Annotated in this window: 97 protein-coding genes, 1 tRNA gene and 3 pseudogenes (2 of these 101 running past the window's edge); 58 read left to right on the top strand and 43 right to left on the bottom strand. The window is 65.7% G+C overall.

Features of this window, described 5'->3' with window-relative positions:
- Window positions 1-1,111, bottom strand: partial view of an MFS transporter gene (locus AVCA_RS23120; protein WP_012703502.1) — the 5' portion only. 200 nt of this gene lie to the left of the window's left edge; 1,111 of the gene's 1,311 nt are visible here — the first part of the coding sequence; the start codon lies at window positions 1,109-1,111; its stop codon lies off the left edge, out of view.
- Between the two features lie 274 nt (window positions 1,112-1,385).
- Window positions 1,386-2,531, bottom strand: coding sequence for an IS481-like element ISAzvi11 family transposase (locus AVCA_RS23115; RefSeq protein WP_012703501.1), 1,146 nt, complete (start codon window positions 2,529-2,531; stop codon window positions 1,386-1,388).
- A 942-nt stretch (window positions 2,532-3,473) separates the two neighbouring features.
- Between AVCA_RS23115 and AVCA_RS23110 the strand changes: the two genes are divergently transcribed.
- The 16 genes from AVCA_RS23110 (at window position 3,474) to hypE (ending at window position 17,107) form a co-directional block, all read left to right on the top strand.
- The gene (locus AVCA_RS23110; RefSeq protein WP_012703500.1) at window positions 3,474-4,550 is read left to right on the top strand and encodes a hydrogenase small subunit; all 1,077 of its coding nucleotides are present in this window, start codon (window positions 3,474-3,476) and stop codon (window positions 4,548-4,550) included.
- Window positions 4,547-6,355: a nickel-dependent hydrogenase large subunit gene (locus AVCA_RS23105; protein WP_012703499.1), complete on the top strand. Its 1,809-nt coding sequence runs from the start codon at window positions 4,547-4,549 to the stop codon at window positions 6,353-6,355. Before AVCA_RS23110 ends, AVCA_RS23105 begins: the two co-directional genes overlap by 4 nt.
- A 16-nt stretch (window positions 6,356-6,371) precedes the next feature.
- Entirely contained in the window at window positions 6,372-7,094 is a 723-nt protein-coding gene (gene cybH, locus AVCA_RS23100; protein ID WP_012703498.1) for a Ni/Fe-hydrogenase, b-type cytochrome subunit, read from the top strand.
- A gap of 61 nt (window positions 7,095-7,155) precedes the next feature.
- On the top strand, window positions 7,156-7,779 hold the full coding sequence (locus AVCA_RS23095; protein ID WP_012703497.1) for a HyaD/HybD family hydrogenase maturation endopeptidase: 624 nt from the start codon (window positions 7,156-7,158) through the stop codon (window positions 7,777-7,779).
- A gap of 3 nt (window positions 7,780-7,782) precedes the next feature.
- Window positions 7,783-8,103, top strand: coding sequence for a HypC/HybG/HupF family hydrogenase formation chaperone (hypC, locus tag AVCA_RS23090; RefSeq protein ID WP_012703496.1), 321 nt, complete (start codon window positions 7,783-7,785; stop codon window positions 8,101-8,103).
- On the top strand, window positions 8,100-8,546 hold the full coding sequence (locus AVCA_RS23085) for a hydrogenase expression/formation protein HoxO (RefSeq protein WP_012703495.1): 447 nt from the start codon (window positions 8,100-8,102) through the stop codon (window positions 8,544-8,546). The genes hypC and AVCA_RS23085 overlap by 4 nt, the downstream gene beginning before the upstream one ends.
- Complete coding sequence (locus tag AVCA_RS23080) at window positions 8,543-9,394, top strand: hydrogenase expression/formation protein (RefSeq protein ID WP_012703494.1); 852 nt, start codon at window positions 8,543-8,545, stop codon at window positions 9,392-9,394. The genes AVCA_RS23085 and AVCA_RS23080 overlap by 4 nt, the downstream gene beginning before the upstream one ends.
- A complete protein-coding gene (locus AVCA_RS23075; protein ID WP_012703493.1) occupies window positions 9,391-9,609 on the top strand; it encodes a rubredoxin in 219 nt (72 codons plus the stop codon). Before AVCA_RS23080 ends, AVCA_RS23075 begins: the two co-directional genes overlap by 4 nt.
- A gap of 6 nt (window positions 9,610-9,615) precedes the next feature.
- A complete protein-coding gene (gene hybE / locus AVCA_RS23070) occupies window positions 9,616-10,077 on the top strand; it encodes a [NiFe]-hydrogenase assembly chaperone HybE (protein ID WP_012703492.1) in 462 nt (153 codons plus the stop codon).
- Complete coding sequence (locus AVCA_RS23065; RefSeq protein WP_012703491.1) at window positions 10,074-11,120, top strand: nickel-dependent hydrogenase large subunit; 1,047 nt, start codon at window positions 10,074-10,076, stop codon at window positions 11,118-11,120. Before hybE ends, AVCA_RS23065 begins: the two co-directional genes overlap by 4 nt.
- Entirely contained in the window at window positions 11,113-11,454 is a 342-nt protein-coding gene (gene hypA, locus AVCA_RS23060; RefSeq protein WP_175555970.1) for a hydrogenase maturation nickel metallochaperone HypA, read from the top strand. The genes AVCA_RS23065 and hypA overlap by 8 nt, the downstream gene beginning before the upstream one ends.
- A 2-nt stretch (window positions 11,455-11,456) precedes the next feature.
- Window positions 11,457-12,368: a hydrogenase nickel incorporation protein HypB gene (hypB, locus tag AVCA_RS23055; protein ID WP_012703489.1), complete on the top strand. Its 912-nt coding sequence runs from the start codon at window positions 11,457-11,459 to the stop codon at window positions 12,366-12,368.
- Between the two features lie 20 nt (window positions 12,369-12,388).
- On the top strand, window positions 12,389-14,695 hold the full coding sequence (gene hypF / locus AVCA_RS23050; protein WP_012703488.1) for a carbamoyltransferase HypF: 2,307 nt from the start codon (window positions 12,389-12,391) through the stop codon (window positions 14,693-14,695).
- Window positions 14,695-14,949 (top strand): HypC/HybG/HupF family hydrogenase formation chaperone, encoded by a 255-nt coding sequence (locus AVCA_RS23045; RefSeq protein ID WP_012703487.1) that lies wholly within the window; start codon window positions 14,695-14,697, stop codon window positions 14,947-14,949. The genes hypF and AVCA_RS23045 overlap by 1 nt, the downstream gene beginning before the upstream one ends.
- Entirely contained in the window at window positions 14,946-16,085 is a 1,140-nt protein-coding gene (hypD, locus tag AVCA_RS23040) for a hydrogenase formation protein HypD (protein ID WP_012703486.1), read from the top strand. Before AVCA_RS23045 ends, hypD begins: the two co-directional genes overlap by 4 nt.
- Window positions 16,082-17,107 (top strand): hydrogenase expression/formation protein HypE, encoded by a 1,026-nt coding sequence (hypE, locus tag AVCA_RS23035; protein ID WP_012703485.1) that lies wholly within the window; start codon window positions 16,082-16,084, stop codon window positions 17,105-17,107. The genes hypD and hypE overlap by 4 nt, the downstream gene beginning before the upstream one ends.
- A 656-nt stretch (window positions 17,108-17,763) precedes the next feature.
- On the opposite strand, the gene AVCA_RS23030 is transcribed toward hypE, so the two are convergent.
- The 4 genes from AVCA_RS23030 to AVCA_RS23015 all read right to left on the bottom strand — a co-directional run bounded on the left by AVCA_RS23030 (window position 17,764) and on the right by AVCA_RS23015 (window position 20,564).
- Window positions 17,764-18,156: a hypothetical protein gene (locus tag AVCA_RS23030; RefSeq protein WP_012703483.1), complete on the bottom strand. Its 393-nt coding sequence runs from the start codon at window positions 18,154-18,156 to the stop codon at window positions 17,764-17,766.
- Between the two features lie 276 nt (window positions 18,157-18,432).
- A complete protein-coding gene (locus tag AVCA_RS23025) occupies window positions 18,433-18,837 on the bottom strand; it encodes a hypothetical protein (protein ID WP_012703482.1) in 405 nt (134 codons plus the stop codon).
- A 285-nt stretch (window positions 18,838-19,122) separates the two neighbouring features.
- A complete protein-coding gene (locus tag AVCA_RS23020) occupies window positions 19,123-19,686 on the bottom strand; it encodes a HupE/UreJ family protein (RefSeq protein ID WP_012703481.1) in 564 nt (187 codons plus the stop codon).
- A 137-nt stretch (window positions 19,687-19,823) separates the two neighbouring features.
- The gene (locus AVCA_RS23015; protein ID WP_012703480.1) at window positions 19,824-20,564 is read right to left on the bottom strand and encodes a sulfite exporter TauE/SafE family protein; all 741 of its coding nucleotides are present in this window, start codon (window positions 20,562-20,564) and stop codon (window positions 19,824-19,826) included.
- Between the two features lie 466 nt (window positions 20,565-21,030).
- Between AVCA_RS23015 and AVCA_RS23010 the strand changes: the two genes are divergently transcribed.
- Together AVCA_RS23010 and AVCA_RS23005 are read left to right on the top strand one after the other, a co-directional pair.
- Window positions 21,031-21,234 carry an MbtH family protein gene (locus AVCA_RS23010; RefSeq protein ID WP_012703479.1) on the top strand — a complete coding sequence of 68 codons (204 nt, stop codon included), beginning with the start codon at window positions 21,031-21,033 and terminating at the stop codon, window positions 21,232-21,234.
- A 79-nt stretch (window positions 21,235-21,313) separates the two neighbouring features.
- The gene (locus AVCA_RS23005; protein WP_012703478.1) at window positions 21,314-22,651 is read left to right on the top strand and encodes a condensation domain-containing protein; all 1,338 of its coding nucleotides are present in this window, start codon (window positions 21,314-21,316) and stop codon (window positions 22,649-22,651) included.
- Window positions 22,652-22,856: 205 nt separating this feature from the next.
- Here AVCA_RS23005 and fhuB read toward each other — a convergent pair whose 3' ends face one another.
- Genes fhuB through AVCA_RS22990 form a run of 3 tightly spaced genes read right to left on the bottom strand, consistent with a single transcriptional unit; the run spans window position 22,857 to window position 26,505 of the window.
- Complete coding sequence (fhuB, locus tag AVCA_RS23000; protein ID WP_012703477.1) at window positions 22,857-24,863, bottom strand: Fe(3+)-hydroxamate ABC transporter permease FhuB; 2,007 nt, start codon at window positions 24,861-24,863, stop codon at window positions 22,857-22,859.
- The gene (locus AVCA_RS22995; RefSeq protein WP_012703476.1) at window positions 24,860-25,738 is read right to left on the bottom strand and encodes an ABC transporter substrate-binding protein; all 879 of its coding nucleotides are present in this window, start codon (window positions 25,736-25,738) and stop codon (window positions 24,860-24,862) included. The genes fhuB and AVCA_RS22995 overlap by 4 nt, the downstream gene beginning before the upstream one ends.
- Window positions 25,738-26,505, bottom strand: a complete 768-nt coding sequence (locus AVCA_RS22990) for an ABC transporter ATP-binding protein (protein WP_012703475.1) — start codon at window positions 26,503-26,505, stop codon at window positions 25,738-25,740. The genes AVCA_RS22995 and AVCA_RS22990 overlap by 1 nt, the downstream gene beginning before the upstream one ends.
- A 266-nt stretch (window positions 26,506-26,771) precedes the next feature.
- Between AVCA_RS22990 and AVCA_RS22985 the strand changes: the two genes are divergently transcribed.
- The 5 genes from AVCA_RS22985 to AVCA_RS22965 all read left to right on the top strand — a co-directional run bounded on the left by AVCA_RS22985 (window position 26,772) and on the right by AVCA_RS22965 (window position 33,501).
- Window positions 26,772-27,719, top strand: a complete 948-nt coding sequence (locus AVCA_RS22985) for a sugar ABC transporter substrate-binding protein (protein WP_012703474.1) — start codon at window positions 26,772-26,774, stop codon at window positions 27,717-27,719.
- 55 nt (window positions 27,720-27,774) lie between these two features.
- The gene (locus tag AVCA_RS22980) at window positions 27,775-29,331 is read left to right on the top strand and encodes a sugar ABC transporter ATP-binding protein (RefSeq protein ID WP_041807652.1); all 1,557 of its coding nucleotides are present in this window, start codon (window positions 27,775-27,777) and stop codon (window positions 29,329-29,331) included.
- Window positions 29,332-29,406: 75 nt separating this feature from the next.
- Window positions 29,407-30,429 carry an ABC transporter permease gene (locus tag AVCA_RS22975; protein ID WP_041807461.1) on the top strand — a complete coding sequence of 341 codons (1,023 nt, stop codon included), beginning with the start codon at window positions 29,407-29,409 and terminating at the stop codon, window positions 30,427-30,429.
- A 50-nt stretch (window positions 30,430-30,479) separates the two neighbouring features.
- A complete protein-coding gene (locus tag AVCA_RS22970) occupies window positions 30,480-31,589 on the top strand; it encodes a Gfo/Idh/MocA family protein (RefSeq protein ID WP_012703471.1) in 1,110 nt (369 codons plus the stop codon).
- A 670-nt stretch (window positions 31,590-32,259) separates the two neighbouring features.
- On the top strand, window positions 32,260-33,501 hold the full coding sequence (locus AVCA_RS22965; RefSeq protein ID WP_012703470.1) for a maltoporin: 1,242 nt from the start codon (window positions 32,260-32,262) through the stop codon (window positions 33,499-33,501).
- A gap of 130 nt (window positions 33,502-33,631) precedes the next feature.
- Here the strand turns inward: AVCA_RS22965 and AVCA_RS22960 are convergent, their stop codons facing one another.
- From AVCA_RS22960 to AVCA_RS22940, 5 genes are all read right to left on the bottom strand, one after another.
- Window positions 33,632-34,801: a Gfo/Idh/MocA family protein gene (locus AVCA_RS22960; RefSeq protein WP_012703469.1), complete on the bottom strand. Its 1,170-nt coding sequence runs from the start codon at window positions 34,799-34,801 to the stop codon at window positions 33,632-33,634.
- Between the two features lie 22 nt (window positions 34,802-34,823).
- Window positions 34,824-35,747 (bottom strand): TIM barrel protein, encoded by a 924-nt coding sequence (locus AVCA_RS22955; protein ID WP_012703468.1) that lies wholly within the window; start codon window positions 35,745-35,747, stop codon window positions 34,824-34,826.
- 395 nt (window positions 35,748-36,142) lie between these two features.
- Window positions 36,143-36,538: a HepT-like ribonuclease domain-containing protein gene (locus tag AVCA_RS22950; protein WP_012703467.1), complete on the bottom strand. Its 396-nt coding sequence runs from the start codon at window positions 36,536-36,538 to the stop codon at window positions 36,143-36,145.
- On the bottom strand, window positions 36,535-36,825 hold the full coding sequence (locus AVCA_RS22945) for a nucleotidyltransferase family protein (RefSeq protein WP_012703466.1): 291 nt from the start codon (window positions 36,823-36,825) through the stop codon (window positions 36,535-36,537). Before AVCA_RS22945 ends, AVCA_RS22950 begins: the two co-directional genes overlap by 4 nt.
- Before the next feature lie 133 nt (window positions 36,826-36,958).
- Window positions 36,959-38,011, bottom strand: coding sequence for a LacI family DNA-binding transcriptional regulator (locus tag AVCA_RS22940; protein WP_175555971.1), 1,053 nt, complete (start codon window positions 38,009-38,011; stop codon window positions 36,959-36,961).
- A 678-nt stretch (window positions 38,012-38,689) separates the two neighbouring features.
- Between AVCA_RS22940 and AVCA_RS22935 the strand changes: the two genes are divergently transcribed.
- Window positions 38,690-39,922 carry a maltoporin gene (locus tag AVCA_RS22935; protein ID WP_012703464.1) on the top strand — a complete coding sequence of 411 codons (1,233 nt, stop codon included), beginning with the start codon at window positions 38,690-38,692 and terminating at the stop codon, window positions 39,920-39,922.
- A gap of 50 nt (window positions 39,923-39,972) precedes the next feature.
- Here the strand turns inward: AVCA_RS22935 and maiA are convergent, their stop codons facing one another.
- The 4 genes from maiA to hppD all read right to left on the bottom strand — a co-directional run bounded on the left by maiA (window position 39,973) and on the right by hppD (window position 43,695).
- The gene (gene maiA / locus AVCA_RS22930; RefSeq protein WP_012703463.1) at window positions 39,973-40,632 is read right to left on the bottom strand and encodes a maleylacetoacetate isomerase; all 660 of its coding nucleotides are present in this window, start codon (window positions 40,630-40,632) and stop codon (window positions 39,973-39,975) included.
- Window positions 40,629-41,963 (bottom strand): fumarylacetoacetase, encoded by a 1,335-nt coding sequence (gene fahA / locus AVCA_RS22925; RefSeq protein WP_012703462.1) that lies wholly within the window; start codon window positions 41,961-41,963, stop codon window positions 40,629-40,631. Before fahA ends, maiA begins: the two co-directional genes overlap by 4 nt.
- A 124-nt stretch (window positions 41,964-42,087) precedes the next feature.
- On the bottom strand, window positions 42,088-42,633 hold the full coding sequence (locus AVCA_RS22920) for a VOC family protein (RefSeq protein ID WP_012703461.1): 546 nt from the start codon (window positions 42,631-42,633) through the stop codon (window positions 42,088-42,090).
- Window positions 42,634-42,657: 24 nt separating this feature from the next.
- Window positions 42,658-43,695: a 4-hydroxyphenylpyruvate dioxygenase gene (hppD, locus tag AVCA_RS22915; RefSeq protein WP_012703460.1), complete on the bottom strand. Its 1,038-nt coding sequence runs from the start codon at window positions 43,693-43,695 to the stop codon at window positions 42,658-42,660.
- Between the two features lie 149 nt (window positions 43,696-43,844).
- Between hppD and AVCA_RS22910 the strand changes: the two genes are divergently transcribed.
- The gene (locus tag AVCA_RS22910) at window positions 43,845-44,747 is read left to right on the top strand and encodes a LysR family transcriptional regulator (protein ID WP_012703459.1); all 903 of its coding nucleotides are present in this window, start codon (window positions 43,845-43,847) and stop codon (window positions 44,745-44,747) included.
- A 57-nt stretch (window positions 44,748-44,804) separates the two neighbouring features.
- Here the strand turns inward: AVCA_RS22910 and AVCA_RS22905 are convergent, their stop codons facing one another.
- From AVCA_RS22905 to AVCA_RS22850, 12 genes are all read right to left on the bottom strand, one after another.
- Entirely contained in the window at window positions 44,805-45,842 is a 1,038-nt protein-coding gene (locus AVCA_RS22905) for a Gfo/Idh/MocA family protein (RefSeq protein WP_012703458.1), read from the bottom strand.
- Between the two features lie 150 nt (window positions 45,843-45,992).
- Entirely contained in the window at window positions 45,993-46,925 is a 933-nt protein-coding gene (locus AVCA_RS22900; RefSeq protein ID WP_012703457.1) for a sugar ABC transporter substrate-binding protein, read from the bottom strand.
- Window positions 46,926-47,113: 188 nt separating this feature from the next.
- On the bottom strand, window positions 47,114-48,040 hold the full coding sequence (locus AVCA_RS22895; protein ID WP_012703456.1) for a sugar ABC transporter substrate-binding protein: 927 nt from the start codon (window positions 48,038-48,040) through the stop codon (window positions 47,114-47,116).
- Window positions 48,041-48,102: 62 nt separating this feature from the next.
- Window positions 48,103-48,960 carry a sugar phosphate isomerase/epimerase family protein gene (locus tag AVCA_RS22890; RefSeq protein ID WP_012703455.1) on the bottom strand — a complete coding sequence of 286 codons (858 nt, stop codon included), beginning with the start codon at window positions 48,958-48,960 and terminating at the stop codon, window positions 48,103-48,105.
- Window positions 48,961-49,036: 76 nt separating this feature from the next.
- Entirely contained in the window at window positions 49,037-50,053 is a 1,017-nt protein-coding gene (iolG, locus tag AVCA_RS22885; RefSeq protein WP_012703454.1) for a bifunctional inositol 2-dehydrogenase/D-chiro-inositol 1-dehydrogenase, read from the bottom strand.
- Between the two features lie 73 nt (window positions 50,054-50,126).
- Window positions 50,127-52,064 carry a 3D-(3,5/4)-trihydroxycyclohexane-1,2-dione acylhydrolase (decyclizing) gene (iolD, locus tag AVCA_RS22880; RefSeq protein WP_012703453.1) on the bottom strand — a complete coding sequence of 646 codons (1,938 nt, stop codon included), beginning with the start codon at window positions 52,062-52,064 and terminating at the stop codon, window positions 50,127-50,129.
- 142 nt (window positions 52,065-52,206) lie between these two features.
- The gene (locus AVCA_RS22875; protein WP_012703452.1) at window positions 52,207-53,049 is read right to left on the bottom strand and encodes a TIM barrel protein; all 843 of its coding nucleotides are present in this window, start codon (window positions 53,047-53,049) and stop codon (window positions 52,207-52,209) included.
- Window positions 53,050-53,087: 38 nt separating this feature from the next.
- Window positions 53,088-54,587: a CoA-acylating methylmalonate-semialdehyde dehydrogenase gene (locus AVCA_RS22870; RefSeq protein ID WP_012703451.1), complete on the bottom strand. Its 1,500-nt coding sequence runs from the start codon at window positions 54,585-54,587 to the stop codon at window positions 53,088-53,090.
- 91 nt (window positions 54,588-54,678) lie between these two features.
- Complete coding sequence (locus AVCA_RS22865; RefSeq protein ID WP_012703450.1) at window positions 54,679-56,136, bottom strand: sugar porter family MFS transporter; 1,458 nt, start codon at window positions 56,134-56,136, stop codon at window positions 54,679-54,681.
- Window positions 56,137-56,214: 78 nt separating this feature from the next.
- Complete coding sequence (gene iolB / locus AVCA_RS22860) at window positions 56,215-57,042, bottom strand: 5-deoxy-glucuronate isomerase (protein WP_012703449.1); 828 nt, start codon at window positions 57,040-57,042, stop codon at window positions 56,215-56,217.
- A 12-nt stretch (window positions 57,043-57,054) separates the two neighbouring features.
- On the bottom strand, window positions 57,055-57,966 hold the full coding sequence (iolE, locus tag AVCA_RS22855) for a myo-inosose-2 dehydratase (RefSeq protein ID WP_012703448.1): 912 nt from the start codon (window positions 57,964-57,966) through the stop codon (window positions 57,055-57,057).
- Between the two features lie 50 nt (window positions 57,967-58,016).
- Complete coding sequence (locus tag AVCA_RS22850) at window positions 58,017-59,960, bottom strand: bifunctional 5-dehydro-2-deoxygluconokinase/5-dehydro-2-deoxyphosphogluconate aldolase (protein ID WP_012703447.1); 1,944 nt, start codon at window positions 59,958-59,960, stop codon at window positions 58,017-58,019.
- A gap of 212 nt (window positions 59,961-60,172) precedes the next feature.
- Here AVCA_RS22850 and AVCA_RS22845 point away from each other — a divergent pair, with 212 nt between their 5' ends.
- From AVCA_RS22845 to AVCA_RS22820, 7 genes are all read left to right on the top strand, one after another.
- On the top strand, window positions 60,173-61,102 hold the full coding sequence (locus tag AVCA_RS22845; protein ID WP_012703446.1) for a MurR/RpiR family transcriptional regulator: 930 nt from the start codon (window positions 60,173-60,175) through the stop codon (window positions 61,100-61,102).
- Between the two features lie 630 nt (window positions 61,103-61,732).
- Complete coding sequence (gene pyk / locus AVCA_RS22840) at window positions 61,733-63,178, top strand: pyruvate kinase (protein WP_012703443.1); 1,446 nt, start codon at window positions 61,733-61,735, stop codon at window positions 63,176-63,178.
- Between the two features lie 15 nt (window positions 63,179-63,193).
- Entirely contained in the window at window positions 63,194-63,325 is a 132-nt protein-coding gene (locus tag AVCA_RS27095) for a hypothetical protein (RefSeq protein ID WP_012700810.1), read from the top strand.
- Entirely contained in the window at window positions 63,318-64,637 is a 1,320-nt protein-coding gene (gene eno / locus AVCA_RS22835; protein WP_012703053.1) for a phosphopyruvate hydratase, read from the top strand. The genes AVCA_RS27095 and eno overlap by 8 nt, the downstream gene beginning before the upstream one ends.
- A 2-nt stretch (window positions 64,638-64,639) precedes the next feature.
- Window positions 64,640-65,395 carry a triose-phosphate isomerase gene (gene tpiA / locus AVCA_RS22830; protein ID WP_012703054.1) on the top strand — a complete coding sequence of 252 codons (756 nt, stop codon included), beginning with the start codon at window positions 64,640-64,642 and terminating at the stop codon, window positions 65,393-65,395.
- Window positions 65,396-65,477: 82 nt separating this feature from the next.
- On the top strand, window positions 65,478-67,103 hold the full coding sequence (locus AVCA_RS22825) for an NADP-dependent glyceraldehyde-3-phosphate dehydrogenase (RefSeq protein ID WP_012703442.1): 1,626 nt from the start codon (window positions 65,478-65,480) through the stop codon (window positions 67,101-67,103).
- A 120-nt stretch (window positions 67,104-67,223) separates the two neighbouring features.
- Window positions 67,224-68,090 carry a DMT family transporter gene (locus AVCA_RS22820; protein ID WP_012703441.1) on the top strand — a complete coding sequence of 289 codons (867 nt, stop codon included), beginning with the start codon at window positions 67,224-67,226 and terminating at the stop codon, window positions 68,088-68,090.
- A 91-nt stretch (window positions 68,091-68,181) separates the two neighbouring features.
- Here AVCA_RS22820 and AVCA_RS22815 read toward each other — a convergent pair whose 3' ends face one another.
- Window positions 68,182-68,511 carry an Arc family DNA-binding protein gene (locus AVCA_RS22815; protein WP_012703440.1) on the bottom strand — a complete coding sequence of 110 codons (330 nt, stop codon included), beginning with the start codon at window positions 68,509-68,511 and terminating at the stop codon, window positions 68,182-68,184.
- A gap of 543 nt (window positions 68,512-69,054) precedes the next feature.
- Between AVCA_RS22815 and AVCA_RS22810 the strand changes: the two genes are divergently transcribed.
- The 3 genes from AVCA_RS22810 to AVCA_RS22800 all read left to right on the top strand — a co-directional run bounded on the left by AVCA_RS22810 (window position 69,055) and on the right by AVCA_RS22800 (window position 72,510).
- Window positions 69,055-69,987 carry a MurR/RpiR family transcriptional regulator gene (locus AVCA_RS22810; RefSeq protein ID WP_012703439.1) on the top strand — a complete coding sequence of 311 codons (933 nt, stop codon included), beginning with the start codon at window positions 69,055-69,057 and terminating at the stop codon, window positions 69,985-69,987.
- A gap of 416 nt (window positions 69,988-70,403) precedes the next feature.
- The gene (gene tpiA, locus AVCA_RS22805) at window positions 70,404-71,144 is read left to right on the top strand and encodes a triose-phosphate isomerase (protein WP_012703438.1); all 741 of its coding nucleotides are present in this window, start codon (window positions 70,404-70,406) and stop codon (window positions 71,142-71,144) included.
- Between the two features lie 430 nt (window positions 71,145-71,574).
- Window positions 71,575-72,510 (top strand): AEC family transporter, encoded by a 936-nt coding sequence (locus tag AVCA_RS22800; RefSeq protein WP_175556045.1) that lies wholly within the window; start codon window positions 71,575-71,577, stop codon window positions 72,508-72,510.
- A gap of 28 nt (window positions 72,511-72,538) precedes the next feature.
- Here the strand turns inward: AVCA_RS22800 and AVCA_RS22795 are convergent, their stop codons facing one another.
- A complete protein-coding gene (locus AVCA_RS22795) occupies window positions 72,539-73,840 on the bottom strand; it encodes an MFS transporter (protein WP_373860963.1) in 1,302 nt (433 codons plus the stop codon).
- Between the two features lie 394 nt (window positions 73,841-74,234).
- On the opposite strand from AVCA_RS22795, the gene AVCA_RS22790 reads away from it, so the two are divergent.
- Both AVCA_RS22790 and AVCA_RS25800 read left to right on the top strand, forming a co-directional pair.
- On the top strand, window positions 74,235-74,804 hold the full coding sequence (locus AVCA_RS22790) for an HPF/RaiA family ribosome-associated protein (protein ID WP_012703435.1): 570 nt from the start codon (window positions 74,235-74,237) through the stop codon (window positions 74,802-74,804).
- 374 nt (window positions 74,805-75,178) lie between these two features.
- Window positions 75,179-75,936, top strand: a protein-coding gene (locus AVCA_RS25800) for an IS5 family transposase (protein ID WP_144061657.1) whose coding sequence is annotated in 2 segments (ribosomal slippage) — window positions 75,179-75,494 and window positions 75,494-75,936 — 759 coding nt in all. Because the reading frame shifts where the segments join, the coding sequence is not laid out codon by codon here.
- 317 nt (window positions 75,937-76,253) lie between these two features.
- Here AVCA_RS25800 and AVCA_RS26240 read toward each other — a convergent pair.
- Window positions 76,254-76,499, bottom strand: a complete 246-nt coding sequence (locus AVCA_RS26240; RefSeq protein WP_041807460.1) for a hypothetical protein — start codon at window positions 76,497-76,499, stop codon at window positions 76,254-76,256.
- 634 nt (window positions 76,500-77,133) lie between these two features.
- Here AVCA_RS26240 and AVCA_RS22770 point away from each other — a divergent pair.
- The 4 genes from AVCA_RS22770 to AVCA_RS22755 are packed head-to-tail and all read left to right on the top strand — an operon-like array spanning window position 77,134 to window position 83,852.
- Entirely contained in the window at window positions 77,134-78,633 is a 1,500-nt protein-coding gene (locus tag AVCA_RS22770; RefSeq protein ID WP_072432907.1) for a DUF3375 domain-containing protein, read from the top strand.
- Window positions 78,634-78,635: 2 nt separating this feature from the next.
- Window positions 78,636-79,385 carry a DUF4194 domain-containing protein gene (locus AVCA_RS22765; protein WP_175556043.1) on the top strand — a complete coding sequence of 250 codons (750 nt, stop codon included), beginning with the start codon at window positions 78,636-78,638 and terminating at the stop codon, window positions 79,383-79,385.
- Window positions 79,382-82,687 carry an ATP-binding protein gene (locus tag AVCA_RS22760; protein ID WP_072432906.1) on the top strand — a complete coding sequence of 1,102 codons (3,306 nt, stop codon included), beginning with the start codon at window positions 79,382-79,384 and terminating at the stop codon, window positions 82,685-82,687. Before AVCA_RS22765 ends, AVCA_RS22760 begins: the two co-directional genes overlap by 4 nt.
- On the top strand, window positions 82,638-83,852 hold the full coding sequence (locus AVCA_RS22755; RefSeq protein ID WP_236616311.1) for a Wadjet anti-phage system protein JetD domain-containing protein: 1,215 nt from the start codon (window positions 82,638-82,640) through the stop codon (window positions 83,850-83,852). Before AVCA_RS22760 ends, AVCA_RS22755 begins: the two co-directional genes overlap by 50 nt.
- A gap of 243 nt (window positions 83,853-84,095) precedes the next feature.
- On the opposite strand, the gene AVCA_RS26555 is transcribed toward AVCA_RS22755, so the two are convergent.
- Together AVCA_RS26555 and AVCA_RS22745 are read right to left on the bottom strand one after the other, a co-directional pair.
- On the bottom strand, window positions 84,096-84,845 hold the full coding sequence (locus AVCA_RS26555; RefSeq protein WP_236616310.1) for an RNaseH domain-containing protein: 750 nt from the start codon (window positions 84,843-84,845) through the stop codon (window positions 84,096-84,098).
- A gap of 176 nt (window positions 84,846-85,021) precedes the next feature.
- Window positions 85,022-86,050 (bottom strand): IS5 family transposase, encoded by a 1,029-nt coding sequence (locus tag AVCA_RS22745; RefSeq protein WP_407919052.1) that lies wholly within the window; start codon window positions 86,048-86,050, stop codon window positions 85,022-85,024.
- Window positions 86,051-86,386: 336 nt separating this feature from the next.
- Between AVCA_RS22745 and AVCA_RS22740 the strand changes: the two genes are divergently transcribed.
- Window positions 86,387-88,036 (top strand): hypothetical protein, encoded by a 1,650-nt coding sequence (locus AVCA_RS22740; RefSeq protein ID WP_236616306.1) that lies wholly within the window; start codon window positions 86,387-86,389, stop codon window positions 88,034-88,036.
- A 158-nt stretch (window positions 88,037-88,194) separates the two neighbouring features.
- Here AVCA_RS22740 and AVCA_RS22735 read toward each other — a convergent pair whose 3' ends face one another.
- The gene (locus AVCA_RS22735) at window positions 88,195-89,724 is read right to left on the bottom strand and encodes a Fic family protein (RefSeq protein WP_012703425.1); all 1,530 of its coding nucleotides are present in this window, start codon (window positions 89,722-89,724) and stop codon (window positions 88,195-88,197) included.
- 132 nt (window positions 89,725-89,856) lie between these two features.
- Window positions 89,857-90,252: a hypothetical protein gene (locus AVCA_RS22730; RefSeq protein WP_041807457.1), complete on the bottom strand. Its 396-nt coding sequence runs from the start codon at window positions 90,250-90,252 to the stop codon at window positions 89,857-89,859.
- A 609-nt stretch (window positions 90,253-90,861) separates the two neighbouring features.
- Here AVCA_RS22730 and AVCA_RS25630 point away from each other — a divergent pair.
- The 5 genes and pseudogenes from AVCA_RS25630 to AVCA_RS22700 all read left to right on the top strand — a co-directional run bounded on the left by AVCA_RS25630 (window position 90,862) and on the right by AVCA_RS22700 (window position 98,073).
- Window positions 90,862-91,341, top strand: a complete 480-nt coding sequence (locus AVCA_RS25630; protein ID WP_072432921.1) for a hypothetical protein — start codon at window positions 90,862-90,864, stop codon at window positions 91,339-91,341.
- On the top strand, window positions 91,338-92,810 hold the full coding sequence (locus AVCA_RS22720; RefSeq protein ID WP_012703422.1) for a hypothetical protein: 1,473 nt from the start codon (window positions 91,338-91,340) through the stop codon (window positions 92,808-92,810). Before AVCA_RS25630 ends, AVCA_RS22720 begins: the two co-directional genes overlap by 4 nt.
- 7 nt (window positions 92,811-92,817) lie before the next feature.
- Window positions 92,818-93,949 (top strand): annotated as a pseudogene (locus AVCA_RS26235) (IS630 family transposase).
- 120 nt (window positions 93,950-94,069) lie between these two features.
- On the top strand, window positions 94,070-94,963 hold the full coding sequence (locus tag AVCA_RS22705) for a site-specific integrase (protein ID WP_236616404.1): 894 nt from the start codon (window positions 94,070-94,072) through the stop codon (window positions 94,961-94,963).
- A 2-nt stretch (window positions 94,964-94,965) separates the two neighbouring features.
- Window positions 94,966-98,073, top strand: coding sequence for a site-specific integrase (locus AVCA_RS22700; protein WP_236616305.1), 3,108 nt, complete (start codon window positions 94,966-94,968; stop codon window positions 98,071-98,073).
- 18 nt (window positions 98,074-98,091) lie between these two features.
- Here the strand turns inward: AVCA_RS22700 and AVCA_RS22695 are convergent, their stop codons facing one another.
- Window positions 98,092-98,304, bottom strand: a complete 213-nt coding sequence (locus AVCA_RS22695) for a helix-turn-helix domain-containing protein (RefSeq protein WP_012703419.1) — start codon at window positions 98,302-98,304, stop codon at window positions 98,092-98,094.
- Window positions 98,305-98,454: 150 nt separating this feature from the next.
- Here AVCA_RS22695 and AVCA_RS22690 point away from each other — a divergent pair, with 150 nt between their 5' ends.
- A complete protein-coding gene (locus tag AVCA_RS22690; protein WP_012703418.1) occupies window positions 98,455-98,688 on the top strand; it encodes a hypothetical protein in 234 nt (77 codons plus the stop codon).
- Window positions 98,681-99,409, top strand: a pseudogene (locus tag AVCA_RS22685) (Arm DNA-binding domain-containing protein); the annotation flags it as partial. The gene AVCA_RS22690 and the pseudogene AVCA_RS22685, both read left to right, overlap by 8 nt.
- A 56-nt stretch (window positions 99,410-99,465) precedes the next feature.
- Here the strand turns inward: AVCA_RS22685 and istB are convergent.
- Both istB and istA read right to left on the bottom strand, forming a co-directional pair.
- Entirely contained in the window at window positions 99,466-100,245 is a 780-nt protein-coding gene (gene istB / locus AVCA_RS22680) for an IS21-like element helper ATPase IstB (RefSeq protein ID WP_012699613.1), read from the bottom strand.
- Window positions 100,242-101,267: an IS21 family transposase gene (gene istA, locus AVCA_RS22675; protein ID WP_012702170.1), complete on the bottom strand. Its 1,026-nt coding sequence runs from the start codon at window positions 101,265-101,267 to the stop codon at window positions 100,242-100,244. The genes istB and istA overlap by 4 nt, the downstream gene beginning before the upstream one ends.
- Window positions 101,268-101,352: 85 nt before the next feature.
- Here istA and AVCA_RS22670 point away from each other — a divergent pair.
- Both AVCA_RS22670 and AVCA_RS22665 read left to right on the top strand, forming a co-directional pair.
- Window positions 101,353-101,799 (top strand): annotated as a pseudogene (locus AVCA_RS22670) (tyrosine-type recombinase/integrase); the annotation flags it as partial.
- A gap of 11 nt (window positions 101,800-101,810) precedes the next feature.
- The gene (locus AVCA_RS22665; protein WP_012703417.1) at window positions 101,811-102,095 is read left to right on the top strand and encodes a hypothetical protein; all 285 of its coding nucleotides are present in this window, start codon (window positions 101,811-101,813) and stop codon (window positions 102,093-102,095) included.
- 293 nt (window positions 102,096-102,388) lie between these two features.
- Here AVCA_RS22665 and AVCA_RS22660 read toward each other — a convergent pair.
- The 3 genes from AVCA_RS22660 to AVCA_RS22650 form a co-directional block, all read right to left on the bottom strand.
- A tRNA-Arg gene (locus AVCA_RS22660) sits at window positions 102,389-102,465 on the bottom strand.
- Window positions 102,466-102,763: 298 nt separating this feature from the next.
- The gene (locus AVCA_RS22655; RefSeq protein WP_012703416.1) at window positions 102,764-103,510 is read right to left on the bottom strand and encodes a TerC family protein; all 747 of its coding nucleotides are present in this window, start codon (window positions 103,508-103,510) and stop codon (window positions 102,764-102,766) included.
- Window positions 103,511-103,607: 97 nt separating this feature from the next.
- Window positions 103,608-104,939 carry a CitMHS family transporter gene (locus AVCA_RS22650; protein WP_012703415.1) on the bottom strand — a complete coding sequence of 444 codons (1,332 nt, stop codon included), beginning with the start codon at window positions 104,937-104,939 and terminating at the stop codon, window positions 103,608-103,610.
- Between the two features lie 983 nt (window positions 104,940-105,922).
- Here AVCA_RS22650 and AVCA_RS22645 point away from each other — a divergent pair.
- The 7 genes from AVCA_RS22645 to AVCA_RS22615 form a co-directional block, all read left to right on the top strand.
- The gene (locus AVCA_RS22645; protein ID WP_012703414.1) at window positions 105,923-107,248 is read left to right on the top strand and encodes an OprD family porin; all 1,326 of its coding nucleotides are present in this window, start codon (window positions 105,923-105,925) and stop codon (window positions 107,246-107,248) included.
- A 148-nt stretch (window positions 107,249-107,396) separates the two neighbouring features.
- Window positions 107,397-107,798, top strand: coding sequence for a MerR family transcriptional regulator (locus AVCA_RS22640; protein WP_012703413.1), 402 nt, complete (start codon window positions 107,397-107,399; stop codon window positions 107,796-107,798).
- A 21-nt stretch (window positions 107,799-107,819) separates the two neighbouring features.
- Window positions 107,820-109,001, top strand: coding sequence for an isovaleryl-CoA dehydrogenase (locus AVCA_RS22635; RefSeq protein ID WP_012703412.1), 1,182 nt, complete (start codon window positions 107,820-107,822; stop codon window positions 108,999-109,001).
- Window positions 109,002-109,132: 131 nt separating this feature from the next.
- Entirely contained in the window at window positions 109,133-110,740 is a 1,608-nt protein-coding gene (locus AVCA_RS22630; protein ID WP_012703411.1) for a carboxyl transferase domain-containing protein, read from the top strand.
- 122 nt (window positions 110,741-110,862) lie between these two features.
- Window positions 110,863-111,657, top strand: coding sequence for a gamma-carboxygeranoyl-CoA hydratase (locus AVCA_RS22625; protein ID WP_012703410.1), 795 nt, complete (start codon window positions 110,863-110,865; stop codon window positions 111,655-111,657).
- A 2-nt stretch (window positions 111,658-111,659) separates the two neighbouring features.
- A complete protein-coding gene (locus tag AVCA_RS22620; RefSeq protein WP_175556000.1) occupies window positions 111,660-113,630 on the top strand; it encodes an acetyl/propionyl/methylcrotonyl-CoA carboxylase subunit alpha in 1,971 nt (656 codons plus the stop codon).
- Between the two features lie 187 nt (window positions 113,631-113,817).
- Window positions 113,818-113,951 carry the beginning of a hydroxymethylglutaryl-CoA lyase gene (locus tag AVCA_RS22615; protein ID WP_012703408.1) on the top strand. The gene runs 769 nt beyond the window's last position, so the window shows 134 of its 903 coding nt (coding positions 1-134); its start codon is at window positions 113,818-113,820; its stop codon lies off the right edge, out of view.

Raw genomic sequence — 113,951 nt, 5'->3', positions numbered from 1 at the left:
CCGCCGCCGGGAAGGCCTTGACCATCACCATGGGGATGGCGCCGATGCTGCCCACGCAGAGGCCGGCCAGGGCGTACAGCGGCAGCATCAAGTCGCGGTGGCCGGCGAGGCTGGCGTAGAACGCCGATGAACTGGCCAGGAGCAGCAGGCCGCCGCAGACGAAGGTCGGCCCGGCGCCGAAGCGGTCCGCCGCGAGGCCGGCCAGCACGCAGCCGAGGGTCAGGCCGAGAATGGCCAGGCCGTTGGCCCGCAGGGCCTCTTCCGCGGCGAAGCCGTGCAGCGTCTGCAGCAGGGTCGGAGTCATCAGGATGATCACCACGATGCCGGCCGACAGCACCCAGGTCAGCAGCATCGACAGCAGCACCGCCGGACGGTGCTCGCGCACCACCGCCTTGAGCGGCAGTTCGGCGGCCAGCGACTGGCGCAGTTGCAGTTCGGCGAACACCGGCGTCTCGTGCAGCCAGCGGCGCAGGTAGACCGAAACCAGGCCGAAGGCCCCGCCGAGCAGGAAGGGGAGGCGCCAGGCCCAGTCGGCCAGTTCCTCGGCGCTGAACGCCCGGTTGATCGCGTTGGCGGTCAGCGAGCCGAGCAGGATGCCGGTGGTCAGCCCGGCGGTCAGGGTGCTGCAGGCGAAACCGACGTGCCGCTGCGGCGCGTGCTCGGCGACGAACACCCAGGCCCCCGGCACCTCGCCGCCGATCGCCGCGCCCTGCACCACGCGCAGGGTGAGCAGCGCCAGCGGCGCCCAGACGCCGATCTGCGCGTAGGTCGGCAGGAGACCCATGCACAGGGTCGGCACGGCCATCATGAAGATGCTCAGGGTGAACATGCGCTTGCGCCCGAGCAGGTCGCCGAAGTGGGCCATGACGATGCCGCCCAGCGGGCGCGCCAGGTAGCCGGCGGCGAAGATACCGAAGGTCTGCAACTGGCGCAGCCAGTCGGGCATCTCGGCGGGGAAGAACAGCTTGCCGACCACCGTGGCGAAGAACACGAAGATGATGAAGTCGTAGAACTCCAGCGCGCCGCCCAGGGCGGAGAGCGAGAGGGTCTTGAGGTCGCTGCGGGTCAACGGACGCGCCACGGGCGCGCTGCTGGAGTGCTCGGCGGACATGGGGGCTGGTTTCTCGGGGGATGGGGCGAGGGCCGGCGCACCATAGCAAATTCCGCGGCGGCCGGGCAGCGGTCGGGGCCGAAACGGCAGGGCAATCGCATGAAGCGCTCGCCTGATATCGGACTGGAAAGAAAGATTGTGTGAGCCTTGGCATAGCTGCTTGCCGAGTGCTCCGACACTCCCTGTTTCGGCCCCCCGGCCGAGTCACTTTTTCTTGTCTGGCTGTACGGACCGGAGACATGGTGGACACATGTGCGGGGACATGGTTGACGGATTATGCGTCAGTTTTGGCTAACTCCCGCAGGTCAATCTGCATCAGCTTGTGATGGACGAAGTACACGTCGTATAAGCCGTCGGTATCGCCGCTCGGGCGGATGGCCACCGGCTGGTCGCGCAGTGGATTGGAGAGTTTGTAGCTGCGTCCTTTGAACCTGATCGCCCCAAGCGCCTTCACTGTCACCACGGTATCGTCCGGCCCGTATTCAATGGTGGGCAGTTGTACAGGATAAGTCCGTGGGCTGACTCGGTAGCGTGTGACAGGCGTGACCATCCGAAGGGCTTCGTGGGGTCGCTGGTGGTTGTAGACCACACGCCAGTTGTCGAAGGCTTCCTGGGCCTGGTGCAGGGTGTGGAAGCTGCGGCCATTGAGGACTTCGGCCTTGAGTGAGCGGTGAAAGCGTTCATCCTTGCCGTTGGTTTGCGGGTGACGAGGACGGCTGAAGCTCAGGCGGATGCCCAACCGGATCAGCCAGATGGCAAGTTCGGTCAATTGCCCCGGTTGGCGCGAGGCACCCCAAGGGGCGCCGTTGTCCGTGTTGATCCGTACCGGCAAGCCATAGCGCTCGAAGATGCCGATCAGTTCACCCTGCACGGTGCCATGGCGCTGACAGGCGCAGGCCCGCAGGCCCAGGTTGAAACGCGAGTGGTCGTCCAGCACGGTCAGTGGATGACAGGGGCCTTCGGATGTCTGGAAATACCCTTTGAAATCCATTTGCCACAGATCGTTGGGTGCCGCGTGCTCGAAGCGTTTCCAGGGCACGGCCGCTTCTGAGGCCAGGGGATCGATCAGTCCGTGACGGTGCAGGATAGAGGTGATGGTGCTTGGCGCCAAGGCTGGATGCCCCAGGTCTTGCAAGCGCCGACTCAGCTTACGTCCACCCCAGCACGGATGGGCCTGGCGCAGCTCCACCACCCGGGCTTCCAGACTGGGCGATGTCAGCTGTGGGCTGGTCTTGGGGCGCCTGGAAAGGTCGGCCAGGCCGGCACGCCCTTGCTGTTCATATCGGACCAGCCACTTGTACGCAGTCTGCGGGCTGATCCCGAAGCGTCGGCACAACTCACGGCGGTTGCTGCCTTCCTGCTGGGCCAGCAGGACAAATTCTTCTCGTAGGTTCATGGTGTCTTGAATGTTCCAGGGCATGGTCGTTGGCTCGGCAGGTCACTGCCGAAAGTGTCAACCATGTCCCCGCACACCTGTCACCTAGGTCTCCGGTCTGTACATCTGGCCAAGAAAAAGTAACCCAAAAGAAGGCCACCCCCTCATCCGGCCCTGCGCTTCGCTCCGGGTTCCCTCCCTACATCGCCGTTCCAGGGGCCCGCCGCGAAGGGCCATCCATGGCCCATCGCGGCTCTCGCGGCATCCTTGCCGCTCGACCCCTTCCACGACGATTCCGCTCGGCCTCCTGAAGGGGGCATCCGGCGTTGCCTGACAGGCCGTGCCACAAGAAGGGCAAAAGCGCTTTCAGGCAGCTCGGAACCGACTCCCGTTCAGGAGGCCGAGCGGAGGGGGACGCGAGGCAGGACGCCGAGCGAGTCGCGAAGGGACAGGGACGTCCCTTCGCGACGTGCCCCCGGAGCGGCGCCGGAGCGAGGGAACCCTGGCGCAGCCGGGGCCGAATGATCGGGCGCGCTTTCTCTTTCGCGCGAGCAAAGAGAAAGTGACTCGGCCGGGGGGCCGAAACAGGGACTGTCCGGCCCCTCGGCAAGCAGCCGATGCACCGGATCTGGAGACCACGCCGGAACGGACCAGGCACACAATCTTTCCAGTCCGGTATGGAGCGGGCATTTCATGCGATTGCCCTGGCCGAAACAGGGACTGCCGGAATACTCGACAACCGGCCCATGCAGCGAATCCCGGTACGACACCGGAAAAGTACCAGGCGCACACCTCGTGCCATGGCCCCGTGCGGACACGGCGCATCCCGTCGAACGCTTTGTATCAAGCCATGACAAAAACATGGCATTGGCGCATTATTCGTGCGGTTTTCATTCAGCAACCGTGGGCCATACAACCGGCGCGCCGTCATAGCCGAAGGACGGTGCGCAGGGGCGCCGATAACGACCTGGCCACAAGGGTAACGGCATGTCTCGACTCGAAACTTTCTATGACGTGATGCGGCGTCAGGGCATCACGCGCCGCAGCTTTCTCAAATATTGCAGCCTGACCGCCGCGGCCCTGGGCCTCGGCCCGGCCTTCGCCCCGCGGATCGCCCACGCGATGGAAACCAAGCCGCGCACTCCGGTGCTCTGGCTGCACGGCCTGGAGTGCACCTGCTGCTCCGAGTCGTTCATCCGTTCGGCCCACCCGCTGGTCAAGGACGTGGTGCTGTCGATGATCTCGCTGGACTACGACGACACCCTGATGGCCGCCGCCGGCCACCAGGCCGAGGCCGCCCTCGAAGAGACCATGCGCAAGTACAAGGGCGAGTACATCCTCGCCGTGGAGGGCAACCCGCCGCTCAACGAGGACGGCATGTTCTGCATCGTCGGCGGCAAGCCGTTCATCGAGCAGCTCAGGCATGTGGCGAAGGACGCCAAGGCGGTGATCGCCTGGGGCAGTTGCGCCAGTTGGGGCTGCGTGCAGGCGGCCCGGCCCAACCCGACCCAGGCGGTGCCGATCCACAAGGTCATCACCGACAAGCCGATCGTCAAGGTGCCCGGCTGCCCGCCGATCGCCGAGGTGATGACCGGGGTGATCACCTACATGCTGACCTTCGGCAAGCTGCCCGAGCTGGACCGCCAGGGGCGGCCGAAGATGTTCTACGGCCAGCGCATCCACGACAAGTGCTACCGCCGCCCGCACTTCGACGCCGGCCAGTTCGTCGAGCACTGGGACGACGAGGGCGCGCGCAAGGGCTACTGCCTGTACAAGGTCGGCTGCAAGGGCCCGACCAGCTACAACGCCTGCTCGACGGTGCGCTGGAACGAGGGCACTTCCTTCCCGATCCAGGCCGGCCACGGCTGCATCGGCTGCTCGGAGGACGGTTTCTGGGACAAGGGCTCGTTCTATGAACGCCTGACCACCATTCCGCAGTTCGGCATCGAGAAGAACGCCGACGAAATCGGCGCCGCCGTCGCCGGCGGGGTCGGCGCGGCCATCGCCGCGCATGCCGCGGTCACCGCCATCAAGCGCCTGCAGAACAAGGGGGATCGCCCATGAGCAGCCTGCCGAACGCCAGCCAACTGGACAAGTCCGGCAGGCGCATCGTCGTCGACCCGGTGACCCGCATCGAGGGCCACATGCGCTGCGAGGTCAACGTCGACGCCAGCAACGTGATCACCAACGCCGTCTCCACCGGCACCATGTGGCGCGGCCTGGAGGTCATCCTCAAGGGCCGCGACCCGCGCGACGCCTGGGCCTTCGTCGAGCGCATCTGCGGCGTCTGCACCGGCACCCATGCGCTGACCTCGGTGCGCGCGGTGGAGGATGCCCTGGACATCCGCATCCCCTACAACGCCCACCTGATCCGCAACCTGATGGACAAGACGCTGCAGGTGCACGACCACATCGTGCACTTCTACCACCTGCACGCGCTGGACTGGGTCAACCCGGTCAACGCCCTGAAGGCCGATCCCAAGGCTACCTCCGCCCTGCAGCAGGCGGTTTCGCCGGCCCATGCCAAGTCCAGCCCCGGCTACTTCCGCGACGTGCAGACGCGCCTGAAGAAGTTCGTCGAGAGCGGCCAGCTCGGCCTGTTCTCCAACGGCTACTGGGACAATCCGGCCTACAAGCTGCCGCCCGAGGCGGACCTGATGGCCGTGGCCCACTACCTGGAGGCGCTGGACCTGCAGAAGGACATCGTCAAGATCCATACCATCTTCGGCGGCAAGAACCCGCATCCGAACTACATGGTCGGCGGCGTGGCCTGCGCCATCAACCTGGACGACGTCGGCGCCGCCGGCGCGCCGGTCAACATGACCAGCCTGAACTTCGTCCTCGAACGCATCCACGAGGCCCGCGAGTTCACCAGGAACGTCTACCTGCCGGACGTGCTGGCGGTCGCCGGGATCTACAAGGACTGGCTGTACGGCGGCGGTCTGGCCGCGCACAACCTGCTGTCCTACGGCACCTTCACCAAGGTGCCCTACGACAAGTCCAGCGACCTGTTGCCGGCCGGCGCCATCGTCGGCGGCAATTGGGACGAGGTGCTGCCGGTCGACGTGCGCGATCCCGAGGAGATCCAGGAGTTCGTCAGCCACTCCTGGTACAGCTACGCCGACGAAACCAAGGGGCTGCATCCCTGGGACGGCGTCACCGAGCCGAAATTCGAGCTCGGCCCGAACACCAAGGGCAGCCGCACCCACATCCAGGAAATCGACGAGGCGCACAAGTACAGCTGGATCAAGGCGCCGCGCTGGCGCGGCCACGCTATGGAGGTCGGCCCGCTGGCACGTTACATCATCGCCTACGCTTCGGGCCGCGAATACGTGAAGGAACAGGTCGACCGCTCGCTGGCCGCCTTCAACCAGAGCACCGGCCTGAACCTCGGCCTCAAGCAGTTCCTGCCCTCGACCCTCGGCCGCACCCTGGCGCGCGCCCTGGAGTGCGAGCTGGCGGTGGACAGCATGCTCGACGACTGGCAGGCCCTGGTCGGCAACATCAAGGCCGGCGACCGCGCCACCGCCAACGTCGAGAAGTGGGACCCGAGCACCTGGCCGAAGGAGGCCAAGGGCGTGGGCATCAACGAGGCGCCGCGCGGCGCCCTGGGCCACTGGATCAGGATCAAGGACGGCAAGATCGAGAACTACCAGGCGATCGTGCCGACCACCTGGAACGGCACCCCGCGCGACCATCTGGGCAACATCGGCGCCTACGAGGCCGCGCTGCTCAACACCAGGATGGAGCGCCCGGACGAGCCGGTGGAGATCCTGCGCACCCTGCACAGCTTCGACCCCTGCCTGGCCTGTTCGACCCACGTGATGTCGCCGGACGGCCAGGAGCTGACCCGGGTGAAGGTCCGCTGAACCGGAGGATTGCGCGATGGCACTGGAAAAATCCCTGGAAACCGGCGACGGCCAGGAGAAGGTCCGCAAGCAGACCGCGGTGTACGTCTACGAGGCGCCGCTGCGCCTCTGGCACTGGGTCACGGCGCTGTCCATCGTCGTGCTCGGCGTGACCGGCTACTTCATCGGCGCGCCGCTGCCGACGATGCCCGGCGAGGCGATGGACAACTACCTGATGGGCTACATCCGCTTCGCCCACTTCGCCGCCGGCTACGTGCTGGCGATCGGCTTCCTCGGCCGGGTCTACTGGGCCTTCGTCGGCAACCACCACGCCCGCGAGCTGTTCCTCGTGCCGGTGCACCGCAAGGCCTGGTGGAAGGAGCTGTGGCACGAGGTGCGCTGGTACCTGTTCCTGGAAAAGACCCCGAAGAAGTACATCGGCCACAACCCCCTGGGCCAGTTGGCGATGTTCTGCTTCTTCGTGGTCGGCGCGGTGTTCATGAGCGTCACCGGCTTCGCCCTCTACGCCGAGGGGCTGGGGCGGGACAGCTGGGCCGACCGGCTGTTCGGCTGGGTGATCCCGCTGTTCGGCCAGAGCCAGGACGTGCACACCTGGCACCACCTGGGCATGTGGTACCTCGTCGTCTTCGTCATGGTGCATGTCTACCTGGCCGTGCGCGAAGACATCGTTTCCCGGCAGTCGCTGATCTCCACCATGGTCGGCGGCTGGCGGATGTTCAAGGACGACCGGCCGGATTGAGCCCCGTGTCGTCCCTTCCGTCCGGGCCGGTCCGCCGGCTCCGGGCGACGGTGAGGCAACGATGACAGCCCCCAACATCCTCATTCTCGGTATCGGCAACCTGCTCTGGGCGGACGAAGGCTTCGGCGTGCGTTGCGTGGAGCTGCTCAACGAGCGCTATCGCTTCCCCGACGGGGTGCGACTGATGGACGGCGGCACCCAGGGCATCTACCTGGTGCAGCACGTCCAGCAGGCCGACTGCCTGATCGTCTTCGACGCCGTCGACTACGGCCTGGCGCCCGGCACCCTGAAGATCGTGCGCGACGACGAGGTGCCCCGCTTCATGGGCGCCAAGCGCATGAGCCTGCACCAGACCGGCTTCCAGGACGTGCTGGCGCTGGCCGCGTTCAGCGGCGCCTACCCGCGCGAGCTGCTGCTGATCGGCGTGCAGCCCGAGGAACTGGAAGACTTCGGCGGCAGCCTGCGCGAGCCGGTGCGCGCCCAGCTGGAGCCGGCGCTGCGGGTCGCCCTGGAATTCCTCGCCGAGCGCGGGGTGGTCGCCGCAGCGCGCGACGGCGACGCCGAGCGCCTGGCTCCGGCGCCACTGGCCCTGGGCCGCTACGAGGCCGGCCGCCCGGCCGAGGAACTGGCCTACCGCCACGGCGATATCCGCTTCATCCCGCAGCAGCCTCTGGAGGACGACTGAGCCATGTGCATCGGTATTCCCCTGCGGGTGCTGGAATGCGCGCCGGGCCGCGCCCTGTGCGGCGACGAGAACGGCGTGCGGTGGATCGACACGCGGCTGGTCGAGCCGCCGGCGCCCGGCGACTGGCTGCTGGTGTTCCTCGACGCCGCCCGCGAAATCCTCGACGCCGGGCGCGCCGCGCGGATCCGCGAGGCCCTGCGCGCGCTGCAGGCCGTACAGGCGGGCGATCCGGCCGCGCTCGCCGGCCTGTTCGCCGACCTCGACCGCGAGCCGCAACTCCCGCCCCACCTGCAGGCGCAACTGCCGCCCAAGGAACCGACATGATCCATCCCCTGATCCAGCGTCTGACCACGACGCTCGGCTACCCCCTGCTGGATGCCGACGGCCTCGACCGCCAGGTGCGGACGCAGCCGTTCTCCGTGCTGTTCTTCGCCGGCGATCCGCAGCGCTTTCCCGAGGCGCTCGACGTCGCGGTGATCCTGCCGGAACTGGTCAAGGCCTTCCCGCAGCTCGCTCCCGCGTTGATCGCCGGCGCGGACGAGGCCCGTCTGCAGGGGCGCTACGGTTTCTCCGTCTGGCCGAGCCTGGTGTTCCTCGCGGGGGAGCGCTACCTGGGCTGCCTGTCGCGGGTACTGGACTGGGGCGAATACCTGGAGCGCATCCCGGCGATCCTCGCCGGCGAGAACGAAGACCTGCCACGCATTCCCGTGCTGTCGCCGGAGAGCGGCACACCTTCCTGCAGCCCGATGGAGACCAGTGAATCATGAACGACGACCTGCCCATTCTCCCGCCCGGCTTCGGCCCCGGCTCGCATGGCGAAGAGGAGCGGCCCGACTGCCCGTCGATGCCGCGCGCCATGCGCACCTTCGAACGTCCCGCGCTGCCGGAGCCCGGACAACTGAGCGGACACCCCATCGCCCTGGCGCTGCTGGAGCGGCTGCAGGAGGCGCTGGGCGCCTACCGGATCGGCGAGCAGAGCCGGGTGATCGGCCTCGACCGCCAGCCCAAGGCCGACCTGAAGCTGCTCCAGCAGATCCTCGGCGAAGGCGAGGTGGCGATCCAGGTCGGCGGCCAGCGCCCCGCGCGCATCCAGGAAACCGTGCTGGCCGGGGTCTGGTGGGTGCAACTGCAGATCGGCCGGGGCGAGGTCGTCGGCCAGTGGCTGGAGGTGGCCGACGTTCCCGCTCTGGTGCGCCGCCGGGCCTTCGCCGAAACCCGCTGGCCGCAGCTCGGTGAGTTGCCGGACGGCCTGCTCAACGCCGGCCCGGTGCTGGTGGAGTTGCTCGACGCGGCGAAGCGGCATGCCGAGCGCGCGCTCGCCACGCCCCACGCGGTCAACCTGTCGTTGCTGCCGTTCTCCCCGGAGGACCGGCGCTTTCTCGCCGAAAGGCTCGGCGAGGGGTCGGTGACCCTGCTCTCGCGCGGCTACGGCAACTGCCGCATCGCCAGCACTGCCACCCCCGGCATCTGGTGCGTGCAGTACTTCAACAGCAGCGACCGGCTGATCCTCGACACCCTGGAGGTGACGGGCATCCCGCAGGTGGCCTGCGCCGCCCAGGAGGACATCGACGACTCCGCCGAGAGGCTGCGCGAGATCCGCGAGGCTCTGGAGTGAGCGCGCGCTTCGAGGGCAGCTACCTGGGCGACGCCACGCGCCTGGCGGACGACGCCGTGCTCGAATGCAAGATCTGCTGGCAGCGCTACGACCCCGCCGAGGGCGATCCGGTCTGGCAGATCCCGCCGGGCACGCCCTTCGCCGCGCTGCCGGCGCACTGGCGCTGCCCGCGCTGCGACGGCGACCGCGAGCAGTTCATGGTCGTGGACGGCTGAAGGCCCATGCACGGCCGCGAAGCCATCGAAGCCCACTACCGGGTGGCCGGCGCGCGCATGGCCGGGCTGCCGGTGTACAACCCGGCGCTCACCGTGGAGCTGCTCGGCTGGCGCGCGGTCGAGGGCGTCGGTGCGCTCGGCGTGCTGATCACCCCCTGGTGCATGAACCTGTTCTGGCAGCCGCCGGCCGATGCCGAACTGCCGGCCAGCGGCGAGCGCGCGGTGTTGTCGCTGCCCTCCGGCGACTACGAATGCACCCTGCACGAGGACGAGCGCCTCGGCCGCCATGCCAGCGCCTCGCTGTGCTCGCCGATGCAGGATTTTCCCGGCCAGGCCGAGGCGCGGGCGATGGCCGGGGAGGTGCTGCGGCTGATCCTCGCCGTGCCGGAGGCCGGGCCCGAACCGTCGCGGAGCGGTTTGTTGAGCCGCCGCGCGCTGTTCCGGCGCGCCCTGGGCGGTGCGTCGTGAGCGCCCTGGAGGCACTGGCCGGACGCCTGCACGTGGAGGTGCGCCTGCAGGACGGTGTCATCCGCGCCGTCGATACCCGACTGCAGCGCCCGCTGCCGCAGATTTCCCGCCTGCTCGTCGGGCAGACCGCGGAGGCGGCCCTGAGGCGCCTGCCGCTGCTGTTCGGCCTGTGCGCCGCGGCGCAGCAGGTGGCGGCACTACGGGCGCTGGAGCGGGCCGCCGGCTGGGCGGCGATTGCCGAGGTGGAGGAGGGCCGCACCCGGCTCGGCGAACTGGAGTCGATCCGTGAGTCCCTGCTGCGCCTGGTGCAGGTCTGGGAGCTGCCTGTGCCCCTGGAGCGGCTCAAGGCGCTGCTCGCCCTGTGCCGGCGCGCCGCCGCCCGCCTGCAAGCGCTGACCGCCTTTCGCGCCGCGCCGTTGCCGGCCGATGCGGAGCTGGAGGGGACGCTGGCCGCGCTGGCCGCCGCCTGGGCCGACCTGCAACCGCCGGCACCGGCCGACTGGCTGCGTCCGCGTCTCGACCGCTGGCAGGAAGTCGCGCTCGGTGGACCGCCACCGCAGGCCTTCACAGCGGACGAATTGCCGGCGCTGCTGGCGCAATTGCGCGCCAGCGACGCGCGCGCCGAGATCGCCGGGCAGCCGCGGCTCGGCGGGCCGGCCGCCAGCGCCGGGGCGCAGGCGACGGCGAGCGCGCAGATCGAGCAGCACGTCGGCGCGCTGCTGCGGCGCACGGCGCAGGCGATAGACTCGCTGCAGTCGCCGCCAGCGCCGCCGGCCGTGGCCGGGCTGGCGGCGGGAGAGGGTGTCGGCCTGGCGCGGACCGCCCGCGGCTGGCTGCTGCACCGGGTGTGCCTGGACGACGGGGCGGTCGGCACCTGGCAACTGCTGGCGCCGACCGACTGGAATTTCCATGCCGACGGCCCGCTGCGCCGCCGGCTGTGCGGCGTGCGGGTGGCCGCCGGGGAGGTCGAGGCGCTGCTGCGCGAACTGATCCTCGCGCTCGATCCCTGCGTCGCTTTCGAGGTGAAGATCGTCCATGCATGAAATGTCGATCGCCGAGGGCATCGTCCAGCTTCTCGAAGAGCAGGCCGTGGCGCAGGACTTCACTCGGGTCAGGGCGCTGTGGCTGGAGATCGGCCCGCTGGCCGCGATCGAGGTCGAGTCGTTGCGCTTCTGCTTCGAGGCGGTGACCCGCGGCAGCCTCGCCGAAGGCGCGCGCCTGGAGATCGTCGAACTGCCGGGGCGCGCCTGGTGCCTCGGCTGCAACGCCAGCGTGGCGATCCGCCGGCGCTACGATGCCTGCCCGCAGTGCGGCAGTCATCGCTTGCAAGTCACCCAGGGCGACGAGCTGCGGGTCAAGGAACTGGAGGTAGAGTAAGCATGTGTACCGTTTGCGGCTGCGCCGAGGGCGAGACCCGGATCGAGGGCGAGCACCATCACCACGGCCACGACCATCATCACCACGAGCATCCTTTCGTGCGCCGCCCGGCGCCGGCCGAGGCCGCGCCGCCGGCGGCCGGAGGCCCGAACCTGCACTTCGGCCAGGGCCCGGCCCGCGCCCATGCGCCAGGCCTCAGCCAGAGCCGCATGCTGCGGATCGAGCAGGACATCCTCGGCAAGAACGACCGCTACGCCGCCGAGAACCGCGCGCGCTTCGAGGCCCTGTCGCTGTTCGTCCTCAACCTGGTGTCCAGCCCCGGCTCGGGCAAGACCAGCCTGCTGACCCGGACCATCGAGCTGCTCGGCCGGCGCCGGCCGCTGGCGGTGATCGAGGGCGACCAGCAGACCGACCACGACGCCGCGCGCATCCGTGCCACCGGCGTGCCGGCGGTGCAGATCAACACCGGCAAGGGCTGCCACCTGGACGCGCACATGGTCGGCCACGCCCTGGCGCGGCTGGACGATCTCGAAGGCGGCCTGCTGTTCATCGAGAACGTCGGCAATCTGGTCTGCCCGGCGGCCTTCGATCTGGGCGAGGCGCACAAGGTGGCGATCCTCTCGGTCACCGAGGGCGAGGACAAGCCGCTCAAGTACCCGGACATGTTCCACGCCGCCGACCTCATGCTGCTGAACAAGACCGACCTGCTGCCGCACCTGGATTTCGACGTCGAGGCCTGCATCGCCTACGCCCGGCGGGTCAACCCGGACATCGAGGTGATCCGTGTCTCGGCGCGCAGCGGCGAGGGCATGGGCGAGTGGCTGGCCTGGATCGAGCGTCAGCGCGGCACCCGCCTGCGCGCGCGGATCGACGCGCTCAGGGAACAGGCTCGGGCCCTGGAGGCGCTGCTCTGAATCAGCCGGCGGAAGCAGGCGTGCGCCTGCTGCTGCGCGGTCGGGTGCAGGGGGTCGGCATGCGTCCCTGCGTGCACCGTCTGGCCACCTCCCTCGGCCTGGCCGGCGAGGTGCGCAACACCGGCGCGGGTGTGCGCATCGACCTGCTGGGCCCGCCGCAAGCGCTCGCCGAATTCGAGCGTCGCCTGCCCGATGAACTGCCGCCGCTGGCGCGCCTCGACGCCATCCAGCGCGAACCCCTGCCCGCCGGGACGCGCTTTGCCGGCTTCGCCATCGCGGCCAGCCGCGACGAGAGGCGCGGGGCGCTGGCGCCGCCGCCGGATGCCGCGGTCTGCCCGGCCTGTCTCGAAGAACTCTTCGATCCGCACGACCGCCGCTGGCGCCATCCCTTCATCAACTGCACCCACTGCGGCCCGCGCTACAGCCTGATCCGCCGCCTGCCCTACGACCGCGTCCAGACCAGCCTGGCCGGCTTCGAACTCTGCCCCGAGTGCCGGCGCGAATACGAAGACCCGGCCGATCGCCGCTTCCACGCCCAGCCGATCGCCTGCCCGGCCTGCGGCCCGCGGCTCTGTTGCGAGGACGCCAGCGGCCGGCGCCTGTCCGGCGACCCCATCGAACGGGCCCTGGCGGCCCTCGCGCGCGGCGAAATTCTCGCCCTGCGCGGGGTCGGCGGCTTCCATCTGGCCTGCGATGCGCGCAACGCCGGGGCGGTGGCCGAACTACGCCGACGCAAGCGCCGCCCGGCCAAGCCTTTCGCGCTGATGGCCGCCAACCCGGCCTCGCTGCAGGCGCTGGTCGAGTTGAACGAAAACGGTCTCGCCGAGCTGAGCGGTCCGGCCGCGCCGGTGGTGCTGCTGCGCAAGCGTCCCGCCGCCGATGACTTGCTCGCCGCCGGGGTGGCGCCGGATCTCGCCTGGCTCGGCGCGATGCTGCCGCACAGTCCGCTGCACTGGCTGCTGTTCCACGAGGCCGCCGGGCGGCCGGCCGGCACGGGCTGGGCCGCCGCGCCCCAGGATCTGCTGCTGGTGATGACCAGCGCCAACCTGAGCGGCGCGCCGCCGATCACCGGCAACGCCGAGGCGCGCGAGCGGCTCGCCGGCATCGCCGACCTCTGGCTGTTGCACGACCGCGAGATTCTCAACCGCTGCGACGATTCGGTGGTCAGTGCCCTGGGCCGCGCGCCGCTGGTGATCCGCAGCGGCCGTGGCCTGGCGCCCCTGGAAATCCCTCTGGCCCGCGGCGGCCCGTCGATACTGGCCCTGGGCGGCCAGTTGAAGAACGCCGTCTGTCTGACCCGGGGCGACCGTGCCTGGCTGTCCCCGCACAACGGCGATCTGGACGATGCCGATACCTGCCGCGCCCTGGAGCGCACGGTGGCACGGCTCGGCGAGTTGCTCGGCATCCGTCCCGAGCGCGTCGCCTGCGACCTGCACCCGGATTTTTTCGCCAGCCGCTTCGCCCGCGACTACGCCGAGCGCCACGGCCTGCCGCTGCACCCCATCCAGCACCACCATGCCCACATCGCCGCGACGATGGCCGAGCACGGCCTCGCCGAGCCGGTGCTCGGCCTGGCGCTGGACGGCTTCGGCCTCGGCGCCGACGGCCGGCTGCGTGGCGGCGAGCTGCTGCGGGTGGCGGCGGACGGCTGCGCCTGGCTCGGCGAGCTGAATCCGCTGCCGCTGCCCGGCGGCGACCAGGCATCGCGCGAGCCCTGGCGCATGGCCGCCGGCGCCCTGCATGCGCTGGGCCGCGGCGGCGAGATCGCCACGCGCTTCGCCGCCGAGCCCGGCAACGCAGCCATTGCGCGGATGCTCGAACGCGGCTTCAATTGCCCGCCGAGCAGCAGCGCCGGCCGGCTGTTCGATGCCGCGGCGGGCCTGCTGGGCCTGGGCGGGCGGCAGCGTTACGAGGCCGAGGCGGCGCTGCGCCTGGAGTCGCGGGTGGTTGGCCTGCCGGAGGCGGTTCCCGCACTCTGGCGGATCGACGACGACAACCGCCTGGATCTTTTGCCGCTGCTGGCGCGACTGGCCGACATGCGCGACACGCGGGCCGGCGCCGAGCTGTTCCACGGCGTGCTGATCGAGGCCCTGGCCATCTGGGCGGCGCGTGCGGCCGAGGCCACCGGTCTGCACCGGGTTGCCCTGGGCGGCGGCTGCTTCCTGAACACCGTGCTGCGCGACGGACTCTGCGCGCGCCTGCGCGCCGCCGGCCTGACGCCGCTGCTGGCGCGGCGCGCGCCGCTCAACGACGGCGGTCTGGCCCTCGGTCAGGCCTGGGCGGTGCTGCTGGCGGCGGACATCCCATCGACACGAGGACAAGCGTGATGTGCCTGGCCATTCCGGTCCGCATCGAGGAACTGCTCGACGAGCAGAGTGCGGTCGCCTGCATCGGCGGCCTGCGCAAGACCATCAACGTCGCCCTGCTCGACGATCTGAAAGTGGGCGACTACGTGATCCTGCACGTCGGCTTCGCCCTGCAGAAGCTCGACGAGGCCGAGGCGCAGCGCACCCTGGCGCTGCTCGCCGAGTTGGGCCGATTGGCCGAGGCCGAGCAGGCCGCGCAGGGAGAGGCGCCATGAAGTACGTCGACGAATTCCGCGACGGCGCCACCGCGCGCCAGCTCGCCGCGCGCATCGCCGCCGAGGCCGATCCGAAGCGCCAGTACCGGCTGATGGAGTTCTGCGGCGGGCACACCCACGCGATCTTCCGCTACGGCATCCCCGACCTGCTGCCGGCCAACGTGCGGCTGATCCACGGCCCCGGCTGCCCGGTCTGCGTGATGCCGATCGGCCGCCTGGACATGGCCATCGAACTGGCGCGCCGCCCCGGCGTGATCCTCTGCACCTACGGCGACATGTTGCGCGTGCCCGCCTCCGGGCGCGTCAGTCTGCTCAAGGCGCGCGCCGAAGGCGCCGCAGTGCGCATGCTCTACTCGCCGATCGAGGCGCTGAAGCTGGCCCAGGACAACCCGGACAGGGACGTGGTGTTCTTCGCCATCGGCTTCGAGACCACCACGCCGCCCACCGCGCTGGTGATCGAACAGGCGCAGAGGCTCGGCTTGAAGAACTTCTCGGTGTTCTGCAACCACGTGCTGACCCCGGCGGCGATGCACGCCATCCTCGCCACCCCGGAGGCGCGCGCCGGCACGCTGCAACTGGACGGCTTCATCGGCCCGGCCCACGTCAGCACGGTGATCGGCAGCGACGCCTACGCGCCCTTCCCGCGTCAGTACGGCACGCCGCTGGTGATCGCCGGCTTCGAACCGCTGGACCTGTTGCAGGCGCTGCTGATGCTGGTGCGCCAGCTCAACGAGGGGCGTGCCGAGGTGGAAAACCAGTTCACCCGCGCGGTCACCGCAGGCGGCAATCTCAAGGCGAAGGCGCTGACCGGGCGGATCTTCGAGCTGCGCGAGAGTTTCGAGTGGCGCGGCCTGGGCGCGCTGCCGAACAGCGCCCTGCGGATCCGCGAGGCCTTCGCCGAATTCGACGCCGAGCGGCGCTTCGCTCTCGAAGCGCGCAGCGGCCTGGAGAACAAGGCCTGCGAATGCCCGGCGATCCTCCGCGGGGCGAAGAGCCCGCGCGACTGCAAGCTGTTCGGCAACCCCTGCAGCCCGGACAATCCGCTCGGCTCGTGCATGGTTTCCTCCGAGGGCGCCTGCGCCGCCTGGTACGCCTACGGCCGCCAGCGCCAGGCCGTCGTGGCGGTGGCCCGATGAGCCGGCTCGATCTCAGGAACGGCAGCGTGGAGATGGTCCACGGCAGCGGCGGCCGCGCCATGGGCCAACTGATCGAGGAACTGTTCGCCCGCGCTCTGCGCAACGAGTGGCTGGACCAGCGCAACGATCAGGCGCAGTTCGAGCTGCCGCCCGGCCGGGTAGTGATGGCCACCGACAGCCACGTGATCTCGCCGCTGTTCTTCCCCGGCGGCGACATCGGCAGCCTCGCCGTGCACGGCACCATCAACGACGTGGCCATGGCCGGCGCCCGACCCTGCTACCTGGCCGCCGGCTTCATCCTCGAGGAGGGTTTTCCGCTCGCCGACCTGGCGCGCATCGTCGAGTCGATGGCCGCCGCCGCCCGCGAGGCCGGCGTGCCGGTGGTCACCGGCGACACCAAGGTGGTCGAACACGGCAAGGGCGACGGGGTGTTCATCACCACCACCGGGGTCGGCGTGGTGCCGCCGGGCTTGCACCTCTCCGGCGACCAGGCGCGGCCGGGCGACCGCATCCTGCTTTCCGGCAGCATCGGCGACCACGGCGTGACCATCCTCTCGTTGCGCGAGGGCCTCGGCTTCGAGGCCGACATCGGCTCCGACTCCCAGGCCCTGCACGGCCTGGTCGCCGCCATGCTCGCGGCGGTGCCGGAGATCCGCTGCCTGCGCGACCCGACCCGCGGCGGCCTGGGCAACACCCTCAACGAACTGGCCCGCCAGTCGGGGGTCGGCATGCAACTCGTCGAGCGGGCCATCCCGGTGCGCGAACCGGTGCGTGCCGCCTGCGAATTCCTCGGCCTCGACCCGCTGTACGTGGCCAACGAAGGCAAGCTGATCGCCATCTGCCCGGCCGAGCGGGCCGAGCGCCTGCTCGAAGCGATGCGTGCGCATCCGCAGGGGCGCGAGGCGGCGATCATCGGCACGGTGGTGGCCGACGAGCACCGTTTCGTGCAGATGGAGACACCGTTCGGTGGGAGTCGGATGGTGGACTGGTTGAGCGGGGAGCAGTTGCCGAGGATTTGCTGACAAGGTGGACGTTTGCACGACCTTTTGATGTGAAACCGGTGCACTTTCCTCGGCACGACCCACAGGTTTCACCCTGCACGGCGACTTACTTTTGTCAGTCGCGCCTGCCCGGCCGGGGCAAAAGTAAGCAAAAACGCTTGCCCCTGTCATCCGGCCCCGCCTGCGGCGGGGTTCCCTCCCTGCGTCGTCGCTCCAGGGGCCCGGTCTAGGCGGCCCCCTGCGAAGGGCCATCCATAGCCCTCGCAGCTCTCGGCTTTGGCATCCTGCGTCGCTCTACCTCCTGCATCCATGCAGTCGTCGCGGCATCCATGCCGCTCGACCCCTTGCGCGACAACTCCGCTCGGCCTCCTGAAAGGGGCGTTCGGCGCTGCCTGATGGCCTGGGCGTCAAAGCCGAAGCGGAGCCCTCCAGCTTTTCTCTCGACTGTCTGCCAACTCCCCGGTCCCGTACAGGCAAGCAAGAAGAAAGGAACTCGCCGTGCAAGGCGAAACCTGCCGGTCGGGCAGCGGAAAGCGCTTCGTCATAACGATGGAGAGCGGGCCTGCGCCTGCTTGTAGCCGAAAAGCACATGGGGCTTGCGCACAAGACGCCAATTCAACTGAACCCGGAAAGCAAAAGCCCGGCTGAAGAGCCGGGCTTTTGCTTTCCGGAGTCAATCACTCGCGATAGCTGAGCGCGCTGTCGTAAAGACGGTCATCGGCCATGGCGACATCGCTGAAGGCGCGGTTGCCGCGGGTCTCGACCTTGTCGCCGACGGCGAACTTCTCGGCCGAGCGCACCACCTTTTCCTTGCCATCGGCAGTGCGGACCTTGTAGGCGCGGTCGCTGAGGCCGCTGGCTTCCTGGGCCTCGCCGCCGAACAGGGCGCCGATGCCGGCACCGACCAGCATGCCGATCGGGCCGCCGATCGCACCGATCATCATGCCGTTCATGCCTCCGATCGACTTGCCGGTGGTCTGATCCTTGGTTTCCTCGAGAACTTCGGCGGCGTTCACGCTACCGGCAGCCAGCAGGGCGAGAGTCAGGGCCAGGGTGCTGAGCTTTTTCATGTCGGTTCCTCCGAGGAAGGGTTCCAGCGATCTTGGTGAAATCGGTCGATCGGGACGCGGTGCGGTGCTTGTGGCAGGTCTTCGTCTCCGTTGCGATGCAAAATAACCATTCGATTGATATGGGTCAAGAAGATGAGTGCGCTCTTGTGCTTAAGGAGGGGGCGGGAGGCCTGCGGGGCCGGCCTGGTGCCCCGGTGTCCTCGGGGCTCGGCGCGGCGGACCTGGCAGCATCCGCTGCATCGCTGATGGATCGGACTGTATGAAGCGCTCGCCGCCTCAGTGCAGGGTGCGCGCACCGGCGTTGTCGGCCAGGGCAGCGGATTTGCCGGCGGATCCGGGAGAAGGGCGGTTGCCGTGGATCTCGACCTGATCGCCGGTCGCGAAGCGGCGGCCGGGGGAACGCACCGTCTTCACCCTGGCGCCGTCGCCGCGGGCCTGGAAGGCCTGCTCGCCATCGGCGCCTGACGCGTGGCTGGAACTGCCGACCAGTGCGCCGACACCGGCGCCGATCAAGGCGCCGATCGGACCGCCGATGGCGCCGACCATCAGGCCGGTCATGCCGCCGGTGGACTTGTCGGCGGTCCGCTCTTCGCTTTCCCCGCTGATCTCATCCGCCTGCGCATTACCTGAGGCCAGCAGGCTGAAGGTCAGGGCCAGGATGCCGAACCTGTGCATGTTCATGACGGGTCCTCCGAAGAGCGTTTCAGTGGGCTTCGCTTTTCACCTTACATTAAATGTGCCAAATATATAAATTAATTAAAAATCAATTAGTTGTACTTTGAATCGAATAATCTGCGCGACAAAGTGTCGCGTTGTCGACAGGGGCTTTTGTCGCGATTCCTGCATGAGATCGGATTTTTGTTGATCTGTGTCAGGAGGCGGTTGGCGGATTTGTGCCTGTCCGGTGCCCGCACGAAAAAAGACCGGGCAGAAGCCCGGTCCGGAGGTCGCGGATCGCCTTGGCGGTCAGAGCATCATCAGTGCGCCGCTGGCGGTGATGGCCGCGCCGACGCCGCGGGTCAGCAGGGGCAGGCGCCGCTGCACGGCCGCGTCGAGCAGGCCGCCGCCGAGGAGCAGGCCCAGGCTGGCGGCGAGGAAGCCGGCGGCGAAGCCCAGCGGGTTGCCGCTGACTTCGAGGCCGTGGGCATGGCCGTGGAACAGGGCGAAGACCGCGGTCAGGGTCAGCGCGACCGGCGCCGGCAGGCGGGCGGCGCAGGCGATCAGCAGGCCGCTCAGCAGCACGGAGAGGGCGATGCCGGTTTCCACCTGCGGCAGGCCGGTACCGGTCATGGCCAGCACGAAGCCGCCGAGCAGCGCGACGAGAAAGGTGGCCGGCACGGCGAGTTTCAGGCTGCGCGGCTGTTGTGCGGCCCAGATGCCGATGGCCAGCATCGCCAGCAGGTGGTCCAGGCCGCCGAGAGGATGCAGCAGGCCGGCGATCAGGCCGTTCCCGCCATGCCCGGGATGGGCGAAGGCGGCGCCGGGCAGGAGGGTCAGGGCAAGCAGGGGGAGAAAGTGGCGTGTTCTCATGTCGGAGGTCCTGGAACGGGGCGGCGATGGTCTTCGCAGCGCTGTGCGCAGCGGCTGGATGCGCAGCTTAAGGCAAAAGGGCCGCACCTTGCAGCGTCCGGGACGCTGCAAGGCCACGCCCTTTCTTCGCCGTCGGCTCAGAGGTTCTGCAGGATCAACTGGATGCCGGCGAGCAGCAGGCCGGCGCGGGCGATGCGGTAGAACCACAGGTGATCGACTCGCTCCTGCAGCCAGAGTCCGGCCCACACGCCCAGCGGAACCAGGGGGGCGAGGAACAGGCTGGTCAGCAGGTTGTCGCCGGAGAACTGGCCAAGCAGTGCGTACGGCAGCAGCTTGATCGCGTTGGTCAGCAGGAAGAAGACGTTGATGGTGGCGACGTAGCGCACCTTGTCCAACTGCTGCGGCAGCAGGTGCATCATCGCCGGCGGGCCGCCGGCATGGGCGACGAAGCTGGTGAAGCCGGCCAGCGCGGAGAGTGCCGTGCCCTTGCCGCGCGCTGGCGGCAACCCGGCCGTGCCGGCCGGCGGGCGCAGCAGGTTGAGTAGCACGAAGGCCACGGCGATGCCGCCGATCAGCAGGGCGATGATCCGCTCGTCGAGCATGCCGAAGCTCAGCGAGCCGAGCAGCACCCCGAGCAGCGCGCCGGGCAGCATGATCCTCAGGTTCGCCGCGTCCCACTTGCCGTAGTAGGCACGCAGGCCGACCAGATCGGCGGTGCAGAGGATCGGCAGCATGATCGCCGCGGCCTGGGTGGGCGGTACCGCCAGGGCCAGCAGGGGTACCGCGATGCCACCGAAGGCCCCGCCGAAACCGCCCTTGGAGAGGCCGGTCAGCAGTACTGCCGGTACGGCGACGAGAAGGAGTTCCGTGGACAGCATGGATGTGCGGTGCTCCTGAAGGGGCGCGCCAGGCATGGCGAAGGCGCCTAGCTGTACCCGTTTCGCCGGGGCGGGGCAATAGCGTGGCGGAGCGGCGGCTGCCTCGGGAGATGGCTTTTCCGATGTGCCGTTATTGTATTGATAATATTTATCATTTAGATTTGTGCCTGTCCCGGAGCCAGAGAAGCGGTCGGTGAAGGGACGCCTCCGTGTATTCGCCCACTGTCGAGGGCACGGCGGATGAGTCGGGACCAGGAGCGCTGGAAGCCAGTCGCGCTCGCGTCCGCTGGTGGAGATCGCCTTCGAGGACGCGCTCCGGGAAGTCTTCCCAAGGCTGTGGAAAGTCGGGTCGTGCGGGACGGGAGGTATCCGAGTTCGATAGTTAATGAAAATTATTCGCGTATTCGTTCGTCTGTAAAACTGTAATGCGGCAGCGTGCCGCCCGACCGGACCAAGGAGTCAAGCCATGAATTTCGATCAAGCCGATACCCAGTTCCAGGTGGTGGTCAATGCCGAGCGGCAGTATTCGATCTGGCCGGAGTACAAGCCGGTGCCGGCCGGCTGGCAGGAGATCGGCATCTGCGGCGACCGCCAGACCTGCCTGGCGCACATCTCCGGGATCTGGTCGGATATGCGTCCGAGCAGCCTGCGCGAAGCCATGGGCAAGTGAGAGCGGCGCCGCCGTCCGCTGGCGCCGAAACCCCGGCCGCCTCCCGCTGGCCGGGTCGCGCCGCTCCCGAGATGCCGACATGACCGCCTATTCCCCGCTTTCTCCCCTGTCGCCGGCCGGGCCGGAGCCGGTCATGGGGGCCGTGCCGCTGTTGCCGCTCCAGGCGCGTCTGCTCGAGCGCCAGGGCGCGGCGCCGTGCAACCGCTACCTGCTGTTCGAACTGACCGAGGCGTTGGAGCCGGGCCTGCTGGAACAGGCCCTGCAGGCGCTGGTGACGCAGCACGACGCGTTGCGCCTGCGTTTCGCCGAGGAAGACGGCGTCTGGCGCCAGTGGTATGGGGAGCCGGACGGGCGCCACGAATTGCTCTGGCTGCGCGCGGCGGACGACGAGGCCGGGATCGCCGCGCTGGCCGCCGAAGTCCAGCGCGGCCTGGACCCGCGAAGCGGTCCGCTGCTGCGCGCCTGCCGCCTGAGTCGGGCCGGTCGCGCCGACCGCTTGCTGCTGGTCGTTCATCAACTGGTGGCGGACGGGTTGTCCTGGCGGTGGCTACTGGAGGACCTGCTGGCCGCCTACCGGCAACTGGCGACGGGGCGGTGCGTCGCGCTGCCGGCGAAGTCCGCCTCCTTCAAGGCCTGGGCCGAACGCCTGCACGACTGGGCCGCCGGCCCGGCCCGCGCGCAACGCGCGTTCTGGCGGGCCCAGGAGCGCGCCTGTTCGCAACTGCCCCTGCTGTCCCGGGAGCCGGCCTGCGAGGGTCAGCGCCGGCACCTCGAGCTGATCCTGCCGGCCGACTTCAGCCGCGAACTGTTGCAGGCCGCCCGGCAGGCCTACCGGCTGCGCGCCGACGAGGTGCTGCTCACCGCGCTGAGCCGGGTGCTCTGCGCCTGGAGCGAGCAGTGCTGCGTCTGCCTGCACCTGCAAGGCTACGGCCGTATGCCGCTGTTCGACGACCTCGATCCCGACCGCACGGTCGGCTGGCTCTCCAGCCTCTACCCGCTGCGCCTGCAGCCGGCGGCCGACCTGCCGGGCAGCCTCGAGGCGATCAGGGAACAACTGCGCGCCGTGGACGACGGCGGCCTGGCCTACGGCCTGCTGTGCCGGCGCGGCGAACTGGCCGGCGTCGCCCCGCAGGTGCTGTTCGATTACCGGGAGCCGGACGAGGACGAGGGAACCGGGCCGCTGCGCCTGCTCGATGCCGGTCTCTGGCGCGAGGCCGACGCACCGCTGGACGCTCCCCTGTGTATCGCCGCCGGGCAGCGCGGCGACGCCCTGTACCTGCGCTTCGACTTCAGCTCCAGCCAGTGGCAGCGGCCGACCCTCGAGGGTTTGCTGCAGCGTCTGCAGGACGAACTGCGGGCGATCCGCGCCCACTGCGCCCACGCCTCGGGCAGCCTGAGCCCCCGACGACGCGCCTGATCCGGCCACGCCCGGATGCCGCTGCCGAACGGGCGCGCGATCGGCCGCTACAAGGAACCGGCCGGTCCGCTCGAAGTAGCCTTGGCGACCGCGCGCCACGTATCGGCCAACAGGGCGCGAAGGATCGCTCGAACAAGGTCGAATTAAGAGGGGAGCGCCATCGACTTCGCCTCTTTGGGACTCCGAACCAAGGAAAGGGACGCCTTCAGCGCCGCTTCAGGCAAAGCATGAAGCAGGCCCCGCCGACCAGCGGGGCGAGCAGGCCGGCCGGCAGTTGCAGGGGAAACAGCAGGTTGCGTCCCAGCCAGTCGGCCAGCAGCAGGATCAGCGCGCCGAGCAGGCTGGCGCCGAGCAGTTGCGGCAGTGCCCGGGCCAGGCCGAGCCGGCGCGCCAGGTGCGGGGCGAGCAGGCCGACGAAGCTCAGCGGGCCGACCAGCAAGGTCGCTCCGGCGCTCGTCAGCGTTGCCAGCAGCAGCAGGCACAGGCGGCTGCGCGCCAGCGGCACGCCGAGGGCGCGCGCACTGCCTTCGCCGAGCGGCAGCAGTTCCAGCCAGCGCGCGCAGGGCAGCGTCGCGGCGAACAGCAGCAGGGCGCCGGCGAGCAGTGTCCAGGCGGTCGGTGCATCGACGAAATAGGTGGAGCCGGCCATCCGGCCGAGCAGGCTCAAGCCGCGCGGATCGCCGCCGGCCAGCGGTATCGCCTGCAGCGCATCGAAGAAGACGGTCAGGGCGATACCGATCAGCAGTACCCGCTCGGGGGCGAAACCGTTTCTGTAGCTCAGCGCCACGATCAGCAGCAGCGCCGCCACGGCGCCCCCGGCGCCGAGCGGCAGTTTCAGCGCCAGACCGGCGCCGGGCAGCAGGAACAGCAGCGCCGCCAGCCCGAGCGCCGCGCCGGTGCCGAGGCCGAGCAACTCGGGGCTGGCCATGGGATTGGCGGTGAGTCGTTGCACCAGGGTGCCGGCCAACGCCAGCAGGGTGCCGGCGGCGAGGGCGGCGACCAGCCGCGGCAGGCGCAGGTCGAGCAGTGCCGCGTCGGTTCGCCAGCCCCAGCCGTGCGGACCCTGGCCGAAACCGAGGGCGAGCGGGGTGGCGAGCAGCAGCAGGACGCCGAGCAGGGCGAGCCGGCGCCAGGGATGCGGGTGGCGCCAGGGCGCGACGGCGGCGACCTGTGGGTGGCCGCCGGCGGCTTGCAGGCGCGGCAGCAGCCAGAGCAGCAGCGGCGCGCCGAGCAGGCTGGCGACGGTGCCGGTCGACAACGGTTCGATCCGCGGGCCGGCCAGGCGCTGGACCGCCAGGTCGGTGACCAGCAACAGCGCTGCGCCGAGCAGCGGCGCCCAGAACAGCCGCTGGGCGAAACGCCGTGCGCCGAGCAGGCGGGCGATGGCCGGGGCGGCCAGGCCGACGCAGCCGATCACCCCGACGCTGCTGGTCACGCAGGCGCTGAGGTACACCGCCAGGGCCAGGCCCATGCCGCGCAGCGGGCCGAGCGACACGCCGAGGTTGCGCGCGCCGCTGTCGTCCAACTCCAGCAGGGCGAGCGGGCGCAGCAGCGGCAGCATCAGCAGCAGCACCGCGGCCAGGCGCGGCAGGAGGAAGCCCATGTCTTGCCAGCCGTTCTGGACGAGCGAGCCGGAACTCCAGATGAGCAGCGCGCCGAGGTCCTGCTCGCGGGTCAGTAGCAGGCCCTTGCCCAGGGCGCCGAGGTAGAGGCCGACCGCCAGCCCGGCGAGGATCACCGTCAAGGGGGCGAGGCCGCGACGCCAGGCGAGGGCGAACATCAGCAGGGCGGACAGGCCGCCGCCGGCCAGGGCGACCCACTCGCGGCCATCGGCCAGCAGCGCCGGTGCCCACAGGCCGGCCAGCACCAGCGCCAGTTGGGCGCCGCTGGCCACGCCCAGGGTATCCGGCGAGGCCAGCGGGTTGTGCAGCACCTGCTGCATCAGGGTGCTGGCGAGGGCCAGCGCGGCGCCGCACAGCGCGGCCATGCACAGGCGCGGCAGCCAGTTGAAATGCAAAAGAACCTGGCGCATGTCGTCCTCCGCCGGAGCGAGCAGCGCCGGCAGCCACTGCGCCACCGGCAGGCGCCCGGCGAGGTCGGCGCCGGCCAGGGCCAGCGCGGCGAGCAGCAGGGCGAGGCACAGGGGGAGGGGGGTACGGCTGGCCGGATGGAGGATGCTCGTCGATGGGGGGCTGCTGGGGCGGTCGGTCATGGATGGGGGCTGTCGGAATCCGGTGACGGAAGAGCGGTCAGGTACGCTTCGAGCTGTCCGGCGAAGCGTTCGGCGGCGGGCAGGCCGCCGAAGCTCCAGACCGGCGACAGGCCGTGCGCGCGTCCGGCGCGGACCGATGGCAGGCGCTGCCAGAGCGGGCTGGCGGCCCGGAGGCGTGCGGCGTGCGGCGGCAGCGATTCGAGGTAGAGCAGCGTTGCCTCCGGGCGTTCGGCCAACCGTTCGATGCCGACCTGGGCGAAGCCCCAGCGGTTGGTGCGGCCGTTCCAGGCATTCTCCAGGCCGACCCGTTCGAGCACCCCCTGGTAGAGGCTCCGCGCGCCGAACAGGCGGACATGGCGCGCATCGAGGAAGCCGGCCATGTAGAGAGGCGGCCGCTGGCGTCCGGCCAGGCGCGCGCGGAGCGCCGCCAGGCGGGCGTCGACGCGGGCGATCAGCGCCTCGCCGGCAGCCTCGCGGCCGAGCAGTCCGGCCAGTTCGCGGGCCACCCGCCGGGCATTCGCGTAGGCCTCGCCGTCCGGGCCGGAGAGCGCCAGGCTCCTGACCGGCGCGATGCGCTCCAGACGGGCGCGGGCGTTCTCGAACGGCGGGCCGATCAGGATCAGTTCGGGCCGGAGTTCGGCGAGCAGTTCCAGGTTCGGTTCGCTGCGCAGGCCGAGATCGACCATCCCGGCCGGCAGCGCCGGTTCGCCGACCCAGCGCCGGTAGCCGTCGAGCTGGGCCACGGCGACCGGGGTGACGCCCAGGCCGAGCAGGGTCTCGGCCAGGCCCCAGTCGATCGCCGCGATGCGCTGCGGCGGCGCGGCCGGCGCGGGCAGGGCGAGCGTCAGCAGCAGCGCGGCGAACAGGACGCGCATCAATGCACCACGGCGACCGGCTGGCCGGCTTCGGGATGCTGCAGTACGTGCATCGGGATGCTGTAGAGCGCTTCCAGGGTGGCGGGATTCATCAGCGCCGACGGCGGGCCGCTGGCCAGGAGGCGTCCGCCGTGCAGGGCCACCAGGCGGTCGCAGTAGCGGGCGGCCATGTTGATGTCGTGCAGCACCATCACCACGCCGAGTCCCAGGTGGCGGCCGAGGTCGCGCAGCAGGTCGAGGATTTCCACCTGATGGGCCGGATCGGGCGCCGAGCTGGGCTCGTCGAGCAGCAGGTAACGAGTGTTCTGCGCCAGCAGCATGGCCAGCCAGACGCGCTGGCGCTCGCCGTCGGAGAGCCGTTCGGCCGGCCGCTCGGCGAAACCGGCGGCGCCGGTCAGCTCCAGGGCGCGCTCGACATGGAGCCGGTCGTCGGCGCCGAAGCGACCGAGCGGGCCGTGCCAGGGGTAGCGGCCGAAGCCGACCAGCTCGCGCACCGTCAGGTTTTCCACCGCCGGCAGGCGCTGCGGCAGGTAGGCGACATGGCGGGCGAATTCGCGTTCCGGCCACTCGTTCAGCGGCCGGCCGTCCAGCCGCAGGCGGCCGCCGGTCGGCTCCAACTGGCGGGCCAGAAGCTTGACCAGGGTGGACTTGCCCGAGCCGTTGTGGCCGATCAGGCCGACCGTCTGGCCCTGGGGAAGCTGCAGGCTGATCTGTTGCAGCAGGCGGCGGCCGGCCAGGTGGAAGCTGACGTCGTTCAGCTCGAACATCGGGACTCCACTCCTCGGGCGGTAAGGGACGGGAATGCCGGAACTTTAGTTCAGGTGATAATGATTATCAATTGTTTGTCAACCCGAATTTATCGGGCGAAAGGGCGGTGGAACGTTCGGATAGGTAGGGAAATAAAATTCTAAAATTTTGTTGTATGGAATTTTTGTTCCATATAGAGTTCAATCCTGCTAGACGAACAAGGGTGCCGTCCCGCTCCGATTCCGGGCTGTCGGTATCCGCCAACAAAAATAAGCAAGGTACCGTCATGCATGTCGCCAGTTCTTCCCGGCCCCTGAGCCGTACGCGGGCTGTCCTGTTCGCAACCGTCCTGTGCCTGGCCGGCTCCACGGCGCTCGCCGATCTCCGGCTCGGCGTCAGCGTCGGCCAGTTCGACAACTACATCGCTTATCTGGTGCGCGCCATGCAGGAGCGTGCCCGGCAGGTACCGGGCGGCGTCACGCTGCAGGTCGAGGACTCCGGCAGCGATGTGGTCCGCCAGCTCGGCCAGGTCGAAAGCTTCATCGCCCAGCAGGTCGACGCGATCATCGTCAACCCCGCCGATACCGCCGCCACCGGCGGGATCACCGAGCGCGCCACGCGGGCGGGCATTCCGCTGGTGTATCTCAACAGCCGCCCGGAGGTGCGTGAGTTCCCCGCGGGCGTGGTCTTCGTCGGCACCGACGAGCGCCGCCTGGGCCAGATGCAGATGGAGTACCTGGCCGAGAAGATGGGCGGCAAGGGCGACCTCGCCATCCTCCTCGGCCGCCTGGCCCACGACGACACGCGCAAGCGCACCGCCGGTGTGAAGGACGTGCTGGCCCGCTACCCGCAGATCCGGGTGGTGGAGGAGCAGTCCGGCGACTGGCAGCGCGACAAGGGCCTGGATCTGACCAACAACTGGCTATCGTCCGGTCGCGAGTTCGACGCGGTGGTGGCCAACAACGACGAGATGGGCATCGGCGCCGCCATGGCGCTGCGCCAGGCCGGGCGCCGGGAGGTGTCGGTCGGCGGTATCGACGGCACGCCCGACGGCCTGGCCGCCATCGCTCGCGGACAACTGGCCGTGACCCTGCTGCGCGACCCGGTCGCCATGGGCGAAGAGGCCGTGGACGTGGCCCTGCGACTGGTCCGCAAGGACGTCGTGCAAGGCGACGTCTGGATACCGGTTCACCTGATAACCCCCGACAACCACACGCAATTCCAGCGCTATTGACCGACCGCCCGCCGCCTTCGGCGCGGGCCCCTGCGAGGAGATGGAGATCGTGAACATGCTCAGCACTGCACCCAGCACTCATGGCGTCATGACCCAACTGCCGACAGCCATGGCTCCCGAGTACCTGCTCGAAATCGTCAATGTCACCAAGAGCTTTCCCGGCGTGGTGGCGCTTTCCGATGTCCAGTTGCGCGTGCGTCCCGGCACCGTGCTGGCGCTGATGGGGGAGAACGGCGCGGGCAAGTCGACGCTGATGAAGATCATCGCCGGCATCCACCAGCCGGACACCGGCGAGCTGCGCCTGCGCGGCCAGGCGGTCAGCTTCGAGACGCCGCTCGCCGCCCTGCAGGCCGGCATCGCGATGATCCACCAGGAACTCAACCTGATGCCCTTCATGAGCATCGCCGAGAACATCTGGCTCGGCCGCGAGCCGCTCAACGCCATGCGCATGGTCGACCACCGCAGGATGCACCGGCAGACCAGGGAACTGTTCGAGCGCCTGCGCATCGACCTCGACCCCGAGGCGCCGGTCGGCAGCCTGAGCATCGCCGGGCGGCAGATGGTGGAGATCGCCAAGGCGGTGTCCTACGACAGCGACGTGCTGATCATGGACGAGCCGACCTCGGCGATCACCGACAAGGAGGTCGCGCACCTGTTCTCGATCATCGCCGACCTCAAGGCCGCGGGTAAGGGCATCATCTACATCACCCACAAGATGGACGAGGTGTTCGCCATCGCCGACGAGGTGGCGGTGTTCCGCGACGGCGCCTACATCGGCCTGCAGAGCGCCGACAGCATGGACGGCGACGGGCTGATCTCGATGATGGTCGGCCGCGAACTCACCCAGCTCTTCCCCGAGCGCCGCGCGCCGCGCGACCAGGTGGTGCTCTCGGTGCGCGACCTGGGCCTGGAGGGCGTGTTCCAGGGCGTGTCCTTCGACCTGCGCGCCGGCGAGGTGCTGGGCATCGCCGGGCTGATGGGCGCCGGGCGCACCAACGTGGCGGAAACCCTGTTCGGCGTCACCCCGGCCAGCCAGGGCGAAATCCGCATCGACGGCGAGCCGGTGAACATGAACGATCCCTGCCTGGCGATCCGCAAGGGCCTGGCGCTGCTCACCGAGGACCGCAAGGACACCGGCATCTTCGCCTGCCTGTCGGTGCAGGAGAACATGGAGGTCACGGTGCTGCCCAACTTCGCCAGCCGCGGCTTCGTGCAGCGCCAGCGCCTGCGCGAGCTGTGCGAGGAGATGCGCCGCAAGCTGCGCGTCAAGACCCCCTCGCTGGAGCAGTGCATCGCCAACCTGTCCGGCGGCAACCAGCAGAAGGCCCTGCTGGCGCGCTGGCTGATGACCCAGCCGCGCGTGCTGATCCTCGACGAGCCCACCCGCGGCATCGACGTCGGCGCCAAGGCCGAGATCTACAAGCTGATCGCCGAACTGGCCGCCGAAGGCATGGCGGTGATCATGATCTCGTCCGAACTGCCGGAAGTGCTGGGCATGAGCGACCGGGTCATGGTCATGCACGAGGGCGCGGTGACCGGCATCCTCGAGCGCGACGAAGCCACCCAGGAGCGGGTGATGCAACTGGCTTCGGCGACCCCTTCCGTTCACTGACATCCATCGGAACCCGGCGGGCGCGCCGGCGACGGCCGCCCGTCCAGCGAACAACGACAAGCGGAGATGTGGAACATGAGTGCCATCCTGGAAAAGAGCCCCCTTGCGAACCTGTCGCTCTGGAGCCGGCGCCTGCCGGCCGAGCTGAGCATCCTGCTGGTGCTGATCGGCATCGGCCTGGTCTTCGAGCTGTTCGGTTGGGTGATGCGTGACCAGAGCTTTCTGATGAACTCCCAGCGCCTGGTGCTGATGATCCTGCAGGTATCGGTCATCGGCCTGCTGGCCATCGGCGTGACCCAGGTGATCATCACCACCGGCATCGACCTGTCCTCCGGCTCGGTGCTGGCGCTCTCGGCGATGGTGGCGGCGAGCCTGGCGCAGACTTCCGAGTTCGGCCGCGCGGTGTTCCCGGCGTTGACCGACCTGCCGGCCTGGGTGCCGGTCATGGCCGGCATCGGCGTGGGATTGTTGGCGGGGCTGGTCAACGGCAGCCTGATCGCCGCCACCGGCATCCCGCCGTTCATCGTCACCCTGGGCATGATGGTTTCGGCCCGCGGCCTGGCCCGCTACTACACGGAAGGCCAGCCGATCAGCATGCTTTCCGACTCCTACACCGCGATCGGCAGTGGCGCCATGCCGGTGATCATTTTCCTGGTGGTGGCGGCGATCTTCCACATCGCCCTGCGCTACACCAAGTACGGCAAGTACACCTACGCCATCGGCGGCAACATGCAGGCGGCGCGCATCTCCGGGATCAACGTCAAGCGCCACCTGATCATCGTCTACAGCATCGCCGGGCTGCTGGCCGGTCTGGCCGGCGTGGTCGCCTCGGCCCGCGCCGCCACCGGGCAGGCCGGGATGGGCCTGTCCTACGAACTGGACGCCATCGCCGCGGCGGTGATCGGCGGCACCAGCCTGGCCGGCGGCATGGGCCGTATCACCGGCACCGTGATCGGCGCGCTGATCCTCGGCGTGATGGCCAGCGGCTTCACCTTCCTCGGCGTGGACGCCTACATCCAGGACATCATCAAGGGCGTGATCATCGTCGTCGCCGTGGTGGTCGACCAGTACCGCAACAAGCGCAAGGTCAAGCGCTGAGCGCCGCTTCCCCCGAATCCGTTCCATCCGTCTCAGACACGAGGTACATCATGCGCGAAATAGGTATCGGCCTGATCGGCACCGGCTTCATGGGGCGTGCCCACGCCCTGGCCTTCCACCATGCCGTCAGCACCTTCGAACTGTCCGTGAAACCGCGCCTGGTCGCCCTGGCCGACGCCGATGCGGCGCGCGCCGAGCGCTGCGCCGCCGACTGGGGCTTCGCCAAGGCCTGCGACTGGGAAAGCCTGGTGAACGACCCGGCCGTGGAGCTGGTCGCCATCACCACGCCCAACCGCCTGCATTACCCCATGACCATGGCGGCGCTGGCGGCGGGCAAGGCGGTCTATTGCGAGAAGCCCCTGGCGGTGACGCTCGATGAGGCCAGCGCCATGCGCGACGCGGCGAAGCGCGCCGGGGTGGTCAACCGGGTGGGCTACAACTACCTGCAGAACCCCATGCTCAAGCTGGCCCGCGAACTGATCGAGAGCGGCGAACTGGGCGAGATCACCGGCTACCACGGCGAGTTCAGCGAGGACTTCATGGGCGATCCGCAGGCGCCCTTCAGTTGGCGCTGCGAGACGGAGCAGGCCGGCGGCGCCCTGGCCGACCTGGGCAGCCACATCCTGTCGCTGTCGCGCTTTCTGCTCGGCGACGTCGCCGCGCTCTGCGCCGACCTGCACACCGCCCATGCCGAGCGCCCGCACCAGGGCGGCCGGCGCCGCGTCGAGATCGACGACCAGGCCCACGTCCTGCTGCGCTTCGCCAACGGCGCGCACGGCACCCTGGCCACCAGTTGGCTGCGGCACGGCCGCAAGAACCATCTGGCGTTCGAGGTCTACGGTACGCGCGGCACCCTGGCCTACGACCAGGAACGGCTCAACGAACTGCGCCTCTACGGCACCGGCGGGCGTCCCGGTCTGGACGGCTTCCGCACCCTGCTGTCCGGCCCGCACCTGCCCGACTACGCGGCCTTCTGCCCGGCGGCCGGGCACCAGCTTGGCTACAACGAGCTGAAGACGCTGGAAGTGCGTTCGCTGCTGGAGGCCCTGGCCGGCAACGGCGCGCTGACCGGGGTGGACTTCCAGGAGGCCTGGGAAGTCGAGCGCCTGGCCCAGGCGGTCCGCGACTCCGCGCGGGAAGAGCGCTGGGTGAGGATCTAGGGCGATAGCGGCGGCCTGGACTTCTCCCTCTCCCCTTCGTCTCGGCGGATGGAAAGAGGGGAATCCGGCGCTTCGGCCGACGCCCCTCTTCCGTCCGTCCCCGGATGGAAGAGGGAGAAGTCCGTGCATGTCGTCCGTTCCATGGATGCTGGAAACGTACCGTTCATTCGGATCGCGATTCTTGATTGCGACATTCCCCTCTCGGCTCCGAGTTCCGAAGTCGCTCGGGTTTGTCCGTAAAAGTTCCGGACTGTTTTCATCGATGCGATATCGATAATTCGATTCGCCCGGTCGTTTGTCGTCGAAGAACTTCCGTCCGGCTATCGGAATATTCGCCGGCGTGTCGTTTCGGATAAGGAGGGTGCAGGGAAAAGTTCGAAAATTCGTAATGACGAAGTTGCCGAGGTCTTCGGTACCTGTGACGGGCGCCGCGGATACAGGCATTCGCCGGGGCATGTTCGACATATCGCAAACTTCCATCCTAACGCGGGGCAACCTTGCCGGTGAGCACGCCCGGAGGTTCGCGTGCGCGCCGAACGGGTCCGGCCATTCGCTACAGAAGCCTGCGAACAGGGACAGCAGGTGTCGAGCGGTCGCCCGCCAGCATTGCCGCTGTCATGGGAGCAGTTCTCCAGTTCGTGGAAAACAATAAGAAAGTATTGGAGCGCACATGAAAAATAATTCTAGGTACAAGGCACTCTTCGCTCTGGGTGCCTGTTTCTCCTTGTCCTTTCCGGTCCAGGCCCTGAACTTCTCCGGTTATTACCGGCTCGGGGTCGGCGGCAATACCAAGGGCGGCACGCAATCCTGTTTCCAGTTGCCCGGCGCGCCGGCGAAATACCGGCTCGGCAACGAATGCGAACTCTGGAGCGAACTGACCTGGGACCACGATTTCCTCCAGCTCGCCGACGGTTCGACGCTCTCCGGCATGGCCATGGGCGGTTTCTACAACCCCATCGGGCACAAGCCGAAGTTCAAGGATTCCAACGAGCACGGCGGCGGCTCCTCGCGCATCCAGCAACTGTTCCTCGAATGGAAAGGCGCCGGGGTGCTCAACGGCGGCAACTTCTGGGTCGGACGCCGCTACTACAAGCGTAACGACATCCACATGACCGACTTCTACTACTGGAACCAGAGCGCCACCGGCTTCGGTTTCGACGAGGTGCCGATCGGCGACCTGCGCTACAGCTACGTCTTCTCGCGCAAGGACAATTACGATCAGGAACCCTACGTCAACCGCCACGACTTCAACGTCAACGGCTTCAAGACCAACCCCGGCGGCGAACTGCAGATAGGCGTCAGCTACCTGCAACGGCCGGACAGCCGGGACGCCCACAGCGGCTGGGCGGTGACCGCGCAGCACAAGCAGGCGGGTTTTCTCGGCGGCAAGTTCAACACCTTCGCCCTGCAATACGGCGAGGGGCCGGGCACGCGGCTGGGCTACACCGGCGATGCGAGCCTGGACAAGGAAAACAAGAGCTGGCGGGCGGTCGAGTACTTCGACTGGCAGACCACCGAGCGCTTCGGCGGGCAGTTCCAGTTGATCTACCAGAAGGACGTCCGCCCCGACGGCGACAACATGCGCTGGCTGTCGGTCGGCGTGCGGCCGGTGTACGCCTTCACCGAGACCTTCAAGGTCAGCGCCGAGATCGGCCACGACCAGATCAAGGCCACCGACGGCACCCGCAAGCTGACCAAGTTCACCATCGCGCCGACCTGGTCGCCGGGCGGTCCGGGCTTCTGGGCGCGGCCGGAACTGCGCGTCTTCTACACCTACGCGAGCTGGAACGAGGCGGCGCAGCGCGCGGCCACCGCGACGAATCCCGAGTCCGCGCTGTCCGAGACCGGCGCCTTCGGCACCGACCGCCACGGCGGCAACTTCGGCGTGCAGGTGGAGTATTGGTGGAAGTGACATCCGCGCTTCCCGCCGTCGCCCGCTCCGCTCCCGTGCGGGGTGGATGGCCGAAGCCATCCACCGGGCAGGCCATGCTGGAAAGTCGTCACGCGAGTTTTCCACCCTGCGCCGGACCGCCCGCCCCGCGTCAGTAATCCACCCAGACGCCGCCCCGGTCGGCGGACTGCACGCAGCGTTCGACCCAGCGCACGCCTTCGACGCCGGCGTGGATGTCCGGGTAGCGCAGGCCGGCCAGCAGGGCGCCGTCGCCCCGCTCGGTGGCGTCCATGGCCATGGCGAAGCGGTAATAGAGGTTGGACCAGGCCTCGAAGAGGCCTTCCGGGTGGCCGGCGCCGATACGGTCGTCGAGCAGGGCGCCGGGATGCAGGTAGCCCATGCCGCGCTCCAGCACCTGGACCGGCTGGCCCTGGATTTCGAAGGCGAGCTGGTTGGGGTGCTCGTCCCACCACTCCAGGCTGGCCCTGGAGCCTATCACGCGGATCTTCTGGCCGTGCATGGAGCCGGCGTTCACCGCGCTGGACCACACCAGGCCCATCGCGCCGCCTTCGTACTCCATCAGGGTATAGGCGTTGTCCTCCAGGGGCGCGCGGCTCTTGACGAAGCTCTGCCGGGAGCACATCAGGCGCTTGATCCTGAACTCCGGCAGCATCACCTCCGAGAGATACAGCGGGTGGGTGCCGACATCGCCCAGCACATAGCTCGGGCCGGCCAGGCGCGGGTCGACCCGCCACTTGGTCGCTTCGTTCTGTCCTTCGACCGGCGCGCTGTGGAAGCCGTGGGCGAACTGCATGTGCACCATGCGGATCTCGCCCAGCTCGCCGTCGGCGATCATCGCGCGGGCCTGTTCGATCAACTGGTGCCCCGCGTAGCCGTAGGTCACGCCCACGACCCGGTTGTTCGCCAGGGCGATCTCGCGCAGGGTTTCGGCCTCCTCCAGCGTGAAGCACAGGGGCTTCTCGCAGACGACATGCAGGCCGGCCTCCAGCGCCGCCCTGGTGATGGCGAAATGCGTGCCGTTCGGCGTCGCGACGGACACCGCCTGGATACCGTCCGGGCGCCGGGCCTCCTGTTCGAAGAGCGTCCGGTAGTCGGGATAGCAGCGCTGCGGATCGACGCCGAGCTGCACGCCGAATTCGCGGCCACGTCCGGGATCGATATCGAAGGCGCCGGCGACCAGCGCGAAGCTCTGGTCGCGCAGGGCGGCGGAGCGATGGATGTAGCCGATCTGGCTGTTGCGGCCGCCGCCGACCATGGCCCAGCGGATCGGCTGGGCGATACGTTTACTGCCGTTGATCATGTCATTCGTCCTTCGCAAGAAATCAGAAACCCACGCTGCCGAGGTAGGCGCGGCTCGCGGCGACATCCCGCAGGCTGCCGTCGGCATTGCGCGGATCGCGTTCCTGCTCGACGGTGATGTAGCCCTGGTAGCCGAGTTCCAGCAGCAGCCCGCGCAGCGCCGGGTAGTCGATCACCCCTCGTCCGATGGGGCACATGACGCCCCTGGCGCACGCCTCGAAGAAGGTGATGCGCTCGCCCAGCACTCGCTCGAAGACGGCCTGGTCGATGTCCTTGAAATGCAGGTAATCCAGGCGCCCGGCGTAGCGGCGCAGGGTTTCCGCCGGGTCCATGCCCGCGTAGTACAGGTGCCCGGTGTCCAGGCACAGGCCGGCCAGTTCGTCGGGGATGTCCCGCGCCAGCCGCTCCAGTTCGTCGGCGAACTCGATGTAGCCGCCCGCATGGGGATGGATCGTCGCCCGCACGCCGTATTTGTTCCAGGCGAGTTCGGCGATGGCGCGAATGTGCGCCATCATGCGTTGCCAGTTTTCCTCCGAAAGGCGCGGCGCGCGCTCCGGGTGCCCGGCGGCGTAGTCGCGTTCCTCGTGCCCCCAGTCGATCAGCACCAGGCAGGGCAGGCGAAAGCGCTGGCCCGGCTCCGGCTCGATGGGCGGCAGGCGCCTGAGCAGGGCGCAGATATCGTGGGTCTGCTTCAGCAGATTCGGCAGGTTCGCCGGGTCTACCAGGTCGTCGAAGATGGTGCCGGCGACCACGTGCAGGCCGCGCTCGGCCAGGGCGTCGCCGAGGACCTGTGCATCGAGGGGAAGATAGCCGTAGGGCCCGAGTTCGATGCCCCGGTAACCGGCCTGGGCGGCTTCGTCCAGAACCCGTCGCCAGGGCGGCAGGTGGGGATTTTTCACGTCGTCTACGCCCCAGCAGCAGGGGGCGGTCGATATGTGGATGGCCATGTGAGGCTCCGCGAGGATTGTTGTTGTGGCTGTCGGTGCGGCGTTGTTCCGCCCGGAGAAGATGCTAGGGGGACGGCCGGCGGCGCGGCCATAGCCCGACCGCGTTATGTGTCATAACCCGTCAAGCGGGGCGTATTGGCTTTCATTTCATGTCGGGAATGGGCGGGGTTGCGGCGGGGCGCAAGCGCTTCGGCATCCCGGCCCCGCGCGGCTGGAGATCGGCTACTCGAAAGGGATTCTTGAACTCGGGGGAAAGTCCCCATGGTTCGCCTGTGCGAACCATGGGGCGAGATATGAGGTCTGGCCTGCGACCGTATCGAAAGCTGACGCCTCAGCGGCCTTCAATCGGGCGCCAACACTACTTCACGTGCCAGTTCTACCCTGTCCGGTCCTGCTCACGATCGGTTGCTCGTCGTCCAGGCGCTATCGTTGCGTGACGGCTCTTCAGCGACTGCCTGCACTTGCCGATACAGACCTGGCAAGTCGCGCTGGATCGTCTTCCAGACGATTTCCAGATCGACCTTGAAGTAGCCATGCGCTATGGCATTGCGCATCTGGTAGGCAAACGCAAGAGGCAACTCCGGGTGTGTCGCTGCGAACTCGGGATAGTGCTTCGTGATGTTGTTGCTGGCCTCGCCAATGATCTCAAGGTTGCGAATCACCGCGTCCTGGGCCATTTGGTTTTCCAGGAACGTGACCTCGCTCATATCCTCGGTATAGCGGTCGATGCGCTCGATGGCTTCGAGGATATGCACCAGATAATCGGTCAGGCGTTGCCGGTCACGGCTCATACCGGCACTGCCTCCGCAAGCACTGCGCTCCGGAACTTCTCGGGCAACGCCTTCGGGGTCAACACATCCACCGGCACGCCGAGCAGTTGCAGCAACTCATGGCGAATCGCCCCGATGTCGAAAAGAGTGGTTTCCGGCGTTGGATCGATGAGGATGTCCAGGTCACTGTCCTCGGTGTCGTCACCGCGTGCGACGGAGCCGAAGACGCGGGCATTGCACGCACGGTGAGACGCCACCACGCGACGGATGACCTCTCGATTGGCTGCCAGAGCTACGGACGGTCTCATGCCATGCTCCCTGAAGGAATCCGCTTTCACGTTAGCTTGACAGCACTCGGCATCAAGAGAAAGGCGGCGAAAACGCCGTCCATATCGGCCATGAGGTGAAAGGGAGAAGTCGCGAGCGGGGTGGCGCCGCCCGTCAGACGCTTTCGGGAATATCGATCTGGATGGGCAGGATGCGCTTGGGCAGCGCGGACGTCGCTTCCCGGCCTGTCGCGGCCTCGACCAGCAGGTCCACCGCCGAGCGCGCCAGCTCGGCCAGCGGATGCGAGAGCACGACCTGCACGATCCCATCGTTCAGGGCGGCCCGCGTCACCGGCGTCAGGTCGTGGCAGACCACCACCGGCCGGGCGCCGCGCTGCTCGCGCAGGGCGCGCAGGACGCCCTCGATCCCGCCGCCGCCGACGTAGAGCCCGGCCAGGTCGGGCTGGCCGCTGAGCAGATCCAGGGTGTTCTCGTAGGCGAAGGTTTCGTCCTCCAGGGTCAGGCGCGGCGCCGGCAGTTCCCAGTCCTCGGAGTGCTCGCGCAGGAAACTGCGGAAGCTCAGTTCGCAGAGTTCCTGGCACTGGAAGCGCTGGCTGCCGACCATGAGCGCCACGGCCCCCGGCTGGCGGGCGAGCTGCGCGACGAACCAGGCGGCCGTGCGGCCCACGCGCCGGTTGTCCAGGCCGACGTAGCCCGCCCCGGTCGAGGCGGCCAGCTCGGAAACCAGCGCCGCCACCGGCAGGCTCGCCGCGCGCAGGGCGGTCGCCGCCTCGCGCACGGCCGGGTGGTCGGCGGCGACTATGCCCAGCGCGTCCACCTCGCCGCGCAGGGCCAGCATGCGCGCCGCGGTCGCCTCCGGGTCCAGGTTGTCCAGGTAGCCGATCGTCACCCGCACCTGGGCCCGGACGCAGGCCGCGGCGGCTTCGGCCAGTCCGTCGGCCAGCCCGCGGTAGAAGGCCGTGTTGCGTTTCCACAGCAGGAAGCCGAGGCGCACGGTCCGGCGCTGTTCCAGCAGGCGCTGCTCGATGACGCCGCGGCCATGGAAGCCCAGCCGCGCCGCCGCCTCGGCGATGCGCCGCGCGGTGTCGGCGCGCACGTTGGCGCGCAGGTTGATCACCCGGTCGACGGTCGACAGGCTCACGCCGGCGGCGCGGGCGACATCCTGCAGGGTAGGACGCCGGGGCGGAGGGCTGACGGGTTCAGGCATGAAATGAAAGCTCTTCTGCTGTCCTTGAGATGTTCTGACATATAACGCGGCCGGACTATAGCAGCCCAATTCCCTCCCCAATAGCATCTCTGGCGGATGAAACAGCGCCGATAGGGCACCTCTAAAAACGTGGGCGAGGCAGTCAGCGCAAGGCAAAAACAGGCGAAAAAGCGGAGTTTACGAGCTGTAAATGAGCATTTTGAGCCTGTTTTTAACGCAGCGATGACCACGCAGGTAGTTTTTAGATGTGCCCGATAGTCATAACAACAATCCCTCGGAGCTTTATATGACCCGCGAAATATCGACCGCGTCTTTTCCGTGGCATCCGAATGCCGATGTAAAGGTCTTTCCGTCCCCCTGGCGACCATTATTGCGGGACGGCCCGCTATTCATGCGTCGTTCGCCGGGGCGCTCCGTCGCCTGAATCCGGGAATACCCCGGAGGTCGGTTCGTTCATGTGGACGTGCGATTTCGCCTGGCATCCGCGCCGATGAGCGAGTCCGCCTGCGCCAGGCGGTCGCCCGTTGCGCCGCGACTTCGTCGATTGTTCGGCGAGTCGCCGGCGAGTATCCCGCGGGCCAGGAAATCGTCTTTTTCATTCGATATTCGCCGCCGACCACGGCGGTGCGATAGCGCTGTTCTCCATGTCGTGGAACAACAATAACAAGTAGAACGCACATGAAAAAAACTTCATCAGGGCAAGCACTGCTTTCGCTCGGTGCCGGTCTCTTATTGCCTTTATCCGCCCTGGCGGTGGATTTCAGCGGTTATTACCGTATCGGCGCCGGCGGTTCGAGCGAAGGCAATACCCAAGCCTGTTTCCAGTTGCCCGGCGCGCCGTCGAAATACCGGCTCGGCAACGAATGCGAGCAATACATCGAGTTCTTCTGGAACCAGCAGTTGGCCAGACTCGGCGACGGTTCGACCCTCGAGATCAACCTCGGCACGGCCCATTACGCGCCCTATGGCAGTTCGCCGAAATTCCACGACTCGAACGAGCCCGAAGGCGGCTGGTCGCGCTTCTCCCAGTGGTTCGTCGAGTGGAAGGGCGCCTCGCCGCTCAACGGCGGCAACTTCTGGGCCGGGCGGCTCTACTACAAGCGCAAGGACATCCACATGACCGACTTCTACTACTGGAACCAGAGCGCCACCGGCTTCGGTTTCGACGAAGTGCCGATCGGCGACCTGCGCTACAGCTACGTCTTCTCGCGCAAGGACAACTACTGGCAGAAGGATTACATCAACCGCCACGACGTCAACGTCAACGGTTTCAAGACCAATCCCGGCGGCGAGTTGCAACTGGGGGTCAGCTACCTGCAGCGGCCGGACAGCCGGGACGCCCACAGCGGCTGGGCAGTGAGCGCGGAACACAGGCAGAAGGGCTTTCTCGGCGGCAAGGCCAACGTCTTCGTCCTGCAATACGGCGAAGGACCGGGCACGGGCCTGGGCTACACCGGCGACGTGGGGCTGGACAAGGAAAACAAGAGCTGGCGCCTGGTCGAGCATTTCGACTGGCAGGTCACGGAGCGTTTCGGCGGACAGTTCCAGGCGATCTACCAGAAGGACGTTCGCCCCGACGGCGACAACATGCGCTGGCTGTCGCTCGGCGTGCGCCCGGTGTACGCCTTCACCGAGCACTTCAAGGTCAGCGCCGAGATCGGCCACGACCAGATCAAGGCCACCGACGGCACCCGCAAGTTGACCAAGTTCACCGTCGCGCCGACCTGGTCGCTGGCCGGGCCGGGCTACTGGGCGCGGCCGGAACTGCGTGTCTACTACACCTACGCCATCTGGAACGAAGCGGCGCAGCGCGCCGCCGGCCCCGGTTCCACGCTGTCCGAGACCGGCGCCTTCGGCGCCGACCGCCACGGCGGCAACTTCGGCGTGCAGGTGGAGCATTGGTGGAAGTAGGGCGGGCGGAAGCCGGGGGGCCACGCGGATGCCGGCAGCGTCCCTGGCTTTCATGACACGCTTCGGCCGAAGTCCGGCTGCCGCTCCCACTGTGCATCGGCGAAGGCCGGCAGGGCCATGCATTCGTCGAAGATGCCCATCAGCAGCGGCACGTGGTCGAGCCGCGCGTCGAAGCGCTGGGCGTTGAATATCTGCGGTATCAGGCACAGGTCGGCCAGGCTCGGCCGGTCGCCCTCGATGAAACGGCCGTGGGCGCCGCCGGCGCGGACCTGCGCTTCGAGCTGGGCCAGGCCGTCCGCCACCCAGTGGCGATACCAGGCGTTGCGGGTGCTCTCGTCGGCCGCCAGCTCGCGACCGAGGTAGCCGAGCACGCGCAGGTTGTTGAGCGGATGGATGTCGCAGGCGACGGCGAGGGCGGCGGCCCGCGCCCGCGCCCGCGCCGCCGGCTCGTGGGGCAGCAGGGGCGGCTCGGGGCGGGTTTCCTCCAGGTATTCGAGGATGGCCAGCGACTGCACCAGGCGCTGGCCGTCGATCTCCAGCACCGGCACCAGGGCGGCCGGGTTGACGGCGCGGAAGGCCGCGCCGAGTTGCTCGCCGCCGCGCAGGTCGACCGGCACGTACTCGTATTCCAGACCCTTGAGGTTGAGCGCGATGCGCACGCGGAACGAGGCCGAGGAACGGGCGGCGCTGTAGAGGCGGATCATGGTCATGGGCGTACCCCGCGGGCCGGCAGCACGCTGCCGGCGCAGTCGCCGAAGCCGATGCGCCGGGCGCCCGTGCGCTCGCAATGGCCGCGCAGGATCACCGTGTCGCCGTCCTCCAGGAAGGTGCGGGTCTCGCCGTTGGGCAGGGCGAGCGGCTGCTTGCCGCCCAGGGTCAGTTCCAGCAGCGAGCCGCCCTCGCCGGGCGCGGGGCCGGACTGGGTGCCGCTGCCGAGCAGGTCGCCCGGCTGCAGGTTGCAGCCGCCCACGGTGTGGTGGGCGAGCATCTGCGCCAGGGTCCAGTAGGCGTCGCGGAAGTTGCTTTCCATGAGCCTGTGCGGAGCCTCGCCGCGCTCGCGCATCGCCGCGCTCTGCAGCAGCACTTCGAAACGCAGGTCGAGGGCGCCGAAGTCGCGGTTGAAGGCGCTGTCGAGGTAGGGCAGCGGCTGCGGATCGTCGGCCGGTCGCGCGAAGGGGGCGCGGAACGGGGCCAGGGCGTCCATGGTCACCACCCAGGGGGAAATCGTGGTGGCGAAGTTCTTGGCCAGGAAGGGACCGAGCGGCTGGTATTCCCAGGCCTGGATGTCGCGCGCCGACCAGTCGTTGAGCAGCACGACGCCGAACAGGTGGTCCTCGGCCGCATCCATCGGCACCGGCTCGCCCAGGGCGTTGGCGCTGCCGACCAGCGCGCCGAGTTCCAGTTCGTAGTCGAGGCGGCGGCAGGGCACGAACTCGGGGCGCTCGGCGTCGGGCGCCTTCACCTGGCCGCGCGGACGCTGGAAGGTCTGGCCGGAGACGCCGATCGACGAGCTGCGGCCGTGGTAGCCGATGGGAATCCACTTGTAGTTGGGCAGCAGCGGGTTGTCCGGGCGGAACAGGCTGCCCACCGTGGTCGCGTGGTGGATGCCGGTGTAAAAGTCGGTGTAGTCGCCAATCCGGCACGGCAGGTCGTACTCCGCCTGGGCCTGGAGCAGCAGGGCGCCGGCGAGGTCGTTCTGGCGCGGGCTGCCGGCGCTCAGCGCCGTCGACAGGGCGGCGCGCACCCGGCGACGTAGCGCGGGGCCCAGGGCCATGAAGGCGTTGAGGTCGCCGGCGGCGAGCGGGGCGAGCGCCGTCCGCACTTCGTCGCTCCAGCCGCCGGCCGCGGCCGCGCGGGCCAGATCGAGAATCCAGTCGCCGATGGCCACGCCGATCCGCCAGGGCTCGTCGCTGCCGGCGCGGCGGAAGCGGCCATAGGGCAGGTTCTGGATCGGGAAGTCGGTGGCAGGGTCGTTGGCCGAGGCGACCCAGCTCTGCAGGGTCGGGTTGTGGGTGGCGTCGAGCAGCGGAGCGGTATTCATCTGTCGGTCTTCCTGTTGTTCTCGTGGGCCGGCAGCGATGCGCTACCGGCCGGCGCAAGGCAGGCGGCCGGGGCGGCCGCCCAAACACGAAAGCCGGCGGCCGGGCCGCCGGCACGCCTCCCGGTCAGTGGTCGGCGGAGAATTCCTTCTCGTGCAGGAAGGCCGCATGGCGCACGGTGCTGCGGGTGCGGCTCCATTCCTCGACCATCGGGCCGGCCAGCTCGTGCAGCTTCTCCAGCACGCCGGGTTCCACCGTATCGGCCGCCAGCTCGATGCGATGGCCGTTCGGATCGACGAAGTAGATCGACTGGAACAGCTCGTGGTTGGTCGGCCCGACTACCTCGATGCCCTGCGACCGCAGGCGCTCCCTGGTCGCCAGCAGGGTGTCCATGTCGGCCACCTTGAAGGCGATGTGCTGGACCCAGGCCGGGGTGTTCTCGTCGCGGCCCATCGGCGGCGAGTTGGGGATCTCGAAGAAGGCCAGCACGTTGCCGGCGCCCGCGTCGAGGAAGATGTGCATGTAGGGATCGGGTTCCTTGGTCGAGGGCACCCGGTCCTCGGAAATCGCCAGCATCAGGTCCATGCCGAGCGTTTCGCGGTAGAAGTCGATGGTCTGCTTCGCGTCGCGGCAGCGATAGGCCGCGTGATGGATACCTTGCAACAGGCTCATGGGATATCTCCTGGCTGACTCGGTTCAGATTACGCCGCGACGTTCCTGGTCCTTCTCGATGGAGCGGAACAGGGCGCCGAAGTTGCCTTCGCCGAAGCTCAGGTTGTTCTCGCGCTGGATGATCTCGACGAAGATCGGGCCGATGATGTTCTTGGTGAATATCTGTAGCAGATAGCCGTCCTGGTCGCCGTCGACCAGTACGTGGTGGGCGCGGATGCGCTCCTTGTCCTCGCGCACGTTGGGCAGGCGCTGGAACACGTTGTCGTAGTAGTTCGCGTCGATGTCGAGCATCTCGATCGGGCCGCCCTTCATGGCGTCCAGCGAGGCGAGGATGTCGTTGGTGCTGAAGGCCAGGTGCTGTACGCCCGGGCCGTTGTACTCGGCCAGGTACTCGGAGATCTGGTCCTTGTCGTCCTTCGGCTGGTTGATCGGGATGCAGAAGCTGCCGTCCGGCGAGCGCAGCGCATAGCTGGTCAGGCCGGTCTTCACGCCCTTGATGTCGAAGTAGCGCACTTCGGTGAAACCGAAGATCTCCTTGTAGAAGGCCCCCCACTGCTCCATCTGGCCTTGCGGCACGTTGTTGGTCAGGTGGTCGATCTCCAGGAAGCCTTTGTCCGGCTGGAGCCGGGCCTGCTCGTGGGGAACGAAGTCGGTTGCGTAGATCGAGCCCCTGGCGCCGAAACGCTCGATGAAATAGATCAGGCTGTCGCCGATGCCGTAGATGGCCGGGTAGGGCAGGTCGCAGTCCTTGGGATCGGCCGCGCGCGCGCCGCGACGGACGGCTTCCTGTCTGGCGAATGCGGCATCGTCGACACGCCAGCCCATGGAGCTGATCGACGGGCCGTGCAGTTTGGCGAAATGACCGGAGAAGCCTTCACGCTCGCCGTTCAGCAGGAAGTTGATGCCGTTCTGGTTGTAGATGCTGATGTCCAGCTTCGGGTGACGATACTTCTTCGAGAAGCCGAAGGCCCAGAACAGGGCGTCGAGCTGTTCGAGCGTCCCGCCGGTGAATTCGGTGAACTCGATGCCGCGCAGGCCGATGGGATTGTTCTTGTCGCTCATGTCGCATCTCCTTGGATGTCGGATCACTGCCGGAAGGGACTGGGGCAGCGCACGGTTGCGACTTTAGGTATTGATCTGCATCTAAAAAAGCGGAAATATCCGTCAGTGCCAATCTAAAAAATAGATGAAGTTGCCTGGGAGAATGCCCTGTGTCCATCGATCTCGAATCCCTGGCCGCGCTCGATGCGGTGGTGCGCCACGGTGGCTTCGGCCGCGCCGCCCAGCACCTGCACAAGGTGCAGTCGGCGGTCAGCTATCAGGTACGCAAGCTGGAAGAACAGCTCGGCCTGGCGCTGCTCGACCGCGAGGGCTATCGGGTGCGGCTCACCCCGGCCGGCGAGACGCTGCTGGCCGAGGGCCGCCGCCTGCTCGGGAATGCCGCGCGCTTCGAGGCGCTGGCCCGCCAGTTCACCGACGGCTGGGAGCCGCGCCTGCTGCTGGTGGCCGACGGCATCCTGTCGTTGGATGCGGTGCTCTCGGCGCTCAAGACCCTGGCCGACGAGCATGTGCCGACTCGCGTGCAGGTGAAGATCGAGTTCATGTTCGGCGTGCAGTACCGCTTCGAGAAGGAGCAGGCCGACCTGATGATCGTCAAGGACTACGAACCCGACCGCCAGTTGCACGCCGAGCCGCTGCCGGAGATCGAGTGCGTGCTCTGCACTTCGCCCGACCACCCGCTGGCCGCCGTCGGCGAAGTGGACCTGGCCCTGCTGCACGAGCACGTGGAGCTGACGGTGCAGGACTCCAGCGATCGCGGCGACGACCGTCACATGTTCGGCGGCGACCGGGTGTATTACCTCTCGGGTTTTTCCGCCAAGCAGCAGGCGCTGCACATGGGCCTGGGCTACGGCTGGATGCCGCTGTACATGGTGGCCGACGAACTGGCGCGCGGCGCACTGGTGGAGGTGCGCTACCGGGGCGGTTCGCGCTACCGCTTCACGCCGATGCTGGTGCAACGGCTGAACAAGCCGCTGGGACGGGCCGGGCGGCGCCTGGCGGAGCTGCTGAGGCTGGGGGTGCGGGTACGGATGGAGGGGATGGGCGCGCGCTAGGAGCCGGGGGCCGGGGTCCCCCGGCTCCCGTCGGGCGCTGGCGGATGCGGGGGCCGCTCAATCCCGTTCTTCGTTGAAGCGCACGCCGATCTGGCGGCGGACCTCGTCCATGGTGCTCAGGGTATCCAGCGTCGCCTGCAGCGGGCGGATCGGGGATTCGCGGAGTCCTTCGCCGACGCACCAGGCGAAGTGGATGGCTTCGTGGTAGAGCTGGTCGTAGCGGTTCTTCGGGTCCTCGAAGGTCAGGGTCCGGCTGCCGTCGCTGGCGGTCAGGGTGAAGGGGCCGGGATTGTAGAAGGGGCCGGGCAGCACCAGGGTGGCGTCCCGCCCGGCGATGGTCGCGGCGCAGGGGGTGTTGCTGAACAGCGTGGTGTTCAGCACGGCATGCATGCCGTTCCCATGCTCGAAGAGCATCGAGGTCTGGCCGTTGACCCGGCCGCCGGGCGCGGGCTGGCCGATGGCGATGACTTTCTTCGGCTTGCCGGCGACCTTGACGCTCAGGCCCACCAGGTAGCTGCCCAGATCCAGCATGGGGCCGCCGGCCAGGTCCGGGTTGAAGATGCGGTGATCGATGGTGAAGTGCTCGCCGTGATCGGCGATCAGCGAGTGGACATCGCCCAGCGCCCCGTCGGCCAGCAATTGGCTCAGCACATCGTATTTGGGCAGGAAATCGCACCACATGGCTTCCATGCACAGCAGGTTTCTGGCCCTGGCCCGCTCGCCCAGATCGGCCGCTTCCCGGGCGTTGAGCGCCAGCGGTTTTTCGATCAGCACATGCTTGCCGGCCTCGATGACCTTCAGTGCGTCGGGATAGTGGTGGTTGTGGGGCGTGGCGACATAGACCGCGTCCAGCCGATCCAGCGCCAGCATCTCCTGCACGTCGCCGAAGGCGCCGGGAATCGACCAGGTGCGCGCGAAATCGGCGGCCCGCTCACGCGAGCGGGAAGCGACGGCGACGATCTGCTGGCGGGTGTTTTCCCGCAGCGATTTGACGAAGCGTTCGGCGATCCAGCCGGGGCCGACGATGCCCCAGCGCAGGACGGGAACGGAGTCGGGATCGCGCAGGCGCGGCGTGGGAAGGGACGAAGGCAGCATCGTTGTTTTCCTCGAGTCGAGTGGTGTGGGGCGGCCGCCCCCTTCTCCCCGGCCCTCTCCACGGGGGAGAGGGGGAAAGCCGTGCGGGCGGCGCGGTCTTCTCCCCTCGCCCACTGCTGGGAGAGAGGCGGGGATGGGGGCGAACGGGTTCTAGCGTTTGTTCGCCATCTGGAACTCGCCGACGTTGTCCGCGGTGATCAGCCGGAAGGGGATCACCACGCGCTGCTCGATCGGCTGCTTGGCGGCCATCTTCAGCGCGGCGTCCAGTGCGCCTTCGGCCTGGGCCCTGGCGTCCTGGAACACCGATACCGCCAGCAGGCCGCGCTTGAGCGCGGTGAGTGCGTCGGGGGTGCCGTCGATGCCGCCGACCAGCACATCCTTCTGGCCGGACTGGCGCAGGGCCATGGCCGCGCCGATGCCCATCTCGTCGTTGTTGGCGAGGATGGCGTCCAGGTGCTGGCCGGCGAGCAGCCAGTTGCTGGTCAGGTCCATGCCCTTGTCGCGCAGCCAGAGGCCGGTCTGTTCCTCGACGACGGTGATCCCCGGGTACTTGGCCAGCACCTCCTTGAGGCCCTTGGTACGGCTGCGGGTGGCGTTCTGCGAGAGGTCGCCCATGAGGATGCCGATGCGCCCCTTGCCGCCCATCTTCTCGGCCATGTACTGCATCTGCAGGCGGCCGGCTTCGAGTTCGTCGGAGATCACGGTCGCCACGCCGGGCGGCAGCTTGGGATCGTCCGGCTCGCGGTTGAGGTACACCAGCGGAATGCCGGCCTTGACCGCCGCCTCGGTGATGCTGCGGGTGGCGGAGGTATCCACCGGCATGACGATGACGGCGTCGACCTTCTGGCTGATGAAGCTCTCCACCTGGCTGAGCTGCTTCACCACATCGTTGCGCGAGTCCTCGAACTGCACTTCCACGCCCTCGGCCTTGGCCCTGGCGGCCAGGTATTCGCGCACGTAGGTGATGTAGTTGTCGTCGAAGGTCGATATGACGGCGCCGATCTTCGGCCCGGCGAGCGCGGGGCCGGTCAGGCCGAGGGCGAGGGCGGTGGCGATCAGACGTTTTTTCGTGCGGGCGAACATGGTGACATCTCCTTTTTTATTGTTCTGTGTCTATCCGCGGGCGTTGCCCGTGCGGATGCGCCGGGCGTGGCATGGCCACGCGGCGCCCGGCCCCGAGGCGCGGGCGCTCCGGCATGAAGCGCTTGGCTTGGTCTGTGCGACGGGAAGGAGCCGGCACCGCGCGGGCGGCGACCGGACTCCCCGGTGGATCAGCGCGCGGTCGCCATCTGGAACTCGCCGACGTTGTCCTTGGTGATCAGCCGGTAGGGAATCACCAGGTGCTGCTCGACCGGCTGCTTGGCGACCATCTTCAGCGCGGCGTCCAGCGAACTCTCGGCCTGGCCCTTGGCGTCCTGGAACACCGATACCGCGAGCAGGCCGCGCTTGACCGCGGCGATGCCGTCGGGGGTGCCGTCGGTGCCGCCGACCAGCACGTCCTTCTGGCCGGACTGGCGCAGGGCCATGGCCGCGCCGATGCCCATCTCGTCGTTGTTGGAGAGGATGGCGTCCAGTTTCTGGCCGGCGAGCAGCCAGCTACTGGCCAGATCCATGCCCTTGTCGCGCATCCAGAGGCCGGTCTGTTCCTCGACGACGGTGATCTCCGGGTACTTGGCCAGCACTTCCTTGATGCCTTTGGTGCGGCTGTGGGTGGCATTGTTGGCCAGGTCGCCGAGGAGGATGCCGATGCTGCCCTTGCCGCCCATCTTGTCGGCCATGTACTGCATCTGCAGGCGGCCGGCCTCGAGGTCGTCGGAGGTCACGGTGACCACGCCGGACGGCAGTTTCGGATCGTCCGGCTTGCGGTTGATGTACACCAGCGGGATGCCGGCCTTGACCGCCGCGTCGGTGATGCTGCGGGTGGCGGCGGTGTCCACCGGCTGGACGATGAGGGCGTCGGCCTTCTGGCTGATGAAGCTCTCCACCTGGCTGAGCTGTTTCATCACGTCGTTGCGCGAGTCCTCGAACTGGATTTCCACGCCGTCGCTCTTGGCCTTGGCGGCCATGTATTCGCGCAGGTAGGTGTGGTAGTTGTTGTCGAAGGTCGACATGACGACGCCGACCGTCGGAGCGGCCAGGGCGGCGGTGCTGGCGATCAGGGACAGGGCGGCCGCGGCCAGACTTTTCTTGATGTGCATCGAATATCTCCGCTTGTTGTTGTTGTCGATTCGAAAGCGCTGTGTCCGATATCGGGCCGGGATCAGCCGAATTCCCGGCGCAGGCGTTCCAGCATGAAGCGGTTGGATTCGTCGGCGCGGTCCTCCCAGGCGAAGATCGCCACGGTGGCGATGCCGTCGAACTTCATCTCGCGCAGGGTGGAGAAGAACGTGTCCCACTTCACTTCGCCTTCGCCGATGTTCAGGTGCTGGTGAACGGTGGCGGTCACCCCCGGCGGGTTGACGATGTAGCGCAGGTTCGACGAAGCGCGGTGGTTGTAGGTGTCGGCGATGATCAGGTGGGTCAGGCGCTCGCCGGCATACTCCAGCATGGACTTGATGTCGCCCACGCCATCGTCGTAGAAGAAGGTGTGCGGCGCGGCGTACAGGTAGTTGACGAAGTCCTTGTCGAGGCCGCGGATGATGTCCACCGACTCGTTGTTGCGCTCGCAGAAGTCGTAGGGGTGGGCCTGGATGTCGAGCTTGATGCCTTCGCGCTCGAAGATCGGCAGCAGTTCTTCCATCGACTTGATGAATTGCTGCTCGCAGACCAGGGCGTTGTCGGACTGGCCGCTGAACTCGGTGTTCATCAGGTCGCAGTCCATCTCCACGGCGATCTGGATGGCGCGCTTCCAGTTGCGCACGGCGGCCTTGCGCATCTCCTCGTCGGGGCCGGCCCAGTGGTACAGCGGCAGCAGCGAGGACAACCTGACCCCGGTGTCGCTCAGGGCCTTCTTGAATTCCTTGATGCGCGCCTTGTCCACGCGCGGGTACTTGTAGAACGGCAGGAAGTCTTCGCGCGGCGACAGCTCGATGTACTCGTAGCCGAGCTCGGCGGTCTTGTCCACCATCTTCGGGATGGACAGGTTGCGGTACATGTAGGGGTCCAGGGCGATACGCATGTTCTGCTCTCCTTCGTGGTGGCGGGCCGGCCTGCCGGGGGAGGGCAGGCGGCTAGGGATGTCGTTGGGCTCGGGATCAGGCCGGGGCGTAGAAGGCCGGGCGCTCGGGCAGCACGATCGGTTCGACCTTGCCGCTGCCCTGCGCGGCCACGCAGGCGTCGGCGGTCACCGCCGCGGTGTAGCCGTCCCAGGCGGAGGGGCCGGTCAGCCGGCCGGCGCCGACCGCGTCGATGAAGTCCTGCAGCTCGACGTCGTAGGCGGCGATGAAGCGGTCCTTCCAGTCGACCAGGATCTCGTTGGAGAGCCTGGCTTCGCTGCGCAGTTGCACCGAGCTGGGTTCCGGCAGGCGGGCGATGCCGGTTTCGCCGACCACTTCGCACTGGATGTCGTAGCCGTACTGGCAGTTGACGAAGACCTCGACGTCGATGCGCGTGCCCTTGGCGGTCTCCAGCAGGACGATCTGCGGGTCCTTCAGGTGCGCCAGGGCCCTGGCGCTCTTGCGCGGGAAGATCACCTGGGCCGAGACGTAGTGGTCGTCGAGCAGCCAGCTCAGCACGTTGATCTCGTGGATCAGGGTGTCGGTGATCGCCATGTCGGTGGCGTAGGCCTGGCCGACCCGCGCGTTGCGGTGCGCGCAGTGCAGCATCAGCGGCTCGCCGATCCGCCCGCTGTCGATGACCGCCTTGAGGGCGCGGTAGCCCTGGTCGTAGGGACGCATGAAGCCGACCTGGACCAGGCGTTTGCCGAAGGCCGTTTCCGCATCGACGATGTTCTTGCAGCCCTGGGCGGTCACCGCCAGCGGCTTCTCGCAGAACACCGGCTTGCCGGCCTTGATCGCCGCCAGCACGAACTCTTCGTGGGTGGGGCCCCAGGAGGTCACCAGGATGGCCTCCACGTTGGCGGCGTTGATCAGCTCGTGGGCGTCGGCATAGACCTCCGCGCCGATGCCCAGATCGTTCACCACCTTCTTCGCCTGTTCCAGGTTGATGTCGTTGACCGCCACCACCTTCGCGCCCGACAGCGCGAAGCTGCAGCGACGGATATGGTCCTGGCCGATGGCGCCGGTGCCGATCACTCCGATGTTCAAGGTCATGATGGGTTGCTTCCTTCGATGGCTGTTGTTATTGGGAAAGTCGCGCGGGCGAGCCGCGCGGGACAGGCGAAAGTCAGTACTGCCGGGCCTTGGCGATGTTGTCCTCGAGCATCCGCGCGACCGCCGCGATGCGCTCGCTCTTCGAGACCCGGGCGCCACCGACCCGCCACCAGGACAGGTACTTGTGGATCATGGTCTTGGGCAGCACCTTGATGTCGATGAGGGTGGAAACGCTCTGCCGGCGGGCGTCTTCCAGCGCCGCATGCAGCTCGTCGAGGGTCTTCACCCGGTAGGTCTTGCAGCCGTAGGCCGCGGCGCTCATGGCGAAGTCGACCGGCACGAAGCCGCCGTCGAGCTTGCCGGTCTCCGGGTTGCGGTAGCGGAACTCGGTGCCGAAGCTGTCCATGCCGTGTTCCATCTGCAGGTTGTTGATGCAGCCGAAGGTCATGTTGTCCAAGAGGACGATGTTGATCTTGCGGCGCTCCTGGATGGAGGTGGGCAGCTCCGAGTGCAGCATCATGTAGGAGCCGTCGCCGACCAGGGTGTAGACCTCGCGCTCGGGCTCGGCCATTTTCACCCCGAGGGCGGCGTTCACCTCGTAGCCCATGCAGGAGTAGCCGTACTCCATGTGGTAGGTGTCGGTCCCCTTGCAACGCCAGATCCGCTGCAGGTCGCCCGGCAGGCTGCCGGAGGCGCCGACGATGATGGCGTCGTCGGCCAGGGTCCGGTTGAGCACGCCGAGCACCTGGCTCTGGGTCAGGCTGGAGCCGGTCAGTTCGATGAACTCTTCCAGCACGCTGCGCGGCAGGTGGTCGTCGATCTCCGGGACGAAGCCTTCGCCGCTGTATTCCACGGCGTAGACGCGGTCGACTTCCGCCTTCAGCCTGGCCTTGGCCTGCGCCGTCGCCTCGCCCCACTGGGCACGGTAGCCGCCGTGGCCGAGGGCTTCGCCGAGCGCCTCCAGGCCGGCCCGGGCGTCGGCCACCACCTGCACGGCGTCGAGCTTGTAGGCGTCGAAGGCGCTGACGTTGAGGTTGAGGAAGGCCACTTCGGGGTTCTGGAAGATCCACTTGGAGGCGGTGGTGAAGTCGGTGTAGCGGGTACCGACGCCGATCACCAGGTCGGCCTCCCTGGCCAGCAGGTTAGCCGCCAGGCAGCCGGTCTCGCCGATGCCGCCGACGTTCAGCGGGTGGGCGGAGACGATGGCGCTCTTGCCGGCCTGGGTCTCGGCGAAGGGAATCTCGAAACGCTCGGCGAAACGCTGCAACGCCTCGGCGGCGCCGGAGTATTTCACCCCGCCGCCGCAGATCAGCAGCGGCTTGCGCTTGCCCTTGAGCAGCGCCACGGCGTCGGCCAGCATGGCCGCGGTGGCCGGGCGGCGGTCGATGCGGTGCACCCGTTTGGCGAAGAAGTAGTCCGGGTAGTCGTAGGCCTCGCCTTGCACGTCCTGCGGCAGCGCCAGGGTCACCGCGCCGGTCTCGGCCGGATCGGTGAGCACGCGCATGGCGTTGATCGCCGCGCTCATCAGTTGTTCGGGGCGGCTGACGCGGTCCCAGTACTTGCTGACCGCCCGGAAGGCGTCGTTGGTGCTGATCGACAGGTCGTGGCTCTGCTCGATCTGCTGCAGCACCGGGTCGGGCTGGCGGGTGGCGTAGACGTCGCCCGGCAGCAGCAGCACGGGAATGCGGTTGGCGGTGGCGGTGGCGGCGGCGGTGATCATGTTCGCCGCGCCGGGGCCGACCGAGGAGGTGCAGGCGTAGATCTGCCGGCGCATCTTCTGCTTGGCGAAGCCGATGGCGGCGTGGACCATGCCCTGCTCGTTGCGGCCCTGGTGGACGATCAGCTCGCCCGGATCCTGCTCCAGCGCCTGCCCCAGGCCCAGCACGTTGCCGTGGCCGAAAATGGTGAAGATGCCTTTGACGAACTTGCTCTCGACACCGTCGACGCTGACGTATTGGTTGTCGAGGAATTTCACCAGGGCCTGGGCCATGGTCAGTCGTATCGTACTCATAGGTTCCCCTGCGATTCTTGTTCGGTGCTCGGAAATCGGACTCATGACCGGCGGTAGGGTGGAAAACCGCGCAGCGTTTTCCACCACCGCGACGGTGGGTAAGGCTGCGCCGTTACCCACCCTACGGATCGGCGCTTTTTCGTTACGCGGTGCAGCCTTCGGGGGGCGCGACGCGCGCCTGCAGGTGCTGCATGCTGTTCTGCAACGCCGGGCGGACCTCGGGCAGGGCGTGCACGCTGTCGGCGAAGGGCTCGAAGGAGAACGGACCGCGGTAGCCCAGCTCCAGCAGGCGGCGGATCTGCGCGGCGTTGCCGAGGATGTCGGCCTCGCCGACCAGCACGCGGTGGCCGTCGCGGATATCGGCCAGGGCGACCTGGCGGTCCTCGACCCCGGAGATGTGCACGATGCCGGTCAGCTCGGGGAAGAATTCCTGCTCGCCGGCCAGGTGGTGGTGGAAGGTGTCGTGGACCAGGCGGAACACGTCCAGTCCGCCGATGCCCTTGATCGCCTCCACGGCATCGTGCTTGCGGCGCAGCGCGCTGCTCTCGAAGCCCAGCGGTTCGACGAAGCCGAGCAGACCGTGCTCGCGCAGGATCGGCGCCAGCGCGGTCAGCGCGGTGCGCAGTCCCCGGACCCGCTCGGCGCGGTCGCGCGAATCGCTCGGGTCGTTCAGCGGGCAGAGCACCAGCCCCTCGGCGCCGCAGTCGCGGGCGTAGGCGGCGAGCTTCAGCGCCTTGGCGCGAAGCGCGTCGTTCCAGACGTCGAAGGGGTAGAGGGCGTTGATGCTCAGCACACGGATACCCTTGGCCCGGCACAGCTCGCGGACCCGCTCGGGCGGCGTGCCGTCCTCGATCTCGATGCCCTTGAGGTCGTTGCGCAGCTCGATGCTGTCGGCCTTCAGGGCGAGCGCCAGGTCGAGGAATTCGGCCAGCGGCAGGGACGGGGCGACGATGCGGTTCAGGGCGAAGGGAAGGGACGCGGTCATCTTGTTGTTCTCCGTAAGGCTACACGCGGTGGGTTGGGTTACTTAGCGGTCGGCATGCTGAACTCCGGACCCTTGGCGATGCTGTCCGGCCAGCGCTGCATGACGCTCTTGTAGCGGGTGTAGAAACGGATGCCTTCCTCCCCATAGGCGTGGTGATCGCCGAACAGCGAGCGCTTCCAGCCGCCGAAGGAGTGCCAGGCCATGGGCACCGGAATCGGCACGTTGATACCGACCATGCCGACCTTGATGGCGCGGGCGAAGGCGCGGGCCACACCGCCGTCGCTGGTGAAGCAGGACACGCCGTTGCCGAACTCGTGGGCGTTGATCAGTTCCACGGCGGCGGCGAAGTCCGGCACGCGGACGATGCCGAGCACCGGGCCGAAGATTTCTTCCTTGTAGATGGTCATGTCGGTCTTGACCTGATCGAACAGGGTGGCGCCGACGAAGAAGCCGTTCTCCGCGCCCGGCGCCTTGAAGTCGCGCCCGTCGACGATCAGCCTGGCGCCTTCTTCCACACCCTTGCTGATGTAGCCCTCGACCTTGGCCTTGTGCTGGGCGGTCACCAGCGGGCCCATGTCGGCTTCCGCGTCCGTGCCGTTGCGTACGCGCAGGCGGTCGATGCGCGGCAGCAGCTTCTCGATCAGCGCGTCGCCGGTATCGCCCACCGCCACGGCGAGGGAGATCGCCATGCAGCGCTCGCCGGCCGAGCCGTAGGCCGCGCCGATCAGCGCGTCGGCGGCCTGGTCGAGGTTGGCGTCGGGCATCACGATCATGTGGTTCTTGGCGCCGCCCAGGGCCTGTACGCGCTTACCGCGGCGGGTGCCTTCCTGGTAGATGTACTCGGCGATCGGCGTCGAGCCGACGAAGGACACCGCTTCCACGTCGGGGTGCTGGAGCAGGGCGTCCACCGCATCCTTGTCGCCCTGCACCACGTTGAACACGCCATCCGGCAGGCCGGCCCGCTTGAGCAGGTCGGCGAGCAGCAGACTGGCCGACGGATCGCGCTCGGAAGGCTTGAGGACGAAGGTGTTGCCGGTGGCCAGGGCCATCGGGATCATCCACAGCGGCACCATCACCGGGAAGTTGAACGGGGTGATGCCGGCGCAGACGCCCAGCGCCTGGCGCATGTTCCAGTTGTCGATGCCGCCGCCGATGTTGTCGGTGAGGGTGGTCTTCAGCAGATGCGGCGCGCCGCAGGCGAACTCGACGATCTCGATGCCGCGGGTCACCTCGCCCATGGCGTCGGAAAGCACCTTGCCGTGTTCGGAGGTGATGATCGCCGCCAGCTCCTTGTGGTGCTTGTCGAGCAGTTCCTTGAACTTGAACAGGATGCGCGAGCGTTGCAGCGCGGAACGTTCCGACCAGGCCGGGAAGGCCGCCTTGGCCGCGGCGACCGCCGCGTCCACGGTGTCGCGGCTGGCCAGCGCGACGCGCGCGGTGACTTGGCCCAGCGCCGGGTTGAATACATCGCTGTGGCGCACGCCGGCTTGCTGGAGCTGGCCGCCGATGAAGTGGCCGATGATATTCGCTTGAGTCATTTTCGGTTCCTCCCTGCCGTCGGGAAGACGGCAGCATTGTTAGCGTCATTGGAGGGACCGGTGCCCTTGGCCCGGTCCCGCGTTCGGGGGATCAGGCCCGGCTGGAGCGCAGCGCGGCGCTTTCTTCTTCGTCGGCCAGGGGTTGCCGCTTGAGCTTGGCCAGCATCACTTCCTCCATGCGTTCCAGGGACACGCCGCGGGTTTCCGGGACGAAACGGGCGACGAACCAGTAGCAGAAGACGCAGCAGCCGGCGAACACCCACATCGGGAAGGCGCCGTGGAACCGCTCGATCAGTACCGGGTGCTCGTTGAGCATCGGGAAGCTCTGGGTCACCAGGAAGTTGGCGATCCACATGCTGCACACCGCCATGCTCATGCCCATGGAGCGCATGTGGTTGGGGAAGATCTCGGAGATCAGCACCCAGGTGCCGACGCCCCAGGAGATCGCGAAGAGCACCATGAACAGCAGCATGCCGATCAGCGCCAGGTAGCCGGACTCCTGGGCGTAGAGAGCGTAGGAGGTGAGCAGCAGGCTGGCGACGATGCCGACGGTGCCGACGCGCATCAGCGGCAGGCGACCGACGCGGTCGATCAGCCAGGTGCCGATGATGGTGCCGACCAACTGCATGACCCCGATCCAGATGGTCTGGAACAGCGCCGACTCGGTGCTGCCGGTGACGCCCTTCAACACCATGGGGGCGTAATACATCATCACGTTGACCCCGGTGACCTGCTGCAGCATGGCCAGCATGCAGCCGACGAAGAGGATCAGTGCCAGCCCCGCCTCGCGCAGGTTCGGCTTCTGTGTCCGGCCCTGGCTGTCCTGGTGCAGGGAGTGCTTGATCTCATTGAGCAGGTGATGGGCATGCGCGTCGTTGGAGATGCGCCTCAGGGTGCGCAGCGCCCGTTCGTCCTGGCCGACCATGGCCTGCCAGCGCGGCGATTCCGGGATGGAGAAGACGAACAGGCAGAACAGGATGCAGGGAACCACTTCGGAACCGAGCATCCAGCGCCAGCCGTACTCGACCAGCCAGGTGTCGGCGGCGCCCTTGGCGATCAGGTAGTTCACGTAGAACACCACCACCTGGCCGCCGACGATGGCGAAGGACTGCATGCCCAGCGCGCGTCCGCGGATGTCCTTCGGCGACACCTCGGACATGTACATCGGCGACACCGTCGAGGCGATGCCCACGGCCAGACCGCCGACGATCCGGTAGATCACGAACCAGACGAAGCTGTCCACCACCGCGGCGCCGATGGCGGAGACGGTGAAGAGGATCGCCGACAGTACCAGGGCCTTCTTGCGTCCCAGGCGGCCGGCGACCCAGCCGGCGCCCAGGGCGCCGACGATGCAGCCGACCACCACGTTGGAGACGGCCCAGCCGGTTTCGGCGGGGGAGAGGGAAAAATATTGCTGGAGGGCTTCCACGGCGCCGGAGATCACTGCGGTGTCGTAACCGAAGAGAAGGCCGCCGAGGGCGGCCACGGCGCAGATCCGCAGCACGTAGGAAATATCGTGCTGCTGGGGTGCAACTGTCTTGTCGTTCATGTCGCGTGCTCTGGTTGTTGTTCTTGGGGTCCAGAACTCAGCCACTGCGAAGGTCGCTTCCGTTCGGGCGGCGGCTTTCTAGAGCTTGAGCAGCCACTCGTGGGCCGGGTCGTTGTGGAACTTCCAGGCGCGTGTCGGCCCGGCCATCACGTTCAGGTAGTAGGACGTGTAGCCGTAGGGCACGCAGACCGGGTGGTAGCCGCGCGGCACCAGCACTACGTCGTGGTTTTCCACCGTCATGGCCTGGTCGAGGCTGCGGTCGTCGGTGTAGACGCGCTGGAAGGCGAAGCCCTGCTCAGGGTTCAGGCGGTGGTAGTAGGACTCCTCCAGGAAGCTCTGCGCCGGCAGGTCGTCGGTGTCGTGACGGTGCGGCGGGTAGCTGGAGGTGTGCCCCGAAGGGGTGATCACCTCGGTGATCAGCAGCGCGTGGGCCTCGGCACTGTCCGGCAGGATGTCGCAGACGTAGCGGGTGTTGGCGTCCTTGCCGCGGCTGCTGCGCCTCATGCTCGCCGGCTCGATCAGCCGCGGCGGCAGCGTCTCGTCCGGGTTGCCGGGCGCCTCGCAGACGGCGATCTCGGCGCTGCCGTGGGCGCGCACCCGGGCTTCGCTGTGCGGCGGCAGGTAGATGGCGTAGGGCGATTTGTCCTCGAACACGCTCTGCCGGTCGCCGATGTTCTCCCAGGCGAAGGGCCCCCTGCGCGGATGGCTGGCGGTGACGGTGGCATGGCCGGCGAGCAGCACGAGGCACACTTCCTTGTCGCCGCTCTCGACCGGCAGCTCGTCGCCGTCGGTCAGGCGGTAGGCGGCGAAGCCCACGTAGCCGAACACGCCTTCGGGAACCCGGACCAGCGTGCGCTGGTCCGGCGAGCCCTTGACGAGAAGATCCGGGGTGTCGTTCTTGGCCACGGTGTTTCTCCTTCAGGCTGTGGTGTAGCGGGGGGCGAGGCGGGCGACCAGATCGCGCAGCGTCTCGAAGCCCTTCTTGGCGTAGGCGTGGCTGGGCGCCACGGCCGGGTCCTGCTCGGCCTCGACCACCAGCCAGCCGCGGTAGCCGGAAGCCAGCAGGGTGTCGAGCAGGGGTTCGAAGTCGATGTCGCCGTCGCCGGGCACGGTGAAGGTGCCGTTGACGATGCACTCCGGGAAGCTCCACTGCTCGTTGCGCGAGAGCCTGACCACGCCTTCGCGCACGTCCTTGCAGTGCACGTGGCAGACCCGGGCCAGATGCTTCCTGAGCACGGCCAGCGGATCGCCGCCGCCCAGGTAGCAGTGACCGGCGTCGAACAGCAGGCCGACCTCCTCGCCGCTGACTTCCATCATCCGGTCGATGTCCTCCGGGGCCTGCACGTAGGCGCCCATGTGGTGGTGGTAGGCCAGGCGCAACCCCTGGGACAGGGTGTAGCGGGCCAGCTCGGTGACCTTTTCGCCGTAGGTCTTCCAGGCGTCGTCGCTGTAGAAGCGCGGGCGTTCGCCGAGGGCGATGCGCCGGCCCTGGATGGAGCCGGCGACCTCGCCGTAGACCAGCACCTTGGCGCCGTTCTCGGCGAGTAGCCGGCAGTGAGGGGCGATGGCCTCGATTTCCTCTTCCACGGAACGCTGGGCCAGGAAGCTCGAATACCAGCCGGAGACCAGCTCCAGGCCGTGTTCGGCGAGCACCGCGCGCACGCCCTCGGGGCTCTTGGGGAATTTGCCGTTGAGTTCGAAGCCCTGGTAGCCGATCGCCTTGCCCTCGGACAGGGCGGTGCTCAGCGGGGTTTCGCCGCCCAGCGAGGGCAGATCGTCGTTGCTCCAGGAGATCGGGTTGATGCCGATCTTGACCGGTGAATTCGTCATATCAGTCGCACCTGATTGCTATTGTTCGGTTCAGCGGAAGGCGGCCGGGCTCAGACCTGGCCGCGCGCCTCGCGCCAGGACTTGATCAGGAACTCGAAGGTGGCCCGCACCCGCGCGATCAGGGTCTCGTCGTCGATCTCGCCGGCCAGCCAGGCGCGGCTGGGTTCCTGGAAGATCGTCCGGCCGACCGCGAAGCCGCGGCAGACCTGGCTGCCGGCGGCCTGGCGGAAGCCTTCGGCGAGTTCCTCGGCCGGCGCATTGAGGCCGAGCAGGACCACGCCGTGGCAGTAGGGATCGCGTTCGGTGATCAGCGCATCGAGTTTCGAGTACACCTCGGCCGGCTGCGGCTCGATCTTCCACCAGTCCGGATGGATGCCGATGTTGTAGAGCCGCTTGATCGCCCGGTAGAGCACGTCCGGATGCGTGGAGGGATGGTTCTTCGGTGGGATCACCTCGAGCAGCAGTTCGTGGCCGCTGGCCTGGGCCGCCTCGTAGAGGCCCTTGAGCTGGCCCTCCTGTTCCAGGCGCAGCAGGGGCTCGTCGTCCGGGTGGAACTGCACCAGGCACTTGATGATGTGCTCGCGCGGCCACTGCACCAGATTGCTGCCGATCGAGCGGCCATGCTCGAAGGCCAGCGGCCGCGAGCCTTGCAGCTCGACCGGGCGGCCGATCCACCAGCCGCGGCCGGTGGCGCTGTTGAGGGCGTCCTGGCCGAAGCGCTGGTCGGCCAGCAGACCCACGTCGCCTTCGATGCCCTGGCGCTGGAGATCGGCCTCGACCCGTTCGATGGCAGTGATGAACAGTTGCTTGAGTTCGGGAATCGCCGCGAGGTCGCGTCCGGCCTGCTGGGCCAGTTCCACCAGTTGACCGCGATGGTCGAAGGCGAAGATGAACAGCGGCTTCCAGTTCTTGCGCGGTACGCTGACCCGGTGCAGGCGGTTCAGGTGCGGGTCGAGGTCCGGGCGGGTGATGGGTACCGGGCTGTTGAGGATGTAGTCGAGTTCGGCCGGGGTCGGCATCGCCGGGGCGCAGGCGTGGCGCGATACCACCAGGCCGCCGCAGGCGTTGGCCAGACGGCTGCAGCGCTCGTCGTCACCGCCGGTCAGCCAGCCGCGCAGGAAGCCGGACATGAAGGCGTCGCCGGCGCCCAGCACGTTCATCACCTCGACACGGATGCCTTTATAGATGTTGCCGTCCTCCAGGCGCGCCGGAATGGCGCCGTGGATGACCGTGCAGCCCAGCGGACCGAGCTTGACCACCAGGGTCGCGGCGGTCACCTCGCGCACCTTGCGCAGGGCGCTGAGCAGATCCTCGGAACCGCCGGCGATGAGGAATTCCTCCTCGGTGCCGACCACCAGGTCGAAGCGCGGCAGGATGCGCTGCACGTGCGCGCTGACCTCGGCGCTGGCGATGAAGCGGGTCTCGCCGTCGGCCTTGCCGGTCAGGCCCCAGAGCACCGGCCGGTAATCGATGTCCAGCACGCGCTTGACGTTGTGCTTTTCGGCGTAGTCCAGCGCCTTGCTGCTGGCCTTGTAGACCCTTTCGGTGGAGAAGTGGGTGCCGGTGATCAACAGCGCCTTGCTGGAGGCGATGAAGGCTTCGTCGATGTCCTCCTCGCGCAGCGCCATGTCGGCGCAGTTCTCGCGGTAGAAGATCAGCGGGAAGGTATCGCGGTCCTTGATGCCCAGCAGGACCATCGCGGTCAGGCGTTCCGGGTCGACCTTGATCGCCCGGGTGTCGCAGCCCTCGCGCTCCAGCGCCTCGATCAGGAAGCGGCCCATGTGGTCGTCGCCCACGCGGGTCAGCATGGCTGACTTGAGACCCAGGCGGGCGGTACCGAATGCGATGTTGGCGGACGAGCCGCCCAGGTATTTGGCGAAGCTGCCGACGTCCTCGAGCCGTGCGCCGATCTGCTGGGCGTACAGGTCGACGCCGAGGCGCCCCAGACAGATGACGTCCAACTGACGTCCGCTTGCGAAGGTGATTTCGCCCATGCTGCCTCCTCTTGTGTGTTCTTGTCGGCCTGCGTTTCACGCACCCGAATTTGGTGACTGACGCTGAGGCGAGATTAGAACGGCCCTCGATCTGAAATCAACATTTTTTCCATATTTTTCTTTTTTGGAATTAATTTTCTATTTATCCTGTGCCTGCCGTCGGCAAGGTGGAGGCGGTCGGCCGGATTCATGACAAGAAGAGGAAAGTGCCTATGTCCAGTTCCGAATCGCCCGTGGGCGCCGCCGAGGCGCTGCTGGAGGTCCCGGCCAGCGTGGAGCGGCTGCAGCAGTTGATCGGCGCGGAATACGAGAGCCTGCCGCGCCAGCTCAAGCGCATCGCCAACTACATGAGCCAGCAGAGCGACCGGGTGATGGTCGACCGGGTCAGCGACATCGCCCAGCAGTGCGAGGTGCATCCCTCGGCCATCGTGCGCTTCTCGCAGCGCTTCGGTTTCCGGGGGTTCAGCGAGATGCAGGCGCTGTTCCGCGAGGCCTACACCGACAAGGCCACGCCGATCCAGAACTACCAGCAGCGCATCCGCCGGATGATCGCCAACCGCTCGCACAAGGCGTCCGGCGGCGAACTGGCGCGCGAGTGCATCAACGCCACCCGCTCGGGACTCGACCGGCTGGTCCAGGAACTCGACGAGCGCGAGTTCGACAAGGCCGTGGACCTGCTGGTCGAAGCCGACAACATCTATGTGATCGGCGTGCGCCGCTCCTTCTCGGTGGCTCACTACCTGGTCTACAGCCTGCGCCACACCAACAAGCGCATCCACCTGATATCCGGCCTGGGCGGCGGCTACCGCGAGCAGATGCGCAGCGTGCGCGAGGGCGATCTGGTGGTCGCCGTCAGCTTCAGTCCCTACGGCAAGGAAACCCAGCAGTGCGTGCGTATCGCCCGGCACTACAAGGCCAGGGCCTTGGTCATCACCGACAGCCAGTTGGCGCCGCTGGCCAAGCAGGCCAACGCCCTGCTGCTGGTCAACGAGGGCAGCACCTTCGCCTTCCGCTCGCTCAGTTCCACCCTGAGCCTGTGCCAGGCGCTGTTCATCGCCGTGGCCTACCGCATGGAACTGAAGGTCGAGGAGATCGGCGTGCCGGGCGGTTTCGAGGACGGCGAGCCGGACGATCCCGATTAGTTCGCCACCCCTCATAGTGGCGACGGCAGCCAGCGCATCGCCAGCGGGCCGGCTCCCGCCACAGGGCGAACATCGTCACGGGGTCCTGGTCATTGCGAATCGGTAACGCCATGCCTTGCCCGCCATCGGCCGCAGCGGTCCGTCCCTACCTGCACGGTCGAAGGTTCGCGCGGCGATTTTCCCGTGCATGAATCGTCTCTTCCCGATCCCTTCCGATCTCCTGGCCTCGGCTCGGCAGCGCGGGCTTTCGGCGGCTCGTGGCGCGACCGTTCGACTGTGTTTTGGTAAAAAAATTCTATTTTATATTGTTTTGGAATTTATTTTCCAATAGAGTCCTTCCGCAAGAGCCGAGGACGGCTTTCACCGGGCCGTCTCGCCATTCGACAAGAACGATACAGGTGCCTTTATGCGTACTCCCCATTCCCCATGGGCTCATGCCCGTGCGCCCGCCTTCATGGCGCTTCTGGCGCGAACCTGACCGACACCGGCCAACACAAGCACAAGCGGCTGGCCAACGGGTCGCCGGCCGGCCGCGAACTCCATGGAGTCGTTATGCTCGAAGAATCGATTCGTCCAGCCTGCACGGCAGGCACTGGCGCACAAACCCTCGCCCAGCGGGAAAGGATCGGCCTGCAGCGACGGACCAAGATCGTCGCCACCCTCGGCCCGGCCACCGAAACCCCCGAGGCCATCGAAGGCCTGGTCAAGGCCGGGGTCGATGTGGTGCGCCTGAACTTCTCCCACGGCAAGGCCGAGGAACACCAGGCCCGCGCCACCCTGGTCCGCGAGATGGCCGCCAAACACGGGCGCTTCGTCGCTATCCTCGCCGACCTGCAGGGACCCAAGATCCGCATCTCGCGCTTCGCCGACGGCAAGGTGCTGCTGGAGAAGGGCCAAACCTTCGTCCTCGACGCGGCGCTGGACAAGAACGCCGGCGACGCGACCCGCGTCGGCATCGACTACGAGGCGCTGATCACCGACAGCCGCCCCGGCGACATCCTGCTGCTCGACGACGGCCGCGTGGTGCTCGAGACCCGCGAGGTCAAGGCCAGCGAACTGGTCTGCGCGGTGCTGGTCGGCGGCCCGCTGTCCAACAACAAGGGCATCAACCGCCAGGGCGGTGGCCTGTCCGCCTCGGCGCTGACCGACAAGGACTGCGCGGACATCCAGACCGCCGCCGCCATGCAGGTCGACTACCTGGCAGTGTCCTTCCCGCGCGATGCCGCCGACATGCAGCACGCCCGCCGCTTGATGCAGGAGGCCGGCGGCAACGCCGGGCTGGTGGCGAAGATCGAGCGCGCCGAGGCGGTGGCCGACGACCAGGTGCTCGACGGCATCATCCTCGCCTCCGAGGCGGTGATGGTGGCGCGCGGCGACCTGGGCGTGGAGATCGGCGACGCCGAACTGGTCGGCGTGCAGAAGCGCATCATCGAGCGGGCGCGGGTGCTCAACCGCGCGGTGATCACCGCCACGCAGATGATGGAGACCATGATCACCCAGTCGCTGCCGACCCGCGCCGAGGTGTTCGACGTGGCCAATGCGGTGCTCGACGGCACCGACGCGGTGATGCTCTCGGCCGAGACCGCCGCCGGCGCCTACCCGGTGGAGACCGTGGAGGCCATGGGGCGGATCATCCTCGGCGCCGAGCAGCACCCGCTGGCGCACCGCTCGAAGCACCGCCTGGACCAGGTGTTCCACTGCATCGACGAGACCATCGCGCTGTCGGCGATGTACGCGGCCAACCACCTGGAAGGGGTCAAGGCGATCGTCTGCCTGACCGAGAGCGGCGACACCCCGCGGCTGATGTCGCGGATCCGCTCGCACCTGCCGATCTACGCCTTCTCCCGGCATCCGCGCACGCAGAGCCGGGTGGCGCTGTTCCGCGGGGTGCACCCGATCCCCTTCGAGGCCGATCGGATCGCCGAGGCCGAGCTGAACGCCCGGGCGGTCAAGGAGCTGCTGCAGCGCCGCCTGGTGGCCGAGGGCGACCGGGTGCTGATCACCAAGGGCGCCGGCCATGCCCAGGGCGGCACCGACACCCTGCGCATCGTGCGCGTGGGCGACGTCATCCATTGAGCGGAGGGGGCTTCGATGCAACCGAGCGAACCTCAGGACTGGCCGCGCGACTTCGACATCCGCGCCTCGCATGCCGAACAACAGGAGCTGCTCGCCGCGGGCGAGGCCGTTCCGACCCCTGCACAGGACCCGACACACGATGAGTAAGCCGAGTACTTCGATCCAGCACGTCGCCGCCCGCGAGATCCTCGATTCGCGCGGCAACCCCACCGTCGAGGCGGTGGTCACCCTGGCCGGCGGCGCCACGGGGGTGGCCAGCGTGCCCTCCGGGGCCTCCACCGGCAGCCGCGAGGCCCTCGAATTGCGCGACGGCGCGCTGCGCTATAAAGGCAAGGGCGTGATGAAGGCGGTGGACAACGTCAACGGCGCGATCCGCGAGCGGGTGGTCGGCCTCGACGCGCTCGACCAGCGCGCGGTCGACCAGGCCATGCTCGAACTGGACGGCACCGACAACAAGGCGATCCTCGGCGCCAACGCCATCCTCGCCGTGTCCCTGGCTACCGCCAGGGCCGCCGCCGCGGCCCGCGGCCTGCCGCTCTACGCGCACCTGGCCGAGCTGTACGGCAGCCCCGGCGAGTACAGCCTGCCGGTGCCGATGATGAACATCCTCAACGGCGGCGAGCATGCCGACAACAACGTCGACCTCCAGGAGTTCATGATCCAGCCGGTCGGCGCGGCCAGCTTCAAGGAAGCGCTGCGCATCGGCGCCGAGGTGTTCCACACCCTCAAGCAGGTGCTTGCCGAGCGTGGGCTGAGCACCGCGGTGGGCGACGAGGGCGGCTTCGCGCCGTCCCTGTCCTCCAACGAGGAAGCGCTGGTGGTGATCCAGGCGGCGGTCGAGCGCGCCGGCTACGTGCTGGGCCAGGACATCACCCTGGCGCTGGACTGCGCGGCCTCGGAGTTCTACCACGACGGGCAGTACCGGCTGGCGGGCGAGGGCAAGACCTTCGACTCCCGGGGCTTCGCCGACTACCTGGCGGGCCTGTGCGAGCGCTACCCGATCGTCTCGATCGAGGACGGCCTGGACGAGAGCGACTGGGCGGGCTGGGCCTACCTGACCGAAAAACTCGGGCAGAAGGTGCAACTGGTCGGCGACGACCTGTTCGTGACCAACCCGAAGATCCTCCGGGAAGGCATCGAGCAGGGCATCGGCAACTCGATCCTGATCAAGTTCAACCAGATCGGCAGCCTGAGCGAGACCCTGGAGGCGATCCGCCTGGCGCAGCAGGCCGGCTACACGGCGGTGATCTCGCACCGTTCGGGGGAGACCGAGGACACCACCATCGCCGACCTGGCGGTGGCGACCCGCGCCGGGCAGATCAAGACCGGCTCGCTGTGCCGCTCGGACCGGGTGGGCAAGTACAACCAGTTGCTGCGCATCGAGGAGGCCTTGAAGGGCAAGGCGCCCTATGACGCCTCGGCGCTGCTGAAGCGGCGCTGCTGCGGAGGGAAGGCATGAACATGAAGCGCAAACAGGTCATCGGCAACTGGAAGATGAACGGCGACCTGGCCGCCAACCGGCGCCTGCTGGACGAACTGCTGCCGTCGCTGGCGGCGCTCGACGGCGTCGAACTGGCGGTCTGTCCGCCCTTCCCCTACCTGGCGCAGGTCGCCGCCCTGCTGGAGGGCTCCGGCGTGGCGCTGGGCGCGCAGAACCTCAACGTGGCGGCGAAGGGCGCCTTCACCGGCGAAGTCAGCGCCGGCATGCTCGGGGAGCTGGGCTGCCGCTACGTGCTGGTCGGCCATTCCGAGCGGCGCAGCCTGTACGGCGAGTGCGACGAGACGGTGGCGGAGAAGTTCGCCGTGGCGCTCAGGGCCGGCCTGGTGCCGGTGCTGTGCGTCGGCGAGACCCTGGCGCAGCGCCGCCAGGGGCGTACCGAGGCGCTGGTGTCCGCGCAGTTGCAGGCGGTCCTGCGCCGCTCGGGCATCGAGGGCCTCGCCGCCGGGGTGATCGCCTACGAGCCGGTGTGGGCCATCGGCAACGGCGAGACCGCCAGCCCCGAGCAGGCCCAGGCGGTGCACCGGCATATCCGCGACCTGCTGGCCCAGCACGACCCCGCGCGGGGCGTGGCCACGCCGATCCTCTACGGCGGCAGCGTCAAGGCCGACAACGCCGCCGCGCTGTTCGCCCAGCCGGACATCGACGGCGGGCTGATCGGCGGCGCCTCGCTGGAGGCGGCCGCGTTCGCCGCGATCTGCCAGGCCGCCGCACGCTAGCCACCTCCCTCTCCCCCGCGGGGGAGAGGGGAGCGATCCGCGTGGGCCGTCGAGCCGCCATCCAACAAGAGAGACAGGAACCATGAGCACCGAGAGCCGTCTGCACACCCTTTTCCCCGCCGCCGCCGATATCCCCGAGCAATACCGCCCGGGCGCGCCCCTCGAACAGCGCGACTACCTGGTCGACGGTGAACTGCGCCGCTGGGACGGCCCGCTGGCCGCCGTGCGCAGTCCCATCCACCTGAAGACCGCCAAGGGCGACGAGCAGGTCGTCCTCGGCAGCACCCCGCTGCTCGACGCCGGCGCCGCGCTAAGCGCGCTGGACGCCGCGGTCAGGGCCTACGACAACGGCCAGGGCCTGTGGCCGAGCCTGCCGGTGGCCGGGCGCATCCAGCACGTCGAGACCTTCCTGGCGCGTATGCGCGAGCAGCGCGAGGCGGTGGTCAAACTGCTGATGTGGGAGATCGGCAAGAACCTCAAGGACGCCGAGAAGGAATTCGACCGCACCTGCGACTACATCGTCGACACCATCCACGAACTCAAGGAACTCGACCGCCGCTCCAGCCGCTTCGAGCTGGAGCAGGGCACCCTCGGCCAGATCCGCCGCGTGCCGCTGGGCGTGGCGCTGTGCATGGGCCCCTACAACTACCCGCTGAACGAGACCTTCACCACCCTGATCCCGGCGCTGATCATGGGCAACACCGTGGTGTTCAAGCCGGCCAAGTTCGGCGTGCTGCTGATCCGCCCGCTGCTCGAGGCGTTCCGCGACAGCTTCCCGGCCGGGGTGATCAACGTCATCTACGGGCGCGGCCGCGAGACCGTCAGCGCGCTGATGGAAAGCGGCAAGGTGGACGTGTTCGCCTTCATCGGCACCAACAAGGGCGCCAGCGACCTGAAGAAGCTGCACCCACGCCCGCACCGCCTGCGCGCCGCGCTCGGCTTGGACGCCAAGAACCCCGGCATCGTGCTGCCCGAGGTGGACCTGGACAACGCGGTCGGCGAGGCGATCACCGGCGCGCTGTCGTTCAACGGCCAGCGCTGCACGGCGCTGAAGATTCTCTTCGTCCACGAACAGGTGGTCGACGCCTTCCTCGAGAAATTCAACCAGAAGCTCGCCGCGCTCAAGCCGGGCATGCCCTGGGAGCCGGGGGTGGCGCTGACCCCGTTGCCGGAGCCGGGCAAGACCGATTTTCTCGCCACCCTGGTGGCCGACGCCCTGGCCAAGGGGGCGAAGGTGGTCAACCCCGGCGGCGGCGAAGTGCGCGAGACCTTCTTCTACCCGGCGCTGCTCTACCCGGTGAGCCCGCAGATGCGCGTCTACCAGGAGGAGCAGTTCGGCCCGCTGATCCCGGTGGTGCCCTACCGCGACCTGCAGACGGTGATCGACTACGTGCGCGAGTCGGACTTCGGCCAGCAGTTGTCGATCTTCGGCAACGATCCGAAGCAGGTCGGCCGGCTGGTGGACGCTTTCGCCAATCAGGTCGGACGGATCAACATCAACGCCCAGTGCCAGCGCGGCCCGGATAGCTTTCCGTTCAACGGCCGCAAGAACTCGGCGGAAGGGACCCTGTCGGTGTACGACGCGCTGCGCGTGTTCTCGATCCGCACCCTGGTGGCGACCAAGTTCCAGGAGGATAACAAGCGGCTGATCAGCGAGATCCTGCGCCACCGCGCGTCGAGCTTCCTGAGTACCGACTACATCTTCTGATGCGTGGGGGCGGAGGTATCGGAAAACCTCCCGACCCGTCGTTCCCGAAAATTCGCGAGGGTCCGTCCGGGCTCTCGCGAGCCCAACCTTGAAGCGGTACTTGACGAAGAGCCCGCCCGGATGACCATATCTCGCCCGCTCAAGGGCATCCTGCTGAGCTGCATCGCCGCGCTGGCCTTCGCTTCCCACGACAGCCTGTCCAAGTACCTCGCCGCTTCCAACGGCATGCTGATGGTTCTCTGGATTCGCTATCTGTCGCAGAGCCTGCTGCTCGCCGCCTGGCAACTGCCGCGTCACGGCCTGCGCGTGCTGCGGGTCAACTGTCCGGGATTGCAACTGCTGCGCGGCTTGTCGCTGCTGTCGATCAGCCTGATCTTTCTTTCCGCCCTGAGGCTGCTGCCACTGGCCGAGGCCACCGCCGTGCATTTCATCGCGCCGCTGCTGGTGATCCTGCTGGCGATGCCGCTGCTCGGCGAGCGCGCCAACCCCGGCCAGTGGCTGGCAGTCGGTGTCGGCTTCCTCGGTGTGCTGATCATCGTCCGTCCCGGCGGCGGACTGCTCACCCCGGCCATGCTGCTGCCGGTGGCGTCGGCCACCTGCTACGCGCTCTACCAGTTGCTGACCCGGCGCATCGGCACCCGCGACAGCGCCGGCGCCACCAACCTGGTCACCGGGCTGGTCGGCGCGACCGGCATGACCCTGCTGCTGCCGCTGTTCTGGCAAGGCCTGCCGCCCTGGCCGCAATTGCTGGCCATGGCCTCGCTGGGCGTGATCGCCGTCGGCGGGCACATGCTGCTGACCATCGCCTTCCAGTACAGCTCGCCGGTGTCGCTGGCGCCGTTCAGCTACCTGCAGATCCTCTTCGCCATGCTGCTCGGCCTGTTGCTGTTCGACCATGCGCCGGATGCCGGCGCCCTGCTGGGCATGGGCGTCATCGCCCTGGGCGGTCTGGGCAGCGCCTGGCTGCAGGCGCGGCGCCAGTCGTGAGGGGCGCGGCTCGCCTCGCCCGTGGAATCGCCGCGCGAGGCCTGCGCCGTGGCATGGCGTGATGCCTTGGCCATTTTGTTCCGCGATCGAATCAGGGCCTTGGCCTGTCTTCTTCCGATAGATGGGTTGAAGACAACTTTGTATCCAATATCTTCTGAGCTTCCTGAAGCGCGCTTTGTACCTTATCGAGGTCTTCAGCAGCGGTAAGGCCGGCTTGCAGTACGCTGCCAAGCTCGACCATCAGTGCATTCCGGATGGCCCTGGCTTCGGTAATGTCATCGCGGGCGAAGGTTTCCTCCAGCCTCGCGATGACCTCCGCTGTGGCTGATCGATTATGTTCTTGGGCGGCCTCCAGGAGCTTGACTTTCAACTCTTCGGAAAGGCCGAGATTATTGAGTTGCTGGTCTGTATGGGTCGTCATGGGGGACCTCGATCCGGGTAGAGTCTGCAGGGCTAGGGAGGGGCCGTCTGCTTGTGCGGTAACTCTTTGTCCTTGGTCCTCGATTCAGTATGGATACGGGCCCGGAAAAGCTTGGCCGTTCCGACCTGCGGTCAGGCTCGATGCAGCGTAATAGACGGGCTGGCAGGGGTTCGGGCGGTGGGCTCGGTCCTGGGGAGGGCGTGAGCGGCTCCGGTTTCGGGAGCCGGGCGAACCTCGACATGCTGCCCGAGTGCCCGGTCGGCAGGGGTCATGCTGGCGTCGCCTCGATCGAGCGGTGCGGCTGGGGGGCGGGCTGCGAGAGCCTTCCGGGCCTTCATGGCTTCGGCCAACCGCCAGGCGATGACGCGCTTGAGGGCGGCGGCGAAAGAGGCCTTGCCGAAGTCTGAGCCGATGTGATCGATTCACCTCTGCCGAATGCGGGCATCATAGGCATCATTGCGGTTGCGGCCACGGCCGGTCGGGCGGAAAGCGCCTGCGCTGCAGGCTGTCGCCCGACGATTCACGACAAGAGGTAAAGAGCGCATGTCCAGTTCCGAATCACCCGCCGGCTCCGGCGAAGCGCTGCAGGAGACGCCGGCCAGCGTGGAGCGGCTGCTGCAACTGATCACGGCGGAATACGAGAGCCTGCCGCGCCAGCTCAAGCGCATCGCCAACTACATGAGCCAGCAGAGCGACCGGGTGATGGTCGACCGGGTCAGCGATATCGCCCAGCATTGCGAGGTGCATCCCTCGGCCATCGTGCGCTTTTCCCAGCGCTTCGGCTTCAAGGGCTTCAGTGAAATGCAGGCGCTGTTCCGCGAGGCCTACACCGACAAGGCCACGCCGATCCAGAACTACCAGCAGCGCATCCGCCGGATGATCGCCAACCGCTCGCACAAGGCGTCCGGCGGCGAACTGGCGCGCGAGTGCATCAACGCCACCCGCTCGGGACTCGACCGGCTGGCCCAGGAACTCGACGAACGCGAGTTCGACAAGGCCGTGGACCTGCTGGTCGAGGCCGACAACATCTATGTGGTCGGCGTACGCCGTTCCTTCGCCGTGGCTCACTACATGGTCTACAGCCTGCAGCACACCAACAAGCGCATCCACCTGATATCCGGCCTGGGCGGCGGCTACCGCGAGCAGATGCGCAGCGTGCGCGAGGGCGATCTGGTGGTCGCCGTCAGCTTCAGCCCCTACGGCAAGGAAACCCAGCAGTGCGTGCGCATCGCCCGGCACCACAAGGCCAGGGCGCTGGTCATCACCGACAGCCAGTTGGCGCCGCTGGCCAAGCAGGCCAACGCCCTGCTGCTGGTCAACGAGGGCAGCACCTTCGCCTTCCGCTCGCTCAGCGCCACCCTGAGCCTGTGCCAGGCGCTGTTCATCGCCGTGGCCTACCGCATGGAGCTGAAGGTCGAGGAGATCGGCGCGCCGGCCATCCTGGACGGCGAGGGGGGCGATGAAGGGCCCGCCTGAGCGTCCGCCGTTGTTGCTTGCGTCGTTCGTTTTTCACTAGAGTCGCGGCGCGAGACACCGGCGCCGCCTGCGACCGGTGTCGTTTTTCCGTCCGTTCGCTGTCCGCCTCCGGCCGGTGGGCCGGCCGTCGAGGATGGCGAATGTGCCACTCCCGGTGAACGGACTGCGCCCTCGCGCCGTCGAAGGGAACGCGCGACCGGCCCCGCGCCTGCGATGGGGCGCACGCCGAACCACAGGAATCGCTCGCGTCCGCCGGCCAGCCGGCCGCGACGCCGAGCCCAGCACAGGACACCCGAGATCATGAACAGCAAGAGCAGGACAGGCGCGCCGTACCGCGCCCGGTGGATCGACGCCCGGCGAGTCGTCGCCCGGCGGATCGGTAACCAGCGGCCGCCGCGGGACTGAGGAGAAGAGTCATGCGTGGAAAACTGGTCATCGGCAACTGGAAGATGAACGGCAGCCTGGACGCCAACCGGCGCCTGCTGCAGGAACTGCTGCCGCCGCTGGCGGCGGTGAAGGGGCTCGAGGTGGCGGTCTGTCCGCCCTTCCCGTACCTGGCGCAGGTCGGCGCCCTGCTGGAAGGCTCCAGCGTGGCGCTGGGCGCGCAGAACCTCCATAGCGCCGGGCAGGGCGCCTTCACCGGCGAGGTCGGCGCCGGCATGCTCGAGGAGTTGGGCTGCCGCTACGTGCTGGTCGGCCATTCCGAGCGGCGCAGCCTGTTCGGCGAGAGCGACGAGACGGTGGCGGAGAAGTTCGAGGCGGCGCTGCGGGCCGGACTGGTGCCGGTGCTGTGCGTCGGCGAAACCCTGGCGCAGCGCCGCGACGGCAGCACCGAGGCGGTCATCGCCGGGCAGGTGCGGGCGGTCCTGCAACGGGTCGGCGGCGCCGGGATCGCCGCCGGGGTGATCGCCTACGAACCGGTGTGGGCCATCGGCACCGGCGAAACCGCCAGTCCCGAGCAGGCCCAGGCGGTACACCGGCACATCCGCGCGCTGCTGGGCGAGGCCACCGCCACGCCGATCCTCTACGGCGGCAGCGTCAAGCCGGACAACGCCGCCGCGCTGTTCGCCCAGCCGGACATCGACGGCGGCCTGATCGGCGGGGCCTCGCTGGAGGCCGCCTCCTTCCTGGCGATCTGCCGGGCGGCGCAGTCCTAGGATGTCCGGTCTGCACGCGCACTCGAAGAGGGTGCGCCGAACGGGTGGTCGCGCGAGCCATGCTCATCGGGTGCGAGCGACGGCCGTTGTCTGGCCGTGTGCAGGAGGTGTAGCGAGCCGCCGGCCACCTCATGGAAAGAGGTAATTCCGGCGCGCTACCCGCTCACGGATACCGGTAACGCGTCCCGGTCGGCCCGGACCGGGAAGGCCCCGATAGCCGGGCCCGCAGGGAATGCCGTTCTCCGGCCGGGGACGGGGAGGCGCAGCATCCTTGCCCGCTCCCTGCGGGCTTGGTGGTGACGGTATGAGCGTGCATTCGCACGCGTGGGACGAACGCATTTCGCCTGGTATGGAGGCCGATCCGGGCGGTATCGTCTGCACGCGCCTTCCGTGCTTTTCCTTCCCGCCCATCCCGCCAAGGGGGCTCGCCGTGCCGCAGATCCTCTCCATCACCATGCCCATCTTCATCCTGATCGGGCTCGGCTTCCTCGCCGTCCGCTTCGAGGCGATCGACAGCGAGCAGATCCGTGGCCTGGGCCGCTTCGTCATTTCCTTCGCCCTGCCGGCGCTGGTGCTCAAGGCCGTGTCGGACAATCCCTTCCTGGAGGTGATGAACTGGCAATACCTGCTGGCCTATGGCGGAGGTTCCCTGGCCGTGTTCCTGCTCGGCCTGCTGTTCGCCCTCAGGCTGCGCCGCGAGCCCCTGGACAGGGGCGCCATCACCGCCCTGGGCATGGCCGTTTCCAACAGCGGCTTCGTCGGCTATCCCATCGTCGCCATGCTGCTCGGTCCGGCAGCGGCCATCGGTCTGGCGCTGAACATTCTGGTCGAGCAGTTGCTGATCATTCCGCTCAGCCTGGTGCTCGCCGAGGCCGGCCAGCGGCGAGGCGCCGTCGGCAAGGTGCTGGGCGAGGCGGCCGGGCGCCTGGCCAGGACGCCGCTGATCCTCGCCATGCTGGGCGGCCTGCTGTTATCCCTGCTGGGTGTGCGCCTGCCGGCGATTCCGGGCAAGGTGGTGGAAATGCTCGCTTCGGCCTCGGCGCCGGTGGCGCTGTTCGTGATCGGCGGTTCGCTCCGGGGCCTGAAACTGGACGGCCTGTTCGCTGAGCTGTGGACGATCGCCGCGGGCAAGCTGATCCTGCACCCGCTGGCGGTCTTCCTGCTCTTCTCGCTGTTGCCGGACGTGGACCCGGCGCTGCGGGTGGCCGGGGTGGTATTCGCCAGCGCGCCGATGCTGAGCGTCTACACGGTCCTCGGCCAGCGCTTCGGCGTCGAGGGACGCTGCGCCGCCGCTTTGCTGTTCACCACGCTGATGTCCTTTTTCAGCATCAGCCTGCTGAGCGGCATCCTGAAGCCCCACCCGTAGGCGGCGGGGCATCCGGTCGCGCCGCCGGCTACGCGGCCGTGGCGCCTTCGCGCGGCGCGACGGCGCGGGCGTCGGGCTCGGCATCGGGCGAGGCGTCCTCGAAGCGGTCGACCCGGCGCAGCGACTTGAAGCCCCACATCCAGCCGCCCGCCACCGTCAGCGTGCACAGCGCGCCCAGCAGCGCCGCCGGCACCGTGCCGAACCAGGCGGCGCTGCTGCCGGCGCGGAACTCGCCCAGTTCGTTGGAAGAGCCGATGAACAGCATGTTCACCGCGTTGACCCGCCCGCGCATGGCGTCCGGGGTGGAGAACTGGATCAGCGAGGAGCGGATGTACATGCTGACCATGTCCGCGCCGCCGGCCACCATCAGGGCCAGGAAGGACAGCCAGAACAGGCTGGACAGGGCGAACACCAGGTTGGCCAGGCCGAACAGCGCGACCGCGGCGAACATGGTCAGGCCGACCCGCCGGTCGAAGGGCCTCACGCTCAGCCAGAGGCCGACCAGTATCTCGCCGATGGCCATGGCGCTGCGCAGCGCGCCGAGCCCGGCCGGGCCGACCTGCAGCACTTCCTGGGCGTAGATCGGCAGCAGTGCCACCACGCCGCCGAGCAGCACGGCGAACAGGTCCAGCGACATGGTGCCGAGGATGATCGGCCGCGAGCGGATGAAGACGATGCCGGCGGTGAAGCGTTGCCAGGCGGTGGCTTCCAGTTTCTTCGGCGGCTCGGCGAAGCGCACCGGCACCCAGCGCAGCAGCGTCAGGCCGAGCAGGAAGCCGGCCAGGCAGCACACGTAGCTCAACGGGCCGTCGCCCAGCGCGTAGAGCCCGCCGCCGACCAGCGGGCCGACGATGGTGGCGCTGCGCATGATCATGCTGTTGGCGGCGATCGCCGCGGCCAGCCGCTCGCGCGGCACCACCTGCGGCAGCAGGCTCTGCAGGGTCGGTCCGGTGAAGGCGCGCGCGCAGCCGAACAGCGCCAGCGCGACGTAGACCAGCGGGACATTCAGGCTGTCGCCCAGCGACAGGCAGAGCAGCAGGGCGCTGCACAGGGCGCTCATGGCCCAACTGATGGTGAGGATGCGCTTGCGGTCGAAGCGGTCGATCAGATCGCCGGCCGGCAGCAACAGCAGCAGCATGGGAATGAACTGGGCCAGACCGACAGCGGCCAGCGACAGCGGATCGCGGGTCGCGTCGTAGACTTGCCAGGCCACCACCACGGCCTGGATCTGCTGGGCGCAGACGGCCGCGAGGCGGCCGATCAGAAAGGGCAGGAAGCCGGGATAGCGATAGATGCTGGAGCCGGGCTCGGAGGAAATCGCATCGGACACGTCGTTACTCACAGGCAAGGGGTCGAGGGAAAGGCGCCGCTCCGTGGCGCGAGGCACGGACATCCGCGGGGGAGGGCTGGCGGCGTCGCCGGCCGGTTTCGGACTTGGCGGGACAGGACCGGTCTTATCGTTCTGTTACAAAAGAGTGACACCGTTCGAGATGCTTTCCAACTGTCCGAAAGGCGCCGGTGGGCGGTTATCGGGCCGCCGGGACGGGCTTTCCCGCCCGGGCCGCGCGGCTGGCGGGAGCCCGGAAGCCGACATGCGGAGCCTGCGGGCTCCCCTCGGCTGGTTCAGACTCAAGGATGGGCCGGGTCGGCCTTCACGGGCGGTGTCCGGTCTGCGCCGAGCCGGCCCGAGCCCGATACGCCCTCCCGTCCTTGCGAGGCCCGCCATGCAAAAGCCAGTGCAGATCCATTTCCACCAGATCGAGCCCTCTCCGGCCATCGAGGCGCACATCCGCGAGCAGTGCGACGAACTCGAAGAATTCTACGAGCGGATCATCGGCTGTTCGGTCACCTTCGACGCCCCGCACCGGCGCCACCACCAGGGCCGGCTCTATCAGGTCAAGGTGCACCTGACGCTGCCGGACGGCGACATCCATTCCAGCCAGGCTCACCACGACGAGCACGCCCACGAAGACCCGTACGTGGCCATCCGCGACAGCTTCAGGGCCGTGCGCCGCCAGTTGGAGGACTACGCGCGCAAGCGCCGGGCCGAGGTCAAGAGCCACGAACCGGCGCAGCAGGAGGGGCGGGTGTCGGAACTGCACGGCGAGAGGGACTTCGGCATGCTCGAAACCGCGGACGGGCGGCAGATCTACTTCCATCGCCACAGCGTGCTGAACGCGGCCTTCGACCACCTGCATGTCGGCGACCAGGTGCGCTTTTCCGAAGAGGCCGGAGAGCAGGGACCGCAGGCCAGCACCGTGCATCCGTCGGGCAGGTCGCACGCGCAGGGCTGAGTTTCGGTACCGGGGGGGCGCCGGTTCGGCGATCGATCGGAGGGGTGAGATGGCGCGCTCGGCGGGATTCGAACCCACGACCCTTCGGAGGGCAATACGGTACAGGAATCTTGGTTGGGGGCAAACGTTCAAAAATGCTTCTAAGTGTCATCATGAAAGGCTTTGGCCTTATCTCTCCGTCTGCAGTTTATAGCTATTAGTGGCATCTAAGGGTGGTCATCTGGGGCACAAAAAACGAAATCTGAGATATCGGTTTTTGACCACTAGCCAGCCCCTGGCTCGTCCTGCCGCCCTCTCACCGAACCTGAATTTCGACTAGGGTCTGTTAACTCTATTTACTAGAATGCAGCAAAACAGTGTTGAGACCGAGTGCCATGCAACTGACCGCCGAGCAATTCAAACAAATCGAAGGCTTGTTGCCGCGCCAACGCGGCAATGTACGCCTGGGCAACCTGCAAGTACTCAACGCCATCCTGTATGTGGCAGCCAACGGCTGCAAATGGCGCGCGCTGCCCGAACGCTATGGCAACTGGCACACCGTCTACACCCGCATGATGCGCTGGAGCAAAGCCGGCGTGCTCGATCGTGTTTTCGAACAGTTGCAGCGCCAGCGACTTATGCAGATACGCATCGAGGCCATCAGCCTCGACTCCAGTATCGTGAAGGTGCATCCGGATGGTACGGGCGCGCGAAAAAAAACGGTCCTCAAGCCCTCGGTCGCAGCCGCGGCGGCTGGAGCACCAAACTGCATCTGGTTGCCGCGGATGATCGCAATGTCGTGACCTGGAGCCTGACGGCGGGGCAGGCTGGCGATGCCCCCGAAGGCAGGCGCTTGATTCAGGCGTTGGGACCTCACCACGGGCTCGTGGCTCTGTTGATGGACAGTGCATACCAAGACAATGCCACGCGCGAGCTGGCTTGCGGCCTGGGTTTCGTGCCGGTGGTGCCACCCAACCCCCGGCGGCGCCAGCCGTGGGAGTATGACAAACCGCTCTATCGCCGACGCAACGGTATCGAGCGGCTGTTTCGACGACTCAAGGCCTGGCGCCGCGTGTTCACGCGCTACGACAAGCTTGACCTCATGTACGCCGCCTTCGTCACTGTGGCTCTTATCGCTGAGGCCCTACGGTAGTGTTAACAGGCCCTAGCGGCTGGCGACCTACGGCGAACGCCTTAGCCCAGCATGCTTGGGCATTAACACGATCAGCAAGGCCTGCCGCTGTTCTGGATCCTTGCGAAGATGGGGGCCAGACGACAATCGATGCAGCGCGTGAATTCACACAAGCCCGTTTTGCGCCCTAGGCTGTCGCCGTTACATATAGGCAACCGAGGAATACGCAGGCCCAAAAGTTAGCGACGCTTTTCTGGTGGACGGCTCTACCCTCGCAAGAGGTCATGACCGAGCAATAAGCGCCGAGATTCGTACGGCAGGTAGGCTGGGCAGCCAGCTCAGTCATCCTTGGCGTTTAAATCGGTGGCAACCTTGTCAAGCGACTCCCAGTGGCCAACCAGCTCATCTACGCGATCAGGAATGCGCGGGGTCTTGCTGAGCACCAGGCAACGGGTGGTGCCTACGAACTCTTCAAGTAGGTAGAGCGTGTCCCCAACGTCGACGCCCATTTCCTGCAGAACGTCGTCGGGTAAGCGAATAGCGCCATCGCCCTCCCAGTCCTCAATCACTACGCACTGTTTCATCGTGGCTCCAGGAGATGGCTGGATTAGATGTCCGCGGGGGGAGGCAGCGGCGAGCCGCTGCCAACTATGTCCCGCGGCGCAGGCCGCCAGCATAGCAAAAAGCAGTCAGATTCAGAGAGGGGCACAGATGGTGAGACTCTATCTTCGGCCGCAGTTACTGGCGTGTGAAAGCTCACTCGGTCTTTAGGCTGCTGCCGCTCTTTTTGAGCAGAAAACCCCACAATTCCACTGGGGAAAATAGATATCTCCATACCACACCAAGCTAATCCCCCGACAGGTCATCGAGACTTCGCTCTGTAGCCACCGTGACCGCACTGGATTGCCGCAGAATGTCAGTGGCACTCCTACAAAAACCACTGAGCTATCACATTCGCTCACTGGGACGCCTACGTCGCATTAGCCAAATACACTCTCATGACGGCAGATCACCCCGCCAAATCTCCAATACCCAGCGCGTGAACCCGGAATAAATCGCTAAACCTCGACTGGCCTGGCCTTTCACTCCGCTCTATTCGGAATGACGCAGCCCCTGCAAGCTATTAAATGGGTCCATCTGCCAGGACAAATACGTATTATGAGGCAGCGGGTTACCTCGGTAAGCTCGCGCTCAGACAACTTTGTCAATGTGGCCGTCATGGAAGAAAGCGCGCAACAGCGTTCAGAACGCTATGTATCCGCCCGCAGCCAACACCCTGCTTGGCTTTTGCTCGCCTCACGTCGTGCTCCACTTGTACTGGGTTGCCTGCGAACGCTGTTCGAGCGGGCGCACGATGGGATTCCTATGGAGGATGCGCTACAAGCGCTGTCCGAGATGCTGGCTGCTTATGCCAGTCAGGAGCTTTACGAGATCGACCCGGATGCAACGCATCTCCAGGCCGGGCGTGAACTTCGTGAATGGATCAAACGGCGTCTGGTCGTAGAGCGAGAGGGTCGCATATACGCAACCGACGCGTTGGAGTCCGCCATCCAGTTCGTGGACTCACTGGATAGTCGGATCATGACCTCCACGGCATCACGCCTTTCGGTGGTCCAGCGCGAGATCGAAAACCTGGAAACGGGTCTGAACCCCAGCCCAACTGGCCGCATTGCCAGCCTACGCCGCCGAATCCGGGATTTGGAACACGAGCTTGAGCATGTAGAGGCCGGCCACGTCATCGTGCTGGACGAAGCGCAGGCGATAGAGGGCATACGCGAGGTATATAACCTTGCCACCAGCCTGCGCGCAGACTTTCGACGGGTTGAAGACTCCTGGCGCGAGGCTGATCGCGCCCTTCGGCAATCCATCATCAGTGAGCAGTCTCACCGTGGAGAAATCGTCGATCGGTTGCTGGACGGTCAAGATGCTCTACTCAACACACCGGAAGGGCGTGTCTTCGAAAGCTTCCAGCAGCAACTGCGGCAGTCTGCTGAGCTGGGAGCTATGCGTGAGCGTTTGCGTACCATCCTTCGTCACCCTGCGGTTCCAAAGGCGTTGAATCGTCCCCAGCAACGTGAGCTGCGTTGGTTGGCATTACGCCTGGTTCGGGAGTCGCAGGCTGTACTTCAGGCACGTGCCCGAAGCGAGCGCGATGTACGTGGCTTCATGAAGACGGGCCTGGCCGCCGAGCATCATCGCGTCGGGCAGTTACTCAACGATTTCTTCACCCTAGCGCTCAGCGTCGACTGGCAACGCCAGGCCGTGCGGCGTAGCGCTGTCTGTTTGCCGCCGGTTGGCGTAGCCATTACCGGAGTCCCGGCAATCGAGCGTCTGCGTTTCAAGACTCTGGATGACGATGACACGGGCGAGCTGGATCTGAGTCTGAAGCCAGCGGGGTTGGAACAGATTGATGACGACTTCTGGGATGCTTTCGACGGGTTGGACCGTGAAGCGCTGATTCATGACACTCTGGCGGTGCTGCTGGAGCAGGGGCGACCTGTGAGTCTCGGGGAGCTTGCGTCTTTGCTTCCACCTGCTCACGACCTGGAAACCTTTGCGCTCTGGTTAGCTATGGCGCGCGAGGCAGGTATTGAGGTGCTGACAGAGGAGCGTCAGATCGTGGATCTGGTTGACGAGGATGAGCAACGCTGGCGCTTCAACCTGCCTTATGTCGGTCTCGACCACGAGACACTCAAGGACATCGATTGGGAGTTGTGAGCATGGCAGGGATCTTCGATCGAATTGCAGGCGCCTCTGGCGCAGACGAAACGGAGCTGACGGCGGAGCCCCTGGCGTTAGATGACGGCATGGATGATGAACAAACTGTCATAAGCGCCGCTGTACAAGTCGATGAGCGACGGACGCCGCAACGGGTACGCGAGGCTGTACAGGAGATGCTCAAGTACGGGCTGCTGGAAGAGAGTCACAAGCCCAATTTGTATCGCTCAGCGCTCTCCAGTACCGAGGCGGTAGACAGAATCCTAGAGCCGCTCGACCTTGCCATGGGGGTCGACGAGGTTCGTGGACTGGTGTTTGTCACCGTTCGCCAGGGCGAGGTGGCCGAGCAGGATGACTGGTCGCACCCTCTTGTACGGAGGCAAAGGCTGAATCTGGAGCAGTCTCTGCTGATTGCCATTTTGCGACAGCATTTCATTGCATACGAACAGGAAAGCGGTACGGGTGCCAATCAAGCGCTAGTGGCGGTTGATGAGTTGGTTCCGCAATTGCAGGTTTACCTGGGAGAGCTGGGCAGTGAGGCGAAGGAGCGCAATCGCATCATCACACTGCTGGATCAGCTCAAGGGGCATGGTTTGGTGTCGGCTCTGGACGCACATGATCGCGTTATCATCCGCCCCATCATTACCCATTTGGCCAACCCGGAGAACCTGCAGGCGCTGGTGGCATGGCTGCGAGAGCAAGTGGAGGGGGCAACTACTCCGGCTGCCGATGGTGAGGAGGATATGGCATGAAGCAGGCACTCCTCTGGCGTGACAGCGAGACCTTCATTCTCACCAGCATCGAGTTCTATAACTGGGGTGGTTTTCAGGGGTATCACCGTGCCGAGATCGATCCCTCTGGCACCGCCGTGATCGGCCCAACGGGTAGCGGCAAAACGACGCTTGTGGACGCACTGATGACCTTGTTGTGCGCCAATCCGCGCTACAACTTGGCATCCACGGGTGGGCATGAAAGTGACCGGGATCTGGTGTCCTATGTGCGGGGAGTTACTGGCCCCGGAGATGGAGGTGTAGGGCAATCTCATATCGCTCGCCAGGGTAAGACGGTAACCGCAATTGCAGCCACGCTCGAGCGTGACGGTTCGCAGGTACGATTGGGCGCTGTGCTCTGGTTCGAGGGCACAAGCTCCTCGGCGTCGGATCTGAAAAAACTTTGGCTGTTAAGCGAGTCCCCCGAGCAGACTCTGGAGCATTGGCTCAACCAGCATCACGCAGGAGGCATGCGGGCTCTGCGTCAGATGGAGAAGGATGGGACGGGTATCTGGCCTTATCCCAGCAAGAAAGCCTTCTTGGCCAGGCTGAGGGATTACTTCGAGGTCGGTGAAAACGCATTCACCTTGCTCAACCGCGCTGCCGGCCTGAAGCAGCTCAATAGTATTGATGAGATCTTTCGAGAGTTGGTGCTGGATGACCGCTCTGCCTTCGAGCGGGCTGCAGAGGTCGCCAGCAGCTTCGATGATCTGACAGACATTCACCGAGAGCTGGAAACCGCTAGAAAGCAGCAGCGCTCATTGCAACCGGTCGCCGATAGCTGGGAGCGTTATAAGGCCTTGCAAGAACAGTTGCAGGATAAACAGGCTCTCGAAGGCATCCTCCCGGTCTGGTTCGCCGAGCAGGGGTATCGCCTGTGGTTGGCTGAAACCAGGAGGCTCGAGAAGGAACACAAACAGGCCGAACTGGATCAGGAGCAATGCAGGAGTCAGCTTGAGGTCCAGAAAGGTGTGGTCGATCAACATCGTCAGCGCTACCTGCGAGTAGGTGGCGCAGGGATAGATCAATTACGCGAGCGCATCGCTGATTGGGTCAGGGAGTGCGATAAGCGCAGCCTGAAAGCCGAGCAATACCGACGCTTGGCCAAAGGGCTTGGACTAGCGGATGAGTTATCGGCCGCTGCTCTCAAGGAGAATCAGCAGCAGATCGCGGCACGCCTGGAAATACTGGCCCAACAAATTACTGACGCGCGCCAAAAGGCGTTCGACGCTGGTCTCGTCCAGCAGGGGCTCAATGGTCGCCTACAGACCTTACAGCAGGAACGTGCTGAGGTTGAGAGACGGCCAGGCTCGAACCTGCCCGGGCAATTTCATGCGTTTCGAAGCGATCTGGCGCAGGCGCTTGACGTCGATGAGTCGGCCCTGCCTTTCGTTGCCGAGCTGGTGCAGGTCAAGCCCGAGGAACTGGCCTGGCGGGGCGCCATTGAGCGGGCAGTCGGTAGCCACCGACTACGTATCCTGGTGCCGCAGGGCTCATCCCAGGCCGCACTGCGTTGGGTGAACCAACGGCACAACCGCTTGCATGTGCGCTTGTTGGAGGTAAAGGAGCCGTCTTCGCGCCCCGTGTTCTTCGACGATGGTTTTACCCGCAAGCTGACTTTCAAGGAGCATCCGTACCGAGAAACCGTAAAGGCACTACTGGCGGACAATGACCGCCACTGCGTCGAAAGCACGGAGCAATTGCGTCATACCCCTCACTCCATGACGGCCCAGGGGCTGATGTCGGGCAAAGAACGCTTCTTCGACAAGCAGGACCAGAAGCGCCTGGACGAAGACTGGCTGACAGGCTTCGACAACCGCGACCGTCTGGCCTTCTTGGCTGAGCAGATTCGCGAGGTCAATGAACAGCTCGCGCCTGCCAAGCTGGCCTTGGATGCTGCCCAGGACGATGCCCGTCAGTTGGAGACTCAAGCTTCGCTGCTGAAACGCGTGGAAGAACTGCAGTTCGAGGATATTGATCTGCCGGGAGCCCAGAGTCAGCTGGAGTCGCTGCGTACGCAACTGACCACCCTGACGCGCCCCGATTCTGACCTTGCCATGATCAAGTCCGAACTGGATAAAGCCGAGGGCCTGCAGGACTCTCTGGATCAACAGCTCCGCCAACTGATCGAGCAGTGCGTTCAGCTAAAAACTCAGTTTGATCAGGCCGCATCCGCTACCCGTAAGGCATATAACGGCGCGGAGAAAGGGCTGAACGATACGCAGCGTGAACTGGCGAAAGAGTACTTCCCTACTCTGGCCCCAGAAGACCTAGGCGACATTATCGAGTTGGAGCGCAAGCATACGCGGGAGCTTCAACAGCAGCTCAAATCGCTCAGCGAAAAACTGAGTTATCAGCAAGCAGAGCTTGCTAAACGGATGTCCGACGCCCTGAAAGTAGACACCGGTGCGCTTTCAGAGGTCGGTCGGGAGCTGGCGGACATACCCAAGTATCTGGAGCGTCTGCGTGTGCTGACCGAGGAGGCCCTACCCGAGAAACTCAAGCGCTTCCTGGAGTATCTCAATCGCTCCTCAGATGATGGGGTCACCCAGTTGCTCAGCTATATCGATCATGAGGTCTCGATGATCGAGGAACGCCTAGATGACCTGAACAGTACAATGCAGCGTGTCGACTTCCAGCCAGGGCGCTATCTACGTTTGGTTGCAGGCAAGGTCATCCATGAAAGTCTACGCACGCTGCAACGCGCTCAGCGCCAATTGAATTCGGCGCGCTTCATCGATGATGAAGGTGAGAGCCACTACAAGGCATTGCAGGAACTCGTAGGGCTACTCAAAGACGCTTGCGAACACAGCAGGACTCAAGGGGCCAAGGCGCTTCTGGATCCGCGTTTCCGCCTGGAGTTCGCGGTCTCGGTGATCGACCGCGAGAGTAAAAATGTCATCGAGACCCGAACAGGCTCTCAGGGCGGTAGCGGTGGTGAGAAGGAGATCATCGCCTCCTATGTGCTGACCGCTTCCCTCAGCTATGCGCTCTGTCCCGACGGCAGCAGCCGGCCGTTGTTCGGCACCATCGTTCTCGACGAGGCGTTCTCGCGCAGCTCCCATGCGGTTGCCGGTCGGATCATCGCGGCGCTGAGGGAATTCGGTCTGCATGCTGTCTTCATCACGCCCAACAAGGAGATGCGCCTGTTGCGCCACCATACGCGTTCGGCAGTCGTCGTTCATCGGCGGGGCGTGGAATCCAGTTTGGTTTCCCTGAGTTGGGAAGCTTTGGATGAGCATCATCAACAGCGCATCAAGGCGATGCATGAAGTCGCCCACTGAAATTGGTCGCAGCTTGGCCAGGCAATGGCAGCGCTCCAATGTTCGGTTGGAGCGTCTGCTCAATCCCGGTAGCTGGCCGCAAAGCTTCAACATCGGCAAGCCTTCGGCACGAGTCTTCGCAGAAAACATCCATGCGGTTCTCCAGCATGTGGAAGACTGGCGACGCGTGACAGTGGGGAAAGTCGACTGGGAACCCGTCTCCTATCGGGCTGGGCTAGCCCCAATTTCCTTGCCAATACGCTGGCACTTGCACAGCCCCTCCGAATGGATTGCTGCGGCCGACGATCCGGCTGTTGGCCAGGAATACGCTCGACTTGAGTATCTGGTTGAGCAGGTAGATAGTTCCTTTCATGCGTTACTTGTGGCTCAGCGGAGCTTGTGGCTGACGAAGCCCTCTGAAGAAGTCATCGCTACAGCGCAACTCGCCACTCAATTATCTCCTGCCTGTGCTCAAGGCCGCCCACTACGCTTGCTTGCAGAGCACGGAGTGGACACCAAATTTTTCGAGCGAAACGCTACCTTGCTAACGAAGCTCCTCGATGAACGCTTCGAAGGTGCCGCATCCGAGCAAGGCCTGACGACTTTTCTGGATGCCTTTGAAGAAAGCAGTCATTGGGTTTTGGTCGTTCCTCTTCAGCCTGAGCTGCTGCCCTTCAAGCGGCTCAGGCTGACTACTTCGGAACTGGCCGAAACCCCACTTCCCGGTTCGCGATTGCTCGTGGTGGAAAATGAGCAATGTGTTCACTTGCTACCCGAAACGCTGCCGGACACCCTCGCTGTTCTGGGCGCAGGGCTCGATTTGCAGTGGTTGGCGTCTGCGCATCTGGCCGGGAAACAGATCGCTTACTGGGGCGACATGGATACCTGGGGCTTACTGATGCTGGCGCGAGCGAGACTCCATCAACCTGCAGTCGAAGCACTGCTAATGGAACGGGAGCTGTTTGACCAGCACTCAGTGGGAAGCGCGGTCGTCGAGCCAACTAAAGCTCAGAAATTGGCTCCCCAAGGATTGATGGCTGACGAGGCTGATTTCTATCGGTATCTCCTTGCGCAGGAACGGGGACGCCTTGAGCAGGAGTATCTGCCACGCAGGCAGGTCGAACTGGCCATTAGTAAATGGTTTGGAGAGTCGGTAGGGCCGGCTCATCCTGAGCGAACGGATTGACTGCATGACTGACAGATGACGGCAAGGTGCAGTAACGTGACGAGTGCGTGAGCATATTGCATGCAACGCTCCTACAAGAAACCTCGCAATTCCACCGAGCGGCTGAAAAATTTCCCCGTCACATCTAGTGGACAGAGCTGGACGTTAATGAAGTGTTAGTAGCCGGCATTGGCATCGGATATCTCCTTGCCCACCCGATGCCAATGCTGGGAACTCTGCAGCAAACATCTACAGCAGCCCCTCTCAATCCGAGCGGTTAGCCTCAGTCTTGCGCAACCGCTCCAGAATGGGATGATCTGCGGCGACCTGCTTGCCCAAGTGCATGGGACCGGGCAAGCGAAGATACCCGGCCCACAGCGGAGCGTTGCGACAAAGCAGTGCAACTTGCTCGGCAGTAGCTGTCGGGTGAGCGAACGATCCGGCACGTATAATCGTGATTTCCGTGACACCGAGCTGCTGCCACGGATCTCGCAAGTCTTTCTCGGAGATCTCATAGCGGGTGTTGTTGCGTTGCGACCGGACGGAGCCGTACTGTTTGGACGGAGCGACGAAGTAATAGACGTCCAAGCTCTCATTGGACTGGAATATGCCGACCTTGGTGCCTATGTAGTGGGGGGTATCAGGTGACAGCGACTGATTCCCGCTCATTTGGGCAACGTCCAGGTCTGCGCGAATTCGTACGATGGCGGCGCCTTCAGGTACCGGGGGAAGGTCCTCGCCTGGACTGTCCTGGAGCCCCTTGTAAAATGTACGAAGGCCACTGCCGAGGCATGCGATCAGTGGGGCGTCAGCAACTTTGGTGGGTACCAGCAGGGCTTGAGTCACCAGCCTGGTGAGCTGGTCAGATGTAAGCAGTGTGGCGAATGCATGTATGGCCGAGACGCCCTCGTTATAACTGAACCACTTGCCCCCGGAGTCCGGGCCTGACTCGAACCAGAAAATCTCGGTGCTGCGCTCCCCCAACACCGTGCGGGTGATGACTGGAAGTAACACTGCCGGGCCTTTTTCCTGGATGCGATCAAGCAGGACGGAAACTACAGGGCACCTCTAAAAACACCCACCTGAGCTGGGTCGAGCAGTGACGAACCCAGCGCTTGGCATCCGTTGACCGGGTTGATGTCTCGCAGAAGTTCCTGCTGCCGGTCGCGGTATGCAACCAGCGACCTGACTCAGGCCATTTCCAGTAGTCTCGACATCCGCTTGAGGTTGTAGACCGCCGATTTGACCACCAAACCGAACTCCGCCCGGACCAAGCCAATGCTTCGGACCATCTTGCCGCCCATCTGGGCCAGGCTGGCAAAGACATGTTCGACCCGGGCTCGGGGACTGGCTATGCGTTTGTTTCGTGCCTTGTCCCGTTCACCGATCGGCTTGCCGGCCTGGCCCTTGCGCTGGATAGATGGCCTCCAGCCGATCAGTTGGAGCCAGCGCTCCCGGGGTCTGTCGTGATACCCGCGATCCGCCCAGAAGTCCCGGCTGCTGTTGCCCCGGTCGAGCACATCCACCAGATGCAGGGTGTCGGCCTCGCTGGCATCGCTCACCTTCACGCAGCGGATCAGCTTGTGCCGGCGATCCACGCTGACCGACAGCTTGTAGCCGAAGTACGACTTGCCGTGCTTCTTCGTCCAGCGCGCCTCGACATCCTTTTGCCGGCGCTTGGCGGGCGACCATTCGACCGGCACAGCCTGCTCCTTCACCACGGCCTGCTCATCGGCCGTGTTGTGCTGGATGGGCGCGCGAACGATGCTGGCATCGATGATCTGCCCTTCGCGAGCCCGGAAGCCGTGTGCCTGCAACTGACGCTGCACCTCGGCAAAGATCCGATGCTCGACGTTGGCCTGTACCAGGCGCTCGCGAAAGACCCAAATCGTGTTGCGGTCCGGCACTCGGCCGGAGTTTTTCAACCCGGCAAAACGCTGGAAACTCATACGGTCGAGCAGTTGAAACTCCATCTGCTCGTCGGACAGGTTGAACAGTTGCTGGAGTACCAGCAGTCGCGTCATCTGCTCCGTTGGATAAGGCGGCCGGCCGCCCTTGGCCCTACTGGGCCTGGGAGCCCAGTGGTCGATCTCGGCGGCCAAGGATGCAAAGTCCACATGCTTGTTCAGTAGGGCCAGTGGGTCGCCCAAGCTGTCCAGCTTGGCTTCACGCTCCTGGTCGGCAAAAAGACTGAACATCAGTAGGCTCCGGGTGATCAACAGGCGGATGATCTTACCCAGCGGCCGGGCTGGTTTTTAGAGGTGCCCTTGAAAGGCGCCTTGGAGACTTTCTGGATTGAGGCAGATCTGGATGGAGAGCCCCGGAAATCATTTGAATTGCTGGACGCAGATATTAGGCGCTTGGAAGGCCGTGGATGATGTGGCTTGATCGACTCACAGGGAAGCAATGCCGTCACCTGCCTGCGGTAGTCGAGCCGGGGCGCTATCAGCTTGCTACCAGCAGCTTGGTTTTCAATGGTCACTCGACGAATTTTTCGGGTGTCTTGGTGAGTGATGGCGGGGATCGCTGTCAGTTGGGTAGTGAGGTGCGCTCCTTTGTTCTACCGCAGCATGCACAGGCTACAGCAGCATGCACAGGCTACAGCAGCAGAACTGCTGTCAAAAGCAATAGCAACCATCGATGCCGACATGCAGCCGTCCTCGTTGATGTCGCCGTTGATGCCGGCTGCGATCATTGACGCTCAAAGCCATCTCCTGCCCTTTGAAGAGCGCTTGCTTGATGTGGTGCAACATGGGCATCTGCATCAGATATCGCAACGACCACGTTTGGATTTGCGCTATGAGAACGAGGTGGCGGATGTCGCGCGTGCACGGCGCCTCGATAAAGGTGCACTGGTGCACTTGGCATCCCACTCAGAGTGCTGGCAGCGGCAAACGCTCAGCGGTGTGATTCCCAAGAAAGTGCTTGCCCGATTTAGCGAAGATGACTACGGCATCTACGAGAATCTTGTTTATGCCCGGCTACTGGACAAAATCGAGCGCCATTTGTGGGGCCGCCTGTTAGCCCTGAAGGACCTGCAGGCAACCCTGAGTCAGGCGCTGGAGTTTTATCAGTCAAAAGAGATTGACTATCGTCTTTCTCGCGAGGTTTGCCGGCTCTGGGGGATGACATTTGACCAGAATGCGACGAGCAAGGCATCGGAGCTCCTGAGCAAAACGCTCGAAACGCTTCAGCGTCTGCACAAGACCATTTCGGGGTTGCAGCAAAGTGGCTTGTACATGCTGGTGAGTCGCCAGGTGCAGGTTACGGGCTCGCTGCATCTAACGAACATCCTCAGCCATGATCCTCATTATCGGCACCTGGCGATTCTCTGGAGTCTTCTGGAAAAAACGACGCAAAGCAGTCGAACAACTCCCGAAGAGCGGTTCAGGCAGAATCAGTATCTAGCGCATGCCTATTCACGTTATGCCGGGCTGGTTCTACGACATGCCTTATATCCGTATCTGCATGGGCGCGATGAGGGCATATGGGCCGGTAGAGTCATACGGCTTCAGCAGGACGAGTTGGAGTGGCGGCTGGTAAGCGTCGCCTCTAGCGAGCAATCTGGTGACGAAACCTTGCTCACCGTGGTGCCCTGGCTGAGCAGTACGCCTGGGCTTGAGGCGTTGCAGCAAATCCCTGGGGATAGATTCATTGCCTGGCCCGCTATTGGGCAGGAGCCTCAGCAGGCTGCATATCAGGAGAACTGGATCGCTCTTTCCCCGTTAGACATGTACTGCGTAGAGCGATTTGGCCAGCTTATTGATCGAGTGCTTTACCGTAAGGTGCTGCAGTCTTATGGGAGGCCTCTTACCAAAATGCCAGCAAAAGTACTGGCTTTGGCCGACGGGGTTTCCGGTTTACACGTTGATCATCAGATGCATGTCCTGAAAGTACGAGAGGTGGTATCCAGCGAGCGCGTTGATGAACTGAAAAAGGCCTTGATTGCGGCTAACGCAACTCAGCAGGGGGACGCTCTGGAGCTGCTTAATCAGGAGATACTCGCTTTGGAAACGTGCCCAGTCTGTAAGGAAAAGGCAGGTCTGGTTTTCCAGAGTCCTGCCGGCTTCCGGGCGAACTGCTCGAAGTGCGGCACTGAACGCTATCTACGACAGCAAAGGGGGCAGCTCGTATTTGACCAAATAGTTGCGGGGAATATGGATTTTACCTCCTTGGGACGTAGGGCATTTTCAATGCAGATTTAAGTTTGATGTTGTGCTTTAAAGTCTCTTAAAGATGGCGTGGACTTGGGTCTTTGAGGGTTAGTGTAATGCGCGAGCACATGAGTGAAATACTTGTGGAAGATTGTTGGGTGCGTGATGTAATCGGGTTATGTATGAGCGGGTCTTTGAAGTCTTGAGGGTTAGCTCTTGCTCAAGAAGGTGGACTCATTAGGATCTACATTCTTCGTTGCCTGTTCAGCCAGAACTTGCCGTGCACGCTCCTCGATAAAGTCGAACACTTCTTCCGGGACGCTGTACTGGAACTGCTTGCGGCGATTGCGTGAGACGATGCCGTTGTTGCTCAGGCACATCATCACCAGTTGCGCCAGGTCGCTGCCACGGACATCGAAGCGTGCGTTGACTACCTTGAACACCTGGTCGTAGGCGTGGAGAAACTCGGTTTCTTCGTGCAATTCGACTTCCAGCGCCTGTCTGGCCATCTCCAGGGTGAAGGCCACGCACGCGGTAGCGTCCCAGTAGCGATAGATCCCCTCATTCCCAGTGAATTCGAAGCTCAGGTCGTTCGCATCGAGCCACAGTACCCGCCAGAACTCGCGAGCTGGGCGCGAGAAGCTTTGTAGGGCTTCGAGATAGCGCTGTTCCTCGCGCTTCATCGCCACGGAGACGGGCAGCAGCAGACCGTGGCTCATAGCACCGCTTCGGCATAGCGCTTGATGAATCAGGAAGCGGGACAGGCGGCCGTTGCCATCCATGAACGGATGCAGGAAGACGAAACCGAACGAGATGATGCCGGAGGCGACCAGCGGGTCGATCTGCAAGGGCGCTTCGTTGGCGAACAGCATCAGTTCGTCCATCAGATCTCGGCATAGCTCGGGAGGTGGCGGAACATAGGTCACGCCCGCAGCGCCGCGCAGGCCGTTGTTCAGGTGATTCTGTTCGTGGCGGAAGGCGACCGCCCGATCGAAAGGATTGCTGATCGTGCTGTTCTGCAGAGCGACGAGGTAGTCCTCGGTCAGTGGCTGGCGCTCATGGGCCTGCCGCAGTAACTGGACGAAGCGCTCGGCCTTGTCCGCGCTGGGGGCTTCACGTTCGATGGCGAAGGAGTCGTGGGTTTCGTGTAGGTAGGCCCAGCTCAGGGCCCTGTCCATCATTCCCGCGGGCAGCGAGCCGATGAACTCACGTGACTTGCCGAGAATGTCCAGTGCCAGCAGCGCCTCGATCTCAGGTGTCCGCTCGACCGTAGCGCAGTAATGGAGTGTGCCCAGGCCGTTGAAATCCACCCGCCAGCGGGTATCGCGCCGCGCAGGGCCAGTGATGTAGCGGTCCGGGTCGAACAGCAGGGTTGCTGCGCCTTTTGGACTCACATCATGGGGCAGCCGGGTTCCGCTGAAGGCCTCCCAGAGGAAGCAGGCCTTGCGGATATAGGCGCCGCTCGGAGCCTTGCGAAGCTCTGCCAGCATGGTGGCGGCAGGGATCTGAGGCAATGCCTGGGCCAGCACGCCCAGGTTGACCCCCTCATGTTTCAGGGCGAACAGGACATGAGCACAACAGTCGCCTGGTGGTGGGGCGAGACGCTGAGGTACGGCGAGTTCGCGGCCCAACGGCTCAATCCGCGTGACAGGCCTGATCACTGCAGGACGCTGAATCGGGAAGACTTTCAGCTTCAGGGTTTCGACGAGAAAGGCATAGCCGACAAGTGGGCTCTCCATTCTGTGCTCCTGGCTAAAGTTTTTTGAACCGGGCAAACATTATTTGAAAAATACGGATATGGATAGACAAAATTTTACCGTCATCATGCTCAATCTGCTGCTTCTGGAGGTTGGTGCAGAACAGCGTGCAGGTCATCCTTGGGCTCCTGCCTCCCATGAGCGTAGGTAGTCGATCAGTTGTGCTGTCCGGCCCTCACTGACCATCTCTTCGGCTGTTTTATCGTTGAACGTCGACAAGTGCACGCTCCTGAGCCAGTAGATGGCTTTGCCAATGTCAGTTCCTGTGTCCGCGACAGCGCTGAGCACGCGGAGGGTGCTCCGGATGTAGTCCTGGATCCTCTCGGACTCGGGGGCCGTTCTGACGGCGTCAGGGGGCACATGGGCGAGGCGGGAAAATGTTTGTTCATCCATGGCAAACACTTCCATGTAAAGCTCTGGAGAAAAGCTCACACGGTTCTCAGCGCGTATGCGCTCCATCAGAGCGTGGAAGTCCGTCGGTGAGGTTTCAATGGCGGAATTGATAGGCATTTGCCTCCCCTTATTGCTTAACTGCCGATCGGCTTTCAGGTTGAATTTAGCATGCGACATTTTTGTTTTAAAATAATTGAAACTTCAATTCTGAATGTCGGAGTTTAAGTTTGTGTGTTTTCTGTATGTGTTTTGAGTTGAATTTTTTGTTTTGAGAGTTAATCTTGCATGCAGAAAGTATGGGCTTTTTGTTTTTGTTTTTTGCTGTTAGGCATTCAGGAGAGCGCATGGTGACATTCAATGCAGTGAAAGGACCGATATGGCGTCCCTACGCGCTCTGGCTGACGATTGAGTTACTCCTGTGGTCCATAGTGGGACTGCTAGAGCTGCCAGAGCCGGCGATATGCTGGGGACTTTTCTCTATCGTACCCACTCTGGCTCTCGCTCGGGCGTTGAAGCGGCTTGGTGAAACGCGGAGGGCCGAGCTGATGCTGCTGGTGCTGATGGGATATCTGGGCGGAGCTATCGGCGCAGCCTGGGCTGCCACATTCGTGGCCCATTGAAATTCGAGGATCGGTGAGTTTCGCATGCTAAATCCGACATGGCTGCCGGATTGGGGCACTGTCTTCCCACTATTAGGTAAAAGGACCGAGTAGTGGAGTCTTACGCATGCTGGAACTTGCACTTGCCGATATACATGGTGTTCATCCCGATTTTGCCCGCGTGGAGCGGGAACTTGACCTTGCGCCGATAGAGCTTTCGGATCGGGCGCTGGTGCCTTCATCGCTGATTCACCTGATTAATAGAGTCTACCCGCTGGTGGTGAGTGACCCGGATCGATTTTGCATTGGTCAAACGGCTCTTTATCGCTGGTTGACTGCGTATGCCAGTCCAGAAACACGGGTGTCATGTCTGATATGGCCAGAGAGTCTCACGAAGACCTCCCTCCATCAATTGGTACTCGCGGAGCGTTTGGTGGCTCCCGCACTCGCACGTATTACTGCGCAGCAGGTGCGTGATCTCTATACCTATATCACGCCTGCGAATCCCGTATGGCCTCATGGATATCGTAGTCATGCGCATTTGGCCCACCTCGTCGGGGTGAAGCCGATCAAGGGCACAATCACCAGGGCGGTAGGTAACCAGTGAGCAGGAGGAACGAGCTTCTTCGCCTGGCCTCGGGACAGGGCCAGTCTCCCCAGGTTATCAGCTCCATCCTCGATACCGTGGATGCCCATCCCGATCTGATTGATCTGCCGCGGATGATTACAGGGCTGCTACGAGTGCTACGTACCGTCGATATCGGCACGCCCATCCGGCTCCAAGATTGCGACCCACTCGTCTGGCGGGAAGCCTGCGAGTGGCTGATTTCATTGAGGAAACAGTCCGAAATCTTCCGGGATTTGGGCGAGCTGTTCTGGCTAGGAGAGCCCGCTCCCTCCAGAAATCCTGTACTGAACAGGGGAGTCAAGAAGCACGGGTTTCCATATGCCGCGCTTTGGTATCTGCCTCGTGATGTCGAGGGGGCGCGCGACTATGAACGGCTGCTTGCTCAACTGTTGGTCGCGTTTCAGCAACAGCGCTCGGACAATCTATACCAGCAGCGCTACGCCGTATTTCTGGGGCTGCGTCGATTGTGCGAGTTGCGTCATTGCTCGATCCCTCCCGAGCTGAATATCTGGGGGACGGCGGAACATTTCCTGACGAGCTGTCAGCTTTTTTCGCCCAGTGAGTCCAGGTCAGTGGACGCTGAGCTTTTTGCCCCTATCAGCCGATTCGTTCGCTATAGCCATGGCGAAGAACCACCGACCAGATCGGGGGGCGGCAGTGGCCGAGGCCGGCGAAAAAAAACGGACCAACAGGAGCTGAGCCATTTTATCAGCGAGGATCCGAGAGGCTTCGTGCTGGGCGATCCGGAGGACCCTGACCAGTTGCCAGGGCATTACAACATCCTCGCAGAATCAGCGGACTCCCATGAAGGAGAGTTGGCGCCAGACGAACTGAGCCCGCCGTTTGAGATATGGATTCTGGATGATGACGGCAGCGAGCGGCCATACGTTGCGGACAAGCTCAGCCAACAAGCCGTAGAGGCGCATATCGTGCGCAGTCGGCAATTGTTGCCGTTCTCGTATACCCAGTTCACCCTGGCGGAACTGCGGGATCTGCTGTTCGGTGCCAGCGACCTGTTCGCGTCATGCCAGCAAGAGTTGTCCCTGGCCAAGGATCCTTCGGGGCTCCAGCTCCGGATGGAGGCCATCTTGTTATTGCACATCAGCCTGTGGTTGGGGCAGGCGACCACCCAGGTCGTACAACTGACCGTCGTGGAGCATGAAGATGACTGCGTAGATGGCCTGGTGCTGGTTAAAGGGGCGCCTGCGCGGTTCAGTTTGATCGTCTGTAGTCCCGACTTGGTTGGTGACGATCGCTGGCAGCCTGCCATTGGAATTCGTCCGGCGCTGTTGCGCATTCTCCTGCCCGATCTGGCCGGAAGTGCTGCTTTGGTCGATGTACTGCTCAGGAGTTTCTCACGCCCTTCCAATCGGATCTTCACGCATCAGGCAGCGGAACTTGAAACCGAGGCTAGTGTTATGACACAGCTAAATCTGCGTCATGCATAATGTCGGCATGGAACATTACAGAATCATCCTCAGTCCTCAAGAAAGAGCGCGGTTGCAAGAGCTGACAAGCAAAGGCAGGACCGCGGCAAGCCAAGTCATCAACGCCCTGATCCTGCTGGCCTGCGACCGCTCGCAAGACCAGGGGCCGCGCAAGACCAGTGCACAGATCGCCCAGATGCTGGGCGTGAGCCAACGCAAGATCGACAACCTCAAGCGGCGTTGCGTGCAGGAAGGTCTGGAGTCGGTGCTGGTGAGAAAGAAACCCCGGCGCGAATACGCCCGCAAGATCGACGGCGAACTCGAGGCACGCCTGATCGCCCTGAGCTGCGGACCTGCTCCCGAAGGTCATGCGCGCTGGACGCTCAAACTGCTGGCCGAGCGTGCGGTGGAGTTGGAATATGTAGACTCGCTGTCGTCGGAGACGGTGCGACGTGCCCTAAAAAAAACGAACTCAAGCCGTGGCGCAAGGTTGGCTGGGTGATCCCGCCGAAGGCCAGCGGGGAATTCGTGGCGGCCATGGAGCAGGTGCTGGATGTCTACAGTCGACCCTATGACGAAGGCCATCCGGTGGTCTGCATGGACGAAACGCCGCGGCAACTGATCCGCCAGGTGCGCGAGCCCCTCGAGGCGGTACCGGGGCATCCCGGGCGCGATACGAGTACGAGCGCGCTGGCACCTGCAACGTCTTCGTAGCCTGTGAGCCGCTGGCCGGGCGGCGCATCGCCAAGGTCACCGAGTACAAGAAAAGGCAGGACTGGGCGCTGTTCCTGCAGGACATCGCCCAAGCCTGGTCCGGGGCCGAGCGCATCACGCTGGTGATGGACAACCTCAACACCCACAGTGCCGCCTCGTTGTACGAGACCTTTATGCCCGAGCAGGCCAAGGCCCTGAGAGATCGCTTCGAGTTCGTCTACACCCCCAAGCATGGCAGTTGGCTGAACATGGCCGAAATCGAGATCAACGTACTCGCCGGCCAGTGCCTGGACAGGCGCATCGACTCCCTCGAGCGGATGCGCAAGGAGGTCGCCGCATGGCAGCAATGCCGCAACCAGCTCGATGCCAAGATCAACTGGCAGTTCACCACCCAGGATGCGAGGGTCAAGCTACGCAGCCTATATCCGCAGATTGAAGTGTGTTGAGATACTAGGGTAGTTCTGGGGCTATTGGGCCGGGGCGATCCTCGCTTCACCCTGACCAAGGTCCGCAATTACCTGTTCCACCAGCTCGTATCGGACACCCACGACGTGGCTGCTGTGTCCATGCTGTCCGGGGTCTGCGTGCCATCTGCTCAAACTCCTCGCTACTACCTGCAATTCGACGCCAATCATTTGCGTCGTATCTATGCGGAATCACTGGGGCGTGTACTACGGCAGGTCTATGCCTGTGCCGGGTTGGCATACGAACCGGTAGAGGCTGGGATTGTTCAGCACGGAGCGGTGGGGGCGAGCCACTGCCTGCTGCCTGACACTGTCGTGATGAATGTGAAAGCCCTGGCCGGTGTCCTGCGCAGGAAGCCAGCGGGTCGCCTCAGCGACATGCTGACCTGGCACAACCACTACACCCTGTGGGTTGTACAGATGTTCATGCTGTCGACTGGCTGCCGGGCGATCCGCAACCCTTTGCAATATACCGATGAGTTCGACCTGATACTGGGCATGGGCGCCATGTCTGACAAGGACTCTGATGATCGGCACATGAGCCGGCTGATCTGCATGCCGTCCATGCTGCAGCGCCAGTTAGATCAATACTTCCAGCACTGTCTGGCTCTTACACGGCACCTGATCGGCTATCTGCCACATGACGAAGAGGGTAGGTGGTCTCGCGGCTTTTTCCTGTCCTCTAGTGAAAGCGGTATTCGCCGCTTGGAGATCCGGCCTGCCACCATTCGGCAACATATGGAGCAGGTCTCTGGCTATATCCCGCACCGCATCAACGCCTATCGCAAATTCATCCGAACGGAGCTGGCGGAACGTGGCTGCCCCGCTGAGGTTTTAGCTGCGTATATGGGGCACTGGCTGCGAGGGGAGGAGCCGCAGGACGCATATTCATCGTTCTGTCCGTTGACTTACACAGAGGTAGTCGGTGAGTGGATTACTCGACTGCTGAAAGATCTGGGCTGGTGCGCACTTGGTAGTCCATGGGTGGTGGAGTGAACGTGCCCCGTTTGGACAATCAACAGGTCGAGTATCTATGGGCTGCTGGCGATCATGAGCCGGATTGGAGGCCAGAGCTGCGGGAGCACCTGAAAACGATAGCTGAGGCGTCTGGAGTGCCCCTGGGGCAGTGGTTATTGGGAAAGTGTTCCATGCGCGAGGTGTCGGCCGAGCACGTGCGTGACCTGGAGGCGCAGCTTGGTACGAATCACGCGCTACGGAATATGCTGCGCACCATCACCCAACGACTCAGGCGGCAGATTCCAGGTTTTCCATTGGCCCGTATCGCCATTGCCGTCGAACGCCCAGCGAACCCGATCAACCCCGACATCTACACGGCTGAACGACTACGCAGAAGTCGCCAACTGCTCAATGTACTGCAGCAGGGATTGAGGTTGGATCTCGATTCGTTCCGCCCAGAGGAGCGCATCGGTCTGCTATTGATGAGCGCGGCTTATGGCGGCGGCCTGATGGACATTGCTCAACTGAATGCGCTGGTCGAGGTGTCCCTGGAGCGAATCGAGTGGATCGCAGGCATTCCGGAGCTGAGATTGCCGCTCTCCATCCGCGGCAAGGTGCAGGCGGAACACCGGCAATGGTTCCCGGACCCGGCCACGCTGGCTCTGTTGACCCGCTGTTCGGACGATATGCGAGCAATGGGCGCTCGATTGAGGCGCAGAGAAACTGTTCTCAGGTGTATTCGAGCGTTTCTCGGAAGGAGCGGTGTACCGAGTCGGGATTTGCCGACCAGCCTGACGGAGCTGCTGGATTTGCTGCGGATGCAGATGCAATTGCGCCTGCCTCAGATTCTGGTGAATTTCGCATGTCGACATGGGTTCGTATCGCAGTCGCTGAGACCATCGTCCTGGGGGGAAATGTTCGGCTATCCAGGCTTGGAAGATCCGGTTGGCACCTATGGAGATAGTGTCAGATCGGACGAGTACGGAGAGGAAAAAACCGATACTCCCGATTGGGTGCTGGATCTGTGTCGGCAGATCCGGGCAGGTGACCCTGTTGATCCATCCCCAGCGACTGAGGATTCTGAATCACTTGAGGTGCTTATCAGAGAGTGGGCTGCCTATCTGGTAGGTGGATCGTCCGCATATGGTCACGACATCGGGCGCAGTAGCATCACTCGGTACGCCCGACTGCTTGGGGAGGCGTTGGCGTCGCAATTGGATGGCCAGAGTGTTTTCCAGATGGAGCCCGATGCACTGGAGATTGTCTATGAGACGGTCCTCGATGCCCAGATAACCGATAGCAAGCGGCGCACCTTGGCCAAGGCGATTCATGAGTTCCACGCATTTCTGGGGCGTCGCTATCACTATCCACCGATCAGCCCGTACTCGGTATTGGGCATCGGCAGGGATGTGGCTAGCGTTGATGCCCGGATCCTCTCCGAGGACCAATATCAGGCCGTTTTGCGCGCCTTGGACACCAGCGGGCTGGAATTACGGACCCCGCGTCTGGTCACGGCTGCCAAGCTGTTTCTGATCCTGGGATTCAGGTTGGGCTTGCGGCGCAATGAGGCCCTGAAGCTGCGGCTCAGTGATCTACATTTGCCCGAGTTATCGAGTGACGCCCGCGAACGTATTCGCGGGCGTCATCCGGAGATGCGGATCCTCTCCAACCAGGAGCTGGCAGGGTTGGAGCTGCCGGTCGACCTGCTTGTACGGCCACATGCACAGCGCGGCCTGAAAACCCAGAACTCGGTTCGGCGGTTACCGCTCCGCCTATTGTTGGAGCCCGAAGAACTGGAACTGTTGATGGTCTGGTACCAGCAACGGCAAGCAGAAGAGACACGGGCGCCTTCATCGGAGTTTCTATTCTGCATCCCGGAGCTGAGAACCCAGTGGGTCAGCGAAAGCACGCTGTTGCCGGCATTGCATGCCTGCATGCGTGCAGTCACAGGTTCCGAGGTCATTCACTATCACCACCTGAGGCATTCCTGCGCCACTTGGCAGATGCTCAAACTGATGGGAACCATTACCGACTCAGCGCCGGAGTTGATATTCCGTGATCTGCCCCTGACCACTCGATGGCTCAGCGACAATGCCAGGCAGCGTGAAGCGCTGATATCTGCCAACGGTGGACCCACACGGCGTATCGTCCATATCGTCAGTGCCTTGCTCGGTCACGGTAGCCCCAAAACTTCGCTGCTGCACTACATCCACAGCCTACCTCTGGTAATGGCTCAGGCCTGGCAGTGGAACCCCAGAGTCTGGCTTTTCAGTGCCCATAACGTCGCCTCTATCGCCAAGGTCAGCCTGCCCACGACGGAGGCCAGTTCCGTTGGTGGTCCGGAGCATCTGTTGCGGGTCATCGGCCGGATCAGGTCGCTCAAGGCCAAAAGACGGCCTCGACGGACTGCGGTTTGTTTCGCCGTTCAGCAGGTCGAAAACAACTGGGCGATCGAGCGGATTCGCCGGATCGAGTCGATGCTGGCATACGCATCTTATGTCGAGAGTAGCGGTCGGCAGATCAATCTGGAGTGGCTGGAGTTCGCGACAGAAGAGCGGAGCATGATGCTGGATCGAGCTCAGTATATCCGCAGCTTGACGCAGAGATCCCAGCCGGAGGCTGGGGGCAAGCACCGGCTGCGAGCCTCTATGCAGGCTGAGACGTCATCGCTCATACCAATGCCTCCTCGACATGGTGGAAGAGATGCCGTAGCAGGGTATGCAGAACGTCTCTACGAGTTACTGGATGGAGCGGAGAGCGAGCGCGCCAATCGAGCGATAGACGATTTCGTCGAACGCTGTTGGGCAACGGAAACGACGCTGCGCTTTTACCGTGATTGCGACGAGGAGCATACACGGGACTACCTGTGGCTGCTCACAGCCATCGGCGTTCCCGCCCAATCCATCGAGTTGATTATCTACGACACACGAAAGCCCAGAGCCGCCAAGTCATATTGGCGTCAGCAGCTCGGGAATATTCGTCGGCCGATTAGCCAGCATGCGCCCGAAAATCCGGATGCCGAAAATACCCATCTTGGAATTCGGGCCACGCTGGCGCTAGAGGAGGGGCGGCAGCAGAACCGACATTCGGGGGCAGCGCTGCGCTACCTATTCCTGATGGCCTCCATCGACTGGCATTTCCGGACATGAATGGGGCCGGAGGGCTGTTCAGCCCTCCGGATCATTCTGGATTTCCAAGAGATCCTCTACCTGGCAGTTCAGGTACCGGCAGATGGTCTCCAGGTCCTTCAACTCGACCCTCTGCGCGGTCTCGTGATAGAGCCGCGTCAGGGTTCCCCGGTTGATTCCTGTCTCCCGCACTACGTCACTGATCTTCAGCTTCCGCTCCCCCAATAGGCGGGACAAATGGCACTTAACCATCCTTCTCTCCTGGAAAAATGATCTCCTGGGGATCATTTTGATCTTGCATTGTTCAAAAAAGACGTTATTTTGATCTACAGGAGATCATTATGTGGCTTCAGAAGCCCATAAGGCTCCTCTGCCGCTCAATCTAGCAGAGAGGACATTGCAATGTCTCAAACCTATCTAACAACCGAAGAGCTTGCCACGCGCATGAAGTACGACGTGCGCACTATCCGTAATCGACTGAAGGATTCGGTGCTGCTCGAAGGCATCCATTACTTCCGCCCCTTCGGCGGTCGTAAGATCCTGTTCATCTGGGAAGCTATCGAAGAGGACATGCAGAAGTACTCCCGTACCTCCGGCCTGGTGCCGATGGCTGGTGGAGGCATCTGTCATGGGTAAGATTCGCGCCCGCTCGGACAATCAGAAGTTGTTCTTCGACTTCACCTATCTGGACAAACGCTGTCGTGAGCAGACGATGCTGCCCGACACGCCGGCCAACCGTAGGAAGCTGGAGAAAATCCTCGAGCGCATCGAGGCCGAAATCACTCTTGGGGTCTTTGATTACGCAACTTACTTCCCGCAGAGCAGCAAGGTGGCGGAGTTCAATCGGCTGCAGGCTGGCTGTGCCCAGTTGAGGACACCGCTGTTCAAGGACTTCGCCGAGCGCTGGTTCGACGAAAAGCGGGTGGAGTGGCGCGACACGCACACAAAGACGGTACGCCTCACACTCGACAAACACCTGCTACCTGAATTCGGCAAGAAAGAAGTCAGCGCCATCACCAAGGCAGAAATCCTGTCCTTCCGCTCGGCACTCGGCAAAGTTCCCGGGCTGAAGGGACAGGCTCTGTCAGCGACGCGAATCAACCACATCATGACGCCATTGCGCATGATCCTTAGTGAGGCAGCTGACCGGTTCGAGTTTACTTCACCGTACCTCAACATCAAATCGCTGAAGGTCCCCAAGACCGATGTGGAGCCCTTCACTCTGGAAGAGGTGCTGCAGATCCTTGGGGCAGTACGTGAAGACTTCCGCAATTACTACACGGTGCGCTTCTTTACCGGCATGCGCACTGCAGAAATCGATGGCCTGCAGTGGAAATACGTCGATTGTCAACGCCGACTGAAAACTGACCCACCTTGGCCCTTATTTGCCGAAGTAATAATGACCCACCTGGATCACTCGGGGTTACGGTTCTGGCGGATGACGCCCGCCTTGCGTTTGTCCTTGAGTCGGTAGCTTTCTCCGGTCAGGGTGAGGATATGGGCATGGTGCAGCAGCCGATCCAGCATGGCCGCCGTCAGCGTGGCGTCGCCGCTGAAGGCCTCGGCCCACTGGCTGAACGGCAGGTTCGAGGTCAGGATCATCGAACCCTTCTCGTAGCGTTTGGCGACGACCTGGAAGAACAGGTTGGCCTCCTCGCGACCGAACGGCAGGTAGCCGATCTCATCGATCACTAGCAGTCGGGGGGCCAGGATGGCGCGGTTGAGGTAGGTCTTCAGCCGGCCCTGCCGCTGGGCCGCGCCCAGTTGCAGCATCAGGTCGGCCGCCGTGATGAAGCGGGTCTTGAGGCCGCTCTGTGCTGCCCGGTAGCCGAGGGCGATGGCCAGGTGCGTCTTGCCGACGCCCGAGGGGCCGATCAGCACGATGTTTTCGGTGCGCTCGACGAAGGCCAAGCCCGCCAGCTCATGCAGCAGGGCCTTGGGCACACCGGGGCTGAAGCTGAAGTCGTACTCCTCAAGCGTCTTGATCGCCGGGAAGCAGGCCATCCGCGTCAGCAACTCGCGGCTGCGCTGCTGGCGAAAGCCGTGCTCGTGCCGCAGCAGTTGCTCCAGGAAGTCGCCGAAGCTCAGGTCGTCCTTGACCGCCTGCTGGGCCAACAGTGGGTAGTGATCAACGATGCGCTCGAGCTTGAGCGCCTGGCACAGTTCGGCGATGCGCGCGTGTTGCAGGTTCATGCGCAGGCCTCCCGGATCGACTCGTAGACCGACAGCGGGTGCTGCAACGACTCATGCGGTACGGGCCCTGGCCGCTCCCCCAGCAACGGCCCCCAGGCCCGCCGCAGAGCCTGCGGCAGGGGTGTCAGTTGGCCTTGCTCGTGACGCCAGCGATCGATCGGGCGTTCACCGAGCGTGGCATGCACGCGCACGTTGGCGACCTCGGCCAGCCAGTCGCCGACCAGCCGATTGGCTGTGCCGCAATCCACCAGCAGACCGGCGGCCTTCACCCGGCTGTGCAACGGGTTGTAGAAGCTCTCGCGCAGGTAGCGGTTAAAGCGCTCGACCTTGCCCTTGGTACGCGCCCGGTAGGGGCGGCACAGGCGGATGTGGAAGCCCAGATCGTCAGCCAGTTGAAGCAGCCCGGGGTGGAAGCGGTGGCTGCCGTCGCCATAGGCATCGCGTTCCAGCACGACGGTCTTCATGTTGTCGAACAGCACGTGCTGCGGGACACCGCCGAAGTAGTCGAAGGCCAGCAGCAACGCGTCATGCACCGAGTCGAACGACTCGTCCGGCACGAAATGGACGTAAGTCATCCGGCTGTAGCCCAGGGTGGCGACGAAGGCCGACAACGGTGATTTGGCGCGGCGGAAAACCACGAAGTCAGCCTGCATCTGCTGGCCGGGCTCGGTCTCGAAGCGCACCGCCGGGCCATCGTCCGGCCTGCTCAGCTTGAGTCTGGCCAGCCAGGCGCGCAACTGGGAAGCGCCGCCCTGGTAGCCTTGCTCGCGGATCTCGCGCAGCAGCACGGTGGCCGGCAGCCAGAGCGGATGCGCCTGCTTCACCCGCTCGCGCAGATAGTCATGGAAGGGGTCGAGCTTGGTGGGCCTGGGGTCTCGCGGCGAGTAGCGCGGGACGGTGGGCTCCTTGAGGTAGCGCCGGACGGTGTTGCGGGACACGCCCAGCATCTTGGCGATCTGCCGAATGCTGTGCCCTTGACGGGCTAATACTCTGATCTCCACTGCTTGCTCCTGGGTCAACATGGGCGGCCTCGAAAAGGCCGCGACGTTAGCCCAGGTGGGTCAATTTTACTTCGCTGGGGTGGGTCAGTTTTACATCGGCGCTAACAATTTCCAACGCCGGCAGATTCTGATCCGCGAAAGCTGGGTCGGCGGCAAGCTCGATTACACGAAGAATGACGGCTCACAGCGCGAGATCGACATGTCGGGGCCGGTTTACCAGGCCCTGCTCGATCAGCAGCAGAAGACCGGTGTCGGGCAGTTTGTCTTCTGCAGTCGGGAGGAGACGCCATTTGCGTACCGCAATATCAACAACCGGGTCTGGTATCCGTTGCTTCGCCACCTGGGGCTGCGCCGACGGCGCCCCTATCAGACCCGCCATACCGCGGCGACCCTGTGGCTAGCCGCGGGTGAAAACCCGGAATGGATCGCCAGGCAGATGGGACATACGACTACAGAGATGCTGTTCCGAGTCTACTCGCGTTATGTCCCCAACCTGACACGGCGCGACGGCAGTGCCTTCGACAACCTTATTCAAGCCAATCTCAAGGCCTGAGGAGTGGCGCCATGAAATTGATCAAGCGCAGCAACGTCACCTTTCTGCACCCATCGATGGAGGCTCGCGAGCACCAGTACCTGAAGCACTTGGCCTCGGCCATGAGCCACTATCTGGAACACCCTCGTGGAACCGAGTTGGTCTGCATCCTCGGCTCCGGCTTCGAGAAGGACAACCGTCAGGCGCTCGACACCTGGGTTGCCTACCACCACGACGAGGTCTTCGAAAAGCGCTTGGAGGGCCGCAGTCCGCTGGATTTCCTGATCGAAAAACTAGAAGACCTGATCAACAACTGAACCGACGAAGGGGCCGAAAGGCCCCTTCTACTTACGGGCCTCAAACCGATAGAGGAGATGTGCCCGCTCATGGCCAGTGCTCAATCGCCGGGTGTGAAGCAGCATCCCGTTCGCTCGCGTGGCACGGCTTGGGCACAGAATTGGCACAGCCCAAAAAGCGGCCGAAAAATGGCGCTGAGGGCAGTAGTCACTGCAGTTCGCTGGCTGATGCCGGGCGGGAGCTTGGGAGAGGGCCGATCCATGAACAGAATCGGTCGAGACTTTAAGTGAAAGTCTTTTAAGTCAGGGAGATATGGCGCACCAGGCGGGATTCGAACCCACGACCCCCGCCTTCGGAGGGCGGTACTCTATCCAGCTGAGCTACTGGTGCGTATTTGTTGCGGCGGTCTATTTGACCACTAGCCTTCATCCTTCTCAAGCCGGTGATCACTGCCTTCGGAGGGCAGTACTCTATCCAGCTGAGCTACGAGCGCGTTGCGGGGTGTTCCGGGAGCGGGATTCGGTCGGGCGACCGGTGCCCCTGGAGCGAAGAGGCCATATTTAAGCATTAGCGCCGGGCTTGCACAACCATGGGCCGGCGAGTTCAGGTGCTTTCTTCGGCGTCGTGCGGCGGGCAGCAACGAAAACGGGGCCGCGAGGGCCCCGTTTCTTCGTGCGGCGCTTGTGGTCTATTGGCCGGGGATGTCCTTGCTCAGGTGCACCGGTTCCTTGCGGGCGCGGCGCATGCGGATGTTCAGCGCTTCCACCGCCAGCGAGAAGGCCATGGCGAAGTAGACGTAGCCCTTGGGCACGTGCACCCCGAAGCTCTCGGCGATCAGCACGGTGCCGACCACGATGAGGAACGACAGGGCCAGCAGCTTGAGGCTCGGGTGGCGGTCGATGAAGGTGCTGATGGTGCCGGAGGCGGCCATCATCACCAGCACGGCGACGACGATCGCGGCGATCATCACCGGTACGTGGGAGACCATGCCGACCGCGGTGATCACCGAGTCCAGGGAGAACACGATGTCGATGATGGCGATCTGAATGATGGTGCCGATGAACTGGCCGCCGCCCTTGGGCGCCTCGTTGGTCTCGTCCTCGCCTTCCAGGCCGTGGTAGATCTCGGTGCTGCTCTTCCACAGCAGGAACAGGCCGCCGAAGAACAGGATCAGGTCGCGGCCGGAGATGCCCTGGCCGAAGACGTGGAAGAGGTCGACGGTCAGGCCCATCACCCAGGAGATCGACAGCAGCAGGAGAATCCGCGTGACCATCGCCAGCGCCAGGCCGAACAGGCGGGTGCGCGGCTGCATGTCTTTCGGCATGCGACCGACGAGGATCGAGATCATGATGATGTTGTCGATGCCGAGCACGATTTCCAGCGCGGTCAGGGTGAAGAAGGCAACCCAGATCTCCGGGTTGGTCAGCCAGTCCATAAAGGGTCCTCTAAATCGTCGGTTGTGCGGCTGGCGGCAGGCGGGCCGCCAACCATGGGAGTCTGTACGCCGCTGTGTGAAATTTCCGTCAAGGCGTTCAGCCGGCCGCCACCGGAACGATGGCTGGACCGCCGGCCGCCGGAAAGACGCCGACCAGCAGCGCGGCGAGCATTATCGCCAGACAGAGCAGGGTAGCCAGCTTCAGGGCGAAACGCTGCAGGTCGCCGAACTCGATCTTCGCCAGGCCCACCAGCAGGTAGGTGGAGGGTACCAGCGGACTGAGCAGGTGCACCGGCTGGCCGACGATCGAGGCGCGCGCCATTTCCACCGGGCTGATGCCGTAGTGTCCGGCGGCTTCGGTGAGCACCGGCAGCACGCCGTAGTAGAAGGCGTCATTGGACATGAAGAATGTGAAGGGCATGCTCACCAGCGCGGTCACCACGGCGAGATAGGGCCCCATCGCGTCCGGGATCAGCGCCAGCAGGCTCTTCGACATGGAGTCGACCATCCCGGTGCCGGAGAGGATGCCGGTGAAGATGCCGGCGGCGAAGATCAGGCCGACCACCGCCAGCACGTTGCCGGCGTGGGCGGCGATGCGCTCCTTCTGTGCCTTGAGGCAGGGATAGTTGATGATCATGGCGAGGCTGAAGGCGATCATGAACAGCACCGGCAACGGCAGCACGCCGGTGATCAGCGTACCCATCAGGCCCAGGGTCAGCATGGCGTTGATCATCAACAGCTTCGGCCGGCGCGCCTCGGGATACTGGGAGACGGTGACCTCGGAGTGATCCTCGCTGCCGTCGGAGAGGTGCAACACGCCGAGGCGCTCGCGTTCGCGCTTGCCGTACAGGTAGGCCATGCCCAGCAGGACGGCCACGCCGATCGCCATGGCCGGGATCATCGGTACGAACACGTCCGACGGGTCGACCTGCAGGGCGCTGGCGGCGCGGGCGGTGGGGCCGCCCCAGGGGGTCATGTTCATGATCCCGCCGGCAAGGATGATCAGGCCGGCCATGATCCGCGGGTTCATGCCGATGCGGCTGTACAGCGGCAGCATGGCGGCGACGCAGATCATGTAGGTGGTGGCGCCGTCGCCGTCGAGAGAAACGATCAGCGCTAGGGCGGCGGTGCCGACGGAGACCCGCAAGGGGTCGCCCTTGACCATGCGCAGGATGAAGCGCACCGGCGGGTCGAACAGCCCCGAATCGATCATCAGGGCGAAGTAGAGGATGGCGAACATCAGCATCACCCCGGTCGGGGCGAGCTTGGTGATGCCCTGCAGCATCATCGGTCCGATGTCGCCGGCGAAACCGCCGAACAGGGCGAACAGCACGGGAATGATGATGAGGGCGATCAGCGCCGAGAGGCGCTGGGTCATGATCAGGTACATGAAGGTCAAGACCATGGCGAAGCCGAGGAAAGTCAGCATGACGAGTACTCCGGAAGGCAGGGACGGGGGCGGATCAGCGCGGGGAGGTCGATGGGCTGGACGACGGCTGGGCGTGGTCGGACGAAGGCGCGAAGGGGGGCATGGCAATCTCCACTCATTGTTTTTGTCGGGCGACCGGTCGGACGCCGGCTCTGGAGCGGGATGCTACGCAGCCAAGCTTTCAGCGGGCTTTCGCGGGAGAAATGCACTGATCGTGGAGTCGGATTCGGGCTTCATGAGGAAAAAATGCGGCTGCTCTCCGCGCTTGGCGGCACAGGGCGTTAGCCACGGAGGACCGCGGGCGGAGCGGTGAGCGGCCCGCCATGCCGGTCGGATCCAGGCGGGGCCATTTCCAGGCACGATAGGCGGAAATTCGCCATTTCAATGCGCCATTTCGGCGGAAATTCGCCGTCTTTCGCGTCTCTACAGGTGCCGCATCCTCTGGGATATTCCGCTGCCGGAGCGCCACGACAGCCCGGCGAAGCGCTCTGCGTCCAGTCATTGCGGCCAGCCTCCGGTCCGCACAGGGCGGCCGCTGCCGGCGGTCCGGCATGCCGGTTGCTGTAGGTCCGTTCAGTGAGCCCGCCGGTGGCCATTGGCCGCCGGCCAGTCCACCCGTGGCAAGCGCCCCGTCGAAGCCGCCGTCAGGCGGCTCGATCATCGCAATGAACGACAAAACAATAAGGAAGCGTTCATGTCCGGCCCGATCGTCCCGATTCCCCTCCCACGTTGTTCCGTGCATCGCGCTTGCCGCTGCCGTTCCGGCAGCCCCGGCGTGGCGTCATTTCCCTTCCCGGCCCCGGCGCTCCGCCCGCAGCGGGCCGGAGGCTAGCGGCCGTCGCGTCGGCAGCCCCGGAGCAAGGCTCCTTGCCGGCTGGCCCGACGGGCCGGCCGGCAGCGACGGGGAAAACCCGCGTGCGGTAGCGGTTTCCCCATGACAACAAGAAACACCGCGCATCATCCATCCAGGAGACGAAAACAACATGCACAAGACGCTACTCGCCCAGGGCGCGGCCTTGTCCGCGCTGGGTGCGGCACTGGCCGTTCCTTCCGTTGCCCAGGCGGAGTTCATCAAAGACAGCAAGGCCACGCTGAGCCTCAAGAACTTCTACATCAACCAGGACGTCCGCAACCAGGACGCGCCGCGCTCCGAGGAGTGGGGCCAGGCGTTCTTCCTCGACTACAAGTCCGGCTTCACCGAGGGTCCGGTCGGCTTCGGCCTCGACGTGCTGGCCATGCACGCCATCCGCCTCGACGGCGGCGGCCGCTCCGGCAAGGCGGACATCGAACGCACCCCGGGCGGCATGTTCCCGCTGGAAAGCAACGGCAAGGGCAAGACCGACTTCGGCCGCGTTGGCGTGACCGGCAAACTGCGCTTCTCCAAGACCGAGGCGCGCCTCGGCACCCTGCTGCCGAAGATGCCGGTGCTGGTCTACAACGACGGCCGCCTGCTGCCGCAACTGTTCCATGGCGCGCAGATCACTTCCAACGAGATCGACAACCTGAGCCTGACCGCCGGCAAGATCGAACACTCGACCGAGCGTAACTCCGGCGACAGCCACGGCCTGTCCATCGGCGGCGCCAACAGCGGCAGCAGGGCGCAGTTCAGCAACGAGTTCTACTTCGCCGGCGCCGACTACAAGGCCACCAAGGACCTCCTGCTGCAGTACTACTACGGCAACCTGCGCGACTTCTACAAACAGCACTTCTTCGGCCTGGTGCACGACTGGAAGCTGCCGGTGGGTTCGCTGAAGACCGACCTGCGCTACTTCTACAGCGACTCCGACGGCAAGAACGAGAGCGCCTCCGGGCGTGCCGAGGGCTATGTCAGCAGCGGCGCCGACGGCAGCAGCGGCGAGGTCGACAACAACCTGTGGAGTGCGATGTTCACCTACAGCCTGGCCGGTCACGCGCTGAGCCTCGGCTACCAGAAGGTCAGTGGCGACAGCGACTTCCCGCACATCAACCTGGGGAGCGGGCGCACCCTGCATCTGATCACCAACGGCCAGATCGGCAAGTTCGCCAGCGCCGGCGAGAACACCTGGGTGGCCGGCTACGCCTACGACTTCGCGGCGATCGGCGTGCCGGGGTTGAAGACCAAGCTGATCTACTTCAGCGGCGACGACATCGACGCCGCCGGCAGCGACAACAAGGAGTGGGAACGCAACTTCCGCATCGACTACGCGGTGCAGAGCGGCCCGCTCAAGGGCGTCGGCTTCGCCTGGCTCAATGCCGCGACCCGTGGCAACGATGGCCGCGACCTGGACGAGAATCGCCTGATGCTCACCTACAGTCTGCCGTTGTTCTGACGCTCGCCTGACTGGCGCCGCAGGGACGCGGCGCCAGCCTGCCGGCCGGATTTCCCAGCGCGAATGCGTACGGCTTGGTCGCCGGATCGTTTGACAGGACAGACTCGCTTGTTTACGTTTACGTAAAGGTAATAAGCAAGAGCCGAACATGTCCAAGACCTACAGTATTTCCGATCTGGCCCGCGAACTGGACGTCACCACCCGCGCCATCCGCTTCTACGAGGAACAGGGCATGCTCGCCCCGACGCGGCGCGGCCAGGAGCGCATCTACTCGGGACGCGACAAGGTCGCCCTCAAGCTGATCCTGCGCGGCAAGCGCCTCGGCCTGTCGCTGGCCGAGTGCAAGGAGCTGATCGACCTGTACGACCCGAGCGGCAACAACCTGCGCCAGCTCGAACATTTCCTGGCGAAGATCGCCGAGCGGCGCCGCCAACTGGAGCAGCAACTGCTGGACATCCGGCAGATGCAACTGGAGCTGGACATCGCCGAGGAGCGCTGCCGCAGCGCCATGGCCGTCGCGCGCGGCGAAACCAGGAATCCCGTCGAATAAACACAAGAGTGGAGATTGGACATGAGCAACCTGCCCGGACTGAATTTCTTTCTCGGCGAGGAGATCGACATGCTGCGCGATTCGGTGGCCGGCTTCGCCGCCAGGGAGATCGCCCCGCGCGCCGCCGAGGCCGACCGCAGCGACCGCTTCCCCATGGACCTGTGGCGCAAGTTCGGCGAGATGGGACTGCTCGGCCTGACCGTCGCCGAGGAATACGGCGGCGCCGGCATGGGCTACCTGGCGCACATGATCGCCATGGAGGAAATCTCCCGCGCCTCGGGCGGGATCGGCCTGTCCTACGGCGCGCATTCCAACCTCTGCGTCAACCAGATCCACCGCAACGGCACGCCGGCGCAGAAGGAGCGCTTCCTGCCCAAACTGATCTCCGGCGAACACGTCGGCGCCCTGGCGATGAGCGAGCCCAACGCCGGCTCCGACGTGGTGTCCATGCAGTTGCGCGCCGACAGGAAGGGCGACCGCTACGTGCTCAACGGCACCAAGATGTGGATCACCAACGGCCCGGACTGCGACGTGCTGGTGGTCTACGCCAAGACCGACCCGGCCGCCGGCGCGCGCGGCATCAGCGCCTTCGTCCTGGAGAAGGACACCCCCGGCTTCTCGGTGGCGCAGAAGCTCGACAAGCTCGGCATGCGCGGCTCGCACACCGGCGAACTGGTGTTCCGCGACGTGGAGATCCCTGCGGAGAACCTGCTCGGCCGGGAGGGCGAGGGCGTCCGGGTGCTGATGAGCGGCCTGGACTACGAGCGCGCCGTGCTCGCCGGCGGGCCGCTGGGGTTGATGCAGGCGGCGATGGACGTGGTGGTGCCTTATATCCATGAGCGCAGGCAGTTCGGCCAGGCCATCGGCGAGTTCCAGTTGATCCAGGCCAAGGTCGCCGACATGTACACCACGCTGCAGGCCTGTCGCGCCTACCTCTACGCGGTCGGCCGGCAGCTCGACGCGCTGGGCGCCGGGCACGTGCGCCAGGTGCGCAAGGACTGCGCCGGGGTGATCCTCTACTGCGCCGAGAAGGCCACCTGGCTGGCCGGCGAGGCGATCCAGATCCTCGGCGGCAACGGCTACATCAACGACTACCCGACCGGCCGGCTGTGGCGCGACGCCAAGCTCTACGAGATCGGCGCCGGCACCAGCGAGATCCGCCGCATGCTGATCGGCCGCGAGCTGTTCGACGAGACGCGCTGATCGATCCATCCGGTGGAAAACCGCTGCGCGGGTTTTCCACCCTACGCCTCACGGTCGCTCCGGTAGGGTGGAAAACGGCCGCAGGCCTTTTCCACCGAGACCAGCGCCAACGGCATCAGGGAGCTAGCCCCATGGCCATCCTGCACACCCAGATCAATACCCGTTCGCCGGAGTTCGTCGCCAACGACGCGGCCATGCGCGAACGGGTCGAGCAATTGCGCGCCCTGCTCGGGCGCATCCGCGAGGGCGGCGGCGCCCAGGCCCAGCAGCGCCACGCCGCGCGCGGCAAGCTGCTGCCGCGCCAGCGCATCGACCATCTGCTCGACCCCGGCTCGCCGTTTCTCGAAATCGGCCAACTGGCCGCCTTCGAGGTCTACGACGAGGAGGTGCCGGCCGCCGGGCTGATCGCCGGCATCGGTCGCGTCGAGGGTGTCGAGTGCATGGTCATCGCCAACGACGCCACGGTGAAGGGCGGCACTTACTACCCGCTGACGGTGAAGAAGCACCTGCGCGCCCAGGCCATCGCCCGCGAGAATCGCCTGCCGTGCATCTACCTGGTGGACTCCGGCGGCGCCAACCTGCCGCGCCAGGACGAGGTGTTCCCCGACCGCGAGCACTTCGGGCGGATCTTCTTCAACCAGGCGAACATGAGCGCCCAGGGCATCCCGCAGATCGCCGTGGTGATGGGCTCCTGCACCGCCGGCGGCGCCTACGTGCCGGCGATGTCCGACGAGACCATCATGGTGCGCGAGCAGGCGACCATCTTCCTCGCCGGCCCGCCGCTGGTGAAGGCCGCCACCGGCGAGGTGGTCAGCGCCGAGGAACTGGGCGGCGCCGACGTGCACTGCAGGACCTCGGGGGTGGCCGACCACTACGCCGAGAGCGACGAGCACGCCCTGGCGATCGCCCGGCGCTGCGTGGCCAACCTCAACTGGCGCAAGCTCGGCCGGCTGGAAGGCCGCGCCCCACGGGCACCGCGCTACCCGGCCGAGGAACTGTACGGGGCGATCCCGAGCGATCCCAGGCAGCCGTTCGAGGTGCGCGAGGCGATCGCCCGGCTGGTCGACGACAGCGAGTTCGACGAGTTCAAGGCGCTGTTCGGCCCGACCCTGGTCTGCGGCTTCGCCCACCTGCACGGCTACCCGCTGGCCATCCTCGGCAACAACGGCATCCTGTTCTCGGAGGCGGCGCAGAAGGGCGCGCACTTCATCGAGCTGGCCTGCCAGCGCGGCATCCCGCTGCTGTTTTTGCAGAACATCACCGGCTTCATGGTCGGCCAGAAGTACGAGGCCGGCGGCATCGCCAAGCACGGCGCCAAGCTGGTCACCGCGGTGGCCTGCGCCGGCGTGCCGAAGTTCACCGTGATCGTCGGCGGCAGCTTCGGCGCCGGCAACTACGGCATGTGCGGGCGCGCCTACGATCCGCGCTTTCTGTGGATGTGGCCGAACGCGCGGATCGGCGTGATGGGCGCCCAGCAGGCCGCCGGCGTGCTGGCGCAGGTCAAGCGCGAACAGGCCGAGCGCGCCGGCCAGCCCTTCTCCGCCGAGGAGGACGAGGCGATCCGCCGGCCCATCGTCGAGCGCTACGAGCGCCAGGCGCACGCCTTCTATTCCAGCGCCCGGTTGTGGGACGACGGCGTGATCGACCCGGCGCAGACCCGCGAGGTGCTGGCCCTGGCGCTGTCCGCCGCGCTCAACGCGCCGATCGAGCCGACCCGTTTCGGCGTGTTCCGCATGTAGGAGCGAATCCGTTCGCGACCCGCGCATCCGCTGCGGCGATCCAACGACCGGCAGGGCTGGTCGGTCGCGGACGAATCCGCTCCTACGACGAAGATGCCAGCCTCATGTGAGTGCAAACAGCCATGACCGACTTCACCACCGTACAACTCGACTTCGACCCGCGCGGCTTCGCCACCCTCTGGCTCGACCGCGCGGACAGGAACAACGCCTTCGATGCCGAAATGATCCGCGAACTGATCCTCGCCCTCGATATGGTGAAGGATCGCCGCGAACTGCGCTTTCTGCTCCTGCGCGGGCGCGGCCGGCACTTTTCCGCCGGCGCCGACCTGGTCTGGATGCGCGAGGCCGCCGGCCTCGACTACGACGCCAACCTGGCCGACGCCCAGACCCTGGCCGAACTGATGTACAACCTCTACCACCTCAAGCTGCCGAGCCTGGCCGTGGTGCAGGGCGCGGCCTTCGGCGGGGCGCTGGGGCTGATCGCCTGCTGCGACCTGGCGATCGGCGCCAGTAATGCGCAGTTCTGCCTGTCCGAGGTGCGCATCGGCCTCGCCCCGGCGGTGATCGGCCCCTTCGTCGTGCAGGCCATCGGCGAACGCGCCGCGCGCCGCTACGCGCTGAGCGGCGAGCGCTTCGACGGCGCGCGCGCGCGCGAGCTGGGCCTGCTCGCCGAATGCTACCCGGCCGCCGGACTGGAAGCGGCGCTGGAGCAGTGGATCGCCACCCTGCTGCACAACGGCCCGCAGGCGATGAGGGCGACCAAGGACCTGCTGCGCGAGGTCGGCAGCGGCGCGCTCAACCCGGCCCTGCGCCGCTACACCGAGAGCGCCATCGCCCGCCTGCGGGTCGGCCCGGAAGGCCAGGAGGGCCTGCGCGCCTTCCTGGAGAAACGCCAACCCGCCTGGCAGGAGCAATGACCATGATCGATACCCTGCTGATCGCCAATCGCGGCGAGATCGCCTGCCGGGTGATGCGCACCGCCAGGGCCCTGGGCATCCGCAGCGTGGCCGTGCACAGCGCCATCGACCGCCACGCCCGGCATGTGCGCGAGGCGGACGTCGCCGTCGACCTCGGCGGCGCCAAGCCGGCGGAAAGCTACCTGCTGGCGGACAGGCTGATCGCCGCCGCCCGGGCCAGCGGCGCGCAGGCCATCCACCCCGGCTATGGCTTTCTCTCCGAGAACGCCGGTTTCGCCCGTGCCTGCGAGGCCGCCGGGCTGATCTTCCTCGGCCCGCCGGCCACGGCCATCGAGGCGATGGGCAGCAAGTCCGCCGCCAAGGCGCTGATGGAGGCGGCCGGCGTGCCGCTGGTGCCCGGCTACCACGGCGCGGCGCAGGATTTCGAGACCTTCCGCGCCGCCGCCGAAGCCATCGGCTACCCGGTGCTGCTCAAGGCCGTCGCCGGCGGCGGCGGCAAGGGCATGAAGGTGGTCGAGCGCGAGGCCGGACTGGCCGAGGCCCTGGACTCCGCCCGGCGCGAAGCCCAGGCCGCCTTCGGCGACGCGCGCATGCTGGTCGAGAAATACCTGGAGAAGCCGCGCCACGTGGAGATCCAGGTGTTCGCCGACCGCCACGGCAACTGCCTGTACCTCAACGAGCGCGACTGCTCGATCCAGCGCCGCCACCAGAAGGTGGTCGAGGAAGCGCCGGCGCCCGGCCTGTCGCCGGCGCTGCGCCGGGCCATGGGCGAGGCGGCGGTGAGGGCGGCGCAGGCCATCGGCTACGTCGGCGCCGGCACCGTGGAGTTTTTGCTGGATGCGCGCGGCGAGTTCTTCTTCATGGAGATGAACACCCGCCTGCAGGTCGAGCACCCGGTCACCGAGGCGATCACCGGCCTCGACCTGGTCGCCTGGCAGATCCGCGTGGCCCGCGGCGAACCGCTGCCGATCGGCCAGCATGAGGTGCCGCTGCGCGGCCATGCCATCGAGGTGCGCCTCTACGCGGAAGACCCGGAGCACGACTTCCTGCCGGCCAGCGGCCCCCTGCGGCTGTATCGCGAGCCGGCCGCCGGGCCGGGACGGCGGGTCGACAGCGGGGTGGCCGAGGGCGATGCGGTGTCGCCGTTCTACGACCCCCTGCTGGCCAAGCTGATCGCCTGGGGCGAGAGCCGCGAGGAAGCGCGCCAGCGCCTGCTGGCCATGCTCGCGGAAACCGCGGTCGGCGGCGTCAGGACCAACCTGGCCTTCCTGCGCCGCCTGCTCGCCCATCCGGCCTTCGCCGGCGCCGAGCTGGACACCGGCTTCATCGCCCGCCACCGGGAAGCCTTGCTGCCGCCGCGTCGGGAACTGCCGGACGCCTTCTGGCGCCTGGCCGCCAGCGCCTGGGTGCGCAGCGAGACGGCGCGCCGGCGCGAAGACGACCCGCAGTCGCCCTGGAGTGCCGGCGACGGCTGGCGCGCCGGGTTGCCGGCGCAGATCGACCTGCATCTGAGCTGCCAGGGTGTCGAGCGCTGGGCGCGCGCCGGCGACGATATCGAGCTGCGGGGCGAATGGCTTTCCTGTGGGAGCGGATTCATTCGCGACGGTGGTTTCGTGGACGAATCCGCTCCCAGGGTACGGCAGCGTCTGCGCGCCATCCGCCGGGGCGACAGCCTGTACCTGGAATGGGACGGCGAACTGCACGCCATCGGCCGCGTCGACCCGTTCGCCGAGATCGAAGCCGGGCATGCCCACCACGGCGGCCTGAGCGCGCCGATGAACGGCAGCATCGTCCGCGTGCTGGTGGCGGCCGGCCAGAAGGTCGAGGCCGGCGCGCCGCTGGTGGTGCTGGAGGCGATGAAGATGGAGCACAGCATCCGCGCGCCGCGGGCCGGCGTGGTCAAGGGCCTGTACTGTCGCGAGGGTGAACTGGTCGGCGAGGGCGCGACGCTGGTGGAGCTGGAGGAAGCCTGAGGCTGGGCGGGCGTTCGCCGGCCTTGGTAGGGTGGGCAACTCGCGCAGCGATTGCCCACCGGCGCACTGCCGGACCGGAGCTGGATGACTGGTGGGGTGGAAAATCCGTGTAGCGATCTTTCACCCTTTTCGATATTTCGGTGGAAAAGGCCGGCGGCCGTTTTTCACCCCGCACAGAGGCCATGCCATGACATTGCCCCGCCACGTCCGCCTGGTCGAAGTCGGCCCGCGCGACGGCCTGCAGAACGAGAAACGGCCGCTCGGCCTGGCCGACAAGGTGCGCCTGGTCGACGACCTGAGCGCCGCCGGCCTGGAATACAT

This window comes from Azotobacter vinelandii CA, assembly GCF_000380335.1.
In the GTDB taxonomy this organism is placed as follows: Bacteria; Pseudomonadota; Gammaproteobacteria; order Pseudomonadales; family Pseudomonadaceae; genus Azotobacter; species Azotobacter vinelandii.
This window is presented reverse-complemented; position numbering and strand designations above follow the sequence as displayed.

What these genes read in the sequence shown, in the direction of transcription:
- AVCA_RS23115 (WP_012703501.1), bottom strand. Translation starts at nt 2,531, where the DNA reads ATGCCCTGGAACATTCAAGACACCATGAACCTACGAGAAGAATTTGTC.
- AVCA_RS23110 (WP_012703500.1), top strand. Translation starts at nt 3,474, where the DNA reads ATGTCTCGACTCGAAACTTTCTATGACGTGATGCGGCGTCAGGGCATC.
- AVCA_RS23105 (WP_012703499.1), top strand. Translation starts at nt 4,547, where the DNA reads ATGAGCAGCCTGCCGAACGCCAGCCAACTGGACAAGTCCGGCAGGCGC.
- cybH (WP_012703498.1), top strand. Translation starts at nt 6,372, where the DNA reads ATGGCACTGGAAAAATCCCTGGAAACCGGCGACGGCCAGGAGAAGGTC.
- AVCA_RS23095 (WP_012703497.1), top strand. Translation starts at nt 7,156, where the DNA reads ATGACAGCCCCCAACATCCTCATTCTCGGTATCGGCAACCTGCTCTGG.
- hypC (WP_012703496.1), top strand. Translation starts at nt 7,783, where the DNA reads ATGTGCATCGGTATTCCCCTGCGGGTGCTGGAATGCGCGCCGGGCCGC.
- AVCA_RS23085 (WP_012703495.1), top strand. Translation starts at nt 8,100, where the DNA reads ATGATCCATCCCCTGATCCAGCGTCTGACCACGACGCTCGGCTACCCC.
- AVCA_RS23080 (WP_012703494.1), top strand. Translation starts at nt 8,543, where the DNA reads ATGAACGACGACCTGCCCATTCTCCCGCCCGGCTTCGGCCCCGGCTCG.
- hybE (WP_012703492.1), top strand. Translation starts at nt 9,616, where the DNA reads ATGCACGGCCGCGAAGCCATCGAAGCCCACTACCGGGTGGCCGGCGCG.
- hypA (WP_175555970.1), top strand. Translation starts at nt 11,113, where the DNA reads ATGCATGAAATGTCGATCGCCGAGGGCATCGTCCAGCTTCTCGAAGAG.
- hypB (WP_012703489.1), top strand. Translation starts at nt 11,457, where the DNA reads ATGTGTACCGTTTGCGGCTGCGCCGAGGGCGAGACCCGGATCGAGGGC.
- AVCA_RS23045 (WP_012703487.1), top strand. Translation starts at nt 14,695, where the DNA reads ATGTGCCTGGCCATTCCGGTCCGCATCGAGGAACTGCTCGACGAGCAG.
- hypD (WP_012703486.1), top strand. Translation starts at nt 14,946, where the DNA reads ATGAAGTACGTCGACGAATTCCGCGACGGCGCCACCGCGCGCCAGCTC.
- hypE (WP_012703485.1), top strand. Translation starts at nt 16,082, where the DNA reads ATGAGCCGGCTCGATCTCAGGAACGGCAGCGTGGAGATGGTCCACGGC.
- AVCA_RS23030 (WP_012703483.1), bottom strand. Translation starts at nt 18,156, where the DNA reads ATGAAAAAGCTCAGCACCCTGGCCCTGACTCTCGCCCTGCTGGCTGCC.
- AVCA_RS23025 (WP_012703482.1), bottom strand. Translation starts at nt 18,837, where the DNA reads ATGAACATGCACAGGTTCGGCATCCTGGCCCTGACCTTCAGCCTGCTG.
- AVCA_RS23020 (WP_012703481.1), bottom strand. Translation starts at nt 19,686, where the DNA reads ATGAGAACACGCCACTTTCTCCCCCTGCTTGCCCTGACCCTCCTGCCC.
- AVCA_RS23015 (WP_012703480.1), bottom strand. Translation starts at nt 20,564, where the DNA reads ATGCTGTCCACGGAACTCCTTCTCGTCGCCGTACCGGCAGTACTGCTG.
- AVCA_RS23010 (WP_012703479.1), top strand. Translation starts at nt 21,031, where the DNA reads ATGAATTTCGATCAAGCCGATACCCAGTTCCAGGTGGTGGTCAATGCC.
- AVCA_RS23005 (WP_012703478.1), top strand. Translation starts at nt 21,314, where the DNA reads ATGACCGCCTATTCCCCGCTTTCTCCCCTGTCGCCGGCCGGGCCGGAG.
- fhuB (WP_012703477.1), bottom strand. Translation starts at nt 24,863, where the DNA reads ATGACCGACCGCCCCAGCAGCCCCCCATCGACGAGCATCCTCCATCCG.
- AVCA_RS22995 (WP_012703476.1), bottom strand. Translation starts at nt 25,738, where the DNA reads ATGCGCGTCCTGTTCGCCGCGCTGCTGCTGACGCTCGCCCTGCCCGCG.
- AVCA_RS22990 (WP_012703475.1), bottom strand. Translation starts at nt 26,505, where the DNA reads ATGTTCGAGCTGAACGACGTCAGCTTCCACCTGGCCGGCCGCCGCCTG.
- AVCA_RS22985 (WP_012703474.1), top strand. Translation starts at nt 26,772, where the DNA reads ATGCATGTCGCCAGTTCTTCCCGGCCCCTGAGCCGTACGCGGGCTGTC.
- AVCA_RS22980 (WP_041807652.1), top strand. Translation starts at nt 27,775, where the DNA reads ATGCTCAGCACTGCACCCAGCACTCATGGCGTCATGACCCAACTGCCG.
- AVCA_RS22975 (WP_041807461.1), top strand. Translation starts at nt 29,407, where the DNA reads ATGAGTGCCATCCTGGAAAAGAGCCCCCTTGCGAACCTGTCGCTCTGG.
- AVCA_RS22970 (WP_012703471.1), top strand. Translation starts at nt 30,480, where the DNA reads ATGCGCGAAATAGGTATCGGCCTGATCGGCACCGGCTTCATGGGGCGT.
- AVCA_RS22965 (WP_012703470.1), top strand. Translation starts at nt 32,260, where the DNA reads ATGAAAAATAATTCTAGGTACAAGGCACTCTTCGCTCTGGGTGCCTGT.
- AVCA_RS22960 (WP_012703469.1), bottom strand. Translation starts at nt 34,801, where the DNA reads ATGATCAACGGCAGTAAACGTATCGCCCAGCCGATCCGCTGGGCCATG.
- AVCA_RS22955 (WP_012703468.1), bottom strand. Translation starts at nt 35,747, where the DNA reads ATGGCCATCCACATATCGACCGCCCCCTGCTGCTGGGGCGTAGACGAC.
- AVCA_RS22950 (WP_012703467.1), bottom strand. Translation starts at nt 36,538, where the DNA reads ATGAGCCGTGACCGGCAACGCCTGACCGATTATCTGGTGCATATCCTC.
- AVCA_RS22945 (WP_012703466.1), bottom strand. Translation starts at nt 36,825, where the DNA reads ATGAGACCGTCCGTAGCTCTGGCAGCCAATCGAGAGGTCATCCGTCGC.
- AVCA_RS22940 (WP_175555971.1), bottom strand. Translation starts at nt 38,011, where the DNA reads ATGCCTGAACCCGTCAGCCCTCCGCCCCGGCGTCCTACCCTGCAGGAT.
- AVCA_RS22935 (WP_012703464.1), top strand. Translation starts at nt 38,690, where the DNA reads ATGAAAAAAACTTCATCAGGGCAAGCACTGCTTTCGCTCGGTGCCGGT.
- maiA (WP_012703463.1), bottom strand. Translation starts at nt 40,632, where the DNA reads ATGACCATGATCCGCCTCTACAGCGCCGCCCGTTCCTCGGCCTCGTTC.
- fahA (WP_012703462.1), bottom strand. Translation starts at nt 41,963, where the DNA reads ATGAATACCGCTCCGCTGCTCGACGCCACCCACAACCCGACCCTGCAG.
- AVCA_RS22920 (WP_012703461.1), bottom strand. Translation starts at nt 42,633, where the DNA reads ATGAGCCTGTTGCAAGGTATCCATCACGCGGCCTATCGCTGCCGCGAC.
- hppD (WP_012703460.1), bottom strand. Translation starts at nt 43,695, where the DNA reads ATGAGCGACAAGAACAATCCCATCGGCCTGCGCGGCATCGAGTTCACC.
- AVCA_RS22905 (WP_012703458.1), bottom strand. Translation starts at nt 45,842, where the DNA reads ATGCTGCCTTCGTCCCTTCCCACGCCGCGCCTGCGCGATCCCGACTCC.
- AVCA_RS22900 (WP_012703457.1), bottom strand. Translation starts at nt 46,925, where the DNA reads ATGTTCGCCCGCACGAAAAAACGTCTGATCGCCACCGCCCTCGCCCTC.
- AVCA_RS22895 (WP_012703456.1), bottom strand. Translation starts at nt 48,040, where the DNA reads ATGCACATCAAGAAAAGTCTGGCCGCGGCCGCCCTGTCCCTGATCGCC.
- AVCA_RS22890 (WP_012703455.1), bottom strand. Translation starts at nt 48,960, where the DNA reads ATGCGTATCGCCCTGGACCCCTACATGTACCGCAACCTGTCCATCCCG.
- iolG (WP_012703454.1), bottom strand. Translation starts at nt 50,053, where the DNA reads ATGACCTTGAACATCGGAGTGATCGGCACCGGCGCCATCGGCCAGGAC.
- iolD (WP_012703453.1), bottom strand. Translation starts at nt 52,064, where the DNA reads ATGAGTACGATACGACTGACCATGGCCCAGGCCCTGGTGAAATTCCTC.
- AVCA_RS22875 (WP_012703452.1), bottom strand. Translation starts at nt 53,049, where the DNA reads ATGACCGCGTCCCTTCCCTTCGCCCTGAACCGCATCGTCGCCCCGTCC.
- AVCA_RS22870 (WP_012703451.1), bottom strand. Translation starts at nt 54,587, where the DNA reads ATGACTCAAGCGAATATCATCGGCCACTTCATCGGCGGCCAGCTCCAG.
- AVCA_RS22865 (WP_012703450.1), bottom strand. Translation starts at nt 56,136, where the DNA reads ATGAACGACAAGACAGTTGCACCCCAGCAGCACGATATTTCCTACGTG.
- iolE (WP_012703448.1), bottom strand. Translation starts at nt 57,966, where the DNA reads ATGACGAATTCACCGGTCAAGATCGGCATCAACCCGATCTCCTGGAGC.
- AVCA_RS22850 (WP_012703447.1), bottom strand. Translation starts at nt 59,960, where the DNA reads ATGGGCGAAATCACCTTCGCAAGCGGACGTCAGTTGGACGTCATCTGT.
- AVCA_RS22845 (WP_012703446.1), top strand. Translation starts at nt 60,173, where the DNA reads ATGTCCAGTTCCGAATCGCCCGTGGGCGCCGCCGAGGCGCTGCTGGAG.
- AVCA_RS27095 (WP_012700810.1), top strand. Translation starts at nt 63,194, where the DNA reads ATGCAACCGAGCGAACCTCAGGACTGGCCGCGCGACTTCGACATCCGC.
- eno (WP_012703053.1), top strand. Translation starts at nt 63,318, where the DNA reads ATGAGTAAGCCGAGTACTTCGATCCAGCACGTCGCCGCCCGCGAGATC.
- tpiA (WP_012703054.1), top strand. Translation starts at nt 64,640, where the DNA reads ATGAAGCGCAAACAGGTCATCGGCAACTGGAAGATGAACGGCGACCTG.
- AVCA_RS22825 (WP_012703442.1), top strand. Translation starts at nt 65,478, where the DNA reads ATGAGCACCGAGAGCCGTCTGCACACCCTTTTCCCCGCCGCCGCCGAT.
- AVCA_RS22820 (WP_012703441.1), top strand. Translation starts at nt 67,224, where the DNA reads ATGACCATATCTCGCCCGCTCAAGGGCATCCTGCTGAGCTGCATCGCC.
- AVCA_RS22815 (WP_012703440.1), bottom strand. Translation starts at nt 68,511, where the DNA reads ATGACGACCCATACAGACCAGCAACTCAATAATCTCGGCCTTTCCGAA.
- AVCA_RS22810 (WP_012703439.1), top strand. Translation starts at nt 69,055, where the DNA reads ATGTCCAGTTCCGAATCACCCGCCGGCTCCGGCGAAGCGCTGCAGGAG.
- tpiA (WP_012703438.1), top strand. Translation starts at nt 70,404, where the DNA reads ATGCGTGGAAAACTGGTCATCGGCAACTGGAAGATGAACGGCAGCCTG.
- AVCA_RS22790 (WP_012703435.1), top strand. Translation starts at nt 74,235, where the DNA reads ATGCAAAAGCCAGTGCAGATCCATTTCCACCAGATCGAGCCCTCTCCG.
- AVCA_RS26240 (WP_041807460.1), bottom strand. Translation starts at nt 76,499, where the DNA reads ATGAAACAGTGCGTAGTGATTGAGGACTGGGAGGGCGATGGCGCTATT.
- AVCA_RS22770 (WP_072432907.1), top strand. Translation starts at nt 77,134, where the DNA reads ATGGAAGAAAGCGCGCAACAGCGTTCAGAACGCTATGTATCCGCCCGC.
- AVCA_RS22765 (WP_175556043.1), top strand. Translation starts at nt 78,636, where the DNA reads ATGGCAGGGATCTTCGATCGAATTGCAGGCGCCTCTGGCGCAGACGAA.
- AVCA_RS22760 (WP_072432906.1), top strand. Translation starts at nt 79,382, where the DNA reads ATGAAGCAGGCACTCCTCTGGCGTGACAGCGAGACCTTCATTCTCACC.
- AVCA_RS22755 (WP_236616311.1), top strand. Translation starts at nt 82,638, where the DNA reads ATGAGCATCATCAACAGCGCATCAAGGCGATGCATGAAGTCGCCCACT.
- AVCA_RS22735 (WP_012703425.1), bottom strand. Translation starts at nt 89,724, where the DNA reads ATGGAGAGCCCACTTGTCGGCTATGCCTTTCTCGTCGAAACCCTGAAG.
- AVCA_RS22730 (WP_041807457.1), bottom strand. Translation starts at nt 90,252, where the DNA reads ATGCCTATCAATTCCGCCATTGAAACCTCACCGACGGACTTCCACGCT.
- AVCA_RS25630 (WP_072432921.1), top strand. Translation starts at nt 90,862, where the DNA reads ATGCTGGAACTTGCACTTGCCGATATACATGGTGTTCATCCCGATTTT.
- AVCA_RS22705 (WP_236616404.1), top strand. Translation starts at nt 94,070, where the DNA reads ATGCTGTCCGGGGTCTGCGTGCCATCTGCTCAAACTCCTCGCTACTAC.
- AVCA_RS22695 (WP_012703419.1), bottom strand. Translation starts at nt 98,304, where the DNA reads ATGGTTAAGTGCCATTTGTCCCGCCTATTGGGGGAGCGGAAGCTGAAG.
- AVCA_RS22690 (WP_012703418.1), top strand. Translation starts at nt 98,455, where the DNA reads ATGTCTCAAACCTATCTAACAACCGAAGAGCTTGCCACGCGCATGAAG.
- istB (WP_012699613.1), bottom strand. Translation starts at nt 100,245, where the DNA reads ATGAACCTGCAACACGCGCGCATCGCCGAACTGTGCCAGGCGCTCAAG.
- istA (WP_012702170.1), bottom strand. Translation starts at nt 101,267, where the DNA reads ATGTTGACCCAGGAGCAAGCAGTGGAGATCAGAGTATTAGCCCGTCAA.
- AVCA_RS22665 (WP_012703417.1), top strand. Translation starts at nt 101,811, where the DNA reads ATGAAATTGATCAAGCGCAGCAACGTCACCTTTCTGCACCCATCGATG.
- AVCA_RS22655 (WP_012703416.1), bottom strand. Translation starts at nt 103,510, where the DNA reads ATGGACTGGCTGACCAACCCGGAGATCTGGGTTGCCTTCTTCACCCTG.
- AVCA_RS22650 (WP_012703415.1), bottom strand. Translation starts at nt 104,939, where the DNA reads ATGCTGACTTTCCTCGGCTTCGCCATGGTCTTGACCTTCATGTACCTG.
- AVCA_RS22645 (WP_012703414.1), top strand. Translation starts at nt 105,923, where the DNA reads ATGCACAAGACGCTACTCGCCCAGGGCGCGGCCTTGTCCGCGCTGGGT.
- AVCA_RS22640 (WP_012703413.1), top strand. Translation starts at nt 107,397, where the DNA reads ATGTCCAAGACCTACAGTATTTCCGATCTGGCCCGCGAACTGGACGTC.
- AVCA_RS22635 (WP_012703412.1), top strand. Translation starts at nt 107,820, where the DNA reads ATGAGCAACCTGCCCGGACTGAATTTCTTTCTCGGCGAGGAGATCGAC.
- AVCA_RS22630 (WP_012703411.1), top strand. Translation starts at nt 109,133, where the DNA reads ATGGCCATCCTGCACACCCAGATCAATACCCGTTCGCCGGAGTTCGTC.
- AVCA_RS22625 (WP_012703410.1), top strand. Translation starts at nt 110,863, where the DNA reads ATGACCGACTTCACCACCGTACAACTCGACTTCGACCCGCGCGGCTTC.
- AVCA_RS22620 (WP_175556000.1), top strand. Translation starts at nt 111,660, where the DNA reads ATGATCGATACCCTGCTGATCGCCAATCGCGGCGAGATCGCCTGCCGG.